This is a genomic window from Aeromicrobium sp. PE09-221 (assembly GCF_002174305.1).
Lineage (GTDB): Bacteria > Actinomycetota > Actinomycetes > Propionibacteriales > Nocardioidaceae > Aeromicrobium.
On the sequence record NZ_MIJB01000003.1, the window covers coordinates 56,663 to 170,658 of the forward strand.

106 protein-coding genes and 4 tRNA genes (2 of these 110 running past the window's edge) are annotated in these 113,996 nt (G+C 67.9%); 31 read left to right on the forward strand and 79 right to left on the reverse strand.

All coding sequences use genetic code 11. The features are described from left to right. The 7 genes from BHE97_RS01450 to BHE97_RS01480 form a co-directional block, all read right to left on the reverse strand. On the reverse strand, window positions 1-429 hold the 5' portion of the coding sequence (locus BHE97_RS01450; protein WP_201791263.1) for a Glu/Leu/Phe/Val dehydrogenase. It extends 762 nt beyond the left edge of the window; only the first 429 of its 1,191 coding nucleotides appear in the window; it begins with the start codon at window positions 427-429; its stop codon lies beyond the left edge, outside the window. Window positions 430-698: 269 nt separating this feature from the next. After that, on the reverse strand, window positions 699-2,684 hold the full coding sequence (locus tag BHE97_RS01455) for a S9 family peptidase (RefSeq protein WP_087622241.1): 1,986 nt from the start codon (window positions 2,682-2,684) through the stop codon (window positions 699-701). Between the two features lie 80 nt (window positions 2,685-2,764). Then, window positions 2,765-4,072 carry an FAD-dependent oxidoreductase gene (locus tag BHE97_RS01460; RefSeq protein WP_087622242.1) on the reverse strand — a complete coding sequence of 436 codons (1,308 nt, stop codon included), beginning with the start codon at window positions 4,070-4,072 and terminating at the stop codon, window positions 2,765-2,767. A gap of 138 nt (window positions 4,073-4,210) precedes the next feature. Then, window positions 4,211-5,947, reverse strand: a complete 1,737-nt coding sequence (locus BHE97_RS01465) for an ABC transporter ATP-binding protein (protein ID WP_087622420.1) — start codon at window positions 5,945-5,947, stop codon at window positions 4,211-4,213. Beyond that, the gene (locus tag BHE97_RS01470; RefSeq protein ID WP_087622243.1) at window positions 5,947-6,801 is read right to left on the reverse strand and encodes an ABC transporter permease; all 855 of its coding nucleotides are present in this window, start codon (window positions 6,799-6,801) and stop codon (window positions 5,947-5,949) included. Before BHE97_RS01470 ends, BHE97_RS01465 begins: the two co-directional genes overlap by 1 nt. Beyond that, the gene (locus BHE97_RS01475) at window positions 6,798-7,748 is read right to left on the reverse strand and encodes an ABC transporter permease (RefSeq protein ID WP_087622421.1); all 951 of its coding nucleotides are present in this window, start codon (window positions 7,746-7,748) and stop codon (window positions 6,798-6,800) included. The genes BHE97_RS01470 and BHE97_RS01475 overlap by 4 nt, the downstream gene beginning before the upstream one ends. Window positions 7,749-7,812: 64 nt before the next feature. Next, window positions 7,813-9,468: an ABC transporter substrate-binding protein gene (locus BHE97_RS01480; RefSeq protein WP_170931186.1), complete on the reverse strand. Its 1,656-nt coding sequence runs from the start codon at window positions 9,466-9,468 to the stop codon at window positions 7,813-7,815. A gap of 378 nt (window positions 9,469-9,846) precedes the next feature. On the opposite strand from BHE97_RS01480, the gene BHE97_RS01485 reads away from it, so the two are divergent. Both BHE97_RS01485 and BHE97_RS01490 read left to right on the forward strand, forming a co-directional pair. Next, window positions 9,847-11,862, forward strand: a complete 2,016-nt coding sequence (locus BHE97_RS01485; RefSeq protein ID WP_087622245.1) for a prolyl oligopeptidase family serine peptidase — start codon at window positions 9,847-9,849, stop codon at window positions 11,860-11,862. A gap of 113 nt (window positions 11,863-11,975) precedes the next feature. Beyond that, complete coding sequence (locus BHE97_RS01490; RefSeq protein ID WP_087622246.1) at window positions 11,976-13,199, forward strand: helix-turn-helix domain-containing protein; 1,224 nt, start codon at window positions 11,976-11,978, stop codon at window positions 13,197-13,199. A gap of 15 nt (window positions 13,200-13,214) precedes the next feature. Here BHE97_RS01490 and BHE97_RS01495 read toward each other — a convergent pair whose 3' ends face one another. The 17 genes from BHE97_RS01495 to BHE97_RS01575 all read right to left on the reverse strand — a co-directional run bounded on the left by BHE97_RS01495 (window position 13,215) and on the right by BHE97_RS01575 (window position 31,813). Further along, window positions 13,215-14,816 (reverse strand): hydantoinase B/oxoprolinase family protein, encoded by a 1,602-nt coding sequence (locus BHE97_RS01495; protein WP_170931187.1) that lies wholly within the window; start codon window positions 14,814-14,816, stop codon window positions 13,215-13,217. Then, window positions 14,813-16,867 (reverse strand): hydantoinase/oxoprolinase family protein, encoded by a 2,055-nt coding sequence (locus BHE97_RS01500; RefSeq protein ID WP_087622248.1) that lies wholly within the window; start codon window positions 16,865-16,867, stop codon window positions 14,813-14,815. The genes BHE97_RS01495 and BHE97_RS01500 overlap by 4 nt, the downstream gene beginning before the upstream one ends. Window positions 16,868-17,239: 372 nt before the next feature. After that, window positions 17,240-17,326, reverse strand: a tRNA-Ser gene (locus BHE97_RS01505). A gap of 165 nt (window positions 17,327-17,491) precedes the next feature. Continuing rightward, window positions 17,492-18,457 (reverse strand): quinone oxidoreductase, encoded by a 966-nt coding sequence (locus BHE97_RS01510; protein WP_236757490.1) that lies wholly within the window; start codon window positions 18,455-18,457, stop codon window positions 17,492-17,494. Window positions 18,458-18,464: 7 nt separating this feature from the next. Then, window positions 18,465-19,031, reverse strand: a complete 567-nt coding sequence (locus tag BHE97_RS01515) for a carboxymuconolactone decarboxylase family protein (protein ID WP_087622250.1) — start codon at window positions 19,029-19,031, stop codon at window positions 18,465-18,467. Continuing rightward, entirely contained in the window at window positions 19,028-19,696 is a 669-nt protein-coding gene (locus tag BHE97_RS01520) for an SRPBCC family protein (RefSeq protein WP_170931188.1), read from the reverse strand. The genes BHE97_RS01515 and BHE97_RS01520 overlap by 4 nt, the downstream gene beginning before the upstream one ends. Before the next feature lie 19 nt (window positions 19,697-19,715). Then, window positions 19,716-20,555 (reverse strand): cyclase family protein, encoded by an 840-nt coding sequence (locus tag BHE97_RS01525; protein ID WP_087622252.1) that lies wholly within the window; start codon window positions 20,553-20,555, stop codon window positions 19,716-19,718. Between the two features lie 5 nt (window positions 20,556-20,560). Further along, window positions 20,561-22,918 carry a xanthine dehydrogenase family protein molybdopterin-binding subunit gene (locus BHE97_RS01530; protein ID WP_087622253.1) on the reverse strand — a complete coding sequence of 786 codons (2,358 nt, stop codon included), beginning with the start codon at window positions 22,916-22,918 and terminating at the stop codon, window positions 20,561-20,563. After that, on the reverse strand, window positions 22,915-23,397 hold the full coding sequence (locus BHE97_RS01535; RefSeq protein ID WP_087622254.1) for a (2Fe-2S)-binding protein: 483 nt from the start codon (window positions 23,395-23,397) through the stop codon (window positions 22,915-22,917). Before BHE97_RS01535 ends, BHE97_RS01530 begins: the two co-directional genes overlap by 4 nt. After that, window positions 23,394-25,781, reverse strand: coding sequence for a xanthine dehydrogenase family protein molybdopterin-binding subunit (locus tag BHE97_RS01540; protein ID WP_087622255.1), 2,388 nt, complete (start codon window positions 25,779-25,781; stop codon window positions 23,394-23,396). Before BHE97_RS01540 ends, BHE97_RS01535 begins: the two co-directional genes overlap by 4 nt. Further along, the gene (locus BHE97_RS01545) at window positions 25,778-26,638 is read right to left on the reverse strand and encodes a xanthine dehydrogenase family protein subunit M (protein WP_087622256.1); all 861 of its coding nucleotides are present in this window, start codon (window positions 26,636-26,638) and stop codon (window positions 25,778-25,780) included. Before BHE97_RS01545 ends, BHE97_RS01540 begins: the two co-directional genes overlap by 4 nt. Then, window positions 26,635-27,474 (reverse strand): nitrilase-related carbon-nitrogen hydrolase, encoded by an 840-nt coding sequence (locus tag BHE97_RS01550; protein WP_087622257.1) that lies wholly within the window; start codon window positions 27,472-27,474, stop codon window positions 26,635-26,637. The genes BHE97_RS01545 and BHE97_RS01550 overlap by 4 nt, the downstream gene beginning before the upstream one ends. Then, window positions 27,471-28,283, reverse strand: a complete 813-nt coding sequence (locus BHE97_RS01555; protein WP_170931189.1) for a cupin domain-containing protein — start codon at window positions 28,281-28,283, stop codon at window positions 27,471-27,473. Before BHE97_RS01555 ends, BHE97_RS01550 begins: the two co-directional genes overlap by 4 nt. Window positions 28,284-28,392: 109 nt before the next feature. Further along, entirely contained in the window at window positions 28,393-29,106 is a 714-nt protein-coding gene (locus tag BHE97_RS01560; protein WP_087622259.1) for a cupin domain-containing protein, read from the reverse strand. Then, on the reverse strand, window positions 29,103-29,936 hold the full coding sequence (locus tag BHE97_RS01565; RefSeq protein ID WP_087622260.1) for an ABC transporter permease: 834 nt from the start codon (window positions 29,934-29,936) through the stop codon (window positions 29,103-29,105). Before BHE97_RS01565 ends, BHE97_RS01560 begins: the two co-directional genes overlap by 4 nt. A 10-nt stretch (window positions 29,937-29,946) precedes the next feature. Further along, window positions 29,947-30,741 carry an ABC transporter ATP-binding protein gene (locus BHE97_RS01570; RefSeq protein ID WP_170931190.1) on the reverse strand — a complete coding sequence of 265 codons (795 nt, stop codon included), beginning with the start codon at window positions 30,739-30,741 and terminating at the stop codon, window positions 29,947-29,949. Next, the gene (locus BHE97_RS01575) at window positions 30,728-31,813 is read right to left on the reverse strand and encodes an ABC transporter substrate-binding protein (RefSeq protein WP_170931191.1); all 1,086 of its coding nucleotides are present in this window, start codon (window positions 31,811-31,813) and stop codon (window positions 30,728-30,730) included. The genes BHE97_RS01570 and BHE97_RS01575 overlap by 14 nt, the downstream gene beginning before the upstream one ends. Window positions 31,814-32,122: 309 nt before the next feature. On the opposite strand from BHE97_RS01575, the gene BHE97_RS01580 reads away from it, so the two are divergent. Then, window positions 32,123-33,496 (forward strand): solute carrier family 23 protein, encoded by a 1,374-nt coding sequence (locus BHE97_RS01580; protein ID WP_087622263.1) that lies wholly within the window; start codon window positions 32,123-32,125, stop codon window positions 33,494-33,496. Further along, window positions 33,496-34,401, forward strand: coding sequence for a carbon-nitrogen hydrolase family protein (locus BHE97_RS01585; RefSeq protein ID WP_087622264.1), 906 nt, complete (start codon window positions 33,496-33,498; stop codon window positions 34,399-34,401). The genes BHE97_RS01580 and BHE97_RS01585 overlap by 1 nt, the downstream gene beginning before the upstream one ends. A 6-nt stretch (window positions 34,402-34,407) precedes the next feature. Here BHE97_RS01585 and BHE97_RS01590 read toward each other — a convergent pair whose 3' ends face one another. The 5 genes from BHE97_RS01590 to BHE97_RS01610 all read right to left on the reverse strand — a co-directional run bounded on the left by BHE97_RS01590 (window position 34,408) and on the right by BHE97_RS01610 (window position 38,003). Then, window positions 34,408-35,016 (reverse strand): CE1759 family FMN reductase, encoded by a 609-nt coding sequence (locus BHE97_RS01590; protein WP_087622265.1) that lies wholly within the window; start codon window positions 35,014-35,016, stop codon window positions 34,408-34,410. After that, window positions 35,013-36,113 (reverse strand): LLM class flavin-dependent oxidoreductase, encoded by a 1,101-nt coding sequence (locus tag BHE97_RS01595; protein ID WP_087622266.1) that lies wholly within the window; start codon window positions 36,111-36,113, stop codon window positions 35,013-35,015. Before BHE97_RS01595 ends, BHE97_RS01590 begins: the two co-directional genes overlap by 4 nt. Before the next feature lie 96 nt (window positions 36,114-36,209). Beyond that, the gene (tadA, locus tag BHE97_RS01600; protein WP_272896888.1) at window positions 36,210-36,659 is read right to left on the reverse strand and encodes a tRNA adenosine(34) deaminase TadA; all 450 of its coding nucleotides are present in this window, start codon (window positions 36,657-36,659) and stop codon (window positions 36,210-36,212) included. Further along, the gene (locus tag BHE97_RS01605; protein ID WP_236757479.1) at window positions 36,656-37,123 is read right to left on the reverse strand and encodes a tRNA adenosine deaminase-associated protein; all 468 of its coding nucleotides are present in this window, start codon (window positions 37,121-37,123) and stop codon (window positions 36,656-36,658) included. Before BHE97_RS01605 ends, tadA begins: the two co-directional genes overlap by 4 nt. Window positions 37,124-37,229: 106 nt before the next feature. After that, a complete protein-coding gene (locus tag BHE97_RS01610; protein WP_087622268.1) occupies window positions 37,230-38,003 on the reverse strand; it encodes an IclR family transcriptional regulator in 774 nt (257 codons plus the stop codon). Between the two features lie 154 nt (window positions 38,004-38,157). Here BHE97_RS01610 and BHE97_RS01615 point away from each other — a divergent pair, with 154 nt between their 5' ends. From BHE97_RS01615 to upp, 3 genes are all read left to right on the forward strand, one after another. Further along, a complete protein-coding gene (locus tag BHE97_RS01615; RefSeq protein WP_087622269.1) occupies window positions 38,158-38,865 on the forward strand; it encodes a CoA transferase subunit A in 708 nt (235 codons plus the stop codon). 79 nt (window positions 38,866-38,944) lie between these two features. After that, window positions 38,945-39,592 (forward strand): 3-oxoacid CoA-transferase subunit B, encoded by a 648-nt coding sequence (locus tag BHE97_RS01620; RefSeq protein ID WP_087622270.1) that lies wholly within the window; start codon window positions 38,945-38,947, stop codon window positions 39,590-39,592. Window positions 39,593-39,642: 50 nt separating this feature from the next. Then, window positions 39,643-40,281, forward strand: a complete 639-nt coding sequence (gene upp, locus BHE97_RS01625) for a uracil phosphoribosyltransferase (RefSeq protein ID WP_087622271.1) — start codon at window positions 39,643-39,645, stop codon at window positions 40,279-40,281. A 167-nt stretch (window positions 40,282-40,448) separates the two neighbouring features. Here upp and pntB read toward each other — a convergent pair whose 3' ends face one another. After that, window positions 40,449-41,870: a Re/Si-specific NAD(P)(+) transhydrogenase subunit beta gene (gene pntB / locus BHE97_RS01630; RefSeq protein ID WP_087622272.1), complete on the reverse strand. Its 1,422-nt coding sequence runs from the start codon at window positions 41,868-41,870 to the stop codon at window positions 40,449-40,451. 5 nt (window positions 41,871-41,875) lie between these two features. After that, window positions 41,876-43,414 carry a Re/Si-specific NAD(P)(+) transhydrogenase subunit alpha gene (locus BHE97_RS01635; RefSeq protein ID WP_087622273.1) on the reverse strand — a complete coding sequence of 513 codons (1,539 nt, stop codon included), beginning with the start codon at window positions 43,412-43,414 and terminating at the stop codon, window positions 41,876-41,878. A 141-nt stretch (window positions 43,415-43,555) separates the two neighbouring features. Here BHE97_RS01635 and BHE97_RS01640 point away from each other — a divergent pair, with 141 nt between their 5' ends. Beyond that, window positions 43,556-44,449, forward strand: coding sequence for an SDR family oxidoreductase (locus tag BHE97_RS01640; RefSeq protein WP_087622274.1), 894 nt, complete (start codon window positions 43,556-43,558; stop codon window positions 44,447-44,449). A gap of 8 nt (window positions 44,450-44,457) precedes the next feature. Here the strand turns inward: BHE97_RS01640 and BHE97_RS01645 are convergent, their stop codons facing one another. Further along, window positions 44,458-45,117, reverse strand: coding sequence for a hypothetical protein (locus BHE97_RS01645; protein WP_087622275.1), 660 nt, complete (start codon window positions 45,115-45,117; stop codon window positions 44,458-44,460). Window positions 45,118-45,258: 141 nt separating this feature from the next. Here BHE97_RS01645 and BHE97_RS20540 point away from each other — a divergent pair, with 141 nt between their 5' ends. Beyond that, window positions 45,259-45,735 carry a hypothetical protein gene (locus BHE97_RS20540; protein WP_087622276.1) on the forward strand — a complete coding sequence of 159 codons (477 nt, stop codon included), beginning with the start codon at window positions 45,259-45,261 and terminating at the stop codon, window positions 45,733-45,735. A gap of 56 nt (window positions 45,736-45,791) precedes the next feature. Beyond that, window positions 45,792-46,124, forward strand: coding sequence for a DUF3817 domain-containing protein (locus BHE97_RS20545; protein WP_236757480.1), 333 nt, complete (start codon window positions 45,792-45,794; stop codon window positions 46,122-46,124). A gap of 192 nt (window positions 46,125-46,316) precedes the next feature. On the opposite strand, the gene BHE97_RS01660 is transcribed toward BHE97_RS20545, so the two are convergent. The 5 genes from BHE97_RS01660 to BHE97_RS01680 form a co-directional block, all read right to left on the reverse strand. Then, window positions 46,317-47,111, reverse strand: a complete 795-nt coding sequence (locus tag BHE97_RS01660; protein ID WP_087622277.1) for a hypothetical protein — start codon at window positions 47,109-47,111, stop codon at window positions 46,317-46,319. 81 nt (window positions 47,112-47,192) lie between these two features. Continuing rightward, window positions 47,193-49,487 (reverse strand): hydantoinase B/oxoprolinase family protein, encoded by a 2,295-nt coding sequence (locus BHE97_RS01665; protein ID WP_087622278.1) that lies wholly within the window; start codon window positions 49,485-49,487, stop codon window positions 47,193-47,195. A 28-nt stretch (window positions 49,488-49,515) separates the two neighbouring features. After that, window positions 49,516-51,645 (reverse strand): hydantoinase/oxoprolinase family protein, encoded by a 2,130-nt coding sequence (locus BHE97_RS01670; protein ID WP_087622279.1) that lies wholly within the window; start codon window positions 51,643-51,645, stop codon window positions 49,516-49,518. A 28-nt stretch (window positions 51,646-51,673) separates the two neighbouring features. Further along, window positions 51,674-52,090: an acetone carboxylase subunit gamma gene (locus tag BHE97_RS01675; RefSeq protein ID WP_236757481.1), complete on the reverse strand. Its 417-nt coding sequence runs from the start codon at window positions 52,088-52,090 to the stop codon at window positions 51,674-51,676. Between the two features lie 42 nt (window positions 52,091-52,132). Further along, window positions 52,133-54,046 (reverse strand): hydantoinase/oxoprolinase family protein, encoded by a 1,914-nt coding sequence (locus BHE97_RS01680; RefSeq protein WP_087622281.1) that lies wholly within the window; start codon window positions 54,044-54,046, stop codon window positions 52,133-52,135. A 190-nt stretch (window positions 54,047-54,236) separates the two neighbouring features. Between BHE97_RS01680 and BHE97_RS01685 the strand changes: the two genes are divergently transcribed. Continuing rightward, the gene (locus BHE97_RS01685; RefSeq protein ID WP_087622282.1) at window positions 54,237-56,081 is read left to right on the forward strand and encodes a helix-turn-helix domain-containing protein; all 1,845 of its coding nucleotides are present in this window, start codon (window positions 54,237-54,239) and stop codon (window positions 56,079-56,081) included. Window positions 56,082-56,235: 154 nt separating this feature from the next. Further along, window positions 56,236-57,087: a Ku protein gene (locus BHE97_RS01690; protein WP_087622424.1), complete on the forward strand. Its 852-nt coding sequence runs from the start codon at window positions 56,236-56,238 to the stop codon at window positions 57,085-57,087. A gap of 11 nt (window positions 57,088-57,098) precedes the next feature. Here BHE97_RS01690 and BHE97_RS01695 read toward each other — a convergent pair whose 3' ends face one another. Continuing rightward, window positions 57,099-57,788, reverse strand: coding sequence for a GAF and ANTAR domain-containing protein (locus tag BHE97_RS01695; protein ID WP_170931192.1), 690 nt, complete (start codon window positions 57,786-57,788; stop codon window positions 57,099-57,101). 70 nt (window positions 57,789-57,858) lie between these two features. Here BHE97_RS01695 and BHE97_RS01700 point away from each other — a divergent pair, with 70 nt between their 5' ends. Both BHE97_RS01700 and BHE97_RS01705 read left to right on the forward strand, forming a co-directional pair. Then, on the forward strand, window positions 57,859-60,189 hold the full coding sequence (locus BHE97_RS01700; protein ID WP_087622284.1) for an ATP-dependent DNA ligase: 2,331 nt from the start codon (window positions 57,859-57,861) through the stop codon (window positions 60,187-60,189). 3 nt (window positions 60,190-60,192) lie between these two features. Beyond that, complete coding sequence (locus tag BHE97_RS01705) at window positions 60,193-60,561, forward strand: hypothetical protein (RefSeq protein ID WP_087622285.1); 369 nt, start codon at window positions 60,193-60,195, stop codon at window positions 60,559-60,561. Between the two features lie 284 nt (window positions 60,562-60,845). Here BHE97_RS01705 and BHE97_RS01710 read toward each other — a convergent pair whose 3' ends face one another. The 3 genes from BHE97_RS01710 to zwf form a co-directional block, all read right to left on the reverse strand. Next, window positions 60,846-61,019, reverse strand: coding sequence for a CsbD family protein (locus BHE97_RS01710; RefSeq protein WP_087622286.1), 174 nt, complete (start codon window positions 61,017-61,019; stop codon window positions 60,846-60,848). A 128-nt stretch (window positions 61,020-61,147) separates the two neighbouring features. Then, window positions 61,148-62,044 (reverse strand): carbohydrate kinase, encoded by an 897-nt coding sequence (locus BHE97_RS01715; protein WP_201791266.1) that lies wholly within the window; start codon window positions 62,042-62,044, stop codon window positions 61,148-61,150. A gap of 107 nt (window positions 62,045-62,151) precedes the next feature. Further along, entirely contained in the window at window positions 62,152-63,567 is a 1,416-nt protein-coding gene (zwf, locus tag BHE97_RS01720; protein ID WP_087622288.1) for a glucose-6-phosphate dehydrogenase, read from the reverse strand. A gap of 156 nt (window positions 63,568-63,723) precedes the next feature. On the opposite strand from zwf, the gene BHE97_RS01725 reads away from it, so the two are divergent. The 3 genes from BHE97_RS01725 to BHE97_RS01735 all read left to right on the forward strand — a co-directional run bounded on the left by BHE97_RS01725 (window position 63,724) and on the right by BHE97_RS01735 (window position 66,894). Next, complete coding sequence (locus BHE97_RS01725) at window positions 63,724-64,818, forward strand: LCP family protein (RefSeq protein WP_087622289.1); 1,095 nt, start codon at window positions 63,724-63,726, stop codon at window positions 64,816-64,818. Window positions 64,819-65,050: 232 nt separating this feature from the next. Next, entirely contained in the window at window positions 65,051-66,049 is a 999-nt protein-coding gene (locus BHE97_RS01730) for an ATP-binding cassette domain-containing protein (RefSeq protein ID WP_087622290.1), read from the forward strand. Continuing rightward, the gene (locus BHE97_RS01735) at window positions 66,046-66,894 is read left to right on the forward strand and encodes an ABC transporter permease (RefSeq protein WP_087622291.1); all 849 of its coding nucleotides are present in this window, start codon (window positions 66,046-66,048) and stop codon (window positions 66,892-66,894) included. Before BHE97_RS01730 ends, BHE97_RS01735 begins: the two co-directional genes overlap by 4 nt. A gap of 159 nt (window positions 66,895-67,053) precedes the next feature. Here BHE97_RS01735 and BHE97_RS01740 read toward each other — a convergent pair whose 3' ends face one another. The 4 genes from BHE97_RS01740 to BHE97_RS01755 all read right to left on the reverse strand — a co-directional run bounded on the left by BHE97_RS01740 (window position 67,054) and on the right by BHE97_RS01755 (window position 73,284). Beyond that, complete coding sequence (locus BHE97_RS01740; protein WP_087622292.1) at window positions 67,054-68,307, reverse strand: DUF6596 domain-containing protein; 1,254 nt, start codon at window positions 68,305-68,307, stop codon at window positions 67,054-67,056. A gap of 7 nt (window positions 68,308-68,314) precedes the next feature. Beyond that, window positions 68,315-68,665 (reverse strand): YciI family protein, encoded by a 351-nt coding sequence (locus tag BHE97_RS01745; protein ID WP_087622293.1) that lies wholly within the window; start codon window positions 68,663-68,665, stop codon window positions 68,315-68,317. A 102-nt stretch (window positions 68,666-68,767) separates the two neighbouring features. Further along, complete coding sequence (locus BHE97_RS01750; RefSeq protein WP_087622294.1) at window positions 68,768-71,884, reverse strand: AAA family ATPase; 3,117 nt, start codon at window positions 71,882-71,884, stop codon at window positions 68,768-68,770. Window positions 71,885-71,925: 41 nt separating this feature from the next. Continuing rightward, window positions 71,926-73,284: an LssY C-terminal domain-containing protein gene (locus tag BHE97_RS01755; protein WP_236757482.1), complete on the reverse strand. Its 1,359-nt coding sequence runs from the start codon at window positions 73,282-73,284 to the stop codon at window positions 71,926-71,928. A gap of 59 nt (window positions 73,285-73,343) precedes the next feature. Between BHE97_RS01755 and BHE97_RS01760 the strand changes: the two genes are divergently transcribed. After that, window positions 73,344-73,787 carry a CBS domain-containing protein gene (locus BHE97_RS01760; RefSeq protein WP_087622295.1) on the forward strand — a complete coding sequence of 148 codons (444 nt, stop codon included), beginning with the start codon at window positions 73,344-73,346 and terminating at the stop codon, window positions 73,785-73,787. On the opposite strand, the gene BHE97_RS01765 is transcribed toward BHE97_RS01760, so the two are convergent. Both BHE97_RS01765 and BHE97_RS01770 read right to left on the reverse strand, forming a co-directional pair. Further along, window positions 73,780-74,250: a hypothetical protein gene (locus BHE97_RS01765; protein WP_087622296.1), complete on the reverse strand. Its 471-nt coding sequence runs from the start codon at window positions 74,248-74,250 to the stop codon at window positions 73,780-73,782. The two genes, BHE97_RS01760 and BHE97_RS01765, sit on opposite strands and share 8 nt — an antisense overlap. A 111-nt stretch (window positions 74,251-74,361) precedes the next feature. Then, a tRNA-Arg gene (locus BHE97_RS01770) sits at window positions 74,362-74,437 on the reverse strand. Between the two features lie 232 nt (window positions 74,438-74,669). Between BHE97_RS01770 and BHE97_RS01775 the strand changes: the two genes are divergently transcribed. After that, window positions 74,670-75,320 (forward strand): TetR/AcrR family transcriptional regulator, encoded by a 651-nt coding sequence (locus tag BHE97_RS01775; RefSeq protein ID WP_140399928.1) that lies wholly within the window; start codon window positions 74,670-74,672, stop codon window positions 75,318-75,320. Window positions 75,321-75,398: 78 nt separating this feature from the next. Next, window positions 75,399-75,485: transfer RNA gene (locus BHE97_RS01780), tRNA-Ser, on the forward strand. 176 nt (window positions 75,486-75,661) lie between these two features. Here BHE97_RS01780 and BHE97_RS01785 read toward each other — a convergent pair. Next, a complete protein-coding gene (locus BHE97_RS01785; RefSeq protein ID WP_236757483.1) occupies window positions 75,662-76,267 on the reverse strand; it encodes a TetR/AcrR family transcriptional regulator in 606 nt (201 codons plus the stop codon). A 205-nt stretch (window positions 76,268-76,472) separates the two neighbouring features. Here BHE97_RS01785 and BHE97_RS01790 point away from each other — a divergent pair, with 205 nt between their 5' ends. Beyond that, window positions 76,473-77,099, forward strand: coding sequence for a hypothetical protein (locus BHE97_RS01790; protein WP_201791267.1), 627 nt, complete (start codon window positions 76,473-76,475; stop codon window positions 77,097-77,099). Between the two features lie 151 nt (window positions 77,100-77,250). Here the strand turns inward: BHE97_RS01790 and BHE97_RS01795 are convergent, their stop codons facing one another. The 5 genes from BHE97_RS01795 to BHE97_RS01815 form a co-directional block, all read right to left on the reverse strand. Beyond that, window positions 77,251-77,703: a hypothetical protein gene (locus BHE97_RS01795; RefSeq protein WP_140399929.1), complete on the reverse strand. Its 453-nt coding sequence runs from the start codon at window positions 77,701-77,703 to the stop codon at window positions 77,251-77,253. Window positions 77,704-77,794: 91 nt separating this feature from the next. Beyond that, window positions 77,795-78,424, reverse strand: a complete 630-nt coding sequence (locus BHE97_RS01800) for a class F sortase (protein ID WP_170931194.1) — start codon at window positions 78,422-78,424, stop codon at window positions 77,795-77,797. Between the two features lie 41 nt (window positions 78,425-78,465). Continuing rightward, window positions 78,466-78,554 (reverse strand) — tRNA-Ser (locus BHE97_RS01805). A 97-nt stretch (window positions 78,555-78,651) separates the two neighbouring features. After that, entirely contained in the window at window positions 78,652-79,713 is a 1,062-nt protein-coding gene (locus BHE97_RS01810) for a hypothetical protein (protein WP_087622302.1), read from the reverse strand. Continuing rightward, window positions 79,710-80,495 (reverse strand): carbon-nitrogen hydrolase family protein, encoded by a 786-nt coding sequence (locus BHE97_RS01815; protein WP_087622303.1) that lies wholly within the window; start codon window positions 80,493-80,495, stop codon window positions 79,710-79,712. Before BHE97_RS01815 ends, BHE97_RS01810 begins: the two co-directional genes overlap by 4 nt. A gap of 32 nt (window positions 80,496-80,527) precedes the next feature. Here BHE97_RS01815 and BHE97_RS01820 point away from each other — a divergent pair, with 32 nt between their 5' ends. Beyond that, window positions 80,528-81,502 carry an NAD(P)H-quinone oxidoreductase gene (locus tag BHE97_RS01820; RefSeq protein ID WP_087622304.1) on the forward strand — a complete coding sequence of 325 codons (975 nt, stop codon included), beginning with the start codon at window positions 80,528-80,530 and terminating at the stop codon, window positions 81,500-81,502. Here the strand turns inward: BHE97_RS01820 and BHE97_RS01825 are convergent. The 6 genes from BHE97_RS01825 to BHE97_RS01850 are packed head-to-tail and all read right to left on the reverse strand — an operon-like array spanning window position 81,499 to window position 86,436. Next, window positions 81,499-82,269: a glucose 1-dehydrogenase gene (locus tag BHE97_RS01825; RefSeq protein ID WP_087622305.1), complete on the reverse strand. Its 771-nt coding sequence runs from the start codon at window positions 82,267-82,269 to the stop codon at window positions 81,499-81,501. The two genes, BHE97_RS01820 and BHE97_RS01825, sit on opposite strands and share 4 nt — an antisense overlap. Continuing rightward, window positions 82,259-82,942, reverse strand: a complete 684-nt coding sequence (locus BHE97_RS01830; protein ID WP_170931195.1) for a GntR family transcriptional regulator — start codon at window positions 82,940-82,942, stop codon at window positions 82,259-82,261. The genes BHE97_RS01825 and BHE97_RS01830 overlap by 11 nt, the downstream gene beginning before the upstream one ends. Window positions 82,943-82,962: 20 nt before the next feature. Then, entirely contained in the window at window positions 82,963-83,703 is a 741-nt protein-coding gene (locus tag BHE97_RS01835; RefSeq protein WP_087622307.1) for an acetoacetate decarboxylase family protein, read from the reverse strand. Between the two features lie 47 nt (window positions 83,704-83,750). Continuing rightward, the gene (locus BHE97_RS01840) at window positions 83,751-84,497 is read right to left on the reverse strand and encodes an amino acid ABC transporter ATP-binding protein (protein WP_087622308.1); all 747 of its coding nucleotides are present in this window, start codon (window positions 84,495-84,497) and stop codon (window positions 83,751-83,753) included. After that, window positions 84,494-85,576 (reverse strand): amino acid ABC transporter permease, encoded by a 1,083-nt coding sequence (locus tag BHE97_RS01845; protein ID WP_087622309.1) that lies wholly within the window; start codon window positions 85,574-85,576, stop codon window positions 84,494-84,496. Before BHE97_RS01845 ends, BHE97_RS01840 begins: the two co-directional genes overlap by 4 nt. Then, the gene (locus BHE97_RS01850) at window positions 85,573-86,436 is read right to left on the reverse strand and encodes an ABC transporter substrate-binding protein (RefSeq protein ID WP_170931196.1); all 864 of its coding nucleotides are present in this window, start codon (window positions 86,434-86,436) and stop codon (window positions 85,573-85,575) included. The genes BHE97_RS01845 and BHE97_RS01850 overlap by 4 nt, the downstream gene beginning before the upstream one ends. Window positions 86,437-86,676: 240 nt before the next feature. Here BHE97_RS01850 and BHE97_RS01855 point away from each other — a divergent pair, with 240 nt between their 5' ends. Together BHE97_RS01855 and BHE97_RS01860 are read left to right on the forward strand one after the other, a co-directional pair. After that, a complete protein-coding gene (locus tag BHE97_RS01855) occupies window positions 86,677-87,198 on the forward strand; it encodes a bacterial proteasome activator family protein (protein WP_087622311.1) in 522 nt (173 codons plus the stop codon). 13 nt (window positions 87,199-87,211) lie between these two features. After that, the gene (locus BHE97_RS01860; RefSeq protein WP_140399930.1) at window positions 87,212-87,751 is read left to right on the forward strand and encodes a WhiB family transcriptional regulator; all 540 of its coding nucleotides are present in this window, start codon (window positions 87,212-87,214) and stop codon (window positions 87,749-87,751) included. Between the two features lie 18 nt (window positions 87,752-87,769). Here the strand turns inward: BHE97_RS01860 and BHE97_RS01865 are convergent, their stop codons facing one another. Beyond that, window positions 87,770-88,552, reverse strand: coding sequence for an HAD family hydrolase (locus BHE97_RS01865; RefSeq protein ID WP_087622313.1), 783 nt, complete (start codon window positions 88,550-88,552; stop codon window positions 87,770-87,772). After that, complete coding sequence (serS, locus tag BHE97_RS01870) at window positions 88,549-89,817, reverse strand: serine--tRNA ligase (RefSeq protein ID WP_087622314.1); 1,269 nt, start codon at window positions 89,815-89,817, stop codon at window positions 88,549-88,551. Before serS ends, BHE97_RS01865 begins: the two co-directional genes overlap by 4 nt. Before the next feature lie 92 nt (window positions 89,818-89,909). Between serS and BHE97_RS01875 the strand changes: the two genes are divergently transcribed. Then, a complete protein-coding gene (locus tag BHE97_RS01875; RefSeq protein ID WP_087622315.1) occupies window positions 89,910-91,520 on the forward strand; it encodes a YegS/Rv2252/BmrU family lipid kinase in 1,611 nt (536 codons plus the stop codon). 21 nt (window positions 91,521-91,541) lie between these two features. Here BHE97_RS01875 and BHE97_RS01880 read toward each other — a convergent pair whose 3' ends face one another. From BHE97_RS01880 to BHE97_RS01900, 5 genes are all read right to left on the reverse strand, one after another. Beyond that, window positions 91,542-92,624: a YihY/virulence factor BrkB family protein gene (locus BHE97_RS01880; protein WP_087622316.1), complete on the reverse strand. Its 1,083-nt coding sequence runs from the start codon at window positions 92,622-92,624 to the stop codon at window positions 91,542-91,544. 204 nt (window positions 92,625-92,828) lie between these two features. Further along, window positions 92,829-95,333, reverse strand: a complete 2,505-nt coding sequence (locus BHE97_RS01885) for a glycosyl hydrolase family 65 protein (protein WP_087622317.1) — start codon at window positions 95,331-95,333, stop codon at window positions 92,829-92,831. Then, window positions 95,330-96,040 carry a beta-phosphoglucomutase family hydrolase gene (locus tag BHE97_RS01890; RefSeq protein ID WP_087622318.1) on the reverse strand — a complete coding sequence of 237 codons (711 nt, stop codon included), beginning with the start codon at window positions 96,038-96,040 and terminating at the stop codon, window positions 95,330-95,332. Before BHE97_RS01890 ends, BHE97_RS01885 begins: the two co-directional genes overlap by 4 nt. A gap of 157 nt (window positions 96,041-96,197) precedes the next feature. Next, the gene (locus BHE97_RS01895; RefSeq protein ID WP_087622319.1) at window positions 96,198-96,392 is read right to left on the reverse strand and encodes a helix-turn-helix transcriptional regulator; all 195 of its coding nucleotides are present in this window, start codon (window positions 96,390-96,392) and stop codon (window positions 96,198-96,200) included. Next, window positions 96,389-96,799: a hypothetical protein gene (locus tag BHE97_RS01900; protein WP_087622320.1), complete on the reverse strand. Its 411-nt coding sequence runs from the start codon at window positions 96,797-96,799 to the stop codon at window positions 96,389-96,391. The genes BHE97_RS01895 and BHE97_RS01900 overlap by 4 nt, the downstream gene beginning before the upstream one ends. Window positions 96,800-96,915: 116 nt before the next feature. Here BHE97_RS01900 and BHE97_RS01905 point away from each other — a divergent pair, with 116 nt between their 5' ends. After that, window positions 96,916-98,157 carry an arginine deiminase gene (locus BHE97_RS01905; RefSeq protein ID WP_087622321.1) on the forward strand — a complete coding sequence of 414 codons (1,242 nt, stop codon included), beginning with the start codon at window positions 96,916-96,918 and terminating at the stop codon, window positions 98,155-98,157. On the opposite strand, the gene BHE97_RS01910 is transcribed toward BHE97_RS01905, so the two are convergent. Beyond that, window positions 98,096-98,920, reverse strand: a complete 825-nt coding sequence (locus tag BHE97_RS01910) for a DUF5926 family protein (RefSeq protein WP_087622322.1) — start codon at window positions 98,918-98,920, stop codon at window positions 98,096-98,098. The two genes, BHE97_RS01905 and BHE97_RS01910, sit on opposite strands and share 62 nt — an antisense overlap. Window positions 98,921-98,954: 34 nt before the next feature. Continuing rightward, on the reverse strand, window positions 98,955-99,356 hold the full coding sequence (locus BHE97_RS01915; protein WP_170931197.1) for an ATP-binding protein: 402 nt from the start codon (window positions 99,354-99,356) through the stop codon (window positions 98,955-98,957). Window positions 99,357-99,486: 130 nt separating this feature from the next. Here BHE97_RS01915 and BHE97_RS01920 point away from each other — a divergent pair, with 130 nt between their 5' ends. Beyond that, complete coding sequence (locus BHE97_RS01920; protein WP_087622324.1) at window positions 99,487-99,807, forward strand: rhodanese-like domain-containing protein; 321 nt, start codon at window positions 99,487-99,489, stop codon at window positions 99,805-99,807. On the opposite strand, the gene BHE97_RS01925 is transcribed toward BHE97_RS01920, so the two are convergent. From BHE97_RS01925 to BHE97_RS01940, 4 genes are all read right to left on the reverse strand, one after another. Continuing rightward, entirely contained in the window at window positions 99,794-100,906 is a 1,113-nt protein-coding gene (locus tag BHE97_RS01925) for a type II CAAX endopeptidase family protein (RefSeq protein WP_170931198.1), read from the reverse strand. The genes BHE97_RS01920 and BHE97_RS01925 overlap by 14 nt on opposite strands. A gap of 169 nt (window positions 100,907-101,075) precedes the next feature. Beyond that, window positions 101,076-101,354, reverse strand: a complete 279-nt coding sequence (locus BHE97_RS01930) for an HU family DNA-binding protein (protein WP_087622326.1) — start codon at window positions 101,352-101,354, stop codon at window positions 101,076-101,078. 89 nt (window positions 101,355-101,443) lie between these two features. Then, window positions 101,444-102,124: a leucyl/phenylalanyl-tRNA--protein transferase gene (aat, locus tag BHE97_RS01935; RefSeq protein WP_087622327.1), complete on the reverse strand. Its 681-nt coding sequence runs from the start codon at window positions 102,122-102,124 to the stop codon at window positions 101,444-101,446. Next, window positions 102,121-103,092 (reverse strand): phosphotransferase, encoded by a 972-nt coding sequence (locus BHE97_RS01940; protein ID WP_087622328.1) that lies wholly within the window; start codon window positions 103,090-103,092, stop codon window positions 102,121-102,123. Before BHE97_RS01940 ends, aat begins: the two co-directional genes overlap by 4 nt. 136 nt (window positions 103,093-103,228) lie before the next feature. Between BHE97_RS01940 and BHE97_RS01945 the strand changes: the two genes are divergently transcribed. Continuing rightward, on the forward strand, window positions 103,229-103,900 hold the full coding sequence (locus BHE97_RS01945) for an EcsC family protein (protein ID WP_087622329.1): 672 nt from the start codon (window positions 103,229-103,231) through the stop codon (window positions 103,898-103,900). Between the two features lie 116 nt (window positions 103,901-104,016). On the opposite strand, the gene BHE97_RS01950 is transcribed toward BHE97_RS01945, so the two are convergent. The 3 genes from BHE97_RS01950 to BHE97_RS01960 are packed head-to-tail and all read right to left on the reverse strand — an operon-like array spanning window position 104,017 to window position 108,364. Continuing rightward, complete coding sequence (locus BHE97_RS01950; RefSeq protein ID WP_087622330.1) at window positions 104,017-104,946, reverse strand: hydroxymethylglutaryl-CoA lyase; 930 nt, start codon at window positions 104,944-104,946, stop codon at window positions 104,017-104,019. Further along, complete coding sequence (locus BHE97_RS01955; protein WP_087622331.1) at window positions 104,943-106,814, reverse strand: biotin carboxylase N-terminal domain-containing protein; 1,872 nt, start codon at window positions 106,812-106,814, stop codon at window positions 104,943-104,945. The genes BHE97_RS01950 and BHE97_RS01955 overlap by 4 nt, the downstream gene beginning before the upstream one ends. Next, on the reverse strand, window positions 106,811-108,364 hold the full coding sequence (locus BHE97_RS01960; protein WP_236757484.1) for a carboxyl transferase domain-containing protein: 1,554 nt from the start codon (window positions 108,362-108,364) through the stop codon (window positions 106,811-106,813). The genes BHE97_RS01955 and BHE97_RS01960 overlap by 4 nt, the downstream gene beginning before the upstream one ends. A gap of 46 nt (window positions 108,365-108,410) precedes the next feature. Here BHE97_RS01960 and BHE97_RS01965 point away from each other — a divergent pair, with 46 nt between their 5' ends. Then, window positions 108,411-108,959 carry a TetR/AcrR family transcriptional regulator gene (locus tag BHE97_RS01965; protein WP_087622426.1) on the forward strand — a complete coding sequence of 183 codons (549 nt, stop codon included), beginning with the start codon at window positions 108,411-108,413 and terminating at the stop codon, window positions 108,957-108,959. A 98-nt stretch (window positions 108,960-109,057) separates the two neighbouring features. Here BHE97_RS01965 and BHE97_RS01970 read toward each other — a convergent pair whose 3' ends face one another. Then, a complete protein-coding gene (locus BHE97_RS01970; RefSeq protein ID WP_087622333.1) occupies window positions 109,058-110,566 on the reverse strand; it encodes an MFS transporter in 1,509 nt (502 codons plus the stop codon). A gap of 154 nt (window positions 110,567-110,720) precedes the next feature. Between BHE97_RS01970 and BHE97_RS01975 the strand changes: the two genes are divergently transcribed. After that, the gene (locus BHE97_RS01975) at window positions 110,721-111,245 is read left to right on the forward strand and encodes a TetR/AcrR family transcriptional regulator (RefSeq protein WP_087622334.1); all 525 of its coding nucleotides are present in this window, start codon (window positions 110,721-110,723) and stop codon (window positions 111,243-111,245) included. Window positions 111,246-111,254: 9 nt separating this feature from the next. On the opposite strand, the gene BHE97_RS01980 is transcribed toward BHE97_RS01975, so the two are convergent. Next, complete coding sequence (locus BHE97_RS01980) at window positions 111,255-112,043, reverse strand: polyprenol monophosphomannose synthase (protein WP_236757485.1); 789 nt, start codon at window positions 112,041-112,043, stop codon at window positions 111,255-111,257. A 178-nt stretch (window positions 112,044-112,221) separates the two neighbouring features. Here BHE97_RS01980 and BHE97_RS01985 point away from each other — a divergent pair, with 178 nt between their 5' ends. Further along, window positions 112,222-112,800, forward strand: a complete 579-nt coding sequence (locus BHE97_RS01985) for a GtrA family protein (protein WP_201791268.1) — start codon at window positions 112,222-112,224, stop codon at window positions 112,798-112,800. Here the strand turns inward: BHE97_RS01985 and BHE97_RS01990 are convergent. Further along, window positions 112,755-113,387, reverse strand: a complete 633-nt coding sequence (locus tag BHE97_RS01990) for a YigZ family protein (protein WP_087622335.1) — start codon at window positions 113,385-113,387, stop codon at window positions 112,755-112,757. The two genes, BHE97_RS01985 and BHE97_RS01990, sit on opposite strands and share 46 nt — an antisense overlap. Further along, window positions 113,384-113,996, reverse strand: partial view of a class I SAM-dependent methyltransferase gene (locus BHE97_RS01995; protein ID WP_170931200.1) — the 3' portion only. Its footprint extends 146 nt past the window's final position; the window shows 613 of its 759 coding nt (coding positions 147-759); the start codon falls outside the window, past its right edge; its stop codon occupies window positions 113,384-113,386. The genes BHE97_RS01990 and BHE97_RS01995 overlap by 4 nt, the downstream gene beginning before the upstream one ends.

The window sequence follows — 113,996 nt, forward strand, 5'->3', positions numbered from 1 at the left end:
GACCAAACGGCCGTAGGCCTCGAGCAGCTGATCGGACTTCACGACAGCCGGGTCGCCGATGATCACGGCCTTGCCACCGCCCAGGTCGAGTCCGGAGGTCGCGGCCTTGTAGGTCATGCCACGCGAGAGGCGCAGGACATCCTCGAGTGCGCGCTCCTCGTCGACGTACGGGTAGAAGCGCGTCCCGCCGAGCGCGGGACCGAGGGTCGTGTCGTGGATCGCGATGATCGCGCGCAGTCCCGTCTCACGATCGTGCCCGAACAGGACACGCTCGTGCGAGCGAATGCCGTCCGGATCGCTCCCGAAGATGTGGGGTCGGTTCTCGCTGCTGGCCACGGTGGTCTCCTCGCGCTGCTGCTCGTTGTCCATTCCCGGTTCGGTGGAACCGCTGTCCCACACCAGGGTTGTAAAGTTCAACGAGACGGTCAACAGATGTGCGATCTACTATGCGGATGGTTCAGTTCACCGGCGAATCACCGGTGTGAGATGAACCACAGGCGCAGTTCCGCGACCCTCGACTCCGCCATGCCAGAAGGCCGAGAGGAGCCCTCGTGCACATCGGCGGGGGCGTTCGAGATCGCGAGCTTCGGCAGGGCATCGCCGGTAGGCGAGCCTCCTGCCCGTCTGACGCCACAGCAAAGCGCTGCCGGCCGCTAGGATCGCGGCCGACAGCGCTCGCTGGTGCACGAACTGCGAAGCTAGGAAGGACGGGGTGGCTCGACTGGCATGTAGGTGTCGAACCACTGGACGACTCGGGTGAGGAAGTCGATCATCGCCGGGTAGGCACGGACCCCGTGGCCCTCCTGTGGATAGATGGCCAGGGCCGAATCGACGCCGTGGCCCGTCAACGCCTGGTGGAACTCCCGCGCCTGCGTCGGCGGCGTGCACCGGTCCAGCGCTCCGGCGACATTGAGACAGGGCGTTCGGACCTTGCTGGCCTGCAGGACCGGACTCCGCGTGTGCGCGAGGCTGCCCGGGACCTCCGGGTCCGAGCGGAGGAAGGCGTTGCCCCAACCGGCGATGTTGCTCGTAAACGACTGGCTGTACCAGTCCGTCACCGGACTGATCGGCACCGCGGCCGCGAACCGTTGATCCTGGGTCACCAGCCACGACGACATGAATCCGCCGTAGCTGCCGCCGATGAGCCCGACCCGTCTCGGGTCGGCGATGCCTCGTTCGACCAGCGCGTCGACTCCCGACAGGAAGTCGCCGGTGTCGGCACCCCCCATGTCGCCGACGACCCGCTGGGCGAAGTCCTGACCGCGCCCCCCGCTGCCGCGCGGGTTCGGGCTCAGCACGGCATATCCGCGCGCCACCAGGAGCGGGACCCACGGATAGTTCATCGACCACGAGTTCTGAAAGGCCCAGATCGGTCCGCCATGGATGTTTACGACCAGCGGGAACGGGCCCGAGCCGTCCGGTACGCACAGCATGCCCTCGATCTCCAGCCCGTCAGGCGCCGTCCAGGTCACCGCCTCTGCCGTGCCGCCCACCGACATCAGGTATTCCGTGCCGGGATGGGACACCGTCGCCAGCACCTCGGGCACGCCCTCGCTCACGACCACGACCTGCTGCGGAACCGCGTACGCATCCTCGATGACCGCGAAAGTGTCGACCGTCGCGAATGAGCCGGCCGGATACCGGAATCCGCACGAATGCGGGGTCGAGTACCGCTCCGTCGCGCGTCCCGTGCCGGCGTCATAGGTGCCGACGACGGTGTCGAGCCCGCGTATGCCGAAGTAGCCCAGCTCGTGCTCGCCGATCCAGTCGACGGCGGTCACATCGGTCCGCATGGTGTCGATGGTGGAGCGCTTACCCGACTCGAGGTCGAGCACGATCAGGTCACCGGCAACGACCCAGCGATCGCTGCAGATGGCCTGGACGACGCTGGCGAAGCGCCCATCGGCAGATCCACCCGGTAGTCCGAGCTGCACGTCGCTGCGCAGCAGCTCGGTCGTCTCGCCGGAGTCCAGGTCGAGCGCGGTCAGCACGGCACCGTACCAGTCGTCCTCTGCCGGCGCCTCGCTCGTGACGGCCACGACGCGCCTCGGTCCGCACCACTGCGCCTCCCAGCAGTTCATGCCGTCCGGAGACACTCGCGAGGCCTGCCCCGTGTCGGGCGAACACACCCACAGGGACCGCCACGCCGTCTCCGGGACGCCACTCTCGACCTCCGGGTGCCAGTCAGGGAGGTCGTCCGACGCCGCGTGGGTGACCCCAGAACCCTGACCTCCCGACAAGTCGGCACCGAGACCGGCGACACCGAGCAGGATGCTCCGTCCGTCCGGTGACCAGTGCAGGTACTCCACCGTGCCGTCCACACGCCCGGCCCTCCGGGGAGAGCGCGGGTCCTCACCGTCGGCGATGAACAGCTGAAACTCACCTTCGACGTCGCGGTCGGACAGGTATGCCACCTGGCGACCGTCAGGAGAGTAGCGACCGTGACGCGCCGACCCCTGCGAGCCCGAGATGGACTCGAACCCGCCGCCGCGCACCTGGTACACCGACGTCCGCGGCAGCCCTTCCAGTTCGTCACGGACCGAACCCGTCACCAGAGGAGTCCGGGCGGTCGGGACGAGGTGGACGTCGGCGACCTCGTGCACCCGGCCGAAGGCGGGCTCGTGCAGTCGACGGCAATGGGTCTCGACCGCCTCGTACTCGGCGGTACCTCTGACATCACGCATGAGTGGATCGGACTCCTTCGTTCGGGATTTGCACTGGATCCCGTCGTCACGGTTGGACCGTACCGACGGAGCGTTACTAGTCAGCCCATGACCGTCCCGGTCGTGCTTGAACGGCTGCGCCGTCGCGAGAAGGCACCCAGGTCGATCTCGAGGCCCGTGTGAACGCCGGTGTAGACCACTGGCAGCGTGTCGTGGTCAGCGCCGTGCTCGACCTCGTCGATCAGCGTCCTCATCATGCATCCGACCACCGGAGCATTCTTGAACTGGTTACCGCTCGTGCCCATGGCGACGTAGTACCCCGCTAGGTCCGTGCGGTCGTAGATCGGGGTCCAGTCGTCCGAGACGTCATAGACACCCGCCACTCCTCGAGGCCGGTTGGGAACTCCCAGGTCCGGGAGTCGGCGTGCGGCACGGGTCACCTGCGCCTCGAAGACGGCGCTCGTCGGCTGGAGGTGCGCGTCGTCCGGGTCGTCCAGCCACTCAAACGGATCGCATGCCGGCTCGGTGCCACCGATCAGCAACGAACCACCCACGTCGGATCGGAAGTAGGTTCCCAGGTCCATGTCGGCCACAGCGGGGCGGGGTTGCGTCGCGTCACCTGTTCCACCCGGCGCAACCACATGGGCGACCTCCTGCCGCATCGGGCGCACGCTGACCGTGAAGTCACCCCCGACACCCGCCAGCTCGTTGAGCCCTCCCGACCACGGGCCGGCGGCATTGACGACGATCGACGCCCAGATGGTCGAACCGTCGTCCAGCTCCACGCCGCTCACCCGATCTCCTGACCGGTGGACAGCCGCGACGGTGCTCTGGAATCGGAACCGTGCTCCCTCGCGGACTGCTGCGGCGGCGAGATTCTGCGCGGCGAGCTGCGGATCGCTGACGTGACCGGCGTCGGGTGTGAACACGCCGCCGAGGGTCTGCGTCGCGTCGTGCCAGAAGCGAGGGTCGTCGAGTCTTCGCGGCGGCCAGTACCTCCCGACGTCCAGACCCGGCACCCGGGACGCGAGCTCAGCACTGTCCCACTCCTCGTAGGGCACCCCGAGTTCTTCGAACAACGGGACGTAGGCCGAGCGCGGCGCGGCATCGACGTCGAGCATGACCAGACCGGTCCGCACGTACCGGGCGACATCGCCCACGTCGTGACCGAGATGGGCCGACCATGATGCCCAGCCGGCGTAGGACTCCCAGGCCGCCGCGACACCGGCGGCGGTCGAGAAGTTGAAGCGCACGACCGCGCTCGACGCGCTGGTCGACCCGAGTCCCGCCCCGCCCGCTCGATCGACGACGACGACCTGTCGTCCCGACCTCGTCAGTTCCAGCGCGATCGATGACCCGATCACTCCTGCGCCGACGACGATGGCGTCGGCAGTCTCCTTGTCAGGCACTCACTGTCCTCCTCGAGCGTCACACGTTCGTCATCTGGAGTCTGGTCCGCGACGGCTCGCCCGGCATCGGACCACAGTCACGTTCGCGACCAGACCGACACGACACCTGTTGCCCAGGGGACCGGTGTCATGTCGACCTCAGTCCAGCCAGCTCCGCTTGCCCGTGGGCACCGCCGCCACGAGGTTGCGGGTGTACTCGTGCGAGGGCGCGTCGATCACGTCCTCCGTGCTGCCACGCTCGACCACCTCGCCCTCGCAGACGACGACGAGGTCCTGGGTGACCTGCCGCGCCACGGCCAGGTCATGGGTGATGAACAGCATGGAGATCCCGCGCTCGGCCGTTCTCCGGAACACCTCCAGGATCTCGAGCTGCACGGACGCGTCGAGCGCGGCCACTGGCTCGTCACAGACCAGCAGCCGCGGCCGCATCGCCAACGCACGGGCGATCGCGACACGCTGCCGTTGACCGCCTGACAGCTTGCCGGGTTGCCGGGAGGCGAGGGCGAGGTCCAGCTGCACCTCGTCGAGGAGAGCCTCGACCTCGTCGGCGATCTCCGCGCGACTGCCCCGCGTGCCGGCGAGTCGCAGGCGCTGACCGACGGCCTCCGCCAATGTGAAGCCAACGGTGTGGGACGGGTTGAGCGAGGCGTACGGGTCCTGGAAGACGCACTGGATCGCGCGGGTCGCGGCACCGCGTGCGGTCGTCGTCAGCGCCGACCGATCGCTGATGTCGATCGAGCCCTCGCTGTCGCTCGTCAGCTCGATGGTTCCAGCGTCCGCCGTCACGAGCCCCAAGACGCACCGAGCAAGCGTGGTCTTGCCCGACCCCGACCCACCGACGATGCCGACGCTCCGACCCTCCCCGACCACCAGGTCGACGCCCTGCAGCGCCTGCTTGACCGATGAGCGACGGCCTCCGCCGTAAGCCTTCCTCAGGCCCGTCACCCTCAGCAGGTCGCCGCTCTTCGCGGAAACGCGGGAGGGATGGTCGCTGATGGGGGCAGGGTCGAGCGCTGGCCGTGGCACTGGGCGTAGCTGCACGAGCCGCTCACGCACGGGAACCTCGGAGGCGAGCAACTGCGCCGTGTAGGAGTGAGCAGGGTCATTCCCGATCTGAGCCGCAGTGCCGGACTCCACGATCTCGCCGTGCCGCATCACGAGAACGCGGTCACTCATCGACAGCGCGACCCGGAGGTCGTGGGTGATCAACAGCAGACTCATGCCGCGTGCACGTTGACTCTGCTGCAGCAGCTGCAGGAGGCGACGTTGCGACGTCGCGTCGAGTGCCGTGGTCGGCTCGTCGGCCATCAGCACCGCTGGATCCCGGGCGATCGCGGCGGCGAGGGCCACGCGCTGTCGCATGCCGCCGGACAACTCGAAGGGATACCGCTCCTCGATCTCGCCGAGGCCCACCTGTTCGAGCCGTTCCCTGACCTGGTCCGCGATCGCGGCACCGGGCGGGGACCCGCCGGCGGTGATGCTCTCCGCGAGGTGAGTGCCCACGGTCGTGAGCGGGTTCAGGATCGTGAACGGGTCTTGGAGCAGGAGACTGATCATTGCCCCCGAGACCGCACGGCGCTCCCGGTCGCCGAGCCGCAGCAGCGGTTGCGTCCCCAGCCGGCAGTCGCCCGACGCGCTCAACCCGGCCGGCAGCACGCCCATGAGCGCTTTGGCCGTCATGGACTTTCCGCTGCCGGACTCTCCGATGAGCGCCACGGTCTCGCCCGGCGCGACGTCGAAGCTGATTCCCTTGAGGATCTCCGCACCGGCCGTGTCCGTGACCCGCAGGTCGCGGACCGTCAGAACTCCATCGTCAGGACCGGCTGGTTCGCCGTCCCGCACCTCGCGATGCTGTCGCGTCGACGTGTCGGTCATCATTCCGCCTTCCCTCGGGACAGTCGGGAGGAGATCGCGTCACCGAGCACGGTCGCGGACAGCGCCGCGACCACGATGAGGATGGCCGGGGCGATCGCTCCCCAAGGATTGAGCTCGAGGAACTCGCGGTTCTCGGTCAGCATGCGTCCCCACTCCGGCGACCCGATGGGAGCACCGAGCCCGAGGAATGACAGGGTCGACAGCCCGACCAGCGCAGCGACGAACTCCAACAGCGCGCTCGCGACCACGGTGGGCATAATGTTCGGCAGCAGGTGCACCGCCATGATCCGTGGCTTGGACATGCCGAGCGACTCCGCCGCCTCCACATACGGCAGGTGGCGCTGGCCCAGGACGGCCGAACGGATCATGCGGGTCCCGGCGGGGGCCGACAGCACGATCAGCATCACGACCGCACCCCAGTAGCCACCCCCGACCATCCCGACGAAGATGATGATGACGAGGAGGGCGGGCGCCGCGTAGAGCAGATCGACCAAGCGCATGATGACGGCCTCGACTCGCCCCCCGAAGTAGCCCGCGGCGAGCCCGAGCGTGATCGACAGCGCCGACCCACCCACCATGACCACGACCGGGCCGACCAGCGCCGCCTGCGTGCCTTCGATGAGACGACCCAGGATGTCGCGACCGAGAGCATCGGTCCCCAGCAGATGGCCGTCTCCCGGGGGACGCGAGGGCGAAAGAAGATCCTGGGTGTGCGGATCGAACGGATTGAGCCACGGCCCGAGGAGCGCGCAGGCCGCCAGGACGACCGTCACGAGGACGCACCCGAGGGTCAGCGGCGAGAACCACCGTCGGTTCCGTCGCGACGGGACGGTCACGATCACATCGGTGCTCATGCCACCATCGCCTTCCGGAGCCTGGGGTCAACGAGCAGATACACCACGTCGCAGATCAGGTTGATCAGAAGGATGAATGCCGCCATCAGCAGAGCGAGCGCCTGGATCACCGGCACGTCCTTCGTATTGACGGCGCCCACCAGCTGAGACCCGATGCCGGGAAGGGAGAAGACCTGCTCTACCACCACGGCTCCCGTCAGAAAGAAGGCGACGATGGCCCCCACCGACGTGATGACGGGCAGCGAGCTGTTCCGCAACCGGTAGCGTCCCCACACCAGACGACGCGGCAGCCCCCGGGTGCTCGCGAACGTCATGTAGTCGGCGTGGGTGACCGACATGGTCGCCGCCCGGGTCTGGCGGAACACGATCGCCGCGACACTGACCGTCAGGGCGAGCGCGGGCAGGGTCAGATGGTGCAGACGGTCGAGGAGATCGTCCGATCCGCCGCCGTAGACCGGGAACCAACCCAGCACGATGCCGAAGACATAGAGCATCACGATGCCGATCACGAACGCCGGTGCGCCGAAGCCGAACGTGCTCACCATGGTGGCGGCTCGATCGAAGCGGGACCCAGGACGGGCACCCGCGAGCAGTCCCGACGGCACCGCCACCACCACGACGAGTGCAACGGCGTACGCCGCGAGCATGATCGTGATCGGGAGTCTTTCACCGATGACCGCTGTGACGGCTTGCCCGCTCTGGATCGACTCGCCGAACTGAAGCCTGAGCGCGTCACCCGCCCAGTGGAGGTACTGGGCCAGGAATGGTTCGTCGAGGTGGTACTTCGCACGGATGGCCGCGAGCGTCTCGGGGGTGGCCGGACGCGTGCCGAGCAGCACCTCCTCCGGCCGGCCGGGCGCCAGGTACAGCAGGGCGAACACCACGAACGACAGCACGACGAGCGTCGCCCCGATCGCCGCGAGACGCCGAGCGATCCAGTAGAACATCGTCACGGGCACCTCCTGGTCTGTTGAGTGATGAGACGGCGCGAAGGGACGGGCCGTCGGCCCGTTACTCCGCCGCCGCCTTCAGCCGGCACGACCAGCAGGAGAAGGGACCAGACCAGTAGCTGAAGTCGGCATCGGCGTAGACGACCTCCGCGCCGAGCGCCATGGGGCGGTCAGTCGCGAACAGCGGGACGTACGGCATGTCCTCCGACAGCAGCTCAACTGCCGTCCGCGCCGCATCGACTCTCTCGGTGTCCTGGCCGGCCGCGAAAGCGACGAGCGCATCGGTCATCTCGGGGGAATCGTAGTTGGCGAAGTTGAGGTTGCCGTCCTGGTCAAGCGGAGCGACGACGGTCTCCAAGATGGTGGTCGGCAGGGGAGCATCAGCACCGACCGTCACGACCGCGAGCGGGTTCGCCTTGGCTCGCAGCTTCTCGAAGTACTCGGCGTAGGGAACTCCCACGACATTGATGGTGATGCCGATCTCCTCGGCCGACTGGGCGATGGACTGCAGGGCGCTGCCCAAGTGGCTGGCCGAGGTCGCGTAGACGACGTCGAGCTCAAACCCGTCCGGGGTGGCGCTCTTCGCCAGCTCCTCGCGTGCTTTCTCAACGTCGAAGGCGTAGGACGGCAGCGACTCGTAGAGATCGTCGATCTCCCCGTCGTCCAGGAGTCCGGTCCAGAGGCCTGGGTGGACGATCGATCGGTCGGTGACGAGCCCGTGCCCTGCGAACAGCGACTCCACCAAGCCCTCCCGGTCTGCCAGGTAGGCCATGGCCCGTCGGGCGTGCACGTCGTCGAACGGCGGACGCGAGGTGTCGAGGGGCAGGATGGTGTTCTGGGGGGCATCAGCATAGGTCATGTGGATGTCGCCGCTGCGGTCCCAGGTCGTGGCGTTCTGGATCGGGACGTCGAACGTGCCGTCGATGTCACCGTTCTCGATGGCGAGACGGAGCGAGTCCGGGTCCGTCACGACCTCGAAGTTCAGCGCTTGGACCGTCGGGGCCGGGCCCCAGTAGTCGTCATTCCGGACGGTCTTGACGCCTGTGCTCGGGGAGTAGCTCTGCACCTCGAACGGTCCCGTACCCATCACGAGTCCGTCCGGCGTGCCCAGATTCGCGCCGGCCGCCTCGGCGTGAGCACGGCTCATGATGCCCATCACACCCAGGATGCTCAGGAGTTGCGGGTCCGGGGAGGCGAGATCGAGGGTGACCTCGAGGTCGCCCGTCTCGCGCACCCCTGCGACCTTCGTCAAGGACCCCGCGAGCTCCGACCCGGCACCTGCGTCGGCGTACCGGGAGAGCGAGAAGACGACGTCGTCAGCCGTGAGCGGTGAGCCGTCCCAGAACGTCACGCCCTCGCGAAGCGTCAGGACGATCGAGGTCGCCTCCTCCGACCAGGACTCCGCCAGCCTCGGCTCGACGGTGCCGTCAGCGCTCACCTGCGTCAGCCCCTCGAGGAGCTGGCCGTTCACCAACAGCGACGCACCATCGTATCCGCCTGCGGGGTCGAGGCTGCGCGGTGCCGCCGACACGCCCCAGTTGACGACCTGCACCTGCGGGTCGCTCGCCTCCCGAGGTTCGTCAGAGGCCGAGGAGTTCGGCGCCGAACAGGCGCTCGTCGCCAGTCCGATCGCCAGCACGGTCGCCGCGACGACCCGGGCCCGCCCGTGCCTGGGCACGGGCATCCGCGTCCTGGGGTCCTGCCGTGTTCCACGCATGTGCACACCTCGCTGTCGGTCGACCTGCGGGCCGGCGGCCCGCCCAGATCCCGTCTGGCTCGACGTTCGGCCAGGACGTTCCGAGAATCGTGGCCCGACCTTCGAGGCCCTCACCAGAGACTCCCGTAGCGACTTTCGCGGGGCCGACGCAACACCTGTCGTGCCGGCGCCGGTCCGACGCGGCTCGCGTCCCCGTTCCCAGCGCACCGACCGGACCATCAGGTCTGCGGAGCGAGAGCTTTCTCCACCCGACATCTGTCGAGAACTCGGGGTTGAGAGGTCGATCGTTGTCGGGTCACACCGTCCCGGTCAGCGTCCTAGCGTGAGGTAGGCCGTCGTCAGCGTGACGACGCGGCACGTCCCCACGGAAGGATCCGCATGACCCTGCTACCTGATCCGGGGGCACGTGACCTCCGCGGCACCGCGAGCTTCGAGCACACGGCCGACTACCTGGCCGCGGCCTATGCGGGCGGTTCCGCGCGGCCGGTCAGCGCCACCTCGGCAGCCGCATTCCGCGACGGCCGCTCGATCGCCTTCGTCGGCCACCTCCTGCCGGCTCTCGACACGCCCCAGCAGCCGCGCCTGTTCGTCGCTGACGACGACGGTGTCCGCCGGCTCACGGACGCCGACGCCGAAGAGCTCGACCCCCGGGTCTGCCCCGATGGGAGCACGATCGCCTTCCGTAGCGACGCCGGGACGTCGGGCGTGTACCAGCTGGCGTTTCTTGACCTCGCCTCGGGACGGGTGCGTCGTCCGAACCGGGTCGACGGCACGGTCGAGTACCTGCACTGGTCCCCCGATGGCACGCGGGTGCTGCTGGGTGTCGCCGGACTCGGAGCGCATGCCGCTGGCGGACAGGGCTCCGGCGCGATCGCACCGACGTCGGACGGACCGGTCCCGGCGTGGACGCCGCAGGTCGACCGTGGGGCCGGTCACGACCAGCGACGTAGCCTCTGGGTCCACGATGTCGCGAGTGGGGAGTCGCGCCGAGTCTCCACGGATCTCAACGTGTGGGAGGCCGTGTGGTGTGGCTCCAGCGCCGTCGCGGCGCTCGTCAGCGCCGGTGCCAGCGAGTCGGACTGGTACGACGCCGAACTGCACCGCATGTCCCTGGTCGAGCGGGGGGACGGTCGGGAGAGCCTGGTCCTGCACGTCTCCGCACGTCAGCTCGGCGTGCCCACGGCCAGCCCCGACGGGCGGCGCGTCGCGGTCGTCGAGGCATGGATCGCCGCGCGGACGGTCGCCGCCGGGGACGTCCTCCTGATCGATACCAGCGACGGTGACGAGTCATCGGTGGCACGCATCGAGACCCTTGGCGTCGACGTGACCCAACTCACCTGGCTCGACCCGCACCGCCTCGCGTTCGTCGGACAGCGCGGACTAGAGACCGTCGCCGGGGTCCACGACCTCCGCACGGGGCTCAGCCTGGAGACGTGGGTCAGCGACATGACGTGCGGCGACCGTTACCCGGAGGCGTCCTTCCTCCCCGACGGGTCGGCCGCGATCGTCCACCACGGCTACACCCGACCCCCGGAGTTGGCCTGGCTACGGGCCGACGGAGTCCACGTCGTGGCGAGCCTCCGCAACGACCAGACCGAGCGAGTCATCGCCGGTGCGGGCACGCTTCAGTCGGTCAGCTGGTCCGCCCCGGACGGATGGGAGATCCAGGGTCTCCTCGCGACACCCGCGGGACCCGGACCCCATCCCTTGGTCGTGTACGCCCATGGCGGACCCATCTGGGCGTACCGCAACCGGTGGATGATGGGGCACGTCCACACTCCCCTGCTGGTGAGCCACGGCTACGCCGTCCTGCACCCGAACCCCCGCGGCAGCAGCGGTCGGGGCCAGGACTTCTCGGGGGCGGTCGTCGGCGACCTGGGCGGCGTCGACACCCACGACTTCCTCAGCGGCATCGACGCACTGGTCGAGCGGGGTGTCGCGGACGCCGACCGGATCGGGGTCATGGGCGGTTCGTATGGTGGCTTCATGTCGGCCTGGCTGGTCACCCAGGACACGCGCTTCGCCGCCGCCGTGCCGATGTCTCCGGTCACGAACTGGTACACCCAGCATCACACGGCGAACCACCCCGCGTTCGACCAGCTCTTTATGGGCGCCGATCCCCACGTGCCTGGCGGCCGGTACCATGAGCGCAGTCCCGTGATGCACGCGAGCCGGGTTCGCACGCCGGTGTTGCACATGAGTGGCGACCAGGACTTCTGCACGCCGCCCATCCACTCGATCGAGTTCCACCACGAGCTTGTGATCGCGGGAGTCCTGTCGGTCTGCGTGGTCTACCCCGGCGAGGGTCACGGCGTCCGTGGGTTCCCCGCGCTCATCGACCAGTGCACACGCATCGTCGACTGGTTCGCCCGGCATATGCCGGCCCACTCGTGACCACCTCCGCACGAGTGACCGCGTCGACCCCCGCGGGCGCTACCGTGGGAGACCCGACTCGCGGCGACGCCGTGCGTCGGCCTCCCCGTCCCGGACCGAATGCCCTGACGCTTATGGACTTCGACACCCTCCAGGCCGTCGTCGACGACCTGGCCCAGCGCCTGCAGCGCTCGGTCGCGGTCGACGACACGTCCATCCGCTTGCTGGCGTCGAGCCGCCACTTCGGCGAGGAGGACGAGCTTCGCTCGCACTCCATCCTCAACCGCGAGGTAGCCGACGACGTCGTCACGCTGATCCGAGCCATGGGTATCGCCGACTGGGTCGAGCCCGGCTGGGTCGAGGACGCCGACGTGGGTCTGACCAGGAGACTGTGCGTGCCCGTGCGCTGCCACGGTCTGCTCCTGGGCTACCTGTGGCTGATCGACTGGCCGCAGCACCCCATCAGCGGCGACGACGTCACGCGAGCCGTGAGCGCCGCCGCGCACGCTGGCGCCCTGCTCTACCGCGGACGCCTCACGAGCGAGCGGCTGCGCAACCGGCACGAGTCGGTGTTGCGCGAGCTCGTCTCCTCCGACGAGGCGGCACGCGCCCAGGCCGTCGAGGACCTCCGGGCCGAGCAGGTCTTTCCGGAACAGCCCCGCCCCTACCAGGTGCTGGCGGTACGGACGTCGACCCTCGCCGACGTCACGACCGGGGATCCCGAACTCCAGATCGCGGTCCAGGAGGCCGTCGGCCGCACGCCTTCGGAGAGCGCGATGGCCGTCGCGGGACCCGCGCGGGCCTGGATCCTGCTCGCAGGGTCAGAGCCGTGGTCGCGGCATCGGATCGACACGCTTGGACAGCAGATCCGTTCCCGCATGCCAGGCACCGATCTCAGCGGACCCCACACGACCTTCGGTCTAGGCGGCGTCGTCACCGAGCTGGAGGACCTGCACGTGTCCTACCGCCAGGCTCTGATGGCGGCGAGGGCGTCCGACCTCGTGCCGACGTTCGCGCCGCTCGCCCGCTGGAACGAGCTCGGCCCCTACCAGCTCCTGCTGCGCATGAACAGCAGCGATATCGCCGCCGTGGCGTCGGTCCCCGCCCTCATGACGCTCGAGGCGGCCGATCCCCACGGCCTCCTGATGGAGACGCTGGAATGCTTCCTCGACCATGCTGGAGACGTCCGCGCCTCCGCAGCCGTCATGTGCGTCCACCGCGCCACGTTCTACCAGCGCCTCAAGCGGATCGAGGAGCTCTCCGGCTGCGACCTCGGGTCGGGGTCCGACCGTCTCATGCTGCACCTCGGCCTGAAGATCCGGACATTGACCGCGGGATACCGCAAGACGCGCGGATGAGGCGTCGGCCTCGGATCACCCGGCTGCTTGACCCCAGCCGCCGCCACCCCCGCTGATCGTGCGCACGACATCGCCCGGGCGCAGGACGCCCGCCTCGTTGCCACGGTCCGTCAGGACGACCTCGTCGGGCTGCCCCGGGCGGAGGATCACCTGGTTCGGCGTGCCATCGAGACCGCCCTCCACTCCCTTCGACAGCACGTTCCTCGTGTTCTCATTGGCGTACTTGAGCACCGTGCCCTCCTCCAGCACCTGGTAGTCACGCACGAGACCGTAACCGCCGTGGTGACGACCGGATCCGCGCGAGTCAGCCGAGAGCGCGTACTGGAGACACCGCAGGGGGTAACGGTTCTCCATGACCTCGACCGGCAGGTTCAGCGTGTCGCCGTCCAGCGTGAAGATCGCGGTGCTGCCGTCGCCCGAGGCATGCGCGCCGTGTCCGCCGTCCAGGGGATCGATCATGATGAAAGGGTCCCCGTGACGCGGGTCGACGCGCAGCAGGTACACGCCGAACAGCTGGTACGAGCCGGCGCGACTCGTCTGCGGAAACACCGGCGCGAGCGCGTTGACGACCAGCTCCATGACGGCGGCACCGACGAACCCGAAGGCATCGCTACCCGCCGGGCGCTCGGGGTTGACCAAGGAGTGCGGCGGCAGCACGACATCAACGTGACGGAAGTGTCCCGCATTCGTCGGGTCAGTCGGGCTCATCAGGCCCTTGACGGCCGAGAGCACCTCGCTGCGCGTGCCGATCGCGGTCATGTTCATTGAGCCCTGGCTCGTGGGGCTGGTGCCGTCGAAGCCGACCCTGATCCGGTCTCCCTCGATCGTCACCTGCACGCAGACCTCGGGCCGGACGTCCGGGTCGATGCCGTCGTAGTCCATCACGATCGACTGGGAGTATGTGCCGTCGGGGAGCGCGGCGATCTGCGACGCCACGCTCGCCGACGTGGCGGCGATCGTGCGCCGCATCGCGCCAACGACGCCGTCCGCACCGTAGCGGTCGCAGAGGGCACGGATCCGGTCCACGCCGGCACGGCAAGCGGAGATCTGCGCGTCCAGGTCGCCGCGGACGATCTCGGGGAACCGGGTGTTCGCCGAGATCAGCTCGAGCATGTCCTCGACCGGTGTTCCCTCCCGGACCAACCGTTGGTGCGTGAAGCTCAGTCCCTCCTGGTAGACCTCGGTCGACGTCATGTCCCAGCCGCCCGGCGTACGTCCGCCGACGTCGGCCCAGTGCGCTGTCACCACGACGAACGCGACGAGGTCCGCGCCTTGGTGCACGGGCATGTACACCGTCGTGTCGGAGATGTGCGTTCCCGTGAGGTAGGGATCATTCACGATGAAGACGTCGCCGGGTCGGTAGTGATCGGCTCCGTGCTTGTCCAGACCGGTCTGCACGATGGCCGGCATGCACCCGATGAACGCGGTGAGACCGGAGTCCTCCGCCCACAGCTCGCCCTCGGCGGAGATGACGGCAATGCCGAAGTCCTTGGTGTCGAACAGCAGGGGATTGAACGCCGTGCGGACGATGATGTTGTTCATCTCATGGGTGGTCGCCACCAGGGCGTTGCGCACGACCTCGGCGGTGATGGGGTCGGCCGCGTGGTCGATCGTCATGCGGAAGCTCCTTCGCGGGTCAGGACGAGGTGCCCCGACGGCTCTGTCCCGGCCGCCCATCCGGGTGGCACGAGCGTCGTGTTGGTCGGTTCCTCGATCACGGCCGGACCGACCAGCCGCGCGCCGGCACCCAGGTCTGCTCGCTGGTGGACCGCGGCGCTGCTCGGGACGTCGGTGAAGTAGACCGGCTTGAGTTCCGGGCCCGGAGTCGAGAGGGCGTCGGGCAGGGACGGCAGCCGAGGCGACTCCACGGGCAGCGTCCCATGTGCGCGCAGCGTGACGATCTCGAGCACGTTGTCGCGTGTGCGCGGGCCGTACATCCGGTCGTGGAGACGACGGAATCCCTGTTCGATGCCCGCGACCAGTGCCGCCGGGTCCTCCAGCCACGCCGTCTCGATCGGGACGGATACTGTGTGGTGCTGCCCGACGAAGCGGGCATCGACGGTATGGGCGACCTCGACCGCGTCGGACGGTCCGTACGCGCTCATGACCTCCCGGATCTCCTGAGCGAGCTCGGCGAGGTCGGCCACGAGTTCTTGGGGGGAGCCCTGGAGGTCGAGGAGCCTGGTGCGGACGATGTCCTCGCGGTAGTCGCTCGCGAGGATCCCCCACGCGGAGAAGTTGGCGGCAGCGACAGGGCAGACCACCGTGTCGATCCCCAGGTCCTGCGCGAGCAGGGCGGCGAACAGTCCGCCACCGCCGCCGTACGAGATCAGCGCGAAGTCACGCGGGTCGAAACCCCGCTGGACCGTGATGGCCCGGATCGCGTTCGTCATGTTCGACTCCGCGATCCGCAGGATGCCGAGCGCGGCCTCGGTCACCGACAGTCCGAGTGGGTCGCCCACGTGCGCCCTCACGGCGTCACGAGCTCGCTCGACGTCGAGCGTCATGCGCCCTCCGAGGAAGCGAGTCGGGTCGAGCCTGCCGAGCAGGACCTGCGCGTCGGTGACGGTCGGCCGATCGCCGCCCTTGCCGAAGCAGACCGGCCCGGGGACCGCGCCCGCGCTCTGCGGCCCGACCTTCAGTGCTCCGGTGCCGTCGAGCCACGCGACCGACCCGCCTCCGGCTCCGACGGAGGTGATGTCGACGAGCGAGCTCAGGACCGGCCTGCCGCCGATCGTCGCGTCGGACTTCTCGACCAGGTCCCCGTCGAGGATCAGGGCCACGTCGAACGTGGTCCCGCCCACGTCAGCGCACACGGCGTGCGCGATGTCGAGGGACCGGGCGAGCTCCCGCGAGGCGACGACGCCGCCGGCCGGGCCCGACATGAGGGTGCGCACCGGGAGGTGTGCAGCGCGGTTCGCCGTCAACACACCGCCGTTGGATTGCATGATCCCGACCGTTCCGGCATGACCGTCGTCGGTCAGCGCGCGCGTGAGATTGTCCAGGTAGGACGCGAACTCGGGCTGGACGAAGGCGTTCACGACCGCCGTCGAGGTCCGTTCGAACTCGTGCCATTCGGACGCGACCTGGTGGGACATCGTGATGGGCACCTCAGGGAACGCCGCCCGGAGGGCCTTGGCGAGCTCGAGCTCGTGCATCGGGTTCACGTAGGCGTGCAGGAGACAGATCGCCACGGCCTGAGGATCGGCCTCGCGGAGCTGGGCGACCGTGGTCGCGATCGACTCTCCGTCGAGCGGTTGCAGGACCTTCCCGGACGCGTCCAGTCGCTCGGCCACCTCCAGGCGCCGCGCGCGAGGCACCAGGGGGGCCGGCGCTCGGAAGCGAAGGTTGTAGATCTCCGGGCGGCCGCCGCGCCCGATCTCGAGCACGTCCCGGAATCCCGCCGTGGTCACCAGCGCGACCCGTGCGCCCCGCTCTTGCACCAGGGCGTTGATCGCGACGGTCGTGCCATGGAACAGCTGAGAGACGTCGGCACCGCTCAACCCCATGCGGTGCAGACCGTCGAGCAGCTCCTCGTGCTGACGCCCCGCACTCGCCGGCTGCTTCTCGAAGCTCACCCGTCCCGATCCGATGTCGATGGCGGCAAAGTCGATGAAGGTGCCTCCGACGTCGATCCCTACACGCGAGGACTTCTCGGGCTTACGCATGTCGACCGCCTCCTGGTTGATGGCGCCACCACGTCCCGAACTGCGAACGCTTCGGCCTTCGTGTCATTCTGGCCGCATCCTGGAGTCATGGGCATAGACATCTGACGCGAAACCATCTCGTCCGACGCGACATCAGGCGCGACTCGAGGGCTTTTTGATGAAGAGAGGGGATCGCAGGATGGCCTCTCATGAAGTTTGACCACAACGGCTTGTTGATGCGAGGGTGTGCATTGCCTTCGCGCATCTGTCCCCTAGTGCAGGCAACCGAAGCGTAGATGCCCAGAGATGTGGGCAGAGCCAAAGCCGATGCCAACGAGAAGAAGGCCCCCGACAAAACTGGAATCCCAGCGATAATCGGGGGCCTTCTACTTGCGGTGGCGGTGGGATTTGAACCCACGGTGGGTTTGACCCCACACATCATTTCGAGTGATGCACCTTCGGCCGCTCGGACACGCCACCGCGAAGTACCTTACCGGAACCCCCATCACCGTTCACGCGGCGGGTGATCCTCAGGACTCTTCGGATTCTCATCGTCAGCAAACGAACCCGTTGAGTGTGACGTTTGGGCGGCGAGAAGTCGGTTTCTGCCGTCCAAACGTCACACTCAACGGGTTCGGGTGGGCATCACGACACGGCGAGCAGCAGCTTGCCGGTCGACGCGCGGCTCTCCAGCTGGCGGTGTGCCTCCGCCGCCTCACTCAGCGGCCAGACGCCCCCCGCGATCGGCCGCAGTGTCCCTGCCGCGGCACGCGCCAGGACGTCATCGGCCCGGCCCCGCCACTCCTCCTCGGTCCGCGCATAGTCGCGTCCGGAGGCGCGGGTCACGTATAGGGACCCATTCCCGAGGCGGCCGAGATCGAAAGGTGGAACCGGACCGTTCGCGGCACCGTAGAGGACCAGCGCACCCCGGTGTCTCAGCAGATCGACGCCGCGCAACGCCGCGTCACCGCCGTTGGCGTCGAACACCGCGCCGACGCCATCGGGGACCAGCTGTCGAACTTCTTCGACCAGCCGCTCGGAGTCCACCAGCACGTTCTCCGCGCCCGCGCTGAGGGCAGTCGCCCGCTTCTCCTCCCGCGAGACGACCCCGATGACCCGCGCACCTCGGGCGACCAAGAACTGCGTCAAGAGCGTCCCGACACCGCCGGCCGCGGCCATCACGACCGCGCTGTCCCCGGACTCCAGCGGCCACGTGGACTCCGCCAGGTACTGCGCCGTCACGCCCTGCATGAGAACCCGGGCAGCGTCCTCATCGGCGAGCTCGATCGGCACCGGCACGAACATCCATGCCGGGGCCACCACCTGTTGCGCGTAGCTGCCCGCAACCTTGCTCCATGCCACCCGATCGCCGACGCGCAAGGAGTCCACCTCGGCTCCGACCTCGATCACCTCACCGACGCCCTCGACCCCGGGGACATCCGCCGGTCCCAGCGGCACGAGTCCCCGGCGTTGCATCACGTCCCAGAAGTTCACGCCGCTCAACCGGACCGCGACCCGCACCTCCCCGGGCGCGAGCTCGACCTCCGGGATCTCGACGAGCCTGAGCACGTCCACGCCTCCGGTACCGTGGGCGGCCATCGCCTGCACCATCGTCACATCACTCCTCGTCCGGGATGCCGACGCCGAAGAGCGTCATCGTCTGCGCGAGCGTGCGGTAGTAGCCGACGAGCACCGACAACTCGACCAGTTCCCGATCGCTCAGGATCGCCGAGGCCCGCTCGAACTCCTCATCGGTGACCACACTCGACTGCAGGAGATTGGCGACCACCTCGTAGCTGGCCTGCTCGGTCTCATCGCGGCCGCGGAAACTGCCCAGCGAGATGGCCGTGATCTCCTCATCGGTGACGCCGACCGAGCGCGCGATGCGCTCATGGGCCCACCACTCGAACTCACTCCCGAGCGCCTGTCCGACCTGCAAGATCGCGATCTCCCGCACCCGATCGGTCAGGCTCGTCTGGAACCGGATCGCCGAGCCGAGGGCCTGCAGCCGGTCCCCGATCCGCGGGGCGTGCAGCATGACCCCGAAGGGACCCGTCAGAGAGCCGTCGGAGTCGACCAGGGGGAAGAGTTGCTTGCCCTTGGCGCGGTCTCCGCCGGCGATCGCGTCATAGACGGCGCGCTGCTCGTCGTCGAGCTCACCGGGCACCAGCTTCTTGAGTCTCATCGTGCTCTCCTTCCCCACAGCAGCCAGCCGAGCACGAGACCGGCGACACCCCCGGCGATCGCCTGGCCGTACCGCTCCTTCACCATCGGCACCAGCAGCGACATCGCATCGAGGCCCGCGTCGGCGCCCTCGGTCGTCGTCGCACCCGCAGCCGCAGCCGGTTGAGCCGGACCGGCACCGGGCGCCGTCGTGTGCTCCTCGGCTCGGGTCGCGGCCCCTCCTCCGGCGAGCTCTCGGCTCAGGTTGTCCGTGAACTGACCGATGAGGCGGTTGCTGACATCCGCGATCGCTCCGCGCCCGAACTGCGCCATCCGCCCGGAGATGTCCAGCTCGGTGTCGATCAGGACGCGGGTACGCGTCTCCCCCTCCTTCTCCAGCCGGGCCGAGATACGGGCATTGGCGGCGGCCTGGCCCTTCGGATCCTTGCCCGCCGCAGCGATGACGGCCGACTTGGCCGCGTCGTCCTTCTCCGCGAAGCGGGCCGTCCCCTTGAAGTGGGCGCCGATGGGACCCACCTTGATCTTGACTCCGCCGAGGTAGTCCTCGCCGTCACGTCCTTCCAGGGCCGCCCCCGGCATGCAGGGGGCGATGCGCTCCAGATCCGTGAGCAGTGCCCACGTCTCCTCCATCCCCGCGTCGATGGTGAACTCGTTCTTCAACAACATGTTCGTTACCCTTCCCGCCTCAACGGCCCGCGAACCCGGCGAGACCCTCGATGACCTCGTCTTCTCCGGCATCGAAGAAGGCCATGATGCGGCACGGGCACGCCTCGCCGCCCTCGATCTTCCACGGGAAGGCGCCGATGATGGCGCGCGTGTTCAGCACCTGCTCGATATCGCCGCCCACGTTCTCGGCGTGGATGCAGCCGTCCTGGAAGGCCAGGTGGTGCATGGGGAAGATGTCCGAGGACACCTCACGTCCCGACAGATGGTGCGTGTAGTGGTAGTCGCCGCCGAAGAACTCATGATGGCTCATCCCGACGTGCTCCTCGAAACGCTTGAGGAGGTCCGGCCGCATGTTGCGGATGGTGGTGTTCATCGGATGGTCGCCCGAACCGGCGTCGATGCCCCACCAGCGGATCTCCATCTCCGCCATCCACCGCGCCAGGCGCACGCTGCCGCCTGGGTGCATCGTGAAGTACCGCACGAGATCCTGCTGCGGCTGACCCTGGTAGTAGCGGTGGAAGCCCGTGTGGATGATGAGGATGTCGCCCTTCTTCACCTCCACCTTGTCGGTGATGTGCTCCGGCTCGATCAGGTCCCAGTCCGAGACCGCATCGGAGACGTCCACGATCGCTCCGGGGTGGATGAGCTTGGTCAGCGGCAGCGAGGCCATGTCCAACCCGCCATCGGTGCCGTGCATCGGACCGTCCAGGTGCGTGCCGCTGTGCAAGGAGGTCTCGATCTTCTGCGAGACGATCTGATTCGTCTGCAGATTCTGCGTGTAGTACATCTTGCCGCCGGGATAACCCACCCAGCCCGGCGTGTGGATACCCCAGGGATGGGTCAGATCAACGATGCGCATGGTGCTTACTCCTTCGTAGGGACGTCGTGCGTGGTGGTCGGTTGGAGGAGCCGGCGCAGGGTGTCCGGCTTGATGGGGACGGAGTCGATGGCCCCCGGCCTCTGCAGGGCGTCATCGACGGCCGAGGCGATCGCGGCGGCCACCGCGGTGGTACCGCCCTCCCCCGCTCCCTTCACCCCGAGGGGATTGAGGGGGCTGGGGGCGTCTTCGGTCACGAGCATCTCGATAGGGGGCACCTCCGCCGCGGTCGGCACGAGGTAGTCCATGAACGTGGTGGACTGCGGCGTGCCGTCGGCGGCATAGAGGAACTCCTCGTACATCGCCCCGCCGAGCCCTTGGGCGACTCCGCCGGCGATCTGGCCCTCGACCAGCAGCGGATTGAGAGCCCGTCCCACGTCGTAGGCGACCATGAAGCGCTCGACCTCGAGCCGCCCGGTCCCCTCGTCGATCCGCACGAGAGCCGCGTGCAGGCCGTACGGGTAGGTCATGTGATCGGTGTGGAACCAGCCGTCAGCGGCCAGCCCCGGCTCCTCTTTGAGCTCACTGGCCCGGAGCGGCTCCAGGATCCCGGCGATCTGTCCCAGGTCCAGGCCCCCGTGCTCCGCACCCTCGACCTCGACGACACCGCCACGGATCCGCAGTTGCTCGACGCTGACGGCGAGCTCGGCCGCCGCGGTCCGGAACGCCTTGTCGCGCACCGCCTTCGCAGCATTCAGGGCGGCCGATCCCGCCATGACAGTCAAGCGGGTCGCGAACGCGCCGCGCCCGTACTGGAACTGATCGGTGCGACCGCGCACGACCCGGATCGAGTCGTGGGGAACATCGAGCACCTCCGCGACGACCTGCGCGAGGACCGTGTCGACGCCCTGCCCCACCGATGAGGCTCCACAGAGCACCGTCACCGCCCCGGCGCTGTCGACGACGACCCGAGCACCCTCCGAGGGCCCGATCCCGCTCTTCTCCACGAAGTACCCGAAGCCGAATCCGACCCGTTCGCCGGCAGCACGCCGGCGCGAGACCGTCTCGCGGATCGCGGGAAAGTCGAAACGCTCGGCCGCCTTGTCGATCAACAACGCATAGTCCCCGGAGTCGTGGACCAAGTGCGTGCCCATCGCCTGGATCGGCCGCTCATAGGGCATCTGCTCGGGACCGATGAGGTTGCGTCGTCGCACCTGCTCACGCGAGAGTCCCAGACCGTGCGCGATGGCATCGATGAGCCGTTCGCGAGCGAAGGTCCCCTCATAGCGTCCCGGCGAGCGATAGGTGCCCGCGGGCGTCTTGTGCGTCAGGCGCACATGCGCGGTGACCCGGAGGTTGTCGATGACATAGGGGCCCGGCAGCATCGAGGCGGTCAGCGAGGCGACGGTCGCGCCGTGGGTGCGCACATAGGCCCCCTGATCGAGGGTGAAGGTCGCGTCGAGCGCCCGGATGTACCCGTCTTCGTCGACCAGCGCCCGCAGCCGGTGATGCTGCCCGCGGGAGTGGTTCGTCGCCATCAGATGCTCTTGACGGTCCTCGATCCACTTGATGGGCGCCCGTAGGCGCATCGCCGCGACGGTCACCAGCACGTCCTCGGGATAGAGTTCCCCGCGCGGACCGAAACCGCCACCGACATGGGTCTCTCGCACCACCACTTGGGACGGAGCCAGACCGTTCATGGCGGCGATGGCCTCGCGATTCCAGAACGGCACCTTCGCGGCACCGTCGACGATGAGCTGGCCCTCCGCTTCGTCGTAGACGGCGACGAGGCCGCGGCACTCCATCGGCACACCGGTGTGGCGTCCGATGCGCGCATCCATCGTGAAGACCCGTCCCTCGCCGGACGAGAAGGCCGCATCCACGTCGCCATAGCCGATCGTGAAGACACTCGCCTCGGAGTCCTGGGCAGGGAGTCTCTCACCATTCCCCGCGGCCCAGCTGGCCTGCTCGGCATCGACCCAGACGACCGGCTCGGCATCGGGGTCCAGATGAGCGGGGAGGGATTCGATCTCCACGTCGACGAGCTCGGCCGCGTCCTCGGCCAGATACGATGACTCGGCGAAGACGACCGCGACCGGCTCGCCCACGTAGCGCACCACCGAGCGTGCCAGCACCGGCTGACGGTAGGGCAACAGCTCCTCGCGCGGAGTCAGCCGGAACCCGATCGCCGGGAGGTCGGCGACATCCGCATAGGTCCAGACCGCTGTCACGCCCTCGAGCCGCAGGGCCTCGGTGCCGTCGATCGACACGATGCGCCCGTGGGCGACGGGTGACCGCACCACGCGCATGTGCAGCTCGCCGGCACGCTGGGTGTCGGCGGCGAACCGTCCGGCCCCACGTAACAGGACCCGGTCCTCGATCCGGAGAGCTCGTGAACCGATCACCCGCGCATCTCCTCCGCCGCGGACATCGTCGCGGTGACGATGTTCTGATATCCGGTGCAGCGGCAGAGATTCGAGGACAGCACATCGCGAAGCTCGTCCTCCTGAGCCTCCGGGTGCTCCTCCAGGTATCCGGTCACCAGGGTGAGAAAGCCCGGGGTGCAGAAGCCGCACTGCAGGCCGTGATGCTCCCAGAACGCCTTCTGCACCGGGTGCAGGGTCTCCTCATCGGGCGCGAGCCCCTCGACCGTGCGCACGGAGGCTCCCTCGGCCTGCACCGCGAACATCAGACAAGCGCGTACCGGCTGGCCGTCGAGGAGCACCGTGCAGGCACCGCACACCCCGTGCTCGCAACCGAGGTGCGTGCCCGTCAGGGCGCAGTCCTCCCGCAGCGCATCGGCCAGGGTCCGTCGTGGCTCGATATCGATGTCGTACCGGTCTCCATTGACATATAGGCGCACAGGCACCGTGGAGCGGGTCATGACGCGGCCTCCTTCGTTCGGCTGGCTTGCCGGATCATCGTTCGTAATCGGTGCGGCGTGGCAGGCAGGTGGAAGACTCCGATGCCCAGCGGAGCGAGCGCATCGGAGACGGCATTCGCGATGGCCGCCGGGGCTCCGATCGTTCCGCCCTCGCCGACTCCCTTGGCCCCGGTGATCGAGGCGGGGGAGATCGTCTCGAGATGGGCGATCCGTATCGGCGGGATCTCGGCCACCGTCGGCGGCAGATAGTCCATCAGCGAGGTCGTGACGAGCACGCCACGTTCGTCGTAGATGAGCTCCTCGTAGAGCGCATTGGCGATGCCCTGGGCGATGCCTCCGTGGATCTGCCCGTCGACGACCGCCGGGTTCACCAGCCGCCCCGCGTCCTCGGCGACCAGGAACCGCTCGATCCGCACCTCACCGGTGTCCGGGTCGACCTCCACCTCCGCGACATGGCACGCATTCGCGAAGGTTCCGGCGGGGTCGTAGACGCCCACCGCCTCCAGCGCCGGTTGGCCCTTGTCCGGGATCAGCTGGGCATTGTGGTAGGTGTCACGGGCGAGGACACGCAGCGCGATCTCTTCCCCGGTGTCACGGCGACGCGCGTGTCCCTCCACCAGATCGATGTCATCGGGCAGGCCACCAAGCCGGTGCGCCGCCAGCACGCGCAGCCGTTCAGCCAGCTCGCGGGCGGCGATCAACGTGGCTCCACCCGCGATGACCATGGCCCGGCTGGCGAAGCTCCCCCAGCCGTAGGGCGTGGTATCCGTGTCGGAATCGATCACCCGGACGGAGGAGGGTTCGATGCCCAGGGCATCGCTGACCACCTGGGAGAGGGTCGTCCGCAACCCCTGTCCGTGCGGAGAGGCACCGATCCGCAGCGTCACCCCTCCAGAGGGATCCATCGTGCAGATGACCCGCTCGGCTCCAGGCGTGACGGTCGCGATCTCTTCGCGCCCCAGGGTCATCGGGACGGACCGGGCCGCGAAGGCGGGAGTGCCGTAACCGGTACGTTCGGCGAAACTGGAGAATCCGATCCCGAGATAGCGCCCCGCCTCCCGAGCGGCTCGCTGCCTCTCCCGGAACTCCGCGAGATCGGCCATGTCCGCCGCGAGCTGCAGCGTCTCCAGATGGGACGCGTCGTCCAGCACGAGTCCGGAGGGCGTGCGGTGCGGGAATTCGCCCACCAGGTTTGTGCGGCGGATCTGCACCGGGTCGAGGCCCAGCTCGGCTGCCGCGACATCCATGAGACGCTCCATCGCCAGCACCTGGACCGGTCGGGACACACCGCGGTAGGGAGCGATCGGACATTTATTGGTGAGGATGCCGCGTGAGCGCACCGAGTACTCGCGCACCCGATAGCAGCCCGGCAGCTCAGCCATCGCCATCAGCGGTTCGACCCCGAAGGTCACCGGATAGCAGCTGTACGCCCCGACATCGCAGACGAGGTCCCCGCGCAGGGCCAGCAACTCGCCTGCGGCGCTGAAGGCTCCCTCGATGTCGTAGACCTGTTCACGGCTGTGCCATGCCCCCAGGAAGTTCTCCTCGCGGGTCTCGATCCAGGCGATATTGCGTCGCAGCGTCCGGGAGAGGTGCACGACCACGATGTCCTCACGTGCGAGCGTCATCTTGGCACCGAAGCCGCCGCCGACATCGGGGGAGATCACACGGAGGTCGTCCTCGGGGATGCCGAGGCAGTCGGCGATCCCGGTCCGGGTCATGTGCGGCATCTGCAGGGTCGCATGCAATGTCACCCGCCCGGTGGCTCGGTCGTAGGCCGCGTGGCTCGCGCGGGCCTCCAGGGGCATCGCGCTCTGCCGCGAGGACCCCACCTGGACAGTGACGATGCGGTCCGCGGAGGCGACGGCCTCGTCGAACCCCGGTGTATGGATACGGCCGTCGACCACGGTGTTCGGGTCCCCGGGGAACTCCGTATCGTGCACGAGCGGGGCGTCGCGCCGGCTCGCCGCCTCGGCGCTGAGCACCGCCGGCAGTGGCTCGATATCGACCACGACCTCGTCCAGGGCGTCCTCTGCCTCGGCCTCGCTCGGCGCGAGCACGGCCGCCACCGGCTCGCCGACGAAGCGCACGACATCGTCGGCGAGGATCGGCGTCGCGACCGTCACATAGTCCGGGCGGTCGAGGACGGCGCGGATCGGATGGAGCCCCGCGAGGTCAGCGGCGGTGACGAGGGTGACGTGCGCGGGAGCGCTGATCGAGCGAATCCGTCCGGCGGCATGCGAGCTCCGCACGAATCGCACGTGCAGACAGTCGTCGCCTGCGGCAACGTCGGCGACGTACCGACCCCAGCCACGCAGGATGGCCGGGTCCTCCAGCCGTGGCATGGCGCGACCCGTCCAGCTACGCGGCTCGGCCGTGTTCATGACCCAGCCCCCGCGGTGTTCAGCGCTCGAGGAAGCAGAGCGCGGACGAGGTCGCGGCGGTAGTCGGCGTCTCCGTGGGAGTCCGAGGGAGGATCGACCTCGTCCGCGGCGGCGGCCGCCGCCTCGGCCACCGCGCCTGCCGACCACGCGCTGCCCAGCAGGGCGGACTCGGCGGCCTGGCTGCGCCACGGCACCTCGCTGACTCCTCCGAGACACACCCGCGCTCTTGTCACGACACCGTCCTCGATCTTCACCGCCGCCGTGGCGGCCACGATCGCGAAGTCCCCGGCTCGTCGCGCGAACTCGGCGATCCCGGTCACATGATGGTCATCGAGCGCAGGCAGCGATATGGACGTGAGGATCTCATCGGGCTCCATCGCGGTCGTGAAGATCGCCTGGAAGAAGTCGGCCGCGGGGATCGTACGCTCACCTCGTGTGCTGCGGACGGTCATCTCGGCGTCGAGCAACCGCGCCACCAGACACCACTCCGAGGCCGCATCGCAGTGGGCGATCGACCCACCGAAGGTGCCCCGGGTGCGGATCGGCAGGTGCCCGACCTGGGCGGCGGCCGTACGCAGCAAGGAACCCAGCGGCCCCTGGAGACCGGTGTTCTGGACGGCGAGATGACGAGTGCGCGCACCGATCGTGACACGGTCCTGGCCCGGCACGATGCCCTCGAGGCCGGGTACCCGATTGATGTCGATCAGGCGCTCGGGCCGCGCCAGCCGGAAGTTCATCATCGGGATGAGGCTCTGGCCACCGGACAACACCTTGCTCTCGAAGGGGTCGATCGCGAGCTGCTCCATCGCCTCGTCGAGGCTGAGCGGCCTGACGTAGTCGAATGCGCTTGGTTTCACCAGATCTCCTTGCCGTCATAGACGCCGTACACATCGGTTCTCCGGTCGGCACGGGGCCTGATCCGCGCCGACCGCTCCTGGGCCGCCCGCACGTCGGCGAGGTCCACGACCGCGCTGGCGCGATCCGCTTCGCGCCTCGACAGCGGTCCCGCCAGTAGCCGGCCGCGGGCATCCACGGCCACCGACCCGCCCAGGGTCCGCGCGCCCGGGTGCTCACCGGCCTGCGAGACCGCCACGACCGCCACCTGGTCGAGATTCGCCTGGACCAGCACTGCCTCGGCCTGTTGGACGAGCCCCTCCGCCGGGACATCGGCATCGAAACCACCGACCCACGCGGCCGGGGCGAGCACGATCTCCGCGCCCTTCAGGGACAGCAGCCGTAGGGTCTCGACGAAACGCAGGTCATAGCAGACGCAGATGCCCAGGACTCCGTACGGCGTCGCGACGACCTCGAGGTGGTCGCCCGGGGTGAATGCCTCCTTCTCCGCGTCGAAGAGGTGCAGCTTGCGGTAGTTGAGCAGAGGCCCGTCCGCGCCGACGAGCACGACGCTGTTGAAGTACTCGTCGCCGTCCCGCTCGCAGTAGCCGGCCGCGACCAGGCCTTCGTGGGCGGCGGCCACGGCCATCAGGTCGTTCACCAGCGGGCCGTCCACGGCCTGGGCACTGGACTCCACGCCGGCGCGGTCGACGACGTAGCCGCTCGCGGCGAGCTCAGGGAAGACCGCGATGTCGGCGCCCTCGCGCAGCGCCATGCGCGCCCGACCGAGCAGTTCCGCGATGTTGTCAACGCTGCGGCCCGGCACGGGTGCGGTCTGCTCGAGGGCGACGACGGTCATGAGAGCTCGAGCTCCGCAGTCAGTCCCTCGACATCGACGCCGACGGCACGCAGCATGTCCAGATCCGCCGGACACGGGCCGCCGACGCTGATCACCCTCTCCCCCAGATCGGCGGCCACCGCGTGGATGACGCCGGCGGGGATATGGACCACGTCGCCCGGTCCGAAGGACAGTTTCGCACCATTCGTGACGTCCTCGGCGGTACCCCGGCCCTCCACGATGTAGATCGTGTCCTCGGAGTACCGATGCACGTGTTCGGTGTTCCGCTCACCCGGCTCCAGCACGACATAGTTCATATTGGCAGTCGCCGCCCGTGCGCCGTACCAGACGACGAGTCGAGCATCGGCGGAGATGAAGGGCACCATGAGTCCGGGATCATCGCGGTGAAATCCTCGGAGCTCCGGTGTGCCCGTGTCGGTGGCGTCGACCTCGGCGGCCGGTGTGCCGAATGCGGGGTCGACCGGGGACGGCCCGCCGATCAGGAACGCTCTCGAGGAGGCCACGATGCGGTAGTCGGTGCCGGGCGCGGCGTGGAACATCGCTCCCTCCTCGAGCGTGAGGCGTTCACCCGCGTCGGCGGATTCCACCGATGCCTTGCCGTCGATCACGTAGTAGACGGCCTCGACCCGGTGGCGCAGGGAGATCGTCGAGGCGCCCTCGGCGAGCTCGATGGCGTACAGACTGCGCAGGCTCGCTCCGGACCGGGGACCGATGACCTCGCGACACGACCCGTCCCCCAGGACGATGTCGAGCTCCGGCCCCCACGCGTCCCGTCCGATGATCCGGGCGTGGCCTGCTTCATGTGTCATGACATTGTTCCTCACTGCCATCGTCCGCCAGGCGGACTCTTCTTGAATTTCTGTTAAGTGTAATTGAAATCTGCGCGAATGGGGAGGCCCGCGTCCGACGCCGGGACGCTCAGTCGAGCAGGTTGACCCAGACCGCACGCGCGGAGGAACGGCCCTCATTCGCGATGCGGTGCGGAGTGGAGGAGTCGTAGCTGATCGCGTCGCCGGCGCGGAGCTTGTAGCTGGCTCCGGCGAGTTCGACGGTCAACGAGCCGCTGATGACGATGCCGTATTCACGTCCCCCGTGGTGGACCGGCTTGTCGCCGCTCGCGGTACCTGGGGCGTACTCGTTGACCGCCATCTCGAGCCCACGGTCGGCGGCATGGTGCGCGATACGGCGCACGACCCCCTCCCCGGTCTCGACCTCGGTCTGCGCGGCGCGCGGAGTCACTGGCGACACGCTCTCGGCCTCGGGGTGATCGAAGAGATCGTGCATCTGCAATCGCAGCGCAGAAGCGACGGCGACGAGGGTGCCGATCGACGCTCCGGCGACCCCGCGCTCGAGCATCGACAGCATCGACACCGACACGCCCGTGCTCTCGGCGAGATCGTTCAAGGTCATGTTGATCTGCTTGCGGCGCGCCCGGATCGTCGACCCCACTTTGCGGATGGTCTCGTCAGCCGGGTTCGGCTCACCAGCACCGCTCCGAGCGGGGATCTTCACCGGTATCTCCTCCCGCGCGCCGCGTCGATCCCGGATAGTGTAGTCCAGGTCCCCCTTGGCCACATCGACTCCCGTCGCGTCCGCGCCCTCGCCGCCGTCTCCCCCGTCCGGACGTCTCATGTATGCGACCGCCAGAACACGACCTTGGAGTCGATGTACTCGACGATCCAGTACAGGATGAGTCCGAAGATCATCAGCGCCACGATGACGGCGAAGCCACCGGCGACGTCCAACTGGAAGTTCAGCGACTTGATCAGCACGCCCATGCCTCGCGACGCACCCACGAACTCGGCCACGATCGCGCCGATGAGCGCCAAGGTGATGGCGTTCTTGATCCCGGCGAAGATCAGCGGCAAGGAGGAGGGGAGCACGAGCTTGCGATACTCCTCCCATCGACTCGCTCCGAGGGATCGCATGAGGGTGCGGGCGTTCTTGTCCACCGTGTCCATCCCGACCATGACATTGAGCAGCACCGGGAAGAAGCAGATCGTGGCCGCCATGACCACCTTGGACGTGAGGCCGAAGCCGAACCAGGTGAGGAAGAGCGGCGCCAAGGCGACGCGGGGCGTGATCTGGAAGCCGACGACGATCGGGTAGAACGCGGTCTTCGCCCAGTCATACATTCCGAGGGCCGTGCCGATCGCCCAGGCGAGGATCACTCCGATCAGGAAGCCGGCGATCGTCTCGGCCATCGTCACCCAGGTGGCCTCCCAGAAGTAGGCCTTGTCGAGCATCGAGACGAGACTTACCGCCACATCCGAGGGCGGCGGGACGATGATCTCGTTCACGAGACCCGCACGGCACGCGAGTTCCCACAGCAGCAGGAAGAGGGCGATCACGAGGATCGGCGGCCACGCCTTGGCCCACGGCCCCCGGCGAGCAGGACGTCTCGCCTTCGTGACCGTGTCCTTTCGCGTCGGAGGCGCCTGGAGCTCAGTACTGGTGGACATGGTGGCCTCTCTAGATGTACTCGGCGATGGCCTCGCGCACGAGGCCCTCGTTCTCGATGGCCGCGGCACTCGCGAGGTGCTCGGCGGACCGTGGGCGTGGCAACGCGATATCGATGACGTCGATGACCTCACCGGGACGTGGCCGCATGCAGACGACGCGATCGGACAGGAACACGGCCTCGGAGATGTTGTGGGTGACGAACAGCGTCGTCCGTCCGAGTTCCTCGTGCAGCCGCGCCAGTTCGATATTGAGCCGCTCGCGCGTGAACTCGTCGAGCGCGGAGAACGGCTCGTCCATCAGCAGCAGCGCCGGGTCGGTGACGAGTGCACGAGCCAGGCTGACACGCTGACGCATCCCACCGGAGAGCTCCCAGACGTTCTTCTGCGCGAACTCCGTGAGGTGGGTCAGCTCGAGGAGCTCATGCGCCCTCGCCGTGGCACTCGAACGATCCAGACCGAGGATCTCCACCGGCAGGAGGATGTTGTCGAGCACGGAGCGCCAGGGGAAGAGCACCGGTGTCTGGAGCATGATCGCGCTGTCCTGCCGCCCCGGCGCCGCGGGAGTGCCGAACACATCGACGGTTCCGGTCGTCTGGGGAAGCAGTCCGGCGATGATGTGCAGCAAGGTGGACTTGCCGCAGCCGCTCGGCCCGAGGAAGGATACAAACTCCCCCGGTCGTATCTGCAAGTCGACATTGCGCAAGGCCACGACCTCGCCCCCGTCGGCGGTGTCGTAGATCTTGCTGAGGGAACGGATCGTGATCCCCTCGCGGGTCATGGACTGCGGCTGTTCAGTTACCGTCACTGTTCCTGGCCTCCTCCTGCGTCGTGGCGATGTCGAAGTCCCAGTAGTCCGCGGCGAACTGCTCCGCGAGCTCGCCGCCGGCGAAGGTCCCCGCATCGGGATCACCCGTGATAGCGCCGGAACCGGTGAGCACCTCGAAGGTCGTCTGCCACGCGCTGTCGTCGACGTAGCCGAAGGGGGTGTCCGTAGCGTCGGCGATACCCGACAGGTCGATCGTGTCCTTGACGTAGGTGGTCGCGAAGTCCATGTCCTCACACTCCTGGGGGACGACGCGGCAGGCGATGGTCGTAGCCGCCTCGGGGTTCTCCGCGGCGAACACGGCGCCACGGGACCATGCCCTCGCCATACCGACGAGCTGGTCGCGCACCTGTTCGTCCTCGAGGGCCTCCACCGTCGTGACCAGGCAGTCACCGGGGATCGCGTTGTACTGCTCAGGCGTGATGTCCCGCGTCGTCAACCGGCCGTCGGCCGTGAGGGTCGAGATATCGGGATAGCTGCCGGCATAAGCGTCGACCTGGCCCTGCAGGATCGCATTCAACGAGGCGGGGCCGGCGTCGCCGATCGGCAGGATACGGACATCGGCATCGCGCTGGAGACCGGCCGCCTCCAAGGAGGCGTTGACGATCGGCTCCTCACCGCCGCCCGCCTCGGCGATCCCGAGAGTCTTGTCGGCGAGGTCCTCGACACTCTCGATCTCCGAGTCCTCGGGAACCACGATACGGAAGATGTTCTGCGGCGGGTTGCACATGAGCGCCCGCAGGTTGTCGTCCTTCGAGAAGGCGACGGCGGCATCGGGTGCGCCCGCCCAGCCGGCCGGGACATTGCCCGCGATGAGCTGTTGGGTCACGAAGCCCGAGCCGTTGGTCTCCTCGAACTCGACGTCGACCCCCTCCTCCTCGAAGTAGCCCTGGTCCTGCGCGATGAGCATCGGCAACCAGTAGATCGACTTCTTGTACGAGAGCATGACCGTCAAGCCGTCCCCGTCACCCTCTCCGCTGCCGCTCGAGCTGCCGCAGCCGGCCAAGCCGATGACGAGCGCCAGCGGCGCAGCAATCCGAAATAGTTTCCTCATGTTCACCCTCACTTGATCGACGAGCCGCGGGAATCTCCTGTGATGCGAGGAGAAAGCTGTGCAGTGATCCGCATCACATGACATCGAGAATAAGCGATGTTGAAGAGAAGTCAACAGGCCTGAAGTTTCAGCACTGTTAAAACTGCTTCACATCTGCGCGAAGGCGGCCGCCACGCCAGGGGATCGGGCCAAGTTAACTGGTTTGAAAAAAGATTGACTTGATTGAATAACCTCGGTGGTCCAAGATAGCCGACATGTGATCCACGCCACCCGGGCCGATCACCCCAGTCGAGTCACGCCGGAGTCGCCATGACCACCACACCACCCCGGACACCGTTGTTGAGCATCGGCTTCGATGAGAAGCTCCCACCGGCCAAGACCGGTCTCTTCGGATTCCAACACCTGCTCGCCCTGACCGGCATCTGGCTGTTTCCAGGCATCATCGGGGTCTCGCTGGACCTCAGTGCCCGGGAGGTCGGCTGGATCACGCAAGGCTGCTTCTTCATGACCGGACTCATCACGATCCTTCAGTCCAGCCGGATCCTCCAGTTGCCGATCGTGCAAGGGCCGACCGCCGCGTTCATGGTGGCGATCATCGCCTCCGGCGCGAGTTTCGGTCTCGGCACGGCCTTCGGCTCGATGATGGTCGCGGGCGCGATCTTCGCCCTCCTCAGCCTGCCGTCGCGAAGATTCGGGCTCTTCGGGCAGATCTCCCGCGTGGCATCAGATCCGCTCGTCTTCGGGACCCTCTTCGTCATCATCGGCGGACAGCTCGCCGCGATCGGGCTCAGTGGGTGGTTCGGCACCGAAGGCACCAGCGGTTATGGTTGGCCCTTCTTCCTCCTCAGCCTCGCCACCGTGGTCTTCGTCATGGCGTTCACCATCTTCGGTGGCAATACGCTGCTACGCCGGGGTGCGATCTTCTGGGGGATCGTCGCCGGCACCGCCCTGACTGCCGTCTGCGGGCTCTGGAACACCCCGGACCTCTCGGAGGTCTCCATCATCGGAACACCCCAGTTCCTCCCCTTCGGCTTCGGAGTCGAGTGGTCGGTGGTCGTCCTGATGCTCCTGGCCTTCCTACAGGGCGGCACCGAATCGATGGGCATGTTCCGGCTCGTCAGCAGCTGGGGCGGTCGCACCGTTCCCGTCGAACGCGTCAACCGGGGACTCTTCGCGGAGTTCACCGGATCGGTCGCCGGCGCGGCCTTCGGAGGCATCGGCACGACGTCCTATCCCGAGAACGCCGGTATCGTCCGGATGTCGGGCGTCGGGAGCCGCTTCGTGACCGCGACCGCGGGGGCGGTCGCCCTCGTCCTGGCCTTCATCCCGAAGGTGGGACTCTTCATCGCCGGACTGCCGATGCCGGTACTGGCGGCGGCGTCCACGATCCTCTTCGGTGTCATCGCCGTCTCCGGCATCCAGATGCTCGCTGAGGTCGACTGGGACGATCTGAACATGATGGTCGCCGCACCGGCCTTCATCATCTCGCTGGGAACGCAGTTCCTGCCGGAGTCGATCGTCTCCGCCATGGGTCCCTCGGTCGAGAGCATCGTGACCAACCCGATGATGGTCGGCGTGATCCTCCTGCTGGGATTGCATCTGCTGGTCAACTACGGCATCCGGCCACTCATCACCGCCCGCAAGAGCCGCATTCCTCGGCCGCTGCCCGTGGAGGACGAGTGATGTCCACGGTACGCCTGGGCCTCGCCCAGACGATGACCTATTTCGGCAGCGACGAGCAGCGCAATCTCGAGAACGCCGTGATGCTCCTCGAGCGGGCGGCGACCCAGGGTGTCGACCTGCTCGCCTTCGCCGAGAACTACCCCGGTCCGTTCACCGAGACGAACCGCTACGAGGTCGCCGAGACGATGGCAACGGCAGCCCGGAAGCACGGCGTCGCGGTCGCCTACGGCACATCGCGCCCCGTCCCAGGCCGCGAGGGATCTTTCCACATCACGACGGTGATCGTCGACGCCGAAGGAATCGAGCGCGGCGCATATCACCGGACGCACCCGGAGGGCCCGTATATCTACCGGGACGGTGAGCAGTGGAATTTCGACTACGTCGCCGCCGATGCCTTCCCCGTCGTCGACATGGGCTGGGGGAGGCTGGCGGTCTCCGTCTGCTCCGAGGTCCACCTGCCGGAGGTCAGCCGCATCCTGGCTCTCAAGGGGGCGGAGATCATCCTGTATCCGTCCGGCCTGCTCATTGACGAGCTGGGTTATACGGAGAACTGGCGCACCCTGGTGAGGGCGCGTGCCATCGAGAACCACGCTTACACCGCCACGCTGGTCAACCTGATGGATCCCGCCATCGGTGATCAGTTCAATCCCAGCGGGGTCGACCTCGCGCCGCCCCGGAAAGGGATCACGACGGGCATCGGAGGGATCTACGGGCCCGAGCGCGTCCTCGCCGAATCCGGGCAGCCAGGGATCCTGGCCGCCGATCTCGACCTCGATCGTCTCCGCTATCTGCGCAGCGCGACCGAGGAGCTCATCATCCCCGCCCCCTATCGCACGATCCCCGGCCATATGAGCTGGCGGCGACCGGAGCTGTATGAAGAACTCACTCGCCACCCAACCCGTTGAGAGGGGTCAGCGCAGGTCGGGGTTGCTGATGGAGAGCATGGTGTCGCTGAAGAGGTCGATGTCCTCGTCGCGGGAGCGGCCGGTGCCGCCGCCGCGCAGCACGCTCGCGAGCTCGCCCGTCGCGCGGTCGATGCGACGCTGCAGTGCGTTCTCACCCGACGAACCCCAGTCGTGTGGCGACGCGAATACGCCGGTCGGCACCACGAATGCTTGGAGATAGGCGAACAACGGGCGCAACGAGCTCTCGATCGCCAGCGAGTGCCGTGCGGTCCCGCCGGTGGCCGCGAGGAGCACCGGCTTGCCGATGATGGCATCGCTGTCCATGGCATCGACGAAGGACTTGAAGAGCCCCGGATACGCGACCTTGAAGATCGGCACGGTGACGATCAGCGCATCAGCTGCCGTCACCTGGTCGTAGACGTGCTGCAGTCGCGGCGCCGCGAACCCCGTCAGGCTCGCATCGGTGATCTCGTGGGCCAGATCGCGCAGAGTGACTATCTCGAGCTGGGCATCGCCCAGGGCCTCGCTCGCCGACGCGGCGATCTTGTCCGCGAGCATACGCGTGGTCGACGGCTCGCCGAGACCCGCCGAGATGACGACGATGCGCGTGGTCATCGGGTGACCTCCTGTTCGGTGGCCGCGACGTCGCGGGCGGCGACACGAGCGGCGTGCGTGGGAGCATCCGGGACACCGGCCGGGCGGCGCTTGGTGAACTCCTCGCGCATCGTCGGGAGGATCTCGCCGAGCAGGTCGAGCTGCTCGAGCACCGTCTTCAGCGGCAGGCCCGCGTGGTCGACGAGGAAGAGCTGACGCTGGTAGTCGCCGAAGAAGTCCGCGAACTCCAGCGTGCGCTCCAGCACCTGCTGCGGACTGCCCACGGTCAGCGGCGTCTGGGAGGTGAAGTCCTCCAGGCTCGGGCCGTGTCCGTAGACCGGCGCGACGTCGAAATACGGCCGGAACTCGTTGACGGCGTCCTGGCTGTTCTTGCGCATGAAGAACTGACCGCCGAGGCCGACGATCGCCTGCTCCGCCGTTCCGTGTCCGTAGTGGGCATAGCGCTGGCGGTAGAAGTTGATCAGCCGGATGTAGTGCTCCTTCGGCCAGAAGATGTTGTTGGCGAAGTAGCCGTCACCGTAGTAGGCCGCCAGCTCTGCGACCTCCGGGGTACGGATCGAGCCGTGCCACACGAAGGGAGCGACCCCGTCCAAGGGCGCCGGAGTGGCCGTGAAGTTCTGCAGCGGAGTGCGGAACTTGCCCTCCCAGTTGACGACCGGCTCGTCCCAGAGCTTGCGCAGCAACTGGTAGTTCTCGATGGTCAGCTCGACGGCCTTGGTGATGTCCTTGCCGAACCAGGGATACACCGGCGCGGTGTTGCCGCGGCCGAGCATGAGGTCCATGCGGCCGTCGACGAGGTGCTGCAGCGTGGCGTAGTCCTCCGCGATCTTGACCGGGTCATTGGTGGTGATGAGCGTGGTCGATGTCGACAGGATGAGGTTCTTGGTCTGCGCGCCGATGTAGGCGAGCGTGGTGGTCGGGCTCGACGGGACGAAGGGGGGGTTGTGGTGCTCGCCGGTCGCGAACACGTCCAGGCCGATGTCATCGGCCTTCTTGGCGATCTCGACGGTGTTCTTGATCCGCTCGTGCTCGGTGACCGTCGTGCCGTTCACCGGATCGGGCGTGACGTCACCGACGGTGAAGATGCCGATCTGCATGGCCTGCTCCTCAGTAGTTGAATCTTTAACTACCTTAACATGGCGGGCCGCGTGGTCATTCCCGAGACTCGGGCGGGGGTGGGTCAGGGCGGTGCGTCAGCGGCGAGCGGTGAAGAAATCCCGGAGCAGCGCGGTCGACTCTGCGGCGAGCACCCCGGCATGCACCTGGGGACGATGATTCAGGCGGCGATCCCGTACGACGTCCCACAGCGACCCGACCGCCCCGGCCTTGTCGTCGAAGGCTCCGAAGACCAGTCTCTCGACACGCGCCGCGACCAAGGCGCCGGCGCACATCGTGCACGGCTCCAGCGTGACGACGAGCGTGCAGCCCTCGAGCCGCCATTCCCCCAGGGTTCGCGCCGCGGCCCGCATCGCCACGATCTCGGCGTGGCCAGTCGGGTCACGATCGCGCTCACGCGTGTTGCGGCCCTCCCCCAGGACCGCGCCCTCCGGACCTATCAGCAGCGCACCCACCGGCACATCACCCGCGGAGGCGGCCTGCGCGCCCAGGGCGAGCGCGCGCCGCATCCACGACTCGTCGCTCACCCGACGATCGTCTCCAGTTGATCGCGGAAGCCGAGTCGCCCGGCGATATCGAGCAGGACGTCATCGGGATAGAGATCATCGTCCTCACACAGCAGCGACAGTTCGACCGAGGCGACGCCGAGATCCGCGAGGATCTCCAGATCGCCGATCGGCTCCACCGGGTCGTCGTCCTCGGGGTCGGGAGCATCGAGCGCCTCGGCGATATCGGCCGCCAGGGGATAGTCGAGCGTAGCGGTGTTGTCGGACAACAGCACACGCACCTGCGGACCGCTGCGGCGCACGATCGCGAAGAAGTCGTCCTTGACCGAAACCAGCGCGAGTGTGCCGACCTCCGACGGGAATCGGCGCAGCGCCTCGCTCAGGCCGGCGAAGTCCTCACCCAGCGTGGGCGGCAGCTCCATGAGCGACCAGTCGCCGTCATCCCGGTAGGCGGCCACCACAAAGTCCACATCGTCCTCGGTCACGATTCCTCCTGGCTCGCCACGGTCCCGTCCGCCATCGTGACAGACGCAGGCGACACCCCGCCACTCCTGGGAGATTCGGGACCGGGACCGGTCGCTCGACCGGTGTTCACCGACGAGCCGAGGCGACGATCGCCTTCGAGAGCGCATGCGCCGACTCGAGCAGGGCAGCACCCAGCTCGGGGCGACGGTCGGGCCCGAATCGCGCCTCGACCCCGGTCAGGCTCAGGGCCCACGCGGGGCGGTCATCCCGGTCGAAGACCACCGCGCCCATCCCCCAGCTCCCCTGGACGAGAAGGCCGGGATTGACGGCGTAGCCGGTCTCGCGCGTCTGAGCGATACCCACCCTGACCTGGTACACGTCATGCCCATGTCCCGCCAGGACCTCAGGATCCACCCGGTTCAGATACTCCTCGCTCTCCCGGGAGGGCAGGTGGGCCAGGATCGCCATGCCGGCGGACGCGACCCCCAGAGGAAAGCGGATGCCTACGTGGAGCACATGCGACCGCAACGGGAAGCTACCGTCCTCCGCGAGGAGGCACACGGTCTCATCTCCACGCCGCGCGCTGAAGAAGGCGCTCTCCCCGGTCTCCCTCGCCAGCCTTTCGACCACCGGCCTGGCCACGTCCGCGACATCGTAACGGCGCGCCGACGCGATGCCCAGCAGATAGAGCTCGGGCCCCAATGACCATCGCCCCGACCGGTGGTCGCGGTCGACGAGTCCCTCATCGGACAGCGATACCAGCAGGCGATGCGCCGTCGCTCGCGCCAGGCCCGAGGCACGGCCGACCTCGGTGGTGGTCACACCATCGGGCTCGCTCGCCGCCACTGCCCGCAGGACGGCACCGACCCGCGCGACCACGTGGGGAGGAGTCTGCGGCATGGGCACGATCCTAAGCGTTCACTGACTGGACGCTCCGAGCGGTCCCCTTTCGTACTGTGAGCACTTCATTCGCGATGTATGTCCTGCTATTGCTCACTAGAACGCCGACCGGCAACGTTGATGAGGTATCTGCTCAGCGAACGAAAGGTCGGTCATGACGCTTGCGACATCACCCGGTGAGGCGCTCGACGGGTGCCTGCGCGACGGAATGACCCTGGCGGTGGGCGGCTTCGGACTGTGCGGCATCCCCAGTGCGCTCATCGAGGCGGTCCGCGACAGCGGCGTCGCCGGACTGACCATCGTGTCCAACAACATGGGCGTCGACGGCAAAGGCCTCGGGCTCCTGCTCGAGAACGGTCAGGTCGACAAGGTCATCGCTTCCTATGTGGGCGAGAACAAGCTGTTCGCCCAGCAGTACCTCGACGGTGAGCTGGAGGTCGAGTTCACACCGCAGGGCACCCTCGCCGAGCGACTCCGAGCAGGAGGGGCCGGGATTCCGGCCTTCTACACCCGCACCGGCGTGGGCACTGTCGTGGCCGAGGGCAAGCCGACGGCCGAGTTCGACGGCATCACCTATCTCCAGGAGCGGGCGATCGTCGCCGATCTGGCCCTCGTCCATGCCCACACCGCAGACCGCTTCGGCAACCTGCGCTACCGGCTCGCAGCCCGCAACTTCAATCCGGTCGCGGCCACCTCCGGTCGCGTCACGATCGCTGAGGCGGAGCACCTGGTCGACGCCGTCGACCCCGAGTTGGTCCAGACGCCCGGCATCTACGTCCACCGGCTGGTGCATGTTCCCGACCAGCCCAAGCACATCGAGCAACGCACCACCCGCCCCCGACCCGAAGGAGTACCGGCATGAGCGAGCGTAGCGAGCGACGATCAAACAACACGCCATGCCGACACCTCCGTACCCTGGCGCACTTCGTGGAGGTGGCGGCATGAGTTGGACACGCGAGGAGATGGCCGCGATCGCGGCATTGGAGCTGCGGGACGGCGACTACGTCAACCTGGGCATCGGCATCCCCACGCTCGTGGCCAACCATGTGCCGCCGGGAGTCCACGTGACACTCCAGTCCGAGAACGGGATCCTCGGGCTCGGCCCCTTCCCTTGGGAGGGAGAGGAGGACCCGGATCTCATCAATGCCGGCAAACAGACCGTCACCACGCGCAGCGGCGCCTCCTTCTTCGACTCCGCGGAGTCCTTCGCGATGATCCGCGGTGGCAAGGTCGACATCGCCATCCTCGGAGCCCTGCAGGTCGGCGCCAACGGCGACCTCGCCAACTGGGCGGTCCCGGGCGCTCTCGTGAAGGGGATGGGCGGGGCGATGGACCTCGTCGCCGGCACGCGACGCATCGTCGTCATCACCGACCACGTGGCCAAGGACGGCACGCCGAAGATCGTGGAGGACTGCACCCTGCCGTTGACGGGTCTCGGGGTGGTGGACAGGATCATCACCGATCGGGCTGTCATCGACGTCACCCCACAGGGCCTGCGCGTGCTGCGGCTCGCACCGGGCGAGAGCTTCGAGGACCTCGTCGCCATGACGGATGCCCCGCTGACTCGCGCGGAGTCGGTCTCCGCGTGACCTGGCGAGCTTCCCGGTTCGCGCGGCGTCGCGACCGATAGGCTCAGGGCATGCAGGTTCACGTCCTCGATCACCCGCTCGTCGCCCACAAGCTCACCGTACTGCGGCAGACGACGACCGACTCGCCCACATTCCGCCGCCTGACCGAGGAGCTCGTGACGCTGCTGGCCTATGAGGCCACGCGCGAGGTGCGCGTGGAGCCCGCCGCCATCGAGACCCCCGTCGCCCCGACGACCGGCGTGCGCCTCTCGACGCCCGCGCCTCTCGTCGTGCCGATCCTGCGTGCCGGGCTGGGCATGCTCGAGGGCATGCAGCGGCTACTCCCCACGGCCGAGGTCGGCTTCCTCGGCATGATCCGCAATGAGGAGACCCTGCAGGCCGAGACCTACGCCGAGCGTCTGCCCGATGACCTCTCCGGCCGGCAGTGTTATGTGCTCGATCCGATGCTCGCCACGGGGGGCACGCTCGCGATGGCGATCGACTTCCTCGTCAAGCGCGGAGCCGATCACATCACCGCCATCACCCTGCTCGCGGCCCCCGAAGGCGTGCGCCGGATCGAGTCCGAGCTGGAGCACATCGACGTCCCGGTCACCGTGGTGACCGCCGCCGTGGACGAGCGCCTCGACGAGAACGGCTACATCGTGCCGGGACTCGGCGACGCCGGGGACCGCCTGTACGGCGTCGCTTGAGCCCGCCCCTCGACGGACCTGCGTCCGCCCTCGCCTGAGCGGTGACCTACGCCATCGCTCCCCCGGGTAGTCGCCGACGGAGGATGTGATTCCACGGCTGCTATGGCAACCATGAAGTCACATCCTGCGCGGGTCCCACCCAACGCTCGGCGAGCCTGTCATCTTGCTTAAAGGGCCTTGATGATGTCTTCGACGCGTTCCTTGGCATCGCCGAAGAGCATCTGGGTGTTCTCGCGGAAGAACAGCGGATTCTGCACGCCCGCATAACCCGCGGCCATCGAGCGCTTGAACACGATGACATTCTCGGCCTCCCAGACGTGCAGCACCGGCATACCCGCGATGGGGCTGGACGGGTCCTCCGAGGCGGCCGGGTTCACCGTGTCATTGGCACCGATGACGAGCACGACCGACGTGTCGGCGAAGTCATCGTTGATCTCGTCCATCTCCAGGACGATGTCGTAAGGCACCTTCGCCTCGGCCAGCAGTACGTTCATGTGCCCGGGCAGGCGACCCGCGACCGGATGGATGCCGAAGCGCACCTCGACTCCGCGGTCCCGCAGCAGGCGGGTCAGTTCCGCCACCGGGTACTGCGCCTGGGCCACCGCCATGCCATAACCGGGGGTGATGATGACGCTCGAGGCGTTCTTGAGCAGCTCGGAAACATCGGCTGCGGTGATCTCGCGGTGCTCACCGTAGTCGGTGTCATCGCCCGTGGGCGCCTCCATACCGAAACCGCCCGCGATCACCGAGATGAAAGATCGGTTCATGCCCTTGCACATGATGTAGGACAGATAGGCACCGGACGACCCGACCAATGCACCCACGATGATCAGCAGATCGTTGAGGAGCAGGAAGCCCAACGCCGCCGCGGCCCAGCCGGAGTAGCTGTTGAGCATCGACACGACCACGGGCATGTCGCCGCCACCGATCGAGGCGACGAGGTGCCAGCCGAGAGCTAGCGCAACGAGCGTGACCACGATCAGCAACCAGATGCTCGGCGCGGCCACGAACCACGCGGTCAGCGCGATGAACACGACGAGCGCGCCGATGTTCAGGTAGTTTTTGCCCGGCAGCATCAGCGGCGAGGACTTCATCCGACCTGACAGTTTCAGGAAGGCCACGATCGAGCCGGTCAGGGTGACCGCGCCGATGAAGACGCTGATCGTCACCTCGGCCGCATGGATGCCCAACAGGTCCATCGCGTCCAGTCGGCGGGCATAGGCGCCGTCCGGGTTGTCCTCCACCTGGAAGAACCGGTTCCAGCCGACCAGCACCGCGGCGAGGCCGACGAAGCTATGCAGCAGCGCGATCAGCTCAGGCATCCCGGTCATCTCGACCGCGCGAGCCCGCCACAGCCCGATCGCCGCGCCGATCAGAACCACGACGACGAGCAATACCGTGGCAGTGGTGTCCACACCCCCGTCGAAGGCCATCACGAGCGTCGCGCCCAGCGCGACGGCCATGCCCAGCATCCCGAAGGTATTGCCCGCGCGGGCGGTCTCATGCTTGCTCAGGCCCGCCAAGGCCAGGATGAACAGCAATGCGGCGACGACATATGCCGCCGAGACGGCGGTATCGATGGTGAACATGCCCCTCAGCTCCTCGAGAACATGGCGAGCATGCGGCGCGTCACCGCGAAGCCACCGAAGATATTGATGCTGGCCAGCAGGATCGCGATCAGCGCCAGGGCGGTCACGATCGGTTCACCGAAGCCGATCTGCAACAGGGCGCCCACGATGATGATGCTGCTGATCGCATTGGTCACGCTCATCAACGGCGTGTGCAGCGCATGGTGAACACTCCCGATGACATAGAAGCCGACCACGATCGCCAGCGCGAACACCACCAGGTGGCCCTGCAACGCCATCGGCGCGATGCCGACCAGGGCGAACAGCACCGCGGCACCGAGGGCCACCATACCGACCCGCTGCCCCTGCGTCATCGGCTCTTTGGCCGGGACGGGCTCGGGCGCGGGAGCCGCCGCGGGTGCGGGCGCCGCCGAGACCTGGACCGGCGGCGGAGGCCACAGCTTCTCCCTGTTCCGCGCGACGGTGATGGCGCGCTGCACCACGTCGTCGAAGTCGAGGACCAGCTGTCCGTCCTTGCCCGGAGTCAGCAGCTTGAGCAGGTTGACGAGATTCGTCCCGTACAGCTGCGAGGCCTGCGTGGGCAGTCGGCCCGCCAGATCGGTGTAACCGAGGATGATGACGCCGTTATCGGTGACCACGCGCTCGCCGGGCACCGATCCCTCGACATTGCCCCCCTGCGCGGCGGCCATGTCCACGATCACGCTGCCGGGCTTCATCGCGGCCACATCGGCCGCCGTGATCAGGCGGGGCGCCGCGCGCCCGGGGATCAGCGCCGTCGTGATGATGATGTCGACCTCGGCCGCCTGCTCGGAGTAGATCTCCGCTGCACGGCGGTCATAGGCCTCGCTCGTGGCCTTCGCATAGCCGTCGGAGGACACTTCCTTGTCCTCATCGGGCACAACGACCTCGAGGTACTCGCCGCCGATGGACTTGACCTGATCGGCGACCTCGGGACGCGGGTCGGTGGCGCGCACGATCGCGCCGAGACTCGATGCGGCGCCGATCGCCGCCAGACCGGCGACACCGGCACCGGCGACCAGGACCTTGGCCGGCGGGACCTTGCCCGCGGCCGTCACCTGACCGGTGAAGAAACGACCGAACTCATTGGCCGCCTCGACCACGGCGCGGTAGCCGGCGATATTGGCCATCGAGGACAGCACGTCCATCGACTGGGCACGCGAGATCCGCGGCACCGCGTCCATCGCCAGAGCGGTGATCGGTCGGGCCGCGAGCTGGTCCACCAGATCGGGGTTCAGCGCCGGGCTCATCATGCTCACGATCGTCGCGCCCTCGCGCAGAAGGTCCAGTTCACCCTCGGAGGGGGCGTTCACCTTCAGCACCACATCGGCCGACCAGGCGTCATCACCCGTTCCGACGGAGGCGCCAGCCTCGACGAAGGCACCGTCAGGGAAGCTCGCGAGCTCACCCGCCCCCGACTCGACCACGACCTCGTAGCCGAGCTTCAACAACTGACCCACAGTCGACGGAGTCGCCGCGACGCGCGTCTCTCCAGGCACCGACTCGGTGACGATTCCGATCTTCACCTCGCGAACACTAGCGACGAAACCCGGTTGTGACCACCGGCTGAGACGTCTGTCTCACCATGTGGGGGATGTCGGACTGCTAAGCAAGGGAATGTGACATCGCCAGTGGCACATTCCACATACCAACGGTATCTTAAGCCCATGGCCACGCTCAGTCCCTCCGCCTTCAGCGGAAAAGTCGCGCTCATCACCGGCGCCGCCCGAGGCATCGGCGCCCACACCGCCCGCGAGTTCGTCGCCCACGGCGGCAAGGTCGCCCTCCTGGGTCTCGAGCCGGACCTCCTCGCTCAGCTGGCCGAGGAGCTCGGCGACGATGCCGCCTGGTGGGAGGCCGATGTCCGTGACGGTGAGGCCATCGCGCAGGCCATCGACAGCGCGGCCGCACACTTCGGACGGATCGACGTCGTCCTCGCCAACGCGGGTATCGCGTCCTACGGCACCGTGCGCCAGATCGACGACTCCGCCTTCGAGCGAGTCATCGACGTCAACATCAACGGGGTGTTCCGGACCGCCAAGCACACGATCCCGCACCTACAGCGGACGCGAGGATACCTGCTGGTGGTCTCCTCGCTCGCAGCCTTCTCCAATATCGCCGGCCTCGCGCCCTACGCCGCGAGCAAGGCCGGGTGTGAATCGCTCGCCGTCGCGATGCGGCAGGAGGTCGCCCACCTCGGCATCAAGGTCGGCATCTGTCACCCCTCCTGGATCGACACCGATATCGTCCGCGGGGCCGAGAACGACCTGCCCACGTTCAAGGCGATCCGCAGCAAGCTGCCCTATCCGGCTAACTCGACCACGAGCGTCGAGGAATGCGTCGAGCACATCCTGACCGGCTTCGCGAAGCGGAAGACCCGCGTCTACGTGCCCAAGGGGGTGCTGATCGCCAACTGGTCCAAGGCCTTGGTCAACTCTCCGGCGACATGGCCCTATATCCGTCGCCTGACCCGCAAGACGGTCCCGCAGCTCGAGGCCGAGGTCGATGCCCTGGGTCGTTACCACCACAGCCACGTTCCGGTGACCGACCGGCACAGCTGACCGCCAGGTCACCAGTCGGCGGCGTCGGGGTCCTGCACGGAGGCGGCGAGGGCGGTCATGTGCCCGAGCCGCGCGATCTCCGAGGGCAGGAACTCCGGTCCGCCGCGCCGCCCGACCACGAGCGCGAACCGCTGTCCGCGACGCAGGCGCCCCGGGGCGCCTGCCAGCACCATCGACTCCCACTGCGCGACATCGTCGAGAGCCCGAGAGGAGTCCAGGTCCAGCCACTGCTCGGCCTCGTCGATGAGCTGAGGAGCCGCCACCGTGCCGTAGGCCATCTGGACCGCACCGCGACGCCGCACGACCGCCAGCGCCCAGTCCGTGCGGAAGGTATCGGGCACCACCTCGACCAGGCGCTCGATGGCCTTCGAGGGCTCGGCCGTGAAGGACTCGACCGCCTCCAGATCCATCCGCAGATTCGCTCCCGCGGCATAGCGCGAGATCCAGTGCACCCGCACGCCGTCGAGCGCGTGGCAGGCCGTGATGAGGGCATCGGGCATGACGCTCGGCGGCAGTTCGAGGAGCACATCGTCGACCGCGAGGCCATCGGACCGGTGCTCGACGATCTCGATGGCCTCGATGTCGGCGCCGGCACTACCGAGAGCCGTCGCCAACGCGCCCAGCGAGCCGGGAACGTCCGGCAGCTCGACGCGTAGATGGAATGCCATGCGTCCATTGTGTCGAATCCACGTTTCTCACACGTGAACCGCCACGGCTCTTCTGCAAACCCGTAGTTCTACGGGTGGACGAAATCCGGCGATCCACGGGATCCTGCCGTTGCCCATCATCATTCACAGCAGGAGAGGATCATGAAAGCACTCACTGTCATGCTGCGTGGAATCGCTGTGGCAAGTCTCGTGGGCACGAGCTTGATCGTGACGGCCCCGACCGCCTCCGCCCAGAACTGCAGCGCCGTTCCCGGCTACGCCAAGCGGATCTCTCATGGCGTCACCGAGTACTACGAGGACGGCAGGTGCGGCGTAGACCCGAACCGCCTCCAGCGCCCTGTACCCCGCCCTGCGCCCCAGCCCCCGGCCGCGGCACCCTCATCAAGTCCCTGCATCGGGCCCGGAATCGTCTGCGATGTCATCAAGCGCGAGGAGGCCCGCCGCGCGGGCCACGGCGGAGGGGGCGGAGGCGTCGGAGGCGGAGGGTTCGTCCGCGTCGGTCCCATCACCGTCATCGGATCCGGCGGATCCGGCGGTGGCGCCGGAGGCACCGGAACCGTGTCCGTCGGTCCGCTCACCAATCCGGACAAGGTGAAGAAGACCACCTCAGCCCAGTAGTGTCACGACGGGAGCGGGCCGAGTCAGTCTTGGCCCGCTCCCGTACGCTCGGCGCCGTGAGCCCCCGGATCGTTCGCCCCCTCTTCCGTACCGTCGCCATCGCCGAGGCACTCTCTTGGACGGGGCTGCTGATCGGCATGTACGTCAAGTGGATCGCCGAGACCTCCGAGGTCGGGGTCCAGATCTTCGGTCCCATCCACGGCGGCCTGTTCATGCTCTATGTCCTGGTCACCCTGATCGCCTGGCGCACATTCCGATGGTCGATTCCCACCCTGCTGTGGGGTCTGTTCGCCTCCATCCCTCCCCTGGCGACGATCGTCTTCGATGTCTGGGCCGAACGCACCGGCCGTCTCACCGCGCCCACCCCGCCGACCATGTCCGCCGCCTGACCGGCTGCGAGCGTCGGCAGTTGCCCGTTCTCACCAGCCGACGAGGCGACCAGCCACCCGATCGGTCTGCTGGCGAACGGCACTACCGGGATACCGCACGAACCGAAGCCACCAGCGCCGGTCGTCGCGAGTCCCGGACGATAGGCGACTGACGCAGCCGGGACCGTCATCCGGCTGTCGATTCCGTTTCGCTCACGTGAGTGTCGCAAGCCGGTCGAGCACCTGCTCGGGCGCAGCCGTCGCGGGGATCTGAGCGAGCAGAACCGGAGTCTCGGGAAGGGCGCCCGCGCCACGCCAGAACGCAGGATCCACGACGCCGATACTCGGGTGGTCTCCCACGACGGCGACTCCGTCGTCATCGCGCATCGCCACGATCCACTCAAGGTGATCGCACACATTGACCACCGCGGTGTACGCCTCAGGCTTCTCGACGATGTCCACATCGTCGCCGCGCGCGTCGAGCAGGATCATGGCCCCCGGCAAGGCACCGAGCCGTCCCAACCACTGTGCGACGTAGAGGGAGGCACTGTCGGCCCGGTCTTCGTCGATCTCGGGACGCGGGGTGCCGGCGATGGCATGCGTCTGGGCCAGCCAGCGGGCCGGGGAGGGGACGGAGACGATCACCGGACGTCCGGTGGCGGTGGTAAGCGTGGTGAGCGTCCGGACGACCGCCTCAGTAGCGCCCTCGTCATCCAACAGCGTGCGCAAGGCGTACCCGGGTCGACCGCGTTCGGCCATCGCCTGGGTGAGTTCGGGACGCACGGACAGGTAGGCCCTCAGCAGCGCTCCGGCGTCCACCCACGTCGCATCCGGGTCCAGCAACGAGTGCACCTGATGGAAGTGTCCGGTGAGCTCAGCGAGATCGGTCCAGGGAACCGGACGCCCTTGGCGGATCACGGCTGTGGCGTAGGAGTCATGGTCGATCAGAAACGGGCGGGGGCGGCCACTGGCCGCGGGGGCGCGCAGCGCCGAGGTGATGTGGGACATGGTCGGCTCCTCGTGTGGTGGGTCGATGGGGGTGCCGGTGGTGACGACGCCGGATAGGCGACGCCACCACCGGCGGGGACGTCAGGCCAGTCGGTTGACCTGTTCGCCGTGCTTGATCTCGAGTTCACGAACCCGCTCCTCCAGCGCGGCGATCTTGACCTCGCGCCGGTCCGGAATCATCACGATCGGCAGTTCATCGAGCGGGGCGGTGACCCGCTCGGGTCCGTCAGTCGTGTGGACCGTCGCGGTGATCTGATCGGTATCGCCCCACGCCCCGTAGTACGGCAGGTCCTTCGGGGGCTCAGGCGTGACGAACTCCTCGCAGAATTCCGCGAATGGCTTTCCACGTTCGAGCCGGGCCGCCCGCGCCGCGGCCCGCGCCGCGTCCGTCGCCTTGGCATCCAGACGGAAGGTCTCGGGGTCGTAGACGACGCCGAAGAGATCGAAGGCGACCTTCTGACTGATCCGCCCCAGCTCCGCATCCTTGACGACCGACTCCGGCAGCCGCTCGAGCGGATCGCCGTAACCGCCGCCGGCACCCTGACTGATCATGTACAGCTCGCCGTCCCTGGCGAGGTCGTACTGCAGACCCATATGGGAGGTCATGTACGTGCCCTCCGGGAAGGGCCGCTCGTTCATGATCTTCTCGATCGACAAGTCGAACGATCCGGGGTCATTGCGGAAATGGTCGTAGACATTCGTTCCCTTGACCATCGAGAGCGGATACGTACCACAGCCATAACCCCCGTACATCCCGTAGATGGACGAGAACTTGGCACCGGATGTCACCGTCATGAAGCCCCAGTGCGGAGTGCCTTCGGCGGCCACGATCATCTCGTACCCCATGCCTCCGGTGAACTTGCCGAAGCCCATGTTGTCCTTGACCAGGCGCTTGGCGACCAGCTGCATGAACGGGACCTCCTCCTCCATCACCTCCTGCTCAGCGGTATCGGCCATCGCGCAGAACAGTGGCGACACGGCGTCCTCACCGTCGCGGAAGGGTTTGGCCCCTCCGGGCATGCCGTTCAGATCGGCACACAGGTTGCCGACCATGTCACCGTGCTGGGTCACACCACCCCACAAGAAGGTGTTGATCTGGTTGAACCAGTTCGCCACGACATTGCTGTACTTGTGGGGCGTCGAGAAGGACATGCGGCTGTAGAGCGCCTGCATCATGGAGAATCCGCGGAATGAGGCCTGCAGCGACTGGCCCATCGGGGCGTCATATGAGGCATCCGCCCAGGTCCCCTCGTCCGAGATGATCTCGATGCAGCTCATGGCCGACGTGCAGCGGGGCAGATCGGGCCACCAGAAGGCGAGGATCGCCTGCATCATCATCGACTTCACCGAGCAGAGCGGAGCGTTGATCGCACGGTTGAGGATTTCCGGACCGGTGCCCCGCAGGTCGACCGTCATATGGTCGCCCTTGACGGTGATCTTGCACGCGATCTTGATGAGGATGTTCTCCTTCAGCGTGCTGTCCATGAACTGGTCGAACCGGTAGGTGCCATCGGGCAGCTCGGAGATGCGGCGGCGCACCTCGGCATCGACATCCTCGACGGTGACCCGCAGCGCGCCGACGAAGGTGTCCACGCCGACTTCGTCGATCAGGGCATCGACTCGCTCCATGATCTTGCGGACCGCCGTGATCTTGACCTTCAGGTCCGCGAGCTGGAGTTTCGGGTCGCGCACCGAGTGCTGGAGGAAGGTCAGCAGGTCGCGGCGCAACTCTCCCCGCTCGACGATCTTGAACGGGCTCATCCGCAGGCCGTCGTCGAATGGGGTTTCCGAGCCCGATGGCATGCCCCCGGGTTCACAGGCCCCGTTCTCGCCTTCGTGGATGGTCGCAGCGACCCAGGCGATGATCTTCCCGTCGCGGATGATCGGCATGATCATCGACTGGTCGGTGTTGTGGACATTCCCGTACCGGGCGTCATTGTGGATAAAGCCGTCACCCTCGTGGACGCCGACGGTGGGTTCGTCCTTCCAGTACTTCATGATGTACCGGATCGGGTGGTGCAGGATCGCGCTGAAGGCGATCACACCGTGACAGGACAGATAGGACACGTCACCGGCCGCGGTGTAGATCGCGGTCGTCAGGTCGCCCCACTTCGCCCCCGGCGCGGCGCCCTGGGCCTCGCACATCTCGTAGCCTTCGTCCAAGGCACCGGCGATGCGCTTGCGGATCCGCTCGACCTGGATCCGGTCGACACCGGCGGCGATGACCTCTTCCTCGTGCTCGGTGCGCTCGGCGATCGAGTGGCTGCGCATGATCTCCGGGTCGGGCCCGAGGAACAGCGTCGTCTCGTCCATGAACTCGTCGACCCACTCCTGTTCCTGAGCGGTGAGGGTGGGGTGCTCGTCGATGGTGGTCATAGTGGAAGTCCTTTCGTGGGGATCCGGGTCAGTCCTGCAGGAACCAGACGGCACCTTGTGCCGTCGGCTCGAGTCGCCACTCGGGCTCGACCAGGAATGTGGTGTTCTCTGTCGTGACGATCGCCGGACCGTGGATGACGCTCGTGGGGGTCAAGGCGTGCTGGTCGTAGACCGGTGTCAGGACGGGATCGTCCTGTCCGGTGAAGTGGGCGTGACGATGGCCGATCGGATCGGGCTCGGAACGGTCCCCGCCAGCGGCCAGCGATTCGAAGTTCACCACGTCGCCTTCCACATAGGAGGCGACTCGAATGGTGCTGCAGCGAATCCCGGCCTCGGGCGCGGCCGAGGCCGCCCCGAATCGGTGGCTGTAGACATCGCCGAAGGTCTTGATGATCTCCAGGAGATCGCCCACGCCGTTGATACGCGACAGATTCTCCAGGGCCACGGCCTGTGTCAAGAGCTGATTGCCGTAGCGCATATCGACCTCTAGGCGATGCAGGACGTCCTCGGCGGCGAAGCCCTGGCGGACGAGATCCTCGCGACCGCGCGCTTCGAGTTCCTCGACGACGCTGTTGAACTCGTCGTAGTTCGCGTAGAGCTCACGGTTCGTGGCGTTGTACATCGTCACGTGGACGCCGCGCTCGTGGAAGTGCAGCTGCCTCATATTGCCGGCCCCGCACGCCGAGAACACCGACGAGAAGGGAGGCGCCAGGACTCGCTTGATGCCGGCGTGACGCGCTATCCCGCAGGCGTGGAGCGGGCCGTTACCGCCATAGGCGAGCATCGTGAAGTCCTCGGGCAGGTATCCGCGGACGCGTAGCTCCTTGCCGATGCCGATCGCCATCTGCTCGTCCACGCCGTCCTTGATCGCCTTCGCGACGTCGATGACCTCCATATCGAGCGGGTCGCACAGCGTCTCCTCGACCGCGAAGATCGATCGCTTCGGATTGAGCGTGATGTAGCCATTCGCGTAGTTGTCCGGATCGAGGTAACCCAGCAGCAGGTCGGCATCGGTGACCGTGGCTCGAAGGCCGCCGCGGTCGTAACAGGCCGGACCCGGGTTCGATCCCGCCGACTCCGGCCCGATCTTGATCGAGTCATGGATGCGGTCATAGCTGGCGATCGAACCGCCACCGGCTCCGAGCGTGTCGAGGTGGACCATCGGCACGGAGACGAGCCACCGATCGATCGTCGGCAGGAAGTCGTAATGCTTGACGCCGCCTTCGGGCACCAGTCCGATGTCGAAGGAGGTACCACCCATGTCGGTGGAGATCACATGGCCGAGCCCGGTCTCCGTCGACAGGTGCTCGGCGGCTCCGACCCCGGCAATCGGTCCGGAGTGGATCGTCTGTAACGCGTCGGTCGAGTTCATCTGCGCCATGCCACCGGAGTTGTGGATCACGAGCATCGGCTTGTCGTAGCCGAACTCGCGCAGGTTATTGGACAGCTGGCTGAGCGCGTGGAACATGATCTCGTGCAGGAATGCGTCGATGATCGTGGAGGTGGCACGGACGTACTCGCCCTTGCGGCCCGACACCTGATGTCCGAGCAGGACCGGAATCGCGCCGAGCTCGTGCGGGGGGAATTCGTCGAGGATGATCTCCTGGATCGCCAGTTCGTGGGCCGGGTTCTCAGTGGCATTGACCAATGAGACGACGATCGCCTCCGCACCGGCGTCGACGAGTTCTCGCACGACCGACCTCACGTCTTCGGCCTGGAGAGGTGCCACCACGGCGCCGGCGGAATTGATCCGTTCCTTGACCGAGCGGATCAACGACCGGGGGACGATGGGCTCCGGCCGTTCCGCTGCGGGAAGGTTCTGCTGCATGGCGTAGTCGAGTCCTTCGCCGTAGCCGCGACCACGCGATAGCGGGATGGTGTCCTCGAAGCCGTGGGTGACGATGGCCGCGACCTTCGGGCCCTTCCGCTCGATGAGCGCATTCGTGCCCAGGGTGGTGGCGTAGCGGACCGAGTCCACCTCGGACAGGACGGTCGATCGATCGAGTCCGGCCCTCTTGCACGCCAGGTCCAGCGCTTCATTGAATCCGAGTGCGAGATTGTGATGGGTGGTCAGCGCCTTGGCGTCGATGTACTGGTCGTCCCAGACGAAGAAGCAGTCGGTGAAGGTGCCACCGATGTCGACGGAGATACGTTTCATGTCGTCTTCCTTGATGTCGAGGGTGTAGTCAGCGGACGTGGCCGAGGGCCTTGAGGGCAGCGGTGTGCTTCTGCGCGTCCTCGCCGGGCCCGTAGTTGAAGACCTCCTCGGCATCGAGTCCACGGGCTTGCCATTGGGCGCGCAGCGCTGCGACGTCCACGACGATGTCCTCCGTCGGCGGGTGGCCCGGAGGTAGGTATTCGACCTCGATCTGGGTGGCGCAGCCGGGGCAGTAGTACTCCAGGATCCGACAGAACGATGGGTCGGGGCTGAAGGTGTATTCGTAGCGCTCCGGGTCGATGATCGGCTGATGGATCTCGCGTGGGTCGCGGTCGTACACCAGCGTGCCGGGCTTGTAGTTGCCGTGCGCCGAGCCCATGTCGTGGGCGCACACGCGGCAGACCCAGCGTTCGGTGTCGAGATCGATCACGAGGTATTCGGTCATGGGGACTCGCATGGGAGTCCTCCCTTCGGTGTCGGTGAGGTATCAGAGCGTGTCGGTCAGCAGGAGGTCGCCGGCTGCGGTGACCCGGAAGTCCCACCCGGGCAGTACGCGGGCGGTGAAGAACGGGCCCTCGACGATCGCGGGTCCCGAGCCCGTGTCGCCGGGGGACAGATCGTCGAGGATGTGGACCGCGACGGTATCGACGATGTCGGCCGCAGATCGCACCTCTCGCGTGCCTGCGCGTGGTGCCGGGCTGGGCGTGACGGGGACGTCCTCGGCAAGGTCGGGGTGGGTCAGGTGGGCCGTCACCGTGACTCGCAATGTCGCATGCGGGGCGAGGGCGTCGATCGGGTCGCCGGGTTGGTACGGGGTGCGCGCCAGGACTGCGCCGTGGTCGTCTTCCAGCACAACCTCGGAGGTCATCGTGCAGTCAGCGAGGGCGAACCCTTCCTGGAACATGTCTCGCTCGGCTCGCTGGAGCAGTTCGCGGTGAGTGGCATCGACGGCATCGGTCGTTGGCGCTGGGGCGGCCACCTCATAGGTCTTGCCGACATCGGAGAACGAGATCCCCAGTGCTGAGAAGACCGCCGCGGTACGTGGAACCAGTACCTGCTTCACCCCGGCGGGCCGCGCGGCGCCCGTTGCGCTCATGGGTCCGGCGCCTCCGAAGGCGGCCAAGGTGGTGTCGGCGGTGACGAGGTGGGCGAAGGAGTCAGCCACGGCCTCGAAATACGCCTGCTCCATCTGCACGAGGGCCTCGTCGAGGCTGATGCCCATGGGCTCGGCGACCGTCTCGGTGATCACCGCGGTGGAGCGGGCCGGGTCGAGGGCGAATGTGCCTTCGAGATAGGTGTCCGGGTCGAGAACGCCGAGCAGCAGATTGACATCCGTGATCGTCGCCTGCTTACCGCCGAATCCGAAACAGGCGGGACCGGGTGCGGCGCCGACCGACTCCGGCCCGACGGTGATCCTGCCGTCTTTGACGGTGATGACCGAGGAGCCGCCGACGCCGCGCGAGTGGACATCGCTCATCGGGTAGGAGATGTCGACACCGCGGATCGATCCGCGCTCGGCGGTCGTCACGACGGCATCCTCGACAATGCCGACATCGGTGGTGGTGCCGCCGATGTCCATCATGAGGGTGCGCCCGAGTCCATAGATGCGTGCGAGCGCGGCGGTGCCTTCCAGACCGCCACGGGGTCCGGACGAGTAGGTCTTCAATGCCACCGATTTGGCCACCCGCGAGGATGCTCCGTCGTTGCGGTACACCAGTAGCGGGTTGACCACCTTGTACTCCTTGAGCCTGCGTTCGGCACCGTAGAGGAAGCGCTCCATCGTCGGGTGCAGGAAGGAGTTGATGACACATGACCATGTGCGTCGCGCGTCGTTGCGGTCGCCCGCGAGCTCCCAGCTGTAGATGAGGGGGATGGACCCGAGCAGGTGCCGGGGAAACTGACGCAGGAGGACCTGGCGGATGCGGTGCTCCTGTGCGAGGTCCTCACCGGTGACGACGACCCGTGCGGCTCCGAGGGTCGTCAGCCGGTTGATGGCCTGGACGACATCCTGTTCAAACTGGTCGGCGGTGTCGCTGGGGTCGACGACGAGGAGCCGCTCCTCGACGAGTGTGCGGTAGAGCGAGGACTCGGCGTCGGTGGTCGTCAGGGAGTCGGCGAGCGCCTCGATGGTCGTCAGGATCCCGACCTTCGGTCCGCGACGTTCCACGAGAGCATTCGTGCCCTGGGTGGTGGAGTACCGGATGTGCTTGGTGGCGTGCAGGAGTCGCTCGAGATTCACCTCACCATAGAGCCGCTCCGATGCCTTCTCGATGCCGGTGAAGAGGCACTCTGAGAGGTCGTGGGGTGTCGTCAACGTCTTGGTGAATGTGAAGTCCGATCCGTCCCAGACGCAGACGTCGGTGAGGGTGCCCCCATTGTCGATGTTGATGAGAGTGTCCATCTCGAATCCTTCACTCGCGTGTGTGGCGGTCGTCCGAGCCTGGTGACGACCAGGACCCCGCATGTGATGTAGACCACTGTGGCGCGTGTCTCATGGGTGTCAGATGTCCCAAGATCGGACACCGGAGGGAATTGAATGTGTCACGTGTCACAGTGATGATGGGTGCGGAAGGTCGGAGAACGGAGATGAGATGCCGAACTCGGAGTCGGAGCTGTTGCGGATTGCTGCGGCGCGTGCCGACTTTCTCGAGTCTGGCCTCGCCGGAGCCTCCGGGGTTCCCGATGACCTCGCGGCCTCGTGGGTGCGCAGTCAGGCGGCCGGCGTCGACAGCACGAATCCACGCACGGATTTCGACCAGATCGATATGGCGTCGATGCTGGTCCGCTGCAGTCAGCCGGTCTTACGACAGCTGGGAGCCGATGTCGCGGACATGCCGCTGGTCATCGCGGTGACCGATCAGCGTGCGCGGGTCGTCCAGCGGGTTCACACCTCCAATGCCGTCGCGAGACTGCTCGACCGCGTCGACTTCGCTCCGGGCTATGACTACTCCGAAGCGCAGATGGGCACCAATGGCGTAGGGACGGTGCTGGAGGCGGGACGTTCGGTCAGTGTCGTCGGTCCGGCCCACTTCGCCGAGAACCTCCAGCAGTTCGCCTGCACCGGTGCGCCGATCATCGACCCGCTCACCGGCCGGGTGGAGGGAGTTCTCGATATCTCCTCGCTCGCCCAGACGTGGAGCCCGCTGATGCACACCTTGGCCAAGAGCGTCGCCAAGAACATCAGCCAGAATTTGCTGCTGGATCGCAATCAGGCCCAGCAGGCGATCTTCGACACCTATCTGCGTGCCAATGCGCGGGCCACTCGCCAGGGCGTCTTCGCCTTCGGCCAGAGCGTGGCGATGGCCAATGAGGTCGCCCGTGGGCTCTTCGACGGCGATGCCCAGCAGCGCATCTGCGACCACGCCATGTTCCTCATGCGACGCCGAGATCGCGCGGCGGACACCCTGGAGATGCCGGACGGCCGGGTGGTGCATTTTCGGGGCACCCGGATCGTCGTAGGAGACGAGGTGGCTGGCGTGGTGGTGGTCGTCGATCCGGTCATCGAGCATCCGCCCCATGCGGATGCTCTGCTCGATGAGCACGTGGTGACGCCGGCGGCAGCGGCAGACACCGCGACATCGGCACTGGCCGAGGGCCTGCCCCGGGAACAGAATCCCACCGCGCGCGGGACATCGCCAGCCTGGATCCGCGCCCGCGCACAGCTCGAGGCTGCGCTGGGTGCCGGTCGTCCTACGCTCGTGATGGGCGAATCCGGGACGGGCAAGTTCACCCTCGTCGCCGAGGTCTTCCATGCCTGTCATCCCGGCGCCCGCAGCATCTCGGTCGACGCCTCTCAGATCGAGGGAGACTTCCTCTCCCACGGGCTGGACATTCCACGGTCGGCCCATGGAGAACCGACCTTGTGTATCGTGCGCACGATCGATCAGGCCTCGACTGAAGGCGTCGAACACCTCGATCGGTTGTTCGCGGCCATGCGCGAGCGGGATGACTCGATGTCCTTCGTCGCGACGCTTTCCGACTCGTCCTTGGACTCCGATCGGCCCTTCCACGCACTGCTGCCGCATTTCGATGAGGCCATCACGGTTCCGCCGTTGCGGTCGCGCGCCGAGGACCTGGCAGCCATCACCGACGCATTGCTCGGGCGCATCGCCCCCGCTCGCCGGGTGCGGCTCAGTCCCGCCGCCGCGCGTTTGGTCGCCCGCTACTCGTGGCCACGGAATCTCACCCAGCTGCGGGAAGCTCTCGAACACGCCTTGCACCGGCGTCCTGTGGGCGAGATCCAGGAAAGTGACTTCCCGGCCTATTGCCAGACCACGGCGCGCCACAGTCTGAGTCCGCTGGAATCCGCCGAACGCGACGCGATCGTGGGCGCCCTGCAGGAGTTCCGCGGAAATCGGGTGGCGGCTGCGGCATATCTGGGCATGTCCCGGTCCACCCTCTATCGCAAACTCAAGATCTACGCCATCCGGATGTGAGGGTCCCGAGGTCGCCAGGGTGGGGTACACGGTGACCGCATCACCACCTCGGTGAGGGTGATGACCTGCCCCTGGCAGCGTGAAAGGTTGCCGGCCCGCCTCCGCACCAGGCCGAGCGGTGGCGCTGCGGCACGGTCACGCCGATACTGAACGCATGCGAGCGATCTGGAAGGGCGCCATCAGCTTCGGCCTCGTCAACGTGCCGGTGAAGCTCTACTCCGCCACGAGCAGCCATGATCTCTCCCTGCACCAGGTGCACGATGAGGACGGCGGACGGATCCGCTACGAGCGACGATGTGAGGTGTGCCGGCAGGTCGTCGCCTATAAGAACATCGACAAGGCCTATGACGACGGCACGCAGACCGTCGTGCTGACCAAGGACGACATCTCCTCACTGCCGGCTGAGAAGAGCCGCGAGATCGATGTCGTGGAGTTCGTGCCCGCCGACCAGATCGACCCGCTACGGCTCGACTCCTCCTACTATCTCGAACCCGAGGAACGGGCCCTCAAGCCGTACGCGCTGCTGCGTCGGACCCTCGAGGAGACCGACCGCGCCGCGATCGTGCACTTCGCCCTGCGCCAGCGCACGCGCCTCGGGGTGCTCCGGGTCCGCGACAACGCCCTCGTCCTGCAGACGATGCTGTGGGACGACGAGGTGCGTCAGCCGGACTTCGACGTGCTCGCCGGCGAGGCGAAGGTCACCGCCAAGGAGCTGAAAATGGCCGAGCAGCTGGTCGACTCCCTCGCCGGGGACCTGGACACCGCCGACTTCACCGACGACTACCAGGAGCAGCTGCGCGCCCTCGTCGACGCCAAGCTCGAGCAGGGCGACACGCTCGACACGGAGAAGACCTTCGGGGTCACCGAGGAGGACTCCGAGGACGGCGGCGAGGTGGTCGACCTGATGGAGGCGCTCAAGCGCAGCGTGGACGCCCGCAAGAAGAAGACCGGCGGGACGAAGAAGAAGGCGGCCACGTCATCGAGCTCGAAGCGCAAGTCCAGCTGACCGAGTGGTCCTCAGGCCGCCGGAGTCCCGTCGAAGGAGTTGCCGCGGTTGCGCACGATCCCCTCCGCCACATCGCGCAGCTTGCGATTGCCGTCCTGCGAGTAGCGCCGCAGGACGTCGAAGGCCCGGTCGGCGTCGAGGTCGAAGCGCTCCATCAGGATGCCCTGCGCCTGACCGATGAGCTTGCGCGCGTCGATCGCCGACATCAGCCCGTCCTCGTTGTGGGAGGCGGCCAGGGCCACCGAGGCGTGCCGGCCGAGGATCTCTGCCACGGCGAGGTCCTCGGGTGTGAAGGCATCCGGGTCGTCGGCGTAGACGTTCAATGACCCGTATCGGCGCTGGCGGGTCTCGAGGCGCACGCTGATGGCACTGCGGATGCCGAGCTCCTCGACCGCGCGCCCCCAGGTGGGCCAGCGCTCATCCCTCGCGACGTCATTGGACAGATAGCTGCCGATGCCCTCGAGCGCGTCGAGACAGGGCCCTTCGTCATACGTACGCTGCAGCTCGTGGGATTCGTCGACTCGCGCCGATGTCGAGGCTGCGGTCTCGATGCGCTTCCGTGCGTGGACGAGCATGATCCCCGCGTCACTGCCCCCGATCGCCGACTGCGCGAACTTGGTGATCAGATCAACGGTCTGTTCCGTGGACGGCTGGTCGTACAGCTCCAATGCCATCTCGGAGAAGAACTCCGACGTGCCCATGGCCATCCTCTCGACCTATCGTGAGGCTTCAGAGTAGATCACGCCAGGTCCGCGAGCGGAGGCAAGAGCGATGAGCGGTGCCCAGACCGTGACGATCGACGGCCGGCTCCTGCGTCTCACCAATCCGGACAAGGTGCTGTACCCGGGGACCGGCACGACCAAGGCCGAGGTGATCGACTACCTCGTGCAGGTCGCGCCGGTCATGCTCCCGCACCTCGCCGGACGCCCGGTGACACGCAAACGCTGGGTCGACGGCGTCGGGACCTCCGACGCGCCCGGCGACGTCTTCTTCGAGAAGAACCTCCCCGACTCGGCTCCGTCGTGGATCCGTCGCGTCACCATCGAGCACCGATCGCATCGCAATGTCTACCCGGTATTCGCAAGCGTGGCCGATCTCGCCTGGGCGGGACAGGTCGCGGCTCTGGAGCTGCACGTCCCGCAGTGGCGGGTCGACGACCTCGGCGCGGCCCTCCCGCCCGATCGCCTCGTGCTGGACCTCGACCCGGGACCGGGGGCCGGGCTGGCGGAGGCGGTCGAGGTCGCCCACGCCGCCCGCGAACTGCTCGCGGATGTCGGACTCGAGGCCGTGCCCGTGACCTCGGGCAGCAAGGGTCTCCACCTGTACTGCTCCGTGGACGGCACACGGGACGCGGACTACCTGAGTGCCTTCGCCAAGCAGCTCGCGATGGCCTTGGAGGAGGCGTTTCCCGAGCTCGTGGTGAGCTCGATGGCCAAGGCCAAGCGCGGTGGCAAGGTGCTCGTGGACTGGAGCCAGAACAACGGCAACAAGACCACTATCTGCCCATACTCGCTGCGCGGCCGGGAACACCCGACGGTCGCGGCGCCGCGTTCATGGGATGAGCTGGACGGCGATCTTCGCCAGCTCGACTACCGCGAGGTCCTCGACCGCGTGCGCGAGAGCGGCGACCCGATGGCCGGTCTCGCGCCGCAGGCCCCGGATCGGCTCGACACGTATCGCTCGATGCGCGACGCCGCCGCGACGCCCGAGCCGGTCCCCAGCGAACCACCGCGTCCCCGCGAGATCGATGAACCGGGCTTCGTGATCCAGGAGCATGCGGCCCGTCGCCGGCACTGGGACTTCCGGCTCGAGCACGAGGGCGTGCTGGTCTCGTGGGCTCTGCCCAAGGGCGTGCCCGAGGATCCATCGCGCAATCATCTGGCCGTCCCCACCGAGGATCACCCGCTGGAGTACGCGAGCTTCCACGGCGACATCCCAAAGGGGCAGTACGGCGCCGGGCACGTCGAGATCTGGGACAGCGGCACCTATACGGCGAGCAAGTGGCGTGACGACGAGATCATCGCGACGCTGCACGGTCGTGACGACGGTGGGCTCGGCGGCATCGCGCGCACCTTCGCGTTGATCCGCACCGGAGAGAACTGGCTCATCCACCTGATGAAGGACCAGCAGGCCGATCCCCCGGTCGATATCGGCTTCGTACGGCCGATGCTCGCGACGCTGGCCGATCCGCGTGACCTGCGCGAGGGCACCTGGGCCTTCGAGATGAAGTGGGACGGGGTCCGGGCGGTGATCGCGGTCGAGGAGGACCGGATCAGGATCTTCAGCCGCGCGGGCCGCGATGTCACGAAGAGCTACCCCGAGGTCGCCGAGGCGGCGCGCGAGAGCATCCCTCCCGGCACGGTCGTCGATGGAGAGATCGTCGCCCTCGACGCGCAGGCGATTCCGAGCTTCGGCCTCCTGCAGCGTCGTATGGGGGTCGAGAAGAAGCGCGAGGTCGAGGCCCTGGCCGAGGAGATACCGGTCACCTATCTGGCCTTCGACCTGTTGGCGCGCGATGGCCGCTCCCTGCAGGACTCCACCTATGACGAGCGTCGCCGTGCCCTGCGCGAGCTCGGCCTCGGCGACGACGTCCTCGTGACCCCGGAAGCGTTCACGGGATCCCTGGACGAGGCGATCGCCGCGAGCCGGCGCTCGAAACTCGAGGGGGTCGTGGCCAAGCGCCGCGGCAGCCGGTATGTCGCCGGAGAGCGCTCTGCCGCCTGGCTGAAGATCAAGCACCAGCGGGCGCAGGCGGTGGTGGTGGGGGGTTGGCGACCGGGCGCGCCGAAGGGTTTCGGCTCGTTGCTCGTCGGCATCCCCGGTCCCGAGGGGCTGCGCTACATCGGACGTGTCGGGACCGGCTTCTCGGACCGGCAGCGGGCCGAGCTCAGCGCGATCCTGAAGCGCGGGAAGCGCGCGACACCTCCCTTCGTCGACGTGCCGGCGGAGGTCGCAGCGGATGCGATCTGGACTTCGCCTTCGGTTGTGGGTGAAGTCGTCTACGCTGGCTGGACCGGCTCAGGGATCCTCCGCCATGCGGTCTGGCGTGGAATACGGAAAGATCTAGGACCGGAGGACGTCCACATCGAATCGAAGGAGTGAGCGATGGGAAAGCGCAAGAAGGCCAAGGCTCTGCGCGCGCAGGTCGAGGAGCTGGCAGGACATCTGCCTGATCGGGAGGAGTTCGCCGATCTCCGCGGCCAGGTGGTGGATCGTCTCCCCGATAAGAAGGAACTGGTCTCACTGCGTGACCAGCTCATCGACCGCCTGCCCGATGATGTCAGCGATCGCCTGCCGGTCGAGACGAAGAAGAAGAAGCGCTTCAAGGCCGTCCGCCGCCTCGCGGTCGTCGGTCTGGTCGCTGCCGGGATCGGCGGTGTCGTCGCGTACCTGAAGGCCAAGGCCGATGACGCCCAGGTGCCGCCGTACACCCCGCCGCCGAGCCCCACGGATCCGCCCAAGCCGGCGGTCTGAGACCTCGCAGCTGACGAACGGCCCCCGGACGCTTCCCGCGCCGGGGGCCGTCGCACATCCACGCCATCGCTGAGGGCGGTGCACGATCGACGACCCATACCGATCTGCTGGTCGACCATCCCACCGACATCCGCCGAGTACCGCCACCGCTCCAGACCGGTGAGCCCATCAACCACCGCGGCGAATGCAGTGGTAGACCACTCACCGCCTGGGCGCGGGCCGAGGCCCGAGATGACGAATGCGGCCCCCGAGCGTGTCGGGGGCCGCGTCCGTCGAGGAGAGCCTCAGTCCTTGAAGGCGTCCTTGACGTTCTCGCCGGCCTGCTTGAAGCTCGACTTCGTCTGGTCGCCCTTGCCCTCGGCCTCCTTGGACTTGTCATCGGTGGCCTTGCCGACGGCCTCCTTGGCCTTGCCCTTGAGGTCCTCAGCCGCGTTCTTGATCTTGTCGTCCAGTCCCATGGGTACTCAGTCCTTTCGGTGGGGGCCTGATGTCCCCAGTGAACCGCGACTCGCGGGACCTCGCATCTTGAACGGCGACCCACGGCCGTGATATGCACCATGCCGAGCGCCTTCGTGACGTCGACGAGCTACCGCTCCGACGCTCGTGCCCAGTGGTCCAGTTCCGAGCGGGTAGGCGGATCGGCGCCGGGACGGCTCACCGTGATCGCCGCGCTACGCAGCGCGCGCTCCGCGACCTCGTCGAGATCCCACGCGGACGGCGAGGCGGCGAGTACGGCGTCGACCAGCGCGGCCATCATGCTGTCCCCGGCGCCCACGGTATCGCTGACCACCACCCGCGGCACCGGATACTCCCGGACGCGGTCACCCGGGCCGAAGACCTCGATGCCCTCACCCCCACGGGTCAGCACGATCGACTCCGGCCCGAGCGCGGCCCACCGCTCGGCCACCTCCCGCGCGGGCTCGGCGGGATAGAGCCAGGCGAGGTCCTCATCGCTCACCTTGACCAGGGTGCTGCGTCGCACCCAGTCCTCGACGAGGGCGCGGCTCGCCTCGCGCGGCGGGATGAGGCTCGGGCGGATATTCGGGTCGTAGGTGACGACGGTGTCATCGCCGAGACCGTCGACGAGTTCGCGAACGCGGGCGGCACCCGGTTCCCGCAAGGCGGAGAGCGAACCGATGTGGACGACCCGCGGGGCCTCGTCGATGCTCAGCGAGGCGATATCCCACACGAGATCGAAGTCATACTGGGCGCTACCGTCCACGGCGAGGGTCGCGCGCGCCGTCGCGGTGCGCGCGACCGGATGCGCGTCGACCTCCACACCGGAGTCGCCCAGCCAGGAGCGGAGGCGTCGCCCGCGATCGTCCTCGCCGACAGCCGTCAGCAGCCGCACCGACCGCTCGAGCCGTCCGAGGCCGAGCGCGACATTGGCGGGGCTACCACCCGAATACTCGTCGTTCCCGCCTCCGGGACGCACGATGATGTCGACGAGTGCCTCACCGATGACCGTGACCTCTGCATCCACAGACCCATCCTCCCACCGCCGTGCGATCACCGGGCAGACCGCGTGAGCGCGCCATCGGTTCATCCCTCGACCGCGACCCAGCACATCAACCGGTACGCGTGGCCCCCTCAGCCATCGTCGCGTCCGACCCGCCACCCGATGGCGCCGGGCAGTTCCAGCGCGGCGTCGGGACCCCAGGACCCCTGCGCGTAGGGCAGCGGCGCTGGTGGGTCCTCCAGGACCGGCGTCACGACCTGCCACAGCCGGTCGATCTCATCGGACCGCGTGAAGAGCGTCTGCTCGCCGCGCATAGCGTCGAGCAATAGCCGCTCGTAAGCCTCCAAGGGAGTGGAGTCCGATTCGGCCGGCACCTCGATCGTGACGGCCGAACGCACCAGGGACATCTCCGGACCCGGCCGCTTGGCCCACATCTCCAGCCCGATCTCGGGCTCGTCGCCGATCTCGAGGACGAGTTGATCCGGGCAGTCGATCTGATCGCCGAAACGACCACCGGCCGGGGTGCGGAAGGTGAGGGTGACGGTGCGGCGGGTCGCGGCGAGCGCCTTGCCGGTGCGCAGGTAGAAGGGCACGCCGTCCCACCGGTCGTTGTCGACGAAGACCTCGGCCGCCACGAAGGTCTCCACCCGCGACTGCGGGTCCACCTCGTCCTCGTCGCGGTAACCCTCGTACTGGCCGAAGACCACCCGCTCGGGATCGAGCGGCTTCATCGCGGCGAAGACCTTGGCCTTCTCATTGCGCAGGCTCAGCGCGTCGAGATGCACGGGCGGCTCCATCGCGACGAAACCGAGCACCTGGCTCAGGTGCGTCACGACCATGTCTCGGAAGGCACCGATGCCCTCGTAGAAGGAACCGCGGCCCTCGATCGTGAGTTCCTCGGGCACGTCGATCTGCACCGCGGCCACATGCTCGCGGTTCCAGGCCGGCTCGAGCAGGCCGTTCGCGAATCGCAGCGCCAGGATGTTCTGCACCGCCTCCTTGCCGAGGAAGTGATCGATACGGAAGACCTGGTCCTCGGCGACCACATCCTTCAGGGCCGCGTCCAGTTCGCGCGACGAGGCGAGATCGCTTCCGAAGGGTTTCTCCACGATCAACCGGGCTCCGTCCGCGATACCGGTCTCGCCCAGCATCCGCACGATCCCGGTCATCGCCGACGGAGGGACCGACAAGTAGACGAGCGTACGAGCGTCACCGCCCAGTTCGTCGCGCGCGCCACCGACGGCCGCGGCCAGATGCTCGCCGGCATCGGTCGAGATCACGAAGGAGGCCCGATCGGTCAGCATCTGCGCCACCTCCGGGTCGGTGTCACCGACGAAGCGGTCCAGGGCAGCGTCGATGACCGCGCCGAAGTCCCCGTTCTCGGGCTCGTGCCGGCCGGTGCCGATGAGCCGGAAGTCCGGGGGCAGCAGCCCGGCCGCCGCGAGCGCGTACAGACCCGGATAGAGCTTGCGACTGGCGAGGTCGCCGTTGGCGCCGAACAGGACGATGACCTGCGGCTCGAGATGATCGGTCGGGTTGGACTCCACGGATCGCTCCTCGCAGATGGACAGGGATTTCACGCTACGACCGCGCCAGCCCAACCGCACGATGAAGGCAGGGAGCACGCCAGATGCGCTCCGGTGGCACAGGGATTACCATGGACCGCTTACCCTTGAGCCGGTCATCGGAAATCAGGGAGCACCATGGGCAAGCGCGGCCGGCACATCATCCGCCCCAAGCGCAAACGACGGATCGTCACGAGTGTGGTCGTAGCCGTCGTGCTGCCTGTACTCCTCGTGGGCGGTATCGCGCTCAAGCTCGCCGGCAATGTGAAGACGATCGATGTCGACACCACGGCGGTCTCCGAACCCGACGGCCCGCTCAATATCCTCATCATCGGCTCGGACAGCCGATCGGCCGGTGAGGGCAAGTACGGCGAGGACGACGGCAGCGGACGCAGCGACTCGATGGTGCTCGCGCATCTCTCCGAGGACGATTCCCGGGTCGATGCCGTGCAGATCCCGCGCGACCTCACCATGGAGGTCCCTGCCTGTGAGGACGATGGCTTCGCCGGCGGCCGGAGCATGATCAACGCCACCTTCGAGTACGGTCCCGGCTGTGCCGTGAAAGCGGTGCAGGAGGTCACAGGGGTCCCGATCCACCATTTCGTCGTGCTCGACTTCGACGGCTTCGCCGGCATGGTCAACGCGATCGGCGGTATCGAGATGTGTCTCGAGGAGCCGGTGCGCGACGAGCTCTCGATGGTCGATCTGGACGCGGGACGGCATCAGCTCGACGGCGAGCAGGCGCTCGCCCTCGCTCGCACCCGGCACGCCTTCGGCGACGGCTCGGACATCGCCCGCCTCGAGCATCAGCAGCTGGTGATGTCCTCGATCGCGCAGAAGGCGACCAGCCAGGGCGTGCTCACCCGTCCCGATCGTCTCGTCCGCCTGCTCGACGCGGTCACCAAGTCGCTCACGGTGGATGACGAGCTGGGCAGCGTCGGCGACATGACCGGGCTCGCGCGCCGGCTCGCACGTGTGCCCCTCTCGGGCATCACCTTCCAGGTCATGCCCTGGCAGCCGGCCAGCTTCGACCAGAACCGCGTCGAGATGACCGACGAGGCGCGCGACCTCTTCGTCGCACTGCGCGATGACATCCCGCCGGGCCAGGAGCCAGCGACCGAGGGGCCGGCGACACCCGGCGAGACCGGTGAGCCCACGGCGCCGGAGCAGTCGGACACCTCCACCGGTCCGAGTGCCGGAGCCACCACCGCCGACACCTCGATCTGCGGCTGACCTCGCGCCGCCCGTCCCTCGGGGCGGCGACTGGCCGACCCTTCCCGCTGCCGTCCCGAACCCGGCGGTAGCTGACCGACCTCATAGAGGGCTGATGAGTTGACCGTCTACCTCCGCCGGTGCCGAAAGGTTGAGGACCTACCGCCTCGAATGCGCAGCCCGCGCAGTCCGCTAGATCGGATCTAGCGGACTCCTCGCGCCTTCTGGGTAGAACCAACGAGAGGAGTGAGCCGTGTCCGATGCGGCCATCGAAGTCCGCGGACTCGTCAAGAGATTCGGCGGCACCGCCGCGGTCGACGGAATCGACCTGACCGTGCCCGCCGGGACGGTCTACGGGGTCCTCGGCCCCAATGGCGCCGGCAAGACGACCACCGTCAAGATGCTGGCGACCCTGCTGCGACCCGACGACGGGGAGGCGCGGGTCTTCGGCCGCGATGTCGTGCGCGAGGCCGATGCCGTGCGCGGCCTCGTCGCGATGACCGGCCAGTACGCCTCGGTCGACGAGGACCTCACCGGGCAGGAGAACCTCGTCCTGCTCGGACGCCTTCTCGGCTACTCCAAGAAGGCCGCCGCAGCGCGGTCCGAGCTCTTCCTGGAGACCCTCGGTCTGACCGCCGCCGCGCGACGCCAGGTCAAGAACTACTCAGGCGGCATGCGCCGGCGACTCGACATCGCCGCGAGCTTGCTGTCGGTGCCGCAGCTGTTGTTCCTGGACGAGCCGACCACCGGACTCGACCCGCGCAGCCGCAACCAGGTGTGGGAGATCATCCGCGCCATCGTGGACCAGGGCACCACGGTGCTGCTCACCACCCAGTACCTCGACGAGGCCGACCAGCTCGCCTCGCGGATCGCCGTGATCGACGAGGGCAAGGTCATCGCGGAGGGAACCAAGGGCGAGCTCAAGGCTTCGATCGGTCTCGGCAGCGTCCACGTCCGGCTCCGCGACGCCGATCGGCGCGAGCAGGCCGCCGCCATCCTCGCGGAGACCCTCGCGGCGGACATCCAGCGCGATGCCGATCCGGTCGCGCTCACCGCCCGCGTCCGCGAGCAGGCCGATGCCGGCGGTGGCCCGGTCAGCGAGATGGCCGCCCATCAGACCGGTGTGGCACTCGGCGAGCTCGCCCGGGCGGGCATCGTCGTCGATGCCTTCTCGATGGGGCAGCCGAGCCTCGACGAGGTCTTCCTCGCCCTCACCGACCGACCCGCGACCACTGAGGAGGATGCCGCATGACTGCGCAAGACACCGCTCCCAGCACCACCGAGCTGAAGACGCCGACCTCGGCCGATCTAGCTCAGGTCTTCACCACCGAGCGACCCCCGCGTCCGTCCGCCTGGGCCGCGTCCACGACCTTCGGCTGGCGCGCCCTGCTGAAGATCAAGCACGTGCCCGAGCAGCTGTTCGACGTGACGCTGTTCCCGATCATGATGACGCTGATGTTCACCTACCTGTTCGGTGGTGCGCTGGCGGGCTCGCCGACGGACTACCTGCAGTTCTTCCTGCCGGGCATCCTCGTCGTCAGCATCGTGATGATCACGATGTACACGGGCCTGGCGGTGAACACCGATATCGAGAAGGGCGTCTTCGACCGCTTCCGGACACTGCCGATCTGGCGGCCTGCGCCGATGGTCGGCTACCTGCTCGGTGACGGGTTCCGCTACCTGATCGCCTCGGTCGTCATCGTGACGATGGGCCTGATCCTGGGCTATCGACCCGCCGGAGGCGTCACCGGCGTGCTCGCGGGTGTGGCGGTGTTGCTGCTGTTCTGCTTCGCGCTGTCCTGGATCTGGACGATGTTCGGGCTGCTGCTGCGCTCGGAGAAGTCGGTCATGGGCGTCAGCATGATGCTCATCATGCCGTTGTCCTTCCTCTCCAGCGCCTATGTCGATCCCTCGACCATGCCGAACTGGCTCGAGGCCTTCGTCAACGTCAACCCGATCACCTTCGCGGTCGACAGCGTCCGCGCACTGATGAACGGTGACTGGCCGGGCACGGACCTGCTGTGGCTCGCGATCCTCGGCGCCGGTCTGATCGCGGTCTTCGGCGCGGCCACCATGCGCCTCTACAACCGCAAGTAGGGGTCGCCGGCAGCACGCTCCGGGACTGATGATGATGCGTTGTGGTGGCTATGGCAACCGCAACGCATCATCACCGGTCCACGCCACGCACGAATCTCGATGCATTCGGGTCGCTCTGGCGACCCGAATGCATCATCATCGGTCCCCGGCGGCGGGCGTTCAGCGCAGATCCTCGAGTCGGCGCTGGATGAACCGTCGCTGCGGGGCGCCCTCGACGAGGTCGAGGGCACGTTCCCAGGCAGCCCGCGCCGCTTCCGCGTCGCCGACCTCGGTGTACAGCAGGGCGAGCGAGGCGTGGAACGGGTGGTGCCGCTCGAGCTCGGGCACCCCCTCAAGGTTGCGGAGCAGCACGAGTCCCTCCGCCGGAGAGTCGCGTCGAGCGATCGCGATGGCCCGGTTCATTCGGACGATCGGGTCGTCCCCCCGGGCGAGCAGCAGATCGTAGAGCACGACGATCTGACGCCAGTCGGTCCGCTCGATGGACGACGCCTCGGCGTGGACCGCGGCAATGGCGGCCTGAATCGTGAAGCGGCCCACCGTCGGACGTCGCGCGGCACGCTCGACCAGCGCCGTCCCCTCGGCGATCATGGCAGCATCCCAGCGGCGACGATCCTGATCCTCCAAGGCGACCGGGACCCCGTCCTCGTCGATGCGGGCAGCCTCGCGCGCCTGCGTGAGCAGCAGCAGGCCGACGAGCGCCTCGGCCTCAGCCTCCTCGGGAAGTGCCCCGAGCACGATGCGTGCCAGCCGGAGTGCCTCACCGGTCAGTTCGGCACGCACCACCCGCTCACCGACAGGAGTGTCGTAGCCCGTGGTGTAGATCAACGAGATGGCGCTCAACACGAGATCCAGGCGTTCGCTCAGGGCCCCGGCCTCCCGCGGCACGGCGAGCGGGATGCGATTGGCTGCGATGCGCTTCTTGGCGCGGGTGATCCGCGCCTGGAGCGTGGAGTCGCTCTGCAGGAGGCCGGCGGCGACCTCCTGGGTCGTCAGGCCGGCCGCGAAGCGCAGCATCATGGCGATCTGATCGGCCGGGCCGATCGCGGGATGGCAACAGGCCATCATCATGGCGAGCTGCTCGTCGTACACGTCCTCGAGACCGGCGATGGCCTCGCTCTCGGCCGGCGGCGCGGTGGACGGACGTTCGAGGGCGTATCCCGCGAGCTTGCCGGTGTAGACGGCATCGCGGCGCACCCGGTCCACTGCCGCCCGGCGGGCGGTGGTCAGCAGCCAGGCACTCGGCGAACGAGGGACGCCGTCATTCGGCCACCGGACGAGCGCGGTCTCCATCGCGGCCTGCGCGACCTCCTCTGCGAGATCGATATCGCCGAACTGACGCGCGAGGACGGCGACCAGACGGGCCCACTCGTCGCGGTGCAGCCGTGCGAGGAGCTCGTCGGGCCGCCCGGTCATCTCGTGCTCAGATCTCCAGCATCGGGCGAACTTCGACACGTCCGCCCACCGCACCCGGGCAGCGTGCGGCCCAACGCAAAGCCTCGTCGAGGTCGTCGACCTCGATCACGATCGTGCCGCCCACGAACTCGCGGCTCTCGGCGTACGGGCCCGCGGTGATGACGGGAGCCGCATCGGAGGATGCCTTGGTCACGGTGGTGCCGAGCTCGGGATCGGTGAGCGCGAATCCGCCGCGCAGGATTCCCGCCTCCTCCAGTTCCCGGTCGAAGTCGATGAAGTCCTGCTCGCTCGGAGCCTCGCCATCGTCACCGCAGCGGGCATCGTCCAGATTCGCCATCAGCAGCATGACGTACTTCATATCGGGTGTCCTTCCGTTGTCGCCCGCCGGATGCGGAGCCTCACCTGATAGACGAACGGGCCGCGCGGGAATCGACAACCCGGCTCCGACACTGCGATCCTCTCATCGTAAGACCCAGCTGATGGGCTCCTCGGGCCGATAGGCGCAGGCACTGCCGGTGCTGACCGAGGCCCGCAGATGAGCTGCGAGCTCGGGGTGCACGTCGTCCAGCCGGCGCAGCGTGTCACGGATACGCGCACCGACGGTCTTGCGAGCTCGCTCGGCCTGATCGCCGAGTCGACGCGCTCGGCCACCCAGTCCGGTAGCCGCTCGGAGTTCGTCGATGAGCGCGGCGCGCTCGGCCAGCAGCGCATCGCGGCGCTCGGACTCACCGTAGCCTCCCGCCGCGTCGAGGAGTTCATCCAACTGATCCAGCCGGGCACGGTACTGCTCGCGAGCCGTGTCGTCGAGGATCGGATCACCGCCGAGGCGCGCCGCGACAACCGTCTCCGGACCACCCCCCGGGGCGAGCAGATCCACGCTCGCGATGTGGTTGCCGGGCGAGGAGAGCAGCGCATGCAGGTCACGCAGGCCCTTGGCATCGGGCACCGACACCGACGTCCCGCCGATCCCGACCCGCCAGGTGACCCCCTCGCGACGGAACTCACCCTCCGAGAGACGGGCGATGAGAGGAACGATCTCGGACGAGGGAACGCCGGGTTCGAGGACCGCCTCGATACGCGAGCAGACGGCGGGGGCATCGACCCGGTCGAGAGCATCGCGCAGTCGTTCCCTGATCGCGACCAGACGCGGATCCGATGGGCTGAGCATCTCCAGGAGCTCCAGTCGCGCCATCGCCGCCCAGTAGGGCGTGGCGAGCTGCTCGGCCTGGTCGATCGCCCGTTCCACCAGCTCGATCGCACGCTCCCGATGCCCATCGGCGGCCTCGACCATCGCGAGGTAGAGATCGACGGGACCGCCGAGGTCCATGCCGTAGAGATCCACCGACCATGTGCCGCTCAGGCCGGCCAGGCGTTCACGGCTGCGCGCGATGAGCGCCGGGTCGCCGGTACCGGCGGCCACCAGTGCGGTCACCCGGTCGTACACGACCTGCGGCAGGTGATCCCCGTGGCTGTCTACCCGGCGTAGATGCTGGACCGCCTCGTCGAATCGGCGCTCCGCGGAGCACTGCACCGCCATCAGCAGTTCGTTGTCGAGCTCGCCGCCGAGGAGCGATTCGAGGACAGTGCGCCCCGCCGCCCATTCGCCGCGCAGCAGATGCAGATTCCAGGCCATATACCGCGAGACCCAGCGGAAGAGGTTCTCGGAGGGCAGCATGCTGGTCGCCGTGGCGAACCGCTCCCGGGCCTCGTCGAAGCGCCCGCGGAAGGCGGAGATCAAGGCCCCGTCGACGTGCTCGCTCGGGGCGAGCCGGGGCGTCCGGTACCGGGATGCCAGGGTGGCGAAGACCCGATACTGCTCGAGGTAGCCCGGATCATTCTGCTCGAGCATCGTGACCCACTGCATCGAGGCGGCGAACTGCTCGGTGTCGCGGTCACCGGCACGCCGGGCCACCAGCTCCAGCTCGTGCATGACCCGTTGGCGTTCCGGGGCGGTGCCGGGGCGCCAGAGCGATGCGTGATGGAGTGTCAGCATCGCGGTCAAGGCCTCGTGGTCGGACCCCTCCCGCGCCGTCTCGGACAGCTGCTGGACGACAGCCATGGCCAGCTCTTCATCGGGCGGCAAGGGCGGGGGTAACAGCGCCGCCGCGCTGCGACGCAGCAGTCCCCGCACCCGCTCGGCGTCGAGTTCGGAGTACTGCTGGAGCCCGAGGGCGATGCGGGCACCGGTGGCCGCTGACCACTGGGCCGAGCCGTCGAGGAGTTCGTCCATGAGGGCGATCGCCGCGTCATCGGACTCACGGCGCATGATCGCCGCGAAGTGCATCTCGGTCGCGAGATCGAGAAGGATGAGCGCCCGCCGGTCCGGATCCGCGGTCAACGCGGCGGCGCGGCTATAGCAGTCCATCGAGGCGGCCAGGTCCAGGCGCGAGTTGGCATCGCGCCCCGCGGCGACCAGGAGGTCGACGGTCCGCTCCGCCGGGATCGATCCGCCCGCCGCGAGCGCGTGCTCGGCAGCCTGGCCGGGCAGGACGGCATCCGGATACTCCTCCAATGCCCTCACCACAGCTGCGTGCAGCTCCGCGGCGGAGTCATCGTCCAGATCGGTGAGGACGGTCTCACGGACGAGATCGTGCACGAAGGAGTAGAGGCCCTCGCCGTCGACGCGCAGGAGACGAGCTGACAGCGCGGCCGCACCGGCGGCAGAGGCCCGGCTGAAGGGCATGCCCGTCACCTGGGCGATGGTCCGCAGAGAAGAGGGGTTCTCGACGATGGCCGCCGCCCGCAGGAGCGAGATCGCATCCTGCGGGAGCGGGGCGAGACGGCGACGCACCGCCTCGATCACACCCGGTGCGAGCACATGCTCGCCATAGCCCCCTGCCCAGAGCCGCGCGGTCTGCTCCACGAAGAAGGGATTGCCGCCGGTGCGCCGGTGCAGATCGGCGATGACTGCCGCGGGGGGCTGTCGACCGGACACCCGACGGGCCAGCGCCTCCACGGCCTCGACATCGAGGCCGCTCACCGCGAGGGTGCCGGCCTGGGGAGCGATCGCCTGCAGCGCACGATGCGCCGGAGCATCGGATCCGTCGATCTCGGTGTCCCGGTAGGTACCGATGAGCAGCAGTCGCTCGAACCAGGTGTGGCGGGCGAGATGCGCGAGCAGGTCGATCGTCGTGACATCGGCCCAGTGCAGATCCTCGACGACGATGACGAGCGGATGCACGTGCGCGACCGCCGCCAGCATCGAGGCGATCGAGTCGAACAGACCGAACTCGGGATCGGCCTCCGGCTCGGCGAGGGTCGTCAGATCGGTGGGATCGAGTCCGGCATCGGCGATGAACGCGCCGAAGTCGGTGGCGCCGAGGGCACGTTGCATCGCTCTCAGCACCTGGGTCCACGGCCAGAGGGCCGGGGCCGCCGGCGAACTCGAACAGGTGCCGACCACGGGGATCGCTCCGATGGCGCGTGCGTGCTCCACGGCCGAACCGACGAGGGTGGTCTTGCCGATGCCCGCCTCGCCGCTGATGAGGACCAACCCACCGTGGCTGGACACGGTGCGATCGACGTCGTCACGAAGACGTGACGTCGAATCGTCGCGACCGAGGATGGCACTGAGCATCGCCAGTGATTGTCGCACGCCGCGGTGACAACGACCGGTGCTCAGCCACGCGCCTCCACCCAGCGCCGTGCCGAGATCGAGCTCACGGTGACGATGACGAGGACCGACAGACTCGTCGTCACCTTCACCAGCGGACTGGAGCTCTGCTCTGCCGACAGGGAGACCAGCTGCGAGACCGCCTCGATCGTGCACACCGCCATGAGCAGGGTGCGGGCCCACCGTCGGCGTCCCAGGGTGAGCATCCACAGGGTCAGCACGGCCAGGGAGCCCGCGGCCATGCCGATGACATCGGTCGCCGATGCCGCCCCGTCGCCCTGCAGGGCGAGGGAGGTCGCAGCGAAGAGGGTCACCAGGGCCTTCCCGACTCCGAGGCCCCCGCTCAGCAGCAAGGAGGGCGGTGGGAGTCGACGCTCCCACGCTGCCCGTCGTCGCCCGGGGGACGGGTCCGCCTGCTTGCCTCCGCCGCTTCCGCGGACATCGAGGATGGCGAGCGTGCCGTCGGTGCGAACGATGTCACCGCCGCCGTTGCGGGAGGTGAAGGCGGTCGAGAAGTCCTCCACCACCCGCAGCCGGATCGCGGGCTCGGCATAGCGCACGGTGTCCACGACATAATCCCGCTCGATGTCGACATCCTCGTCGACCTTGTGGGTGACCTGGAGGGTGAAAGCCGAGAGACCCACGGCACGGTCGTAGGTGGCGGCGGCGAGCCAGTCGGCCCGGAAGCCGCCGGGCAGCACCCACCCCTCCGGGACCGGCCAGAAGCGCACGTGATGCCGCTGCGAGGCGTTGCCATCGACCTCCTGTTCGTAGGCGAAGGCCTGTTGCCGGCCGAAGAGGAACAGCGGTGACACGGGAGCGGACGGATACGAGCGGCGGAGCACAGCCGACACGATGATGTCCCAGGACGAGCGGAGCGTGACCTCGTCGGCCCGCGTCCACCCGGCGCGTGTCATGGCCGCGTGCACGTCCTCGGCCGGCCCGTCGGCCGCCAGGTTGACCACGTCGCCGAGCAGTCCGACATCGGTCACCACTCGCCCGATGAAATAGTCCGGCACGTAGATCCGGGTCAGCAGCTGCTGCAGGCGCGGGAGGGCCACATAGGCCAGCAGCAGCCAGAAGACGATCATGCTCACGATCTCCAGAACGGAGAGTCGCGGTCGCCCGGACACCGCCTCCCATCCGAGCCAGACGACCAGAAGTCCCGCGAAGAGGAAGAACCCCCCGTCGATCGCGTCCTCCGTCGTCCAGGTCCGTACGCGCTTCTTGGGTGGGAGGACATAGCTCGGCGGCTCTGTCGGCGGCGGAGTCGTGACCGGCCGCCCGCGTCGCCAGTCATCATCGGCGTTCCCGCGGCTCTCCCTCGGCTCGGACTCCCCCGGCCAGGGGTGTTCGGTGGTCACGAGGTCAGCGTAGGCCGCCGGAGCCTTTACGCTGGATGACGTTCGGAGGGAGTCCCACGATGAGCGCACGTCCGATCGGCCCGACGGCCGTCGACGGAATGCTCCGATCACCGCGCATCGAGCCGGCCGAGTGCACCGTCGCGCAGGCCGTCGAGGTCTTCGCCGACGACCATGTCCACGCGCTGCTGATCACCGACGGCGAGCGACTCGTCTCCGTGATCGAGCGCGAGGATCTCGAGAAGGCCTCCCCCGGGGAGCCGGCCAGCGCCTACGGTCGCATCACCGGACGGACCGTGGAACCGGCGACGGAGCTGGAGCCGCTCCGGCGGCGGATGGTGGCTGAGGGACGTCGCCGACTGGCCGTCGTCGACGGGGACCGGCTGCTCGGGCTCCTCTGCCTGAAGTCCTCGGGCACCGGATTCTGCACCGACGAGGGAGTCGCGGCGCGAGCGCGGGAACGCTCCGGGCGGTGCGATCCTGGCGCGGACGCCGAGATCAGATGACGAAGTCGAGGCGGACGGTGCGCGTCCCGATCGGGAAGCTGTCGCCCGCGCTCAAGCCGTCGACCGCAGCGGCGACCGGCGCATCGGGGGCGATGCCCTCGTAGGTGATGCCGTCGACCTCGAAGGCATCGGCGACCACGCCCAGGACATAGCGATCGCCATCGAAGCCGATGACCGCTCCGGGGCGGGCGGTGTCGGTCTCGGAGAAGTCGAGCGCCTCGATCGCATCGAGGATCTCCTGCTGCCGGCTGGCCGATCGTTCGAGGAGCGGCTTCAGGTCGCCGGCATCGTCGGCCTGTGACTGATCGTCGGCGCGGACGACGTCTTCGGGATCGAGTTCGCTGGCGGCCTGCTCGGAATCGACCTTGGCCTGCGTCGCGGCGAGCTCCTCGCGGACCCGCTCGGTCAGCGCGTCGACCACGCGGCGTTTGGTGTCGGCATCGGGTGTCTGGCGCTCGGACATGGGACCTCCTCGATCTCCCGAGCGACCCTACCGAGGGCTGGAGGGATTCGCAGTCTCGTGGAGAACGAAGAAGGTCTCCGGCGAGTGCCGGAGACCTTCTTCGCTGGAGTGTGGCGCGCCTGTAGGGATTCGAACCCCAAACCTTCTGATCCGTAGTCAGATGCTCTATCCGTTGAGCTACAGGCGCTTGCCGACAACGGCCTCGCCTACTCTACCCGGTCCCCCATGTGTCGCCCAATTCGGGCCCGCCCTCGACGGCTCTCATTCTCCTCAGCGGGTCCTCATGGTCGTTCCGGATGACACCGGGCCAGGCCTCCACGACCCGGAGGAATGAGGCCGGATGACCCGCAATAGTCACTGGAATTTCAAACATTCGTACCGGTAAACATTGTTACTCAAAGCCTCGTACAGTGGAACCCATGACCAAGCCAGAACGTCGGCTCCCCACCCGGCGAGACGCGGTTGCGAACCGCGAGCGTCTGCTAGTGGGTGCCGAAGATTACTTCGCCGAACTCGGCATCGATGCGCCTCTTCACGGACTCGCCGACAGGGTCGGTGTGGGTATCGGCACCGTGTACCGCAACTTCCCGTCGCACCCCGATCTCGTGCGTGCGTTGTATGACCGCATCGTGGAGCGGTTCGACGCCGTCGCCGAGGAGTGCGCCCAGCAGTCCTCGGGCTGGGACGCGATCGAGACCCTCATCCGGCGGAGCGTGCAGCTGCTCGTCGCGCAGCCGGCCACCGCGGCGATCATGCGACGACAGCATCACAACGATCCGGACTACCAGCCGGGGCGCAAGTGGAGTGAGCCGATCGCCGAGTATGTACAGCGGGCGAAGGACGACGGCGATCTCCGCGAGGACGTCACCGCGACCGATATCGCGACCATCCCGTTCACGATGTCGAGCATCCAGACCCTCCCGATGGGCGAGGAGTCGGCGGTGCCGCACCGGCTCATCACGCTGATGCTCGATGGTCTGCGCGCCCACCCGCATGAGGCGACGCCGATCGACGTGGACCCACTGTCCCGGCGGGAGCACTACTCACTCGTCCACGGCGCGCGGAACTGACCCGCCCCGACTCGGAGCGGGCCGTGAACGGTCGCTATCCTGGACAGGTTGCTTCGGATCTTCTGATCCGGTGCGCCAGGAGATGTCGCATAGTGGCCTAGTGCGCCCGCCTGCTAAGCGGGTTGAGGGTTAAACCTCTCGCGGGTTCAAATCCCGCCATCTCCGCACCTAACGCGAGGAGCCGTCGAAAGGCGGCTCCTTGCGTTTCTCATGCTGGTGACCCCGGAAGCCGATAGCGTGCGGAGCCCGCTCCGCACCGAGATGTCTGGACTTCGATTCGGATCTATCAGGAGAATCCGACGATCCGCCAGGGGTCGAACGAGCGGCACGGGCAACGGCGGTCAGTCGGCGCATCGGCGCCCGACCGAGGCGAGGGCGACTCGAAGAGAGTCCTCGATGAAGGTCTGATCGAGCGGCCGATTGCTCAGCAGCGCACGCATATAGGCCGGAGCGACCAGCGTCTCGATCAGCAGATCGGCGTCGGTATCGGGCGGAATCTCTTGGCGTTCGACGGCACGTCCTACCAGGGATGTGGCGCTCGCGAATCTGCTGGAGAAGAAAGCGTTCTTACCGGCAAGGACCGACTCGTCATCACGATGATCGAGTGCCGCAGCGCTGCGCACCACGCGTAGGACTTCGGGACGGTTGAGCAGCGCGACGATCTGTCCCAGCAGTGCTCGCAGATCCCCCTCAAGGCTACCCGTCTCCGGGAGTGGGTTGTCCCTTTCGGCCAGTTCGAGAAGAGCGGCGGCCGTGAGGTGGTTCGGCGTGGGCCAGCGTCGATAGACCGTCGTCTCCGCTACCCCCGCCGTCCGCGCAACAGCCCGAATCGTGAGGCCGTGGTAGCCGTGCTCGAGCAGGATGGCCAGAGTCGCGTCGACGACCGCATCGTACACACGAGCCGATCTGCCCCCCGGTCGACGCTTCGGCTCACTCGACTCATCCACTGCATCCTCCTGCATCATCGGCGACGTTGACGCGCGAACTCCTGACTCCTAGAGTTCTAAACGCTCGACAGTCTAGCGTTATGGATCCCAAATGTCTGTTCCTGAACTCACAATCCTGGCCACCCTGGGTGGCAGGACCCACAACCGAACCGAGGTTCTCGCCTGGGAGAACACACGTATCGACGCGGCAGCGAAGAAGCTCAGAGTGTCGCCGCCGCCGGCCGATCCGGTAGCGGCGCGTCGTGAGGCGTGGCTCCAGACCAAGCGCGCCCTCGGTGATGACGAACTATTCCGCCGTCTGGGGCGGGACATGAGAATCGCCGACCGCATCGCTGGCGCGACATCGGCCTTGAGCGGCCGGCGTCGGCACTGCGTCACCGAATTACTTGTCCCCGGCGGTTCGGCCGAGCAGTTCGTGACCTGGTTCGAGGAGATCACCTTCTCCAACAACCGGGAACAGATGGAACGCGCGTGCCCCGACCATTTCGTCCTGCGCATCTCCAACGGCCGGCAAGAAGTGCTGGAGACCAACGGCGGCAGTCCGTTCGCCGCCAAGTTCTCCATCGACTATGCCGACCTGTCCTCCCTGACGACGCCCGCCGACCCGACCTTCACCCACCGCTTGGACGGGGTGGCGCTGGCACGCAATGGACAGCCGATCGGCGGCGTCCGGCATCAGTTCCGCGACACCCCCGAAGGCGTCCACGCACGTCTGATGGTCGAGTTCCCGCTGCCGACACCGGGCGCCATCGTTCGTGGCCACCGCTGGCATCTGGCCTGCGAGTTCTCCAACTGGTTTGAAGCCGCCATCGCCGCGGACCGCGATGCATGACCACCCCACCGATCCGGGCCAGTGCCCATCCCCGCGAGGCATCGGTGAGTAGGCGTCCTTCTGAGCGAACGAATGGCCGCTGACGCACCACTCGGGACCGCGGAAGGACGCTGACGCACCGCCCGGGGCAGGCGGCGAGAGGGCAGAGCGTTCAGTCGAAGGTGAAGCGGGTGTAGCCGTGGGCGGTGTTCAGCCGGTCGTAGACATCGCGCAGCAGGCGGGCGCGGTCGCGCGGATCGATCGTCTCGAGAGGGAAGACCTGCTCGTCATTCGTGACGGTGGTGAAACGGAGATCGCGGGACGATGCCTTGACATCGCGCACGTCCTTCCAGCGTCCCTCGAAGGCGTGACGCTGCGCGCGGACGCGTCCGCGGTACCCGGCCCCGTCGAGCATGAGGACCACCGGGGGACGCAGCGCCAGCCGCGCCGCGAGCACGAAGGCGAGCGACGCCACGATTCCGCCGGTCGTCGCGACGATCGCACCCCACGGGTCGAACTGGACCGTCCAGAAGGCCACCAGAACCGCCACACCCGCCACCAGTACGTACGCGCCGATGCTGAGCATCGCGTGGGCGCGATCAAGGCGGTAGAGCGAGCGGGGCACGGGCGCGGAGGGTTCAGGCGGTTGAGTCACAGGATCGAAGGGCCCATCGGTAGTCGGAACGGAAAGCGGGCGACACCAGTGTCGCACGCGGTCAGGACGCGAGATCCGCCTCGACCGGTGTGGCGAACCAGATCGTCCGGTGGGTCCAGTCCCCCGGCCCCACCCGCTCGCCGGAACAGACGATGAGGGCGATCTGCGGGTATCCCGCGTCCTCGTAGTAGCGGGGGAAGCCATCGGCCGCGAGGACCTCGACCCGCTCGCTCACCTCGTAGCAGAGGCGCTGCCCGTCGTCACCGCGCAACTCGATCGGGTCGCCCAGCTCGAGCTCGTCCAGGAATCGATTGCCGAGGGCACCGTCGCCGGGAAAGGTGTGCGCATTGAGCAGCACATTGCCGGACGCCTCCCCAGGGGAGACTCCCGGCGGCTCGTCCCAGGCGATCGCCGAGGCGCCCTGGTCGTCCAGGGGCAATACGCCGGGCACGTCGTTCGCATCACGGGGCATCGCCACGACGGGAGCTTCGATGCCGTCGACGACCGCCGAGGACGGCGTGAAGGGCTCATCCGTGGTGCAGGGGTCCTCAGCGGGCTCGGTCGGCGTGGGCGAGGGGGTCGGAGCCGCGGCGGGCTCCTCCTCACCGCGGCCGATCATCCATCCGGCCGCCCCGAGGACGATCAGGGCGACGACCACCGCGGCCAGGATCGCTGCGCGTCGTCTCGTCACGATCATCCCCTTTCAGCGGCGGCGCGGTGTCCGTCGTGGAGCAGAGGGGGCGGGATTCGAACCCGCGGCTGACATCTCTGCCAGCGACCGCTTTCAAGGCGGTTCCGATCGGCCACTCCGGCACCCCTCCTGGCTCATCGGCGAGATGAGACCGTCTCGATTCTCGCATCCGACCCGATGGACGGCTGGAGGACCCGTCTCTCAGAGTCCCACGGACTCCTCGGGGATCACTTCAAAGGGCTGTAGCGCCCGGGCTCGACCCGGGACGGCGGTGCCACCGCACGGGCGGCGCGCGCCGAACGCGGCGAGAGGATGATGCGACGCAACAGCAGTCCGATCGGGATGCCGAGGGCAGCGGAGTAGAGCGTCGAGAAGGCGAAATAGGAGGGATAGGCGCCCGGGTCGATGAGCGAGGTGGTGATCACCGCGGTGCCGAGGACCGCGAAGACGCACACCCACCATCCCTCGCGGTAGCGCGCCCGCAGGGACGTCCCCAGGATGATCGCCGGGAAGCCGATGAGCACCTCGAAGGGACGCGGGACTCCGCCGATGTTCTGGCGCATCCAGATGATGGAGTCGTCGAGCGCTTCCTTCAGCCCGGGACTGCCATAGATGCGGACGATGCCGCCGTAGACGAACAGCAGCACGGCGACGACCGCGACACCCACCAGGATCCACAGATGCTGGCGGGTCAGACCGTGCAGTCCGGCACCGAGGCTCCACATGGTCGCGACCCCCAGCGCGACGGCCGAGGCGAGCACCAGGCCGCTGTACACCTGCACATTGGCCGGGGCGTTCCACGCGGCGACACCCACCGTCCCGCTCACGGCGAGGAGCAGCGATACGCCGTACTCGCGCAGGGACGCGCCCACCGTCGGGGCCGGGAGGGTCAACATGACCGCCACCAGCGCGGAGAGCACGGCGGTCAGTCCGGCGGCGGCCACCAACAGCAGTCCTCGCTCGGTGACGATCGCTCCCACGGCCACCAGGAGCGTAAGCGGCACCCAGAGCCGCATGTGCCCGCCGACCCGGTGCGTGAGCATCATCGAGAACACGACCAGCAGCAGGGCGGCGCTCGCCCGCCACACCCATTCGGGGATGGACACGGGCATGGCCACGACGCTGCTCAGCGAGCCGAGGAAGCCCACCAGCCAGCCGACACCCGTCAGCGCCTCGAAGGCCCGCGCGGTGCGGGGGGAGGCGAAACGCGGCCCTCGAGTGGGGCGCTCGTACACCGGGGCGACCGACGCGTCGAGACGGCGACGACGGCCGGGCTGCGTGGTGCTCACGTCGAGCGCATCCTCCGGTTGGCGAGCGAGGGGTTGACCTCGCGGGAACGGGCGACGACCCGGGGGTCCAGATCGGCGCGGATCACGGCGGTATCGGTACCGCGAACCTCGTCAACGATAGAGCCCCAGGGATCGACGACCAAGGAATGACCGGTGTAGCGATCGCCTCCCTGCGCCGCTGCCACGACGTAGACGGTGTTCTCCAGCGCCCGAGCCGCCAGCAGTGTGCGCCAGTGATCGACCTTGCGCTCGCCCGCCACCCAGGCGGACGGGACGACGAGGACGTCCGGGACGGGTTCGGTGTCCATCAAGGCGCGGGCGAGCTCGGGGAAACGCAGGTCGTAGCACGTCATCAGTCCCACCCGGGTCCCGGCGATATCGATCGTGACGGGCTCGATCGCGCCGGCGCGCAGCCGATCGGACTCCCGATAGCCGAAGGAGTCGTACAGGTGGATCTTGCGATAGGTCGACCGCAGGCCGTCGGGTCCGACGACGACGAGCGTGTTGTACGGCAGTCCATCGGTGCGCTCGAACATCCCGGCCACGATCGTGGTGTCCAGACGTGCCGCGTGCTCGGTCAGCGAGGAGACGAAGGCACCGTCCAGCTCCTCCGCGGCCGCGGACAGATCGTGGTCGGCGCGGCCGAAGTCGTGCATCACGGCCTCGGGCAGCACGACCAGGTCGGTGGACCTGGGCTCGAGCTCCGCCAGCGCGGCGGCGATGAGCTCGCGATTGCGCGCCGCGTCGATATCGGCGGCGAGTTGGACGACGGCAATGCGCATGCGCACCAGTGTCGCATCGTTACGGTGGTCCCATGCGTGCTGTCGTCGTGAACGAGCCCGGTGGTCCCGAAGCCCTCGAGGTGGTCGATGCCCCGATCCCCGAGCCCGGGCCCGGGGAGGTGCTGATCCGGGTCGCTGCTGCGGGGGTGAACCGCGCGGACGTCATGCAACGCCGCGGCCTCTACGACCCTCCGGCCGGCGCGACCCGGATTCTCGGGCTCGAATGCTCCGGAGAGGTCACCGCCGTCGGCGAGGGCGTCGACGACGACCAGGTGGGCCGCCAGGTCGCCGCGCTGCTCACCGGCGGCGGATACGCCGAGTACGTCAACGTCCCTCTCGGCCAGGTCGCCCCGGTCCCGGCGGGGATCGATCTGGTGACCGCCGCGGGCCTGATGGAGACCTACTCCACCGTCTGGTCGAATGTCTTCATGATCGGTCGCCTGCGGCCGAGTGAGACCTTCCTGGTCCACGGCGGGTCGAGCGGGATCGGCACCACGGCCATCCAACTCGCGAAGGCCTTCGGCGCCACCGTGGTCACCACGGTCGGCACCGCGGAGAAGGCTCAGTTGTGCCGTGACCTCGGAGCCGACCACGTCATCAACTATCGCGACGAGGACTTCGTCGACGCGATGCGAGCGGCGGGTCTCAGGGCCGATGTGATCCTCGACATCATCGGCGCCAAGTATCTCGGACAGAATGTCGCGGCCCTCCAGACCGCGGGCCGTCTCGTGGTCATCGGGCTGCAGGGCGGCGTGAAGGGTGAGCTCGATCTGGGTGCGCTCCTCGCCAAGCGAGCCGCCGTCACCGCCACCTCCCTCAGGGCGCGACCGGTCGAGGAGAAGACCGCGATCGTGCAGCAGATGACCGAGCAGGCCTGGCCCCTCATCGAGGACGGCACCGTGCGCCCCATCGTGCACGCGACGATGGATCTCAGCCAGGCCGCGGAGGCGCACCGGACCATGGAGGAATCTAGCCACTCGGGCAAGATCCTGCTCACCCTCGCCTAGACGGCGACGAGCCAGCCTCCGTCCACGGTCAGGCAGTGGCCCGTGACATAGGCCGAGGCCTCGCTCGCCAGGAAGACGACCGGACCGGCGAGATCAGCCGGTTCTCCCACCCGCCCGAGAGGGATGTGCTGGTCCACGATCCGTTGCTCGACCGCCGCATCCGGGAGCAGGTCGGCAGTCATCGCCGTGCGCATGTATCCGGGGGCGATGGCGTTCACACGGATATTCCACCGTCCCCACTCCGATGCCTGGTTCTTGGTCATCTGTACCACCGCGGCCTTGCTCGCGTCGTAGACCGAGGACTGGGGACCGTCGACCACGAGCCCGCCGATGGAGGCGATGTTGACGATGCGTCCACCGCCACGGGGCCGCATCGCCCGCGCCGCGGCCTGGGCGACGAAGTAGGCGCCCCGCACATTGACCGCGTGGGTGAGGTCGAAGACCTCGGGAGTGGCGTCGAGTGCCGACTGACGGATCGAGACTCCGGCATTGTTCACCAGGATATCGGGGATCCAGCCCCCGCCGAGACCGGCGAAGAGCTCCTCGATCCCCCGGGCGTCGGTCACGTCGAGTCGTGCAGGCGACGCGTCCAGGCCCTCCTCGCCAAGATCGGCGACGAGGCTTTCGGCCGCGGCGAGGTCGAGATCGGCCGCGATGATCCGGGCGCCGGCTCGACCGAGCGCGAAGGCCTGGATCCGACCGAGGCCGCCGGTCGCTCCCGTCACGAGAGCGGTGCTGCCGTCGAGTACCGCCACGTCAGAGCCCATGCTGGGTCAGGATGTCGACGACCTGCTGGGAGTCGTGCCGCACATGCTCGGTCATCTCCGCTTGCGCCGTCGTGGCATCGCCGTCAGCCAGGGCCTTGGCGAGCGGACGGTGATCGACCTCACCCCACGTCGGAGGCTCGACGAATCGCGAGCAGAAATACCAGAGGCGCAGGGCCAGGTTGAAGTGGACGCTGGCGGTGGCCGCGAGGTACTGGTTGCGGCTCATCGTGTAGACGGCGCGATGGAAGTCCGCGTCGAGGTCGATGCACTCCTGGAGATCATCAGTGGCGTGCTGTCGCTCGGCGATCGCAATGAGGCGCTCCTTCTCGCTCGTCGAGCCGCGGGCCGTCGCGAGGGCGACGGCCCGGCTCTCCAGATCCAGGCGCAGCTCCATGAGCGACTGCGACTCGCGCAGACCGATGGGCGCCGAGAAGGTGCCCCCGCGCGGGACGACCTGGACCAACTGCTCGAAGGCCAGTCGCCGCACGGCTTCGCGGATCGCGGATACACCGCACGACAGCTCGACCGAGAGTTCGCGTTCGTGCAGCTGCGCCCCCGGCGCGAACTCGACTCGGACGAGCCGGTCACGCAGCTCCTCGTAGGCCGACTCCTTCTGCAGCGCCACCCCGCTCAGCCGGGGTGTCCGCAGCGCGAGCGGGTCCAGGTCGTTCACGTCGGCTCTCCTCCCGGGACTCACGGCACGAGCCGGTCGATGACCCGCGCCACCCCGTTCTCACGTGTGCACGCATAGTCGCCGACCGTGTACTCACCGCCGAGCACCGAGTCTACGATGAGCGGCGTGTCGCCGAGGGCGATCTCCGCTCCCAGCTCGACGCTGGCCGGCCCGACCTGTCGCGAGATCGGCCGGTAGTCCTTCGACGTGTCGCGGCGCACGATCTCGAAGGTGGAGAAGCCCCGGAACTCCACCGCCGGCAGCGCGTGGACCTGCAGATGCGGGTAGAGCGGGCGACCGGCCCAGGCGGAGTCGTCGTAGCCGTCCTCCAGCGTCGCGGAGATGGAGAAGATCTTCTCGCCCTCGCGGGTGAGCTCGCCGTGCACGTTCGGGCCGTTGTCCTCGAGGCCGATCGCGGCGTGACGCTTGGGGTAGCCCCACACCTCGCGGCCGAAGGCGATGCTCCAGGGCTGGTCCTCCCACTCGAAGAGGTAGGTCACGCCGCGGTGCTCGCCGTAACGGACCGGCACCACGATGCCGCTGTCCCAGTAGGCGCCGATATCGGCCGTGCGGAAGTCGGCGATCTGCACGGCGAACACGTCGCCGTCGAGCTCGAAGGGCGTGGGCCGCAGCAGCTCGGTGAGGTTCTCGCGTTCACCGCGGCAGAACACGCTCAGGCTCCGCAGTCCCGGGGCGTGGTAGGGCTGATCGCCCGACGGGTAACCGAGGTACTCGAAGTAGGACAGTGGGTCGTAGGTCATCAGGGTTTCTCCATCTATGGGTCGAGAAGCACGTCGTCGAGGCGAGATCAGGTGCGGCCGGCCTCGTGCAGGCGTCCGAGGAAGCTCTGCAGCTGTGGCGTGCGCGGGTCGGTGAAGATCCGCTCCGGCGGGCCCTGTTCGAGGATGCGGCCGCTGCTGAGGAAGCAGATCGTCGAGGAGATCTCCCGGGCGAAGGGCATCTCGTGGGTGGTCATGACCATCGTCACGCCGGTATCGGCCAGCTCGCGGACGAGGTTGAGGACCTCGATGACCAATTCGGGGTCGAGAGCCGAGGTGATCTCGTCGAGCAGCAACACCTCCGGGCGCATGAGCATCGCGCGGGCGATGGCCACCCGCTGCTGCTGACCTCCCGAGAGCTGCGCGGGATGCGCATGGGCCTTGTCGGCGAGGCCGACGCGTTCGAGCATCGCCAGCGCGGACTTCTCGGCCTCGGCCTTGGTGGCGACCTTGGCCCGCACGGGCGTGAGGGTGCAGTTCTTGAGCACCGACATGTGCGGGAACAGGTTGAAGGCCTGGAAGACGATCCCGATGCGCCGGCGGATCCGCACGAGGTCGACCCCGTCACCGCTGATGACATCGCCGTCGAGGCGGATCTCGCCACCCTGGATGGGTTCGAGGCCGTTGAGGCAGCGCAGCAGGGTCGACTTGCCGGATCCCGAGGCGCCGATGAGCGTGACCACCTCGTGCCGGCTGACCTCGAGCGAGACATCGTCGAGGACGGTGTGCTCGCCGTAGCGCTTGGTCACCTTGTCGAGTTCGAGGAAGGCGGTCATGTGGACACTCCTGTGCGCCGGCCCGAACGGGCGATCATGTAGTCGACGATGCGTGTCTGCGGGATCGTGATGAGCACGAACAGCAGGCACACGACCGTCACCGCCGAGAGGTTGAAGTCATTGGCGGCGTAGATCTTGGCCTGGCTGAAGGCGTCGATCACCCCGACCACGATCACCAGGGCGGTGTCCTTCTGCAGGCCGATGAACTGGCTCAGCATCGGCGGAGCGATGTTGCGGGCCATCTGGGGGAACAGCACGAACCGGAACACGTCGGCGTGCCCGAGCCCCATCGAGAGCGCGGCGGACGTCTGCCCGGGGTTGATCGACTCGAGCCCAGCCCGGTACAGCTCGGCGTTGTAGGCGGCATAGGTGAGGGCCAGCGCGCCGATCGCGAGGACCTCCAGCGGGAGCCCGTCGAAGATGCCGAAGCCGGTGAGCGGCAGACCGAAGCAGATCAGGTAGATCAAGACCACCGAGGGGATACCGCGGAAGGCGTCGATGTAGCCGATGCAGAGCAGCCGCAGAGGTGCCCAGCTGCGACCCGGCAGCAGGCGCCCGATCGCCAGGAACAGTCCAAGGATCATCGCCAGGATCTGCGCACAGACCGCGATCTTGATGTTGATCCACAGCGCGCGCGTGATGTCGCCGGCGCTGGTGGTCATGAAGCCGATATCGAGGAAAGTGCGCTGCACGGCGCCGTCGTTGGCGAGGATCGCCGTCAGCAGCCCGAGGACGATCAGCGTCGTGATGCTGAGCCCCATCGCGGTGACGGAGGAGCGCCGTGATGCCGCCGCGGAGAGGCGGCCCTCGACGCGGCGACCGGCGGCGAAGGCCCGTCGTGCAGTGCGCGCACGGGTCGCCGCCTGGACCACCGGCCAGGCCAGACCGGCGCCGAGGATCAGAAGTATCACCGGTACGACGGCGTTGATATTCGAGGTGGTGATGAAGAGACAGCCGACGGCCACGGTGAGCGCCCAGAAGACGGCGGCCGTCGTGGTGAGGGGTCCGGTCGGCAGCGGGGGCGCCGGATGGGCGGACACCCCCGTGCCGGTCGAACGAGTCGTGGTGTCGGTGTTCATGCCGACCAGTCCGGAAGCTCCTGAGGATCGCCGCCGAGGATCGGGTTGAGCCACTTCGTCATGATCGCGTCGAGCGTGCCGTCGGCGCGCATGTCCTCGATGATCTGGTTGAGCGGCTCGAGATTGGCCGAGCCCTTGGGGACGAGAGGTGCCACATCACCGCCCGCGGGGTAGCGGCCGATGACCTCGAGCTGGCCGTTCGACTCTTTTGCGCGGGGCATCACCGTGGCGGTGTCGTTGAGAGCCGCGTCGATCTGGCCCGCCAGCAGCGAGTTGAAGAGGTCGTCGTTGTTGGCGAACACCTTGACCTGGGCGTCGGGCATGTTCTCCTCGACGTAGGCCAGCTGGACGGAGCCGGAGAGCACGCCGAGGGCCGCCGTGGTGATCGTCTCGGGTGTCAGGTCCGAGTCCTTCTTGACCAGGACACCGGTCTCGTAGGTGTTGTACGGGGCGGCGAAGTCCACCACCTTGCGGCGCTCGGGGGTGTCGTAGATGTCCCAGACCGCGATGTCGAAGCTGCTGGACTGGGCGGTGACGAGGGCTTCGAAGGGCGTGTTGACGAGCTTGATCTCGTCCAGGCCGGCGCGATTCGCGATCTCGGCGTCCAGGCAGTACATGTAGCCGCCGTCGACGCTGTCGAGCGTGTTGCCGCGATAGCCGGCGGGATAGGGCAGCGTCGCGGCGACGGTGAGTACGCCGTCGGTCATCGTGTCGAGCTCGTGGATGGTGGGGTTCTCGGTGATCTCGCAGTCACCGAAGGGCTTGTCCGAGGCGGCGTCGTCCGATCCGCCACCGCACGCGCCCAGGGTGAGCGCGAACAAGGCGCCGCCGATGCCGAACGTGAGGGTCGTCTTCTTCATGGTGTCTCCTTGTGAGGTCTTTAACATGTTAGAGACACTTTTGTGAGATGGTCAACGACCTTTCACGTAAATTGGAGGAGTCGTCGCGGTAACGAATGAGCCCATCGCGTCCACTCGGTGGCGAGCGTCTGCATACGGCCGCGTCCTCTAGACTGGTGATATGAGCGAGCGGAGCGAGCGAACCATCAGGCACCTCATCCCGGCTCCGTCCTCCTCTGCTTTTATCGAGGCGGAGGCGACATGAGCGACGACCACGTGATCGATCCGTCGGGGCGACCGGTCGCCCCGACGTCGAGTGAGGCCTCCGAGTCCGGCACGCCGCTGTCGGATCTCGTGGAGCAGCCCGCCAAGGTCATGCGCATCGGCGGCATGATCCGCCAGCTCCTCGACGAGGTGAAGTCCGCTCCCCTGGACGACGCCAGCCGCTCCCGGTTGCGCGAGATCTACGAGCAGTCCATCACCGAGCTCAAGGACGGTCTCGCCCCCGAACTGGTCGCCGAGCTCGAGCGCCTGAGCCTGCCCTTCGACGCCGTATCGCCCACCGAAGCCGAGCTGAGGATCGCTCAGGCGCAGCTCGTCGGCTGGCTGGAAGGACTCTTCCACGGCATCCAGGCCGCCCTCTACGCCCAGCAGGTGCAGGCCCAGACCCAGTTCGCGAACATGCGCCTCGCGCTGCCCTCCGGCGCGCAAGCCCCCGAGACCCCCGCGTCCGATCCCACCGGCGGACGCGGCGAGCCCAGCACCGGCGGGATGTACCTGTAGGAGCGATGCCACCGTGCTGACCACGTCCTCACGCTCGCTTCCTCCGTGCGCGATGCGACCGGAGGTCTATCAGGACGAGCAACTGCTCTCACCACCGGCGCGGCACGAATCCTCGGCCGAGCAGTGGCGGGACTTCCAGGCCAAACGGGACGCGGCGCATCGGCGCTGCGCCGGCTGCGAGGTACTCCCCGAGTGCCTCTACCAGGCGGTGGTCGAGGTCGATGTCTCCGGATTCGTGGCGTGCACGAGCGAGCGGGAGCGTCAGCGGATGCGGCGCGTGCTCGGGCTCGACGGTCCCCTCCGCGATTCCGCCCAGGACGCTCCCCGTTCGGGAGGCCCGGTCGACCACGACGTCGTGATGGCCGCCCGCCGGGCGCATCCCGATGACACGAGCCGGCAGCTCGCCGAACGCCTCGGATGCTCGCTCTCCACCATCAAGCGTCACCTGCGTCGGGCCCGCGAGAACACCTCGCCGGTGCCCGCACGACCGGCCGCACCGCCCACGATCGCGCAGGTGCTCGATGTCTTCGACGAGCTGGAGAAGATCGTCTAGCTCACCTGGCCCGGACCCTCAGAGGTAACGCGCGAGCTCGGCGGCGAGACCATCCTCCTCGATGCTGCCGGTGACGGCGTCCGCCACACTCGTGACCTCCTCGGGAGCCTGGCCCATCGCCACGCCGCGGCCGGCCCACTGCAGCATCTCGATGTCGTTGCGGCCGTCGCCGACCGCGAGCACGTCCGCGGGGGAGATGCCGCGCGCCTGGCACACATAGTCCAGCCCGGACGCCTTCGACACTCCCACCGGGGCGAGGTCCAGCCACGAGCTGTAGCCGATGAAGTAGTTGGTGTCGTCCAAGCCGAGATCGGCGACGAGGGCGTGGAACTCCTCCGAGTCGTGCTCGGGTGAACGGATGATGACGCGGCTGACGGGTTCGCGGACGAGGTCGTCGATCTCCTCGACGACGATGGTGCCGTTGATCTCGCCGGCGGGGAAAGGCTGCGAGACGCGGTAACCGACACCCACGTCCTCGACCGCGACGATCGCATCTGGCATCGTCTTGAGCACGCGGGCGACCGCTTCTCGAGCATCGAAGGTCACCAGATGGCGCACCCGGAAGGGGTCAACATCGAAGACCACCGATCCATTGCTGGAGACGGCGATGCCGTCGTCGATCGCGAGCTTGTGCAGCACGTCGTAGACGCCGGGAGCGGACCGCCCGGTGGCGATGACGATCTCGGAGCCACGCTCACGCATCGCGTGGATCGCCGTGCCGACCGCGGTCGTCATCAGGTTCTCACCGTCGACGATCGTGCCGTCGACGTCCAACGCCACGAGCTTCGGGAACCAGCTCATCGGCGCGGCTCCAGGATCTCACCGAGGAAGGGGTGCAGGGCGGCGGGCAGGCGCACCGATCCGTCGGCCTGCTGGCCGTTCTCGAGCAACGCAACGATCGTGCGGGTCATGGCGCACAGCGTGCCGTTGAGGGTCGCCGCCGGAACCGTGCCGTCCTCGCCGCGCAGCCGGATGTCGAGCCGCCGAGACTGGAACTGAGTGCAGTTGGAGGCTGAGGAGACCTCACGATAGGTGCCCTGCGTCGGAATCCACGCCTCGCAGTCGAACTTGCGGTAGGCGGACAGGCCGAGATCACCGGTGGCCACGTCGATCACCCGATAGGGCAGCTCGAGGGCGTCGAGCCAGGCCTTCTCCCAGCCGAGGATGCGCTCGTGCTCGGCATAGGACTCCTCCTCGGAGGTGTAGACGAACATCTCGACCTTGTCGAACCAGTGGACCCGGAAGATGCCGCGGGTGTCCTTGCCGTAGGACCCGGCCTCGCGACGGAAGCACGGGCTGAAGGCGGCATAGCGCAACGGCATCGAGGCCGGATCGAGGATCTCGTCGCTGTGATAGGCCGCCATCGGCACCTCGGACGTGCCCACGAGGTACAGGTCGTCCTTCTCGATGCGGTAGACATCGTCGGCGGCCTGGCCGAGGAAGCCCGTGCCCGCCATCGCCTCGGGTTTGACGAGCGCGGGCGGGATGACCGGGGTGAAGCCCCACTCGGCCGCCTTGCTCATCGCGAGCTGTGTCAGCGCCAGTTCGAGCTGTGCTCCGACACCGGTGAGGAAGTAGAAACGCGATCCGCTGACCTTGGCTCCGCGCTCCATGTCGATCGCGCCGAGCAGTTCACCGAGTTCGAGATGGTCACGCGGCTCGAAGCCCTCGGCGGCGAAATCGCGCGGCGTGCCGCGGGTCTCCAAGACGACGAAGTCGTCCTCGCCGCCCTCGGGCGACTCCGGGGCGGTGAAGTTGGGGACCCGCTGCATCAGGATGTCGAAGTGCCGGACCGCCTCGTCCCGGTCGCCATCGGCCTGCTTGACCTGGGCGCTGAGCTGCTTGGTGCGTGCCAGCAGCGCCTGCTTCTCCTCGCCCTGCGCCCTCGCGACCTGCTTGCCGAGGGATTTCTGCTCGCTGCGCAGCTCCTCGAAGGCCGCGATGGACGATCGGCGGTGTTCGTCGGCGGCGATGAGCTCGTCGACGAGGTCCGCGGACTCGCCCCGGCGGCGCAGGGCCTCGCGCAGGGCATCGGGCTGGTCTCGGAGAACGCGCGGATCGATCACGCTGCCAGCCTATCGACCGGCCCGCGCCGACAGGACTGTCCGGTGCCGGTCGATTACGCTGTTCGAGCACCGCATCCCCCGAAAGGAGCCCCGTGGCGATCGACGTCCGACGCGCTGACCCCGACCGGCAGTGGCAGATCCCGGCGTTGGTGGCCGTCCTGACGCTGCTCTTCGCCGTCCCGGTGATCGGCCTGTCGTGGGGGTGGGCCGCCCAGCTCGACCTCGATCGGAGCATCGCGGACGCCGCCTACGAGGTGAGTCGGCCACGGCAGTGGTTCATCGACGTCCTGGACGTCATCGCGGTCGTCACCAGCAACTGGGGCGTGGGCATCGGCCTCGCCCTCCTGGCGGCGTGGATGCTGTGGCGCAAGGAGCGAGCGGTCGCCGGCTGGGTGATCGCGAGCGGCATCCTCGTGATCGGCGGCAATGCGCTGATCAAGCTCGTCTTCACGCGTGAGCGACCCTTCTGGGAGCAGCCGCTGCACGAGATCGGCGGCTATTCCTTCCCGAGCGGTCACAGCGCGGGCGCGGGGGTATTCTTCACCGTCCTGGGGCTGCTGACCGTGGTCGCGACGGGCCGGGGGTGGAAGCGCCGAGTCCTGCTCACGCTCTGGACGCTGCTCGCCATCGGTGTCGCCGCGCACCGGATCCTCCTCGGGGTGCACTACTTCAGCGATGTCGTCGCCGGTCTCGCCTTCGGCTCCCTGGTCACGCTGCTGCTGTGGATCCTGCTGGTGAGCGGTAACGGCCGCACCCCGTCCGAGACGGCCACCGCCACGGGCAGCGGGCGATTCCAGTCCGCGGTGATCCTCAACCCGTCGAAGATCGCCGATGTGGCGGACTTCCGGGCGAAGGTGAGCCAGGTCGCCGCCTCCTATGGATGGAACGAGCCGCGCTGGTTCGAGACGACCGTCGAGGACCCCGGCCACGGACAGACGCGCGCGGCGATCGCCGGCGGCGTCGACCTCGTCGTGGCGGCCGGCGGCGACGGCACGGTGCGCGCGGTGTGCGAGGAGGCGGCGCGCACCGGTGTCGCGGTCGGCATCCTCCCCCACGGCACCGGGAATCTGCTGGCCCGCAATCTCGGCATCCCGGTCAACACGCGCGACGCCCTCGACGTCGTGTACGCCGGACAGGACCGGGCGATCGACCTGGCGACCTTCCGTCGCGACGATGAGGACGACACCGCCTTCCTCGTCATGGCGGGACTCGGCATGGACGCGATGATCATGTCGGGGGTCAACGACCAGTTGAAGAAGAAGGTCGGCTTCCTGGCCTACTTCGTCTCGGGTGCACGTGCGATCACCTTCCCGCGCACCAAAGTCACCATCACGATCGACGATGAGGAGCCGGTGACCTTCAAGGCCCGTACGGTCGTGGTCGGCAATGTCGGGCAGCTGCAGGGCGGCATCCCGTTGCTCCCAGACGCGGAGATCGACGATGGACGGTTGGATGTCGTGATCGTGGCGCCCAAGCGGTTCATCGGCTGGTTGGCCATCGTCGCGCGCGTGATGACCCGCCGGCTCACCAATGACAAGCGCCTGACCCGGCTCAGCGGCGAACGCGTGCACGTGAAGGCCGAGAAGCCGGTGCCGATGCAGTTGGACGGCGACGGGGTCGGCGAGGGCAGAGAGATCAGCGCCGAGGTGCACCAGGGGGTCGTGCTCGTCCGCGTGCCCGTCGCCCTGCCCCCGGCCAGCTGACGCTGAGGCGGTGGGTGAGCGTCAACTCCGATCCGGTTCGGTAGTCACCGGCGAAGCGCCATCGTCACGCGTGTTCGACCCCTCGCGGATCCGGGTGATCTCGGCATTGAGGACACCGCCGGCGAGGACGACGATGCTGCTGAGCCAGACCCACAGCACGCCGGCGAGGACCGAGCCCAGGACCTGGGTCGCGATGTCGACCGCCATCGTGGAGTCGTCGAGTTGCGGGGTCCGCGGCCCGGCCACCCTGAGATAGACCTGGAACCCCCAGGCGGCCACGATCAATCCGAGCATGCCGAGGACCGCTCCCGGCCAGCATTGCCTCCACGTCGTGTCGGTATTCGGCCCGAAGCGGTAGAGCGCCTCCAGGAAGACGATGCAGACGGCTGCCGCGACCGGCCAGCGCAGCACATTCCACATGTCATCGAAGATGCCGCCGATCTCCGCGGCCTCGACCACCTCGCGGCCGCCGCCGAAGAGCGGACCGATGACGATGAGGGACACCAGCACCAGCACGGTCACGATCGCCGCGAGAGACAGGCCGACGCCGAGGAGGATCTGCTGGAGGAGGGTGCGGCGCTCACCCACCTGATAGGCGTCGTCGAGCGCCCGGATCGCTGCCCTGAACATCCGGCTGGCGAGCCAGATGGCGATGACGAGGCTGCCGATCGCGAGGCCGGCGCGCTCCTGACGCAGGGTGCCTTCGACGATCGGAATGACGACATCGGTCGCGACATCCTCGTCGAACACTCCGCCGACGGTCTCGACGATCGCCTCCTCGAGACGATCGGCCTCCGCACGACCGACCACCCTCTCGAGGAAGCCGAGCGCCGCGCCGAGCGCGCTGGCGAGCGGCAGGAGCGAGATGAGCGCATAGTAGGTCATCTCGGCGGCCAGGCCCGTGACCCGGACGTCGCCGCATCGACGCACTGTCCGCACCACGAGGTACGGGAGGTTGACGTCCCAGAGCGTGACGGGATGGCGCTGGGCGAGTTCTTCGATCCGCGTAGCCAGGGCGGGGCCATCGGCCGTCTGCCTCCATCGCAGCACCGCCGCGACGATGCCGCCCGCCACGAGGGCGACCGCGAGCCACGCCACGATCACGGCACTCCCCTCGTCGACTTCCGCCGAGCCTACGGGAACCGCTCCGGGGGCAGCGAGCCTCCCGACCGCTCGGCTGGCGTGAGCGAGGTCGGCCGGTCCGGTCCGACTCCCAAGGAATCTCTGGTTCGGCCTTCGGCAGCCGGTGAGCTATCCCGCACTCCACGACGGAAAGTACGGGACTGCTCACCGCGCGGTGATCTCCCCTCAGGCCCCCGGGACGATGGCCGAGATGATCGTGCCGTCGGCCCGTCGGCGGCCCGCCACCGGTGGCGGCGTGCCCTCCAGCCGCGGCCCCTGGCCGTCGAGGGCGACGACGACGGGCTCGTCATCGGGCACCGCGACCTCCTTGCCGCGCACCACGATCCTCGGCGTGACGAGTCGTCCATCGGCATCGGGCTGCTGCTCCTCGACCACCAGCTCGACCTCATCGGACCGCACCGACACACGGACCCGCGCCCCGTGCAGGGTGACGCGGAAGACCAGTTCCTGCCAGCCGTCGGGCAGCCGCGGATCGAGGGTGAACGTGCCGTTGTGATCGCGGAAGCCACCGAAGCCCGAGGTCAGGCAGCTCCAGACACCACCGGTCGAGGCGACATGGACGCCATCGCTCGCATTGTGATGCCGATCGGCGAGATCGACGAACAGCGCGCCGAGGAAGTACCGCAGCGCCAGGTCGTGATAGCCGACCTCGGCGGCCATGATGGACTGCACCACGCCCGAGAGCGTGGAGTCGCCCGTGGTGATCGGGTCGTAGTACTCGAAATTGGCGCGTTTCTGCTCATCGGTGAAGTGGTCTCCCTGCAGGAACAGGGCCAGCACGACATCAGCCTGCTTGATGACCTGGAAGCGGTAGATGACCAGCGGGTGGTAGTTCAGCAGCAGCGGCCGCTTGTCGAGGCCCGTGTGGTCGAGATCCCACACCTCCCGTTCGAGGAAGTGTTGGTCCTGCGGATGGACGCCGAGATGCTCGTCGAAGGGGATGGCCATGTCACGCGCGGCACGTTCCCAGTCCTCGACCTCTGTCTCGACGAGGGACAGCCGCGAGACGAGGCGATCGTAGGTGGGGCCGTCGCGCTCGGCGAGCTCTCGAACGGCGCGTGCGGCCGCCTGGAGATTGAACCGGGCCATGACATTGGTGAAGAGGTTGTCGTTGACGACGGTCGTGTACTCGTCGGGGCCCGTCACCCCGTGGATGTGGAACGCGCCCTCCTCCTCGTCGCGCCAGAATCCGAGGTCGACCCACATCCGTGCCGTCTCGACGAGGACGTCGATCGCCTCCCGGGTGAGGAACTCGGTGTCGCCGGTCGCCGCGAGATACTGCGTCAGCGCATAGGCCACATCGGCATTGATGTGGTACTGCGCGGTGCCGGCGGCGTAGTAGGCCGAGGCCTCCTCGCCGTTGATGGTGCGCCACGGGAACAGCGCGCCCCGTTGCGCCATCTCCGCCGCGCGCCGGCGGGCAGCGTCGAGCAGCGAGTAGCGGAAGCGCAGAGCGTTGCGGGCCCAGTGCGGCGAGGTATAGGTCAGGAACGGCAGGACGTAGACCTCGGTGTCCCAGAAATAGTGTCCGCTGTATCCCGAGCCGGTGACCCCCTTGGCGGGCACACCCTGACCCTCGGCCCGCGCCGATGCCTGCGCGATCTGGAAGAGATTCCAGCGCACTGCCTGCTGGATGGCGGGCTGACCGGCGACCGTGACATCCGAGCGCTCCCAGAACGCGTCGAGCCAGGCGCGCTGATCGTCGAACTGCTTCCGCACACCCTCGTGCTTGGCACGGTCGAGGGTACGGCGGCAGCGGTCGACGAGCTCGCGCGGCGGGACGCCCCTCGAGGTGTGATAGGCCGCGAGCTTCACCAGCTTGATGGGCTTGCCCGGCTGCGCATTGACCTTATAGGTGATCTTGGCGAGGTCGTCGTCGACGTGGACCGACTGCTCCCACTCGTTCTCGGTGTCGAAGAGGTGGTCGGCGGCCACCGCGAGGGTCATGCCGCTGTCGACGGCGCGATAGCCGAGGATCACGCGACCATCGGCCGTGCTCCCCCAGCTGTACATCGGTTCGAGCACGCGACGGCTGAAGGTATCGGACTTGCGCGGGTCGTGACCTTCACCCATCGCCTTGGAGCGCACGTGGTACTCGTCCTCACCGTCCTGGCGGTTGAGGATCTGCGACGAGATGGCGATCGGTGCGGCACTGTCGAGCATCTCGACCTCGAAGGTCATGACCGCCAGGTGGCGCTGCGTGAACGAGACCATTCGCTTGGTGGAGACGCGGACGCGCTTGCCGCTCGGCGTGCGCCAGATGATATCGCGCTCGAGCACACCCGAGCGGAAGTCCAGCGACCGTTCGTACTCGACCAGGTCGGCGATGGTGAGCAGCAGCGGCTCGTCATCGACGTAGAGACGCATGATCTTGGCGTCGGGAGCGTTGACGATGGTCTGGCCGACGCGCGCGAAGCCGTACGCCTCCTCTGCGTGTTGGATCGGCCAGGTCTCGTGGAAGCCGTTGATGAACGTGCCGTGGGTGTGCGAGTCACGACCCTCGATGACATTGCCGCGCATACCCAGGTAACCGTTGCCGACGGCGAAGAGGGTCTCGGTGACGCCGAGGTCCTCGTGATTCGGGTGGTCCTCGACCAGCCGCCACTCATCGAGCGGGAACCGCCCACGGTCGAGGAAGTCGTGGATGCGCGGCGCCTCATGCGAACTCATGCGAGCTCCTCCAGATCGGTGACGACGATATCGGCGCCGTTCTCCAGCAGGGTCTCGCGGCCGGCGCCGCGGTCGACCCCGACCACGAGGCCGAAGGATCCGGCCCGCCCCGCCTGCACCCCGGACACCGCGTCCTCGAGCACGACAGCGCGTTCCTTGGGGACGCCCAGCTTTTCGGCAGCATCGAGGAAAGTGTCGGGCTGGGGCTTACCGGGCAACTGTTCCTCCTCGGCCACGCGACCGTCGACGATGACCGGGAAGTAGTCGATCATCCCGGCGGCACGCAGAACGGTGGGGGCATTGCGCGAGCTCGACACGACCGCGAGCTTGACGCCCTGCGCGGCGAGCTGCTCGACGAGCCGCCGCGAGCCCGGGTACGCCTCGACGCCCTCGGTGGCGAGCACTTCGGAGAAGGCCTCGTTCTTGCGGTTGCCGAGGCCGCACACCGTCCGCTGCGCGGGGTCGTCGACGGGGTCGCCGTAGGGCAGGTCGATCCCGCGTGACTCCAGGAACGACGCCACACCCTCGAAGCGCGGTTTGCCGTCGACATAGCGGTAGTAGTCGTCATCGGTGTACGGCCGCTGGTCGGGGAGGTCGGCGAGGAAGTCGTTGAACATCGCGCTCCAGGCGCGCATGTGCACGACGGCCGTGGGCGTGATGACACCATCGAGGTCGAACAGCGCGGCGTCGTAGTCGCTCCAGTTCACCCCACCAAGCCTACGGCCAGGGCTCCTGGGAGAAAGCCTGGGCGCGGTGAGTCGAACCACGTTCTCTCCTCATATCGCCCGAGTTCGCCGAAGCGGACGCAGGATGCCCTCTCGTGACACTCAGCAGCCACAAGCCCCGCCACCTTCGCCGACCGGCTCACGGTGCCGGCTCGAAGAGCTCCTCGATGCGCAGGCCGAACACTCCGGCCATCCGGAAGGCCAAGGCGAGTGAGGGGTCGTGGCGGCCCCGCTCGATGGAGATCACGGTCTGCCGCGAGACTCCCAGACGTGCCGCGAGCTCACTCTGGGTGAGGCCAGCGCGTTCGCGCTGAGCGGCGACGTGGTTCTTCACGAGTCGAACCGTGCCGCGACGGCATAGCGCAACCCCACATCGGCCATGGCCGCGACGAGGACAGCGGCCAGCGCGGCAGACGTCGGGAGATCCTCGCCGCTGCCGGTGATCGCCACGACCGCGAGCACGAGGCCGAGCACGATCAGCACATCGCGGAAGGCCGCCGCGGCTGCCTGGTCCCACCAGGAGGTCTCGACATTGTCCTCGCTGTGCTCGTCCTCGCGAACGGTGACGGGTGCGACGCACAGCAGCCAACCGAGGGCCGTGGCGACCGGGGCCGTACATGCGGCGAAGACGAGGAAGGTGACGAGCTTCGCCGTGGACTCCGCGAAAGCTGCCGCCGCTCCGCCCATCGCTGCCGCGCCGATCATTCCCACGATCACCGCCATACCCCACCGGACGATCATCCCGCCTCCTTGTCAAAAGAACTTGACATTCACGGTACGTCCGACGCACGGAGTGTGTCACGTTTACTCGACACCGCTCGCTGGCGGACTCTCTCCCCGGCTCGTAGATTGCGGACATGACGATCCAGGGCGCCGATAGCGAGACCGGGGAGCTGCGTACCGTCCTGGTGCACCGACCCGGGCCGGAGCTGGCCCGTCTGACGCCGCGGAACAACGACCGGTTGCTCTTCGACGCGATCCCCTGGGCCTCGCGAGCCCAGGAGGAGCACGACGCGTTCACCGACGCGCTGCGTGCACGGGGCGTCGAAGTGCTCTATCTTGTCGCGCTGCTCACCGAGACCCTCCGGGACCCAGCCGCCCGGGACCACGTCATCAACGAGACGACAGCCGATCCACGGCTGGGCATCGGGCTCCGTCGCTATCTGCGCGACGGCCTCGCCGATCTGGACCCCGATGCGCTCACCACCGTGCTCACTGCCGGTCTGCGCAACGACGAGCTCAGCGGGACCTCCACCCTCGTCACGAGTCTGCTGGCCCACGAGGACTTCCTGATCGACCCGCTGCCGAACCTCCTGTTCACCCGAGACTCCTCGCTCTGGCTCCCCGAGCACGTGGCCGTGACCAGTCTGGCCATGCCCGCGCGGTCCCGCGAGACCCAGCTGACCGCATTGATCTACCGATTCCACCCCCGATTCAGAGACAGCCCGGCCCTCCACGGCCCCCAGCGGGAGCATCTCGAGGGCGGCGACGTCCTCCTGCTGGCGCCGGACGTGATCGCGGTCGGCGTCGGCGAACGGACCACGCCGGCCGGCTGCGAACGATTCGCCGAGCAGGTGCTCTCCCACGGCCTCGCCCGCACGGTGCTCGCGGTTCCGATCGCGCAGGACCGCGCCACGATGCACCTCGACACCATCGTCACGATGGTCGACATCGACACGGTGGTGATTTACCCGACCATGGCCGCGCAACTGCGGGCCCACACGATCACCTGGAACGGCGAGGGCCTCCGCGTGGCCCCGGCGCGTCCCTTCTTCGAGACGGCGGCCGAAGCCATGGGGATCGACGAGCTCCGGCGCATCGATACCGGTCTCGACCCGGTCACCGCCGAACGCGAGCAGTGGGACGACGGCAACAACACGCTGGCCCTGGCACCGCGGGTGACGGTGGCCTACGAACGCAACGAGCAGACCAACGAGCGGCTCCGCGAAGCCGGCATCGACGTCGTGACGATCCCCGGGTCCGAACTCGGCTCCGGACGTGGCGGCCCGAGGTGCATGTCCTGTCCCGTCGAGCGGGTCAGCGCACGATCACCTGACGCGACAGCAGACTCTGCCGTGCCGAGCGCTCCGCCTGCGTGAGCGGCTCATCGCCGCGCCCGAGGGCCTCCGTCAGAGCCTCCTCGACATTCGCGACATGCTTAGCGAGCTTCTCATGGTCGTCGAAACGGTCCACCTCCCACACGAGGACCGGAAGACCATCGGCTTTGAACGTGCCCAGTAGCTGGCGACCTCCGACACGATCCGTCGCCGCGAGACGGAGTCGCGCGAGGGCGGTCAGCACCGCATTCTCGTCCTCGACGAGGAACCACCGCAGATAGGACTCGAAAGATCCGTACTGCGTGATGTAGGCATGTGGCCGGATCCGCCAACTGGGATGCGACAGCGTCTTCGCCTCGAGCATCGACGTGTCGAGGTCCACACTCACCTCGACCTCCGGATCGGACGGCTTCCAGAAGTCGAAGTCCTCCAGGAGCTCGATCTCGAAGGTGCTGTCGGGATCGACGATGTCCTGCATCCGCTCACCGACCCCCGGATCGGTCATCGAGACCAGCGAACCGGGCTCGTGATCGAAGGCCAACGCGATCGCATGGGCAAGGTCCCGGCTGAGATCACCGAAATCGTGCGCCACCTGGATGGCGACCTGGATCTCGCCGTCCTCCTTCACGCTGGCCGCCGCGCCACCGGGGAGCTGACTGACGATGCTGATCTGCCGTCCGTCGCGCAAGGTCACGGCGGCGCGTCCGCGCTCGACGAAATTGCGCAGTGCGATCCACTCGCGCTCATCGGGGAGTCCCTCGAAGGGTCGGGCCGCGAAGGGCATCCTCTCGACGTGGTGACGCACGCGACGTGTTTTCCTACCCACAGGTCTCCTGAGCTCAGAGGGCGTCGCTGATCGCCAGCTCGGCGCTGACCCGCGTGCCCTGGGACATGTCCACCCACCAGCGGTCGGCCACCCGGTTGATGATCGAGAGTCCTCGACCGCTCAGCGAGTCCTCGTCGAAGTCCACCGGCTTGAGAGTCGCTCCGGTGCCTGCGTCGAGGACGCTGAGCTCGAGCAGTTCGCGGTTGACCGACCAGGTGATCTCCATGAAGCCGCTGTCGTCGGGCGAACCGTGCGAGACGGCATTGGCGATCATCTCGCTCAGCACGATCAGACCGTTGTCGATGACCTCGGGACTGACCTCGTGCCGGGTCAGGAAGGCCGCGAGCTTCGTTCGTGCCAGGCTCGGCGTGGAGGACTCGAACGGCAGCCGGACGGACGCCGACGTCTCGATCATGGTCACCTCCTGTCGCTCCATCCTTGCCCAGACGACACCGCCCCTCAACTCGAACAAGGGCCCGACAGCGTCACCTAGGAAACCACTCGGCTCGTTCACCGTGCAACTGGCCGTGCGACACAATGAAACCATGACCGACTCGTCGATCCCCTCGGTGACCGTCGCCGACCTGCCCGATCCGCTTCCGGCCGAGCTCGTCGTCCTCGACGTGCGCGAGCCCGATGAATGGTCCTCGGGGCATGTCTCCGGGGCGACGCACATTCCTCTGGGGACGCTTCCCGACCGGGTCGGGGAACTCGACCCGCAGACACCGACCGTGGTCATGTGCCACCTGGGCGGCAGGTCCGCGCGCGCCACGGCCTGGCTCTCGCAGCAGGGCTATCACGTGGTCAACCTCGAGGGCGGCATCGAGGCGTGGCACGCCGCGGGACGTCCCGTCACCACCGCCTGACCCGTTCGTCACGGCCGTCCCCCTCCGGGGAACGCGGCCACCCGGGAGTGAGTTGTCCGGGATAGGGCGGCGCGTTCGGCGGCACCGGCACGACCGGGTGCCGGGGCGGGGAGACGGCTGTCGGTGACCAGTACGCCGGCGGGAGGGGCGGCGGCCCTGCGATCGGCGGACGAGGCGGCACCGGGCCGGCCGGCGGGATCGGGCGCGGCGGCTGGGACGCACGCTCGGTCACCAGGCCGACGCGTCGCGACTGCCACTCGACCAGCGCGATGATCACCGCCATCGCGACCACCGTCGGCAGGACATCGACCGGGCCGAGATCACCCTGTTCCCCCGTGGGGTCGACGAGACCCACCGCGCCGAGCGCGAAGAGCAGCACGTTGTTGACCACGTGCACCGCGATGGCCGCTTCCAGCCCTCCGGTGCGGATCGTCAACCAGCCGGCGGTCAGCCCGAACACCGCCACGTCGACCAGACCCCAGAACTCGTAGATATGTCCGGCGGCGAACACCAGCGTGGTCACCAGCAGCGGCAGGACCGGTGACTTCACCCACGAACCGATGAGCTGCAGCCCGAAACCACGGAAGGCGTACTCCTCGGCCGCGGACTGCAGCGGGACGAGCAGCAGGATGAGGACGAGCATCAGCGCCGATCGCCCGGTGAACTCATAGGTAGGCGGACCGCTGGAGGCATCCAGGGCCACCGCCCCGCCGATGGTGACTCCCAGCACCACCACCGCGATCACGGCGCACCGCGCCAGCCATCCCCATCGCAGCCGTCCCTCGACCGACAGCAGATAGCGCGCGTGCCGGTGCCACACGATGGCGGCCGCGGACCACACGCTCGGGACCATCGCGATGATGGAGAGCATCGCGAACACGAAGATGCCCGGGTCGAGCAGATCGAATCGCGCCGTGGCATCGAGGAAGTCGTCGATACCACCGGGTGAGCCCTCGAGAGCCACCACCACGAGAGCACCGAGCACGAGCACGATCGAGGCCGCGAAGAAGAAGCACACCGCGAGCACCGCGATGACCGGCAGCTTCCAGTGGGCGAAGTCGGTGGACTCGCGTGCGAGTCGGTGGAAGCGAGTGGCCATGCCCGCATCGTCACATACCCGGCCCCCGGACGACGGACCCTGTCCACAGGACCCTGGAATGCGACGCGCCCCCGTCCACAGGGAACGGGGGCGCGTCGATGTCGCCATCACGCACAGGGCCTCTCGCCCCGCCGTCGTCGACGTCGAGGAAGGCCCGGAGCGGGACGTCTTACTTGGCGGCGGCCTTCAGGCGCGAGCCGGCGCTGACCTTCACGCCGTAGCCGGCCGGGATGTCGATCGTCTCGCCGGTGGCGGGGTTCCGGCCCGTGCGAGCGGCGCGCTCGACACGCTCGACCGACAGGATGCCGGGGATGGAGACCTTGTCGCCCTTGGAGACGGCGTCGAGGACGACATCGCTGAAGGCCGAGAGCACCTTGTCGGCGTCGGTCTTGGTCACGCCGGCCTGCTCAGCGAGGGCGGCGACGAGGTCGTTGCGGGAGAGAGCCACGAAAACTCCTAGTGCAGATTGATGTGTGCGTCCGCCAGTCTATGAATACTCCGCGAAATTCCAAGCCCTACCCGGCCGTGTCGCAGGGTTTATCCGGTGGTAGAGAACGTCCAGTCCAGCGGCGGAGCGGCCGTCAGCGGACCGATCCGGTGAAGATATGCCTCCCGCGTCATCGTGCTCACCCCGAGCGTGGCGAGGTGTGGCGTCTGCCACTGCGTGTCGACGAGGTAGTCCGATCCTGCCTGCGATTCCAGAAGTTCGACCAACCTGACCAGCGCCACCTTGGAGGCGTCCCGCGCCCGATGGAACATTGATTCGCCTGCGAACAGGTGTCCCACGGCGACGCCGTACAACCCACCCACCAGCGCACCGTCGTCGTCGCGGACCTCGATCGAATGTGCCCAGCCGAGTTCGTGCAATCGCTGGTAGGCACGCGCGATCGAGGGCGCGATCCAGGCACCGGGACGGCGCGGATCGGCGCATCCGGCGACCACGCCTTCGAAGTCCTGGTCGACCGTGACCGTGAACCGTCGCGTCGATGCCCGAAGGGAGCGGGAGATCCGGATGCGCCCCGGCTCGAGCACACCGCGCTCCAGCGGGCACCACCACAGCAGCTGCCCAGCGTCCGGCATCGGGAAGAGACCGTTGCGGTAGGCGTCGACCAGCGTTGAGGGTTCGAGGTCGGCGCCTGCCGCGACACAGTCGTCATCGGGCCAGTGCGCCGAGGCGAAATCCCACCCGGGCGGCGGCAGCGGCACCGGTGCGGTCATGTCCTCATCATCTCGCGCAGGTGCGCGAGCGGCGCCTCGCCCCACTGTTGCCACTCGGTCTCGGTCGCCTCCTGGAGAAGCCCCCACCAACTTCCCGCGCGGTTGACCGCATGTGTGAAGGTCGCCGCATTCCATGCCACGCCCCCCGCTGTGTGGTCGATGTCCCAGATGTCCAGATAGGCCGCCACCACCTCGCGCCAGTCGACATCCTCCCCCATGCGTGCGACCGCGCGAGGGACGCACAGCAATTCGATGGCCGGCGCCCAGCTCGCATCCCCGAAGTCGAAGAGGCGCGGGCTCTCGCGCGATCCCCACGCATTGCCCCAGTGCAGGTCTCCGTGCTGGAACGTGGTCGGCAACGAGGAGCCCGCCAAGGCCGCGCACGCCTCGACGAGCTCGTCGCGATGCCGCCGGAACCGGGTCGCCTCCTCGACCCCGAGCGCGGAGGGATGCGCCTCGGGCAGGCCTTCGAGGGCGTCGAGGAGCTGGTCGAAGCGCTCCGGGACCGTGCCCGGCGAGTAGTCCGGAAGACCGGCCTCCAGCAGCTCGGCACCGTGGGCGGCCAGGCGCTGCTGCCAGCGTGCTCCCTCCCGCACGAGAGCGCACCAGTCCGCCGTGTCGGCACCCGTGTCCTCGAGGGGACGTTCCCCGTGGTCGGCGGTGAGCAGCCACCCCCGGCGCGGGTCGGTGGCCAGGGGCCGCTGAACGAGATCGGGAGTCAATCGGGTGAGCAGCTGATGCACCCCCGCCTCGAACCGGGCAGCCCGGCAGTTGGCCTTGAACCAGACATCGCCATGGTCGGTGGCCACCACGAGCTGGGTCGACCACGGTCGTATGCGCGGCTGGCGGATCGGGCCGGTGAGTCGTCGTCCCGAGCAGGTGACCATCTCGGCGATCCACTCCGTCGCCGCCGAACGCCATTCCGGGCTCGCGACCTGCTGCGAGAAGGGCGGTGTCTGGACCGTCATGTGTGCTCCCTCGATCGTCCCCCTCATCCTCGCGCAGATGCACTCCCATGGATAGAAATCGATGTGAGCGTGCACCGATCGGTGGCGGCGTCACGAGCGACACCACCGATCAGCGCACGCTCTATATCCTGGAGATATGGGTCTGGGAAGCAATATGGCCGTCGGCGCGGGATCGAAGCTGGTTCCCCGCGTCGCCTCCGGCTATGTCCGTGCGGTCTTGGACCGCGCCATCGACGGCGCCGGGCCCCTGCGGCCGGTGATCGAGACGGCCGGCGGCAAGCTGGCGAGCCATGGCGGCGATGTCGAGAAGGCCGTCGCCGCGCTCGTCCGCACGCACACGAGCCTGGCCGGTCTCCAGGGTTTCGTGACCAATCTCGGCGGTCTCTCGATCGCGGCGGCCACCCTGCCGGCGAATGTCGTAGGGGTGACCATGGTGCAATGCCACCTGGTCGCGAGCGTGGCCCATCTGCGGGGCTACGACATCGAGGATCCACGGGTCCGCAATGCGATCCTGGCGGTGATGCTGGGCGAGGAGACCGTCGAGCAGATGATCCGTAGCCACCGCCTGCCGTCGTCGCCGATGGCGATGGCCACGTCACCGGTCCACGACCCTGCCCTCGATGACCGCATCGCCCGTGAGGTCACCGGGGAGTTGGTGGGCCGGACGGTCGGCCGCCGCGCGGTCATGCTCGTCGGCAAGCGCGTGCCGCTGTTGGGCGGAGCTGTGGGCGCCGGTGCCGACGGACTCGGCACCTGGCAGGTCGGCAAGTACGCCCAGGCCGAACTGCGCGACCGCCGCCTCCGCTGACCCCGGTCCAACCCTCAGGTCCAACCCTCCGACATTTGGCCAGTTGTGGCCCGTTCATCAGCCTCACAAGGAGCCACAAGTGGACAAATCTTGGACCAGGGTCGGGGGATCGGGAGTCAGGTGAGGGCGCGGACGACGGCCGAGGGGCTGGGGCGGCCGAGCCGCTCGGCCATCCAGGCACTCGTCGCGACCACCGCATCGAGGTCGACTCCGTGCTCGATGCCGAGACCGTCGAGCATCCAGATCAGATCCTCGGTCGCCAGATTGCCGGTCGCGCTCTCCGCATAGGGGCACCCGCCCAGGCCACCGGCCGAGGCGTCGAAGGTCGTGATCCCGTGCCGCAGCGCCGCATAGGCATTGGCGAGGGCCTGGCCGTAGGTGTCGTGGAAGTGCATCGCGAGCCGGTCGACACCCACCCCCGCCTCACCGAAGGCGGCGACGAGCGCGCCCACGTGGCCCGCCGTCCCCACCCCGATCGTGTCGCCGAGCGAGAGCTCCGAGGCACCGAGGTCGAGCAGCCGGGAGCCGACCGCGACCACCTGCTCGACCGGCACCGCGCCCTCCCACGGATCACCGAAGCACATCGACACATAGGCACGGACGTCGATCCCATGGTCGAGGGCACGACGCACGACCGGCTCGAACATCGCGAACTGTTCCTCCACCGTCGTGTTGAGATTCCTGGCCGCGAAGGTCTCCGTGGCGCTGGCGAAGACGGCGATATGCCGGCAGCCGGCCTCGATCGCCCGGTCGAGACCGCGCTCATTGGGCACCAGAACAGGCAAGGGGGCCGGACCATCGAGGTCGAGATCGGAGACGAGATCGGCCGCATCGGCGAGCTGCGGCACCCATCGGGGATGCACGAAGCTCGTCGCCTCCACGATCGGCAGCCCGGACGCCAGGAGCCTGCGGATGAACTCCGCCTTGACGTCCAGCGGCACGATCGCCTTCTCGTTCTGCAGCCCGTCGCGCGGACCGACCTCGTAGATCGTCACCCGATCGGGAAGACCGTCCTCTCGGACCGGCATCGGCAGCACGCGGGTCATCGCGCGTCCTCACCGCCCGCGGTGACCCGCGCGATCATGTGTCCGATCGGCACCTGCTGTCCCGGTCGGGCCCCGAGCTCCCCCACCACTCCATCGTGGGGGGCGACGAGGGTGAGCTCCATCTTCATCGCCTCCATGGTCGCGATGCGCTGATCGGTGACGACACGATCGCCTTCGGCCACGTCGAGGGTGAGGACCGTCCCGGGCATCGGCGCGTTCACCGTCTCCTCACCGAGGGCGGACCGGAGTTCCCGCGCCATCGGGTCGGGACGCTCGATGGTCCAGATGTCGCCATCGAGGGCGGCCCAGACACGACCTCCGCGACGCGTCGTCCACGGGGCGATCCCCGGCTCGGCGTGACCGCGCCGCCATGCCGCGAGGTCGACCCGATGCTCGCTACCGTGCTGGTCCAGCAGCGTGACCGCGTCGGAACCCGAACCGAGCGACCGCCAGGCATCCCGAGCGCCGAAGGGGGAGTCCTCACCCGGATCGGTCAGCAGGTCGGCGGCGGCCAGCAGGACGGATGCCGGCACCTCGGGGCGCTCGAGCAGAGATCCTGCGGCGGCCGGGTCGTCGAGCCAGGCGGTGTGCACGGCTCCCTCACGGAAGGCCGTGCTGTCCGCGAGCCGGCGGACGAATCCGGTATTGGTCGTGACGCCGAGCACCGCGGTCTGCGACAACGCGTCCACGAGGGCGTCGATCGCCTCGTCCCGCGTGGCGCCGCGGGCGATGATCTTGGCCAGCATGGGGTCATAGGCCGTGCCGATCTCGGCCGGTGCCCGATCGATCGCAGCCTCGACGCGCTCGTGCCACGGCCATTGCACGTCGACCACGCGTCCCGCCTGCGGCAGGAAGCCGGCATAGGGGTCCTCGGCGTAGAGCCGCGCCTCGATCGCGTGACCCTCGCAGGCGATCTCGTCCTGGCGCAGCGGCAGCGGCTCACCCTGGGCGATCTGGAATTGCCACTGCACGAGGTCGACACCGGTGATCTCCTCGGTGACAGGGTGCTCGACCTGCAACCGCGTGTTCATCTCCAGGAAGTAGGCCTCCGTCCCCGCGACGAGGAACTCGATGGTCCCGGCTCCCACATAGCCGACCTCGCGGCTGAGCGCTACGGCCGAGTCCAACAGCACCCGTCGCACCCCTGAGTCGAGGAATGGTGCCGGGGCCTCCTCGATGACCTTCTGGTGCCGTCGCTGTGCCGAGCAATCACGCTCGTAGAGGTGCACGACCTCACCATGGGCATCACCGAAGACCTGGACCTCGACGTGTCGGCCGGCCTCGATGTACTTCTCGATCAGCAGGGCGTCGTCGCCGAAGGCCGAGCGGGCCTCGCGGCTCGCCACCGCGAGGGCATCGGCCAGATCCTCGGCACGTCCCACGATGTGCATGCCTTTGCCTCCGCCGCCCGCCGCAGCCTTGACCAGCACCGGGAAGGCCTCCGCGGGCACGGCATCGGGCTCGAAGCGCGGTGTCACCGGGACACCCGCGCGCTCGGCGATATCGCGGGCTCGGTCCTTGCGGCCCATCGCCTCCATCACCTCGGCAGTCGGGCCGATGAACACCATCCCGGCCTCGGTCACCGCCCGGGCGAACTCCGCGCGCTCGGACAGGAAGCCGTAGCCGGGATGCACCGCCTCGGCGCCCGTGCGACGAGCGGCGGTGAGGATCGCCTCGACGGACAGGTACGACTCGCTCGCGGGGGTGGGCCCGAGGCGTGCGGACTCGTCGGCCTCGTGCACGAACGGGGCATCGGCGTCGGCATCGGAGTAGACCGCGATGCTGACCAGGCCGGACTCGCGACAGGCCCGGATGATGCGACGGGCGATCTCGCCGCGATTGGCGATGAGAACACGGGAGAAGGTCATAGCCGGAACACTCCGAACTGCGGGATGGCGGGGATCGGGGCGTGGGACGCGATCTGGAGGCCGAGTCCGAGGACACGACGCGTGTCGGCGGGATCGATGATGCCGTCGTCCCACAGCCGGGCCGTCGAGTAGTAGGGGGACCCCTGCTCCTCGTACTGCTCCCGGATCGGCTGCTTGAAGACCTCCTCGTCCTCAACGCTCCACGTGTCGCCCTTGGCCTCCTTGGCGTCGCGACGGACCGTGGCGAGCACCGATGCGGCCTGCTCGCCGCCCATCACCGAGATCCGGGCATTGGGCCACATCCACAGGAAGCGCGGGTCGTAGGCGCGACCGCACATGCCGTAGTTGCCGGCACCGTAGGAGCCGCCGATGACGACGGTGAACTTGGGGACGACACTCGACGCGACGGCGGTGACGAGCTTGGCACCGTCCTTGGCGATGCCTCCGTTCTCGTACTCCTTGCCCACCATGAAGCCGGTGATGTTCTGCAGGAAGACCAGCGGGATGCCGCGCTGATTGGCCAGTTCGATGAAGTGCGCACCCTTCATCGCCGACTCGCTGAACAGGATGCCGTTATTGGCGAGGATCGCGACGGGGTAGCCCCAGATGTGCGCGAAACCGCAGACCAGCGTCTCACCATAGAGCGGTTTGAACTCGTGCAGTCGCGAGTCGTCGACGATGCGGCGGATCACCTCGCGGACGTCGTAGGGGACGCGGGGATCCTCCGGGACGATGTCGTACAAGCCCGCCGGATCCTCCCGCGGCTCGACCGGCTCGCGCTGGGCATAGGCGGGGGATTCGGGTCGTTCGAGGGTGTCGACGATGGAGCGGACGATCGCCAGCGCGTGCTCGTCGTCCTCGGCGAGATGGTCCACGACACCGGAGGTCCTCGCGTGGACATCGCCGCCGCCGAGTTCCTCGGCGGTGACGACCTCGCCGGTGGCGGCCTTCACCAGCGGCGGTCCGCCGAGGAAGATCGTGCCTTGGTCGCGCACGATGACGCTCTCGTCGCTCATTGCGGGCACATAGGCCCCGCCGGCGGTACAGGAGCCCATGACGGCGGCGATCTGCGCGATGCCCTGTGCCGACATCTGCGCCTGGTTGTAGAAGATCCGGCCGAAATGCTCGCGATCGGGGAAGACCTCGTCCTGCATCGGCAGGAAGGCCCCGCCGGAGTCGACGAGGTAGATGCAGGGCAGTCGATTCTGCTGGGCGATCGTCTGCGCGCGGAGGTGCTTCTTGACGGTGAGCGGGTAGTAGGTGCCGCCCTTGACCGTGGCGTCATTGGCCACGATGACGCACTCACGTCCGGCGACCCGGCCGATGCCGGTCACGATGCCCGCGCTCGGCACGTCGCCTCCGTACAGGCCGTACGCGGCGAGGGGTGCGATCTCGAGGAAGGGCGAACCGGGATCGAGCAGTCGGTCCACGCGATCGCGGGGGAGCAGCTTGCCGCGGGCCAGATGCCGTTCGCGGGCGGCATCGCTGCCACCACGCCGGACGACGGCGGTGCGCTCGCGAAGGTCGGAGACGAGATCCTGGAGGGTCACGCCTCGAAGGTTAACAGTCGTTAACCACATGCGCTACGCTGCGATAGTGGTCACCCGCCAACAGCAGATCGTGGACGTCGCGGCGGAGCTCTTCGCCGAGCGGGGGTTCCACGGCGTCTCGGTACAGGACATCGGCGAGGCGGTGGGTATCTCCGGCCCCGCGCTCTACAAACACTTCTCCGGCAAGGCCGAGTTGTTGCAGCATTCCCTCACCTCGGTGAGCGATCGGCTGCTCGCGGAGGGCACCCGGCGCGTCGAAAACGCCCCCGATGCCCCAGCCGCCCTCGACGCGCTCATCGACTGGCACGTCGACTTCGCGCTCACCCATCCGGCGCTCATCGTGATCCAGGAGCGCGAGTGGTCGACTCTGGACGCCGCCTCGAGGGACCGGGTGCGGGAGACGCAGCTGGCCTATATCGATATCTGGGTCGGCGTGCTGCGCGAGCTGCGGACCGATCTCGACCGCCCGACCGCCAGGGCAAGCGTGCAGGCGGCCTTCGGCCTGCTCAACTCGACGCCGCACTCGGCCCGCCTGAACGACCGGCAGATGCGCACCCTCCTCACCCAGATGGCCCGCCGCGCCCTCCTCCCCTGACCCTCCCAGGACCCTCCGGGCCCAACTTTTGCCGGGTTATGGCCCTTTTTCGGCGCTCCAGGGGCCATAACCCGGCAAAAGTTGCGCGCTAGCTGGGGTCAGAGGCGGCGGAAGGCCCGCCAGGAGACGAGCGCGGCGGCCAAGGCCACGAAGATCGCCGTGCCCGAGGTGAGCTGCACGCCGAGGTCGAAGGCATTCTTGGCCGACTCCGCAAGCTGTTCGCCCAGGCCGTTCGGATACTTGGCGGCGTACTGCATCGTGCTGCCCAGGGTCTCGAAGGCGTGCTGCTTCTCGCCATAGGTCAGCTGGGCGGGGATCGTGAGCTGCGACCGGTAGGTCGCGGTCAAGATGCTGCCGAGCACCGCCGTGCCGAGCACCGCCCCGACCTCGTACGCCGTCTCGGAGATGGCTGAGGCCGCGCCGGCCTTCTGGGGCGGGACGCTCGCGAGGATGAGGTCATTCGTGAGTGTCTCGGCGATGCCGATGCCGATGCCCATGATCGCGAAGGCGATGAGCACGCTCATCACGGTCGGGTGTCCGGTGAACGCGGCGATCGCGTAGCCGAGCGACGAGGCCACGAAGCTGCCGCTCACCAGCACCCGGACCGGGAAGCGCTCGACGAGGCGCACGGCGACGAAGCCGAACACCACGGTGACGATCAGACCCGGCAGCAGCACCATGGCCGCCCGCATCGGGGAGAGGCCGATGACGAGCTGGAGCAGCTGGGAGCCGAAGAACAGGAAGCCCGCCAGGCCCATCAGGCTCAGCATGTTGGCGACGATCGCCCCGGTGAAGACCCGGTTCTTGAACAGCGCGACGTCCAGCATGGGGTTGTCGCGCCGCTGCTGACGCCGCACGAAGAGCCAGCCCGCACCGATCGCCAGGCCGATCGAGGCCAGGGTCACCGAGTCGAGACCGGCCTTGGCGCCGTGCTTGATCGCGAAGACCGCCGGCACCATCGCGAGCATCGACAACCCGATCGAGGCGAAGTCGAGCGGCCCGGGGTCGGGGTCACGGGACTCCGGCAGGAGGAACAGCGCCAGAGGCAGGAAGACGATGATCAGCGGCACGTTGATGAGGAAGACCGATCCCCACCAGAAGTGCTCGAGCAGCCATCCGCCGACGATCGGGCCGAGCGCGGCGCCGCCGGAGAACATGGCCGCCCAGGTGGCGATCGCGACGCGCCGGTCGCGGGCGTGGTGGAAGACATTGCGGATGATCGAGAGCGTCGACGGCATGAGCGTGGCACCGAAGAAGCCCAGCAGCGCCCGGGCGAGGATGAGAGCCTCCGGGGACTCGGCCCACGCGGCGAACAGCGAGACGACGCCGAAGCCGCTCGCGCCGACGAGCAGCAGTCGGCGACGGCCGAGGCGGTCGCCGATCGAGCCCATCGCGATGAGCAGACCCGCGAGCATGAGGGCGTAGATGTCGACGATCCACAACAGCTGGTTCCCGGTGGGCCGCAGATCCGTGCTGATCTCCGGCAGCGCGAAGCTCAGGACCGTGTTGTCGACCGACACCAGGAGGACGGGAATCATGAGGACCGCGAGGGCGAGCCACTCGCGGCGGCCGGCACGGACCGGCGCAGAGGTATCGATCGTGGTCATGTGCTCTACTGTACCGTCCAGCCGGTACAGTGCCCAAATTCGCTGGCATATGAGCTATGACACGTGACGAAGCCTCACCGCGACCACCCAGAGATGGGTCGCCCGCGGGACGTCGCGCGGGAGCTCGGGGACCATCGGACACTAGACTCGGCGCATGCCGGCCGAGGAACCCTCCACTCGCGACAAACTGCTCGACGCCTTCGAGACCCTGCTCGTGACCGAAGGGAGTCGCTCGGCGACCCTCGACAATGTGGCCGGAGCGGCCGGGGTCTCCAAGGGAGGGCTGCTCTACCACTTCCACAGCAAGGACGACCTCGTCGACGCGATGCTCTCGCGCATGCGGGAGATGGGTGAGCGCGATATCGCCGCGATGCGGACGGCGCCGCAGGGCCCCGTGGACTACTACCTGGAGACCTCCGTGGACTCCGGCTCGGCCTTCGATCGCGCGCTGATCGCCGCGGCCCGCATCGCCCAAGAGAACGACGAGAGGGCCGGAAATGCCCTCGCCGCGCTGCGCGAGCAGTGGTTCGCGGTGCTCAGCGAGCACCTCGGAGATGAGGCCCTCGCCCGCACGATCCAGCTCATCGGGGACGGGCTCTACTTCGACGACACCTCGGGGTTCACCCATCCACGGGCCCTGGAGCACGTGCGCGATGTGCTCGCCCGACTGGACTTCTAGGGCCGGGGTTCAGCGCGAAGTGTCGAGGACAGGACGCTCTTGGAGCCGGCGGCCGGCAAGCCGGCGAAGACCCCACCAGGTGACCTTCTGCATCGCCTCGACGATGATGTCGCCGCTCATCTTCGACGTGCCCTTCTCGCGATCTTTGAACTCGATCGGGATCTCGACGATCCGTGCGCCTAGATCGCGACCCCGCGCGGTCATATCGATCTGGAAGCAGTAGCCGCGTGCGTCGACCGCCGCGAGATCGTAGCTCTGCAGCAGGTCGGCCGAGAACGCCCGGAAACCGGCCGTGGCGTCGTGAACGTGCAGGCCCAGAGCCAACCGGACGTAGGTGTTCGCGCCGCGGCTGAGCACCTCGCGCCGCTTCGGCCAGTCCACGACGGATCCTCCGCGCACCCATCGCGACCCGATCGCGAGATCGGCGCGCCCGGCCTGGATCTCCTCGATGAGGGCACCGAGCCGGTCGGCCGGATGCGAGCCATCGGCATCCATCTCCACCAGGATCCCGTAGCCGCGCTCGAGCCCCCAGCCGAAGCCTGCCACGTACGCGCTGCCGAGACCTCGCTCGTCCGACCTCTCGAGCACGTGCACCCGCTCATCGCCGTAGTCGCGGGCGAGCTGGGCGGTGCCGTCGGGGCTGGAGTCGTCGACCACGAGCACATCGGCGTCGACCGCCGCCAGCACGCGGTCGAGGGCGTCGATGATGTTCTCCCGCTCGTTGTACGTCGGCAGGATCACCAATGCCCGCTCGTCCTCGGTCATGTCCGCCTTCTCCCCGCTCTCGATGCCGCTCACGATCCTGCCTCCTCGATGATGCCCGCGCAGGACAATGGCGAGGATGACCTGTCGCCGTGACCATCGCAGCATCGTGGCGCGTCAGCCGACGAGCGGTGTTCGGCACGCCGAGTAGTCTGGGCTCTGCCGCCGGCGAGACCGGCCACCATCGTCCGCGTCACCCGAAGGCAGACTTCCCGTGCCCCATCCCGTCGCGCGCTCCTTGCGCCAGCTCTGGGACCGCGTGGTCAGCTATGCGCTGAAGTTCGGCGTGGTGGGCCTCATCGGACTGGTCATCGATGTCGGCCTGTTCAACCTGCTGCGATTCGGACCTCTCAGCGCGGACGCGTGGGTCAGCAGCGCGCTCGGTGCCAAGACGGTGAGCACCTCGGTGGCGATCGTCTTCAACTGGGTGGGGAACCGCTACTGGACCTTCCGCGCCGAGCGGCGACCGGGCTGGTTCAAGGAGTTCCTGGAATACCTGGTGGTCTCGATCGGTGGCATGGGCGTCAGCCTGCTGTGCCTGTGGTTCAGCCACCATGTGCTCGATCTGACCAGCGCGCTCGCGGACAATATCTCGGCCAATGTCATCGGCCTCGCCCTCGGGACCATCTTCCGTTTCATGCTCTACCGGTATTGGGTGTGGGGCCATCACCGTGACGAGGTTCCGGTCTCCGGCACCCGGCTAGAACGTGCCGAGAAAGCGGTCTTCGCCGGCACCGATTCCGAGGCTCAGGCCCCGAGGTCGCGCCAGAGCGATCCCACCGACTCCGCCTGAACCGTCCCGGCGCTCCACGCCGCGATATCGCGGGTCAGCCCGTCCGCATCGGTCGTGGCTACGCGATAAGTGACCCGTTCGTCGTAGTGAGCGTCGATCACCTCACCCGCCTGCCGGAGGCGATGCTCCATCGATCCCGCCTCGTTCATCGGGACGCGCACGCGCACGACCTCGAGGAGGCGCCGCTCCCGGGTGCCGGCGATGTCGAGAGCCGCCGAGGTCGCGTCTCCGTAGGCGCGGACGAGTCCACCTGCACCCAGCAGCGTACCGCCGAACCAGCGGGTCACCACGGCCACGACATCGCTCAGGCCATGTCCGTTGAGGACCTCCAGCATCGGCCGGCCGGCCGTACCGGAGGGCTCGCCGTCGTCATTGGAGCGCTGGAGATCCCCTCGTGGTCCGATCACGAAGGCGGTGCAGTGGTGCCGAGCGTCCCGGTGACGGCCTCGGATCTCCTCGATGGCGGACCGGGCGTCATCCTCGCTCTCGACCCGGCGGAGGCACGCGAGGAATCGAGATCGCTTGACCTCGATCTCGGCCTGAGCCTCGCCCCCGACCGCGACGCCGAGGGTGCGGTACGACCTCAGCGGCGTCGCAGCTTCAGGAAGATCGACGGACCGAAGTCACGACCGGCGAGGGGACGCTGGGCGAGCTTCTCAATGGTGGTCATGACGCCGATAGGCAGGTACTTCTTGAGGGTCTGGCTGCGCAGATTGCTCACCGAGAGCTTGTCGCTCAGCTGGAGTCCGGCTTCTGAGAGCTGCCCGACGACGGTATCGATGTTGTGGTTGACGAAGGCGATCGCGTCGGGCTCGTCGGCCGGGGCCGTGCGGATGCTGACCGGCTCGGTCGGCAACGGCTGACCGGCCTTCTTGTACTTGCGGCGGTTCTTGAAGTGGCCGAGATTGGCGACCTCGATGATCGCGGTGCCGCCGGGGCGCAGCACACGGGCGATCTCGGCGAACTCGTCGGCCGGGGCGGGGAGGTGGTGCATCACGCGCACCATGGTGATGAGATCGAGCTCACCATCGGTGAACTGCAGGTCATCGGCCTGCATCTGGACCTGGGCGATGTCGGTGCCCTCGAGCAGCTTCGCGGCGGCCTCGAGCTGGGTGCGGCTCGGCTCGGCGAGCGTGACCCGGTCGGCGTACTCGCGCAAGAGCAGCGACAGGCGGCCGAATCCGCCCCCGATGTCG

Bases quoted from the DNA above. Each gene is read 5' to 3' on its own strand.
- aat (WP_087622327.1), bottom strand. From the start codon at position 102,124: ATGACCGCACCGGTGCCGCTGCCGCCGCCCGGGTGGGATTTCGCCTCG.
- BHE97_RS01680 (WP_087622281.1), bottom strand. From the start codon at position 54,046: ATGGACACTCTCATCAACATCGACAATGGGGGCACCCTCACCGACGTC.
- BHE97_RS01690 (WP_087622424.1), top strand. From the start codon at position 56,236: ATGCGAGCGATCTGGAAGGGCGCCATCAGCTTCGGCCTCGTCAACGTG.
- BHE97_RS01945 (WP_087622329.1), top strand. From the start codon at position 103,229: ATGGGTCTGGGAAGCAATATGGCCGTCGGCGCGGGATCGAAGCTGGTT.
- BHE97_RS01705 (WP_087622285.1), top strand. From the start codon at position 60,193: ATGGGAAAGCGCAAGAAGGCCAAGGCTCTGCGCGCGCAGGTCGAGGAG.
- BHE97_RS01905 (WP_087622321.1), top strand. From the start codon at position 96,916: ATGACGATCCAGGGCGCCGATAGCGAGACCGGGGAGCTGCGTACCGTC.
- BHE97_RS01915 (WP_170931197.1), bottom strand. From the start codon at position 99,356: ATGATCGAGACGTCGGCGTCCGTCCGGCTGCCGTTCGAGTCCTCCACG.
- BHE97_RS01950 (WP_087622330.1), bottom strand. From the start codon at position 104,946: ATGACCCGCGTGCTGCCGATGCCGGTCCGAGAGGACGGTCTTCCCGAT.
- BHE97_RS01745 (WP_087622293.1), bottom strand. From the start codon at position 68,665: ATGAAGTACGTCATGCTGCTGATGGCGAATCTGGACGATGCCCGCTGC.
- BHE97_RS01595 (WP_087622266.1), bottom strand. From the start codon at position 36,113: ATGCAGATCGGCATCTTCACCGTCGGTGACGTCACGCCCGATCCGGTG.
- BHE97_RS01550 (WP_087622257.1), bottom strand. From the start codon at position 27,474: ATGACCGTCGTCGCCCTCGAGCAGACCGCACCCGTGCCGGGCCGCAGC.
- BHE97_RS01585 (WP_087622264.1), top strand. From the start codon at position 33,496: ATGTCCACGGTACGCCTGGGCCTCGCCCAGACGATGACCTATTTCGGC.
- BHE97_RS01615 (WP_087622269.1), top strand. From the start codon at position 38,158: ATGACGCTTGCGACATCACCCGGTGAGGCGCTCGACGGGTGCCTGCGC.
- BHE97_RS01835 (WP_087622307.1), bottom strand. From the start codon at position 83,703: ATGACCTACGACCCACTGTCCTACTTCGAGTACCTCGGTTACCCGTCG.
- BHE97_RS01475 (WP_087622421.1), bottom strand. From the start codon at position 7,748: ATGTTCTACTGGATCGCTCGGCGTCTCGCGGCGATCGGGGCGACGCTC.
- BHE97_RS01485 (WP_087622245.1), top strand. From the start codon at position 9,847: ATGACCCTGCTACCTGATCCGGGGGCACGTGACCTCCGCGGCACCGCG.
- BHE97_RS01520 (WP_170931188.1), bottom strand. From the start codon at position 19,696: ATGTTGTTGAAGAACGAGTTCACCATCGACGCGGGGATGGAGGAGACG.
- BHE97_RS01610 (WP_087622268.1), bottom strand. From the start codon at position 38,003: ATGCCGCAGACTCCTCCCCACGTGGTCGCGCGGGTCGGTGCCGTCCTG.
- BHE97_RS01700 (WP_087622284.1), top strand. From the start codon at position 57,859: ATGAGCGGTGCCCAGACCGTGACGATCGACGGCCGGCTCCTGCGTCTC.
- BHE97_RS01560 (WP_087622259.1), bottom strand. From the start codon at position 29,106: ATGAGACGTCCGGACGGGGGAGACGGCGGCGAGGGCGCGGACGCGACG.
- BHE97_RS01510 (WP_236757490.1), bottom strand. From the start codon at position 18,457: ATGGTGCAGGCGATGGCCGCCCACGGTACCGGAGGCGTGGACGTGCTC.
- BHE97_RS01575 (WP_170931191.1), bottom strand. From the start codon at position 31,813: ATGAGGAAACTATTTCGGATTGCTGCGCCGCTGGCGCTCGTCATCGGC.
- BHE97_RS01845 (WP_087622309.1), bottom strand. From the start codon at position 85,576: ATGAACACCGACACCACGACTCGTTCGACCGGCACGGGGGTGTCCGCC.
- BHE97_RS01685 (WP_087622282.1), top strand. From the start codon at position 54,237: ATGCCGAACTCGGAGTCGGAGCTGTTGCGGATTGCTGCGGCGCGTGCC.
- BHE97_RS01500 (WP_087622248.1), bottom strand. From the start codon at position 16,867: ATGCGTAAGCCCGAGAAGTCCTCGCGTGTAGGGATCGACGTCGGAGGC.
- BHE97_RS01565 (WP_087622260.1), bottom strand. From the start codon at position 29,936: ATGTCCACCAGTACTGAGCTCCAGGCGCCTCCGACGCGAAAGGACACG.
- BHE97_RS01760 (WP_087622295.1), top strand. From the start codon at position 73,344: ATGAGCGCACGTCCGATCGGCCCGACGGCCGTCGACGGAATGCTCCGA.
- BHE97_RS01975 (WP_087622334.1), top strand. From the start codon at position 110,721: ATGCCGGCCGAGGAACCCTCCACTCGCGACAAACTGCTCGACGCCTTC.
- BHE97_RS01820 (WP_087622304.1), top strand. From the start codon at position 80,528: ATGCGTGCTGTCGTCGTGAACGAGCCCGGTGGTCCCGAAGCCCTCGAG.
- BHE97_RS01490 (WP_087622246.1), top strand. From the start codon at position 11,976: ATGGACTTCGACACCCTCCAGGCCGTCGTCGACGACCTGGCCCAGCGC.
- BHE97_RS01740 (WP_087622292.1), bottom strand. From the start codon at position 68,307: ATGACCGGGCGGCCCGACGAGCTCCTCGCACGGCTGCACCGCGACGAG.
- BHE97_RS01660 (WP_087622277.1), bottom strand. From the start codon at position 47,111: ATGTCCCACATCACCTCGGCGCTGCGCGCCCCCGCGGCCAGTGGCCGC.
- BHE97_RS01470 (WP_087622243.1), bottom strand. From the start codon at position 6,801: ATGAGCACCGATGTGATCGTGACCGTCCCGTCGCGACGGAACCGACGG.
- BHE97_RS01855 (WP_087622311.1), top strand. From the start codon at position 86,677: ATGAGCGACGACCACGTGATCGATCCGTCGGGGCGACCGGTCGCCCCG.
- BHE97_RS01665 (WP_087622278.1), bottom strand. From the start codon at position 49,487: ATGACCACCATCGACGAGCACCCCACCCTCACCGCTCAGGAACAGGAG.
- upp (WP_087622271.1), top strand. From the start codon at position 39,643: ATGCAGGTTCACGTCCTCGATCACCCGCTCGTCGCCCACAAGCTCACC.
- BHE97_RS01590 (WP_087622265.1), bottom strand. From the start codon at position 35,016: ATGACCACGCGCATCGTCGTCATCTCGGCGGGTCTCGGCGAGCCGTCG.
- BHE97_RS01695 (WP_170931192.1), bottom strand. From the start codon at position 57,788: ATGGGCACGTCGGAGTTCTTCTCCGAGATGGCATTGGAGCTGTACGAC.
- pntB (WP_087622272.1), bottom strand. From the start codon at position 41,870: ATGTTCACCATCGATACCGCCGTCTCGGCGGCATATGTCGTCGCCGCA.
- BHE97_RS01725 (WP_087622289.1), top strand. From the start codon at position 63,724: ATGGGCAAGCGCGGCCGGCACATCATCCGCCCCAAGCGCAAACGACGG.
- BHE97_RS01750 (WP_087622294.1), bottom strand. From the start codon at position 71,884: ATGCTCAGTGCCATCCTCGGTCGCGACGATTCGACGTCACGTCTTCGT.
- BHE97_RS01455 (WP_087622241.1), bottom strand. From the start codon at position 2,684: ATGCGTGATGTCAGAGGTACCGCCGAGTACGAGGCGGTCGAGACCCAT.
- BHE97_RS01920 (WP_087622324.1), top strand. From the start codon at position 99,487: ATGACCGACTCGTCGATCCCCTCGGTGACCGTCGCCGACCTGCCCGAT.
- BHE97_RS01480 (WP_170931186.1), bottom strand. From the start codon at position 9,468: ATGCGTGGAACACGGCAGGACCCCAGGACGCGGATGCCCGTGCCCAGG.
- BHE97_RS01525 (WP_087622252.1), bottom strand. From the start codon at position 20,555: ATGCGCATCGTTGATCTGACCCATCCCTGGGGTATCCACACGCCGGGC.
- BHE97_RS01955 (WP_087622331.1), bottom strand. From the start codon at position 106,814: ATGACCTTCTCCCGTGTTCTCATCGCCAATCGCGGCGAGATCGCCCGT.
- BHE97_RS01815 (WP_087622303.1), bottom strand. From the start codon at position 80,495: ATGCGCATTGCCGTCGTCCAACTCGCCGCCGATATCGACGCGGCGCGC.
- BHE97_RS01775 (WP_140399928.1), top strand. From the start codon at position 74,670: ATGACCAAGCCAGAACGTCGGCTCCCCACCCGGCGAGACGCGGTTGCG.
- BHE97_RS01495 (WP_170931187.1), bottom strand. From the start codon at position 14,816: ATGACGATCGACCACGCGGCCGACCCCATCACCGCCGAGGTCGTGCGC.
- BHE97_RS01940 (WP_087622328.1), bottom strand. From the start codon at position 103,092: ATGACGGTCCAGACACCGCCCTTCTCGCAGCAGGTCGCGAGCCCGGAA.
- BHE97_RS01515 (WP_087622250.1), bottom strand. From the start codon at position 19,031: ATGAGACTCAAGAAGCTGGTGCCCGGTGAGCTCGACGACGAGCAGCGC.
- BHE97_RS01735 (WP_087622291.1), top strand. From the start codon at position 66,046: ATGACTGCGCAAGACACCGCTCCCAGCACCACCGAGCTGAAGACGCCG.
- BHE97_RS01825 (WP_087622305.1), bottom strand. From the start codon at position 82,269: ATGGGCTCTGACGTGGCGGTACTCGACGGCAGCACCGCTCTCGTGACG.
- BHE97_RS01765 (WP_087622296.1), bottom strand. From the start codon at position 74,250: ATGTCCGAGCGCCAGACACCCGATGCCGACACCAAACGCCGCGTGGTC.
- BHE97_RS01620 (WP_087622270.1), top strand. From the start codon at position 38,945: ATGAGTTGGACACGCGAGGAGATGGCCGCGATCGCGGCATTGGAGCTG.
- BHE97_RS01865 (WP_087622313.1), bottom strand. From the start codon at position 88,552: ATGAGCTGGTTCCCGAAGCTCGTGGCGTTGGACGTCGACGGCACGATC.
- BHE97_RS01925 (WP_170931198.1), bottom strand. From the start codon at position 100,906: ATGGCCACTCGCTTCCACCGACTCGCACGCGAGTCCACCGACTTCGCC.
- BHE97_RS01580 (WP_087622263.1), top strand. From the start codon at position 32,123: ATGACCACCACACCACCCCGGACACCGTTGTTGAGCATCGGCTTCGAT.
- BHE97_RS01885 (WP_087622317.1), bottom strand. From the start codon at position 95,333: ATGAGTTCGCATGAGGCGCCGCGCATCCACGACTTCCTCGACCGTGGG.
- BHE97_RS01670 (WP_087622279.1), bottom strand. From the start codon at position 51,645: ATGAAACGTATCTCCGTCGACATCGGTGGCACCTTCACCGACTGCTTC.
- BHE97_RS01555 (WP_170931189.1), bottom strand. From the start codon at position 28,283: ATGACACATGAAGCAGGCCACGCCCGGATCATCGGACGGGACGCGTGG.
- BHE97_RS01640 (WP_087622274.1), top strand. From the start codon at position 43,556: ATGGCCACGCTCAGTCCCTCCGCCTTCAGCGGAAAAGTCGCGCTCATC.
- BHE97_RS01970 (WP_087622333.1), bottom strand. From the start codon at position 110,566: ATGACCACGATCGATACCTCTGCGCCGGTCCGTGCCGGCCGCCGCGAG.
- BHE97_RS01675 (WP_236757481.1), bottom strand. From the start codon at position 52,090: ATGACCGAATACCTCGTGATCGATCTCGACACCGAACGCTGGGTCTGC.
- BHE97_RS01540 (WP_087622255.1), bottom strand. From the start codon at position 25,781: ATGAACACGGCCGAGCCGCGTAGCTGGACGGGTCGCGCCATGCCACGG.
- BHE97_RS01840 (WP_087622308.1), bottom strand. From the start codon at position 84,497: ATGACCGCCTTCCTCGAACTCGACAAGGTGACCAAGCGCTACGGCGAG.
- BHE97_RS01900 (WP_087622320.1), bottom strand. From the start codon at position 96,799: ATGATCGTCCGGTGGGGTATGGCGGTGATCGTGGGAATGATCGGCGCG.
- BHE97_RS01645 (WP_087622275.1), bottom strand. From the start codon at position 45,117: ATGGCATTCCATCTACGCGTCGAGCTGCCGGACGTTCCCGGCTCGCTG.
- BHE97_RS01465 (WP_087622420.1), bottom strand. From the start codon at position 5,947: ATGACCGACACGTCGACGCGACAGCATCGCGAGGTGCGGGACGGCGAA.
- BHE97_RS01710 (WP_087622286.1), bottom strand. From the start codon at position 61,019: ATGGGACTGGACGACAAGATCAAGAACGCGGCTGAGGACCTCAAGGGC.
- BHE97_RS20540 (WP_087622276.1), top strand. From the start codon at position 45,259: ATGAAAGCACTCACTGTCATGCTGCGTGGAATCGCTGTGGCAAGTCTC.
- BHE97_RS01535 (WP_087622254.1), bottom strand. From the start codon at position 23,397: ATGACCCGCTCCACGGTGCCTGTGCGCCTATATGTCAATGGAGACCGG.
- BHE97_RS01850 (WP_170931196.1), bottom strand. From the start codon at position 86,436: ATGAAGAAGACGACCCTCACGTTCGGCATCGGCGGCGCCTTGTTCGCG.